The sequence below is a fragment of the Pseudomonas psychrophila genome (genome assembly GCF_001043005.1).
Classification (GTDB): domain Bacteria; phylum Pseudomonadota; class Gammaproteobacteria; order Pseudomonadales; family Pseudomonadaceae; genus Aquipseudomonas; species Aquipseudomonas psychrophila.
On the sequence record NZ_JYKZ01000009.1, the window covers coordinates 1 to 112912 of the forward strand.

Genomic DNA, 112912 nt, shown 5'->3' on the forward strand with positions numbered 1-112912 from the left:
TTAATTTAACTCGCTGATCCATTACGGACTCTCGTTTCCAGGGCATGGTCAGTACCTCCTGACCATGATTAATACCTGTAAACGATGTACCCGGTCTTAAACGTAAACGATGTACTCGGTTTCTACCGGTTAGTCCCCTCTCCCTCCGGGAGAGGGCTAGGGTGGGTTCTTGATCTGACCGCACCACCCTCAAGCAACCCGCCCCATTATCGTGCACCGCTCTAGCCCAATGGTTTGCGCCAACCCTCTCACCAAAATCAGCCCCCAAGCAAAAGCCCCGGATTCCGGGGCTTTTGCGTTTTCATCAGGTCATTTCTACAGAAAATCAAAAACTGGCACGCCCCCTGCAATACCTATATCAAGCAACACCGCTTTAGGGGACCTTGATACAGGCAGGTCAAGACTCCCCACTTTTACACCCGCAGCCTTGATGCCTGTTGCATCAAAGCGCACACCGTTTTTGGGGAACCCAGTACAGGCAGGCTGGAATTCCCTCTTTTATTACTCGCGCAGGCTCACCTGCAATCGCCAGCGCCCATCCTGCGGCGCACCGGCCCAGTCGCCCTGCAAAGCACGGGCCGCCACCACGGTCAGCAGTAAACCACCGTCCGTATCCCGCACCCGCCAGTTCACATGCTTGCCGTTGAGCATCAACTGGCCGTTCTGCGGCTTGCCCTTGGCATCGAACAACAATCCCAAGCTGCCATCGACCAACTCACCATGCAGCTTGGGCTCAGCGCTGAACCACACCACCAACCCGTTCGCCAGCACGTCCACCTGTTGCAGTTCAACAGGCACAGGCGTGGTCAAACGGCCGATCATCATCCCTATCATCACACCGACTATCGCCAAAGAACCTAAAACCCGTGGCCATAGTTTCGGTCGCGGGTCCTCTTCAGGCGTAGAATGCTGCCCATCATTAAGTTCGGAGCCGTGCATGTTTCACGTCATCCTTTTTCAACCAGAAATTCCGCCGAATACCGGCAACATTATCAGGCTGTGCGCCAACAGCGGCTGCCACCTGCATTTGATCGAGCCTATCGGTTTTGAGCTGGACGACAAGCGCTTGCGTCGCGCCGGCCTCGATTACCACGAGTACGCGCCGCTCAAGCGTCATGCTGACCTGGCCAGTTGCCTTGAAAGCCTGGGTCACCCGCGCCTGTTCGCCTTTACCACCAAAGGCTCGAAACCCTTTCATGACGTCCAGTTTGCTGAAGGCGATGCCTTTATCTTCGGCCCTGAAAGCCGTGGCCTGCCACCCGAAGTGCTTGACGCGCTGGATGGCGAGCACCGCCTGCGGTTGCCGATGCGCGAGGGTTGCCGCAGCCTGAACCTGTCCAACACCGTGGCAGTTGCCGTGTACGAAGCCTGGCGTCAGTTGGGTTTCAAGTAATTCACATCCAGTTATCTGTGGGAGCGAGCCTGCTCGCGAAGGCGTCAAGAACGGGTGATTCACCATCACCCGCGCGCTATCGTTAACGAACTTCGCGAGCAGGCTCGCTCCCACAGAGTCTTCGACATACCCAATAAAAAAGCGCCCTTAAGGCGCTTTTTTTTGGCATCGACTGTTTATTGAACAGTCGGGTTGCCTTCTTCCTGCATGCGCTGCAATTCTTGCGCGTACAGGGCATCGAAGTTCACCGGTGCCAGCATCAACGCAGGGAACGAGCCGCGAGTTACCAGGCTGTCCAGAGTTTCACGGGCATACGGGAACAGGATGTTCGGGCAGAACGCACCCAGGGTGTGGTTCATCGACGCTGGATCAAGGTTTTTGATCAGGAAGATGCCAGCCTGTTGCACTTCAGCAATAAAGGCCACTTCGTCACCGTTTTTCACGGTAACCGACAAGGTCAGAACCACTTCGTGGAAGTCGCCTTCCAGCGGCTTTTGACGGGTGTTCAGGTCCAGACCAACGCTCGGTTCCCACTGCTGACGGAAGATCGCCGGGCTTTTTGGGGCCTCGAACGACAGGTCGCGCACGTAGATACGCTGCAGGGAAAATTGTGGAGCGGTGTCTTCATCGCTAACAGCAGCGGTGTTCTGTTGGTCAGTCATCACAGATCCTTGTTGATCTTGGGGCTTATAGAGAATGAGAGTCAGACGTTCAGCAGCGCATCCAATTTACCTGCGCGCTCCAAAGCAAACAGGTCATCGCATCCGCCAACATGCTTGTCGCCGATCCAGATTTGCGGAACCGATGTACGACCCGCCTTCTGAGCCATCTCGGCACGTACCTGTGGCTTGCCGTCGACCTTGATTTCTTCGAAGGCAACGCCCTTGTTCTCAAGCAGAGCCTTGGCTCGCATGCAGTAAGGGCAGTAGTCGCTGGAGTAAACGATGACCTTGGACATATTTACTTCACCACTGGCAGGTTGTCTGCGCGCCAGCTGGAGATGCCGCCAGACAGCTTGGCTGCGTTGTAACCGGCCTTGAGCAGCTCGCGGGCGTGGGAGCCCGAGTGCTGACCGGCAGCGTCAACCAGAATAATGGTTTTGCCCTTGTGCTTGTCCAGCTCGGCAATGCGCGCCATCAGCTTGTCTTGCGGGATGTTCAGGGCACCCACGATGTGGCCGGCGGCAAAGTCTTTAACCGGGCGAATATCAATCACCACACCTTCGTCGCGATTGACCAGGCCGGTCAGTTCGCCCGTGCTGATGCTGCGACCGCCACGGCTTATTTCGTGGGTGATCAACAACGCCAGCAGGATGACAAACGCGCCTACAAGCAGGTAGTGAGAAGTCGCAAATGCAATCAGGTGCTCAACCATCAGAAGGTTCCAGGGTCGTAAAATGTGGGCCAGTATACACAGCCACCTTGGTCGGCCAAACCCCGCCCGGCGGTGACGCCACATGAACTTCGCTTTAAACTGCGCGTCCTCTTCATACCTTCTTATAAACCAGCCACGAGTGGGATCTATGACTACCACGCCTAAACCTTTGGTCCTGATCATCCTGGATGGCTTCGGTCACAGTGAAAGTCACGAATACAACGCCGTATATTCGGCCAAGAAACCAGTGCTGGATCGTCTTTGCGCGAGCATGCCGAACGGCCTGATCTCAGGTTCAGGCATGGATGTCGGTTTGCCGGACGGCCAGATGGGCAACTCCGAGGTCGGTCACATGAACCTCGGCGCCGGCCGCGTGGTGTATCAGGATTTCACCCGCGTCACCAAATCGATCCGTGATGGCGAGTTCTTTGAAAACCCGACCATTTGCGCCGCCGTCGACAAAGCGGTGAGTGCAGGCAAGGCCGTGCATATTCTGGGCTTGCTGTCGGATGGCGGCGTTCACAGCCACCAGGACCACCTGATCGCGATGGCTGAGTTGGCCTTTAAACGTGGCGCAGAAAAAATCTACCTGCACGCCTTCCTCGATGGCCGTGATACGCCGCCAAAAAGCGCTTCATCGTCCATCGAACTGCTGGACGAAGCCTTCAAGGACCTGGGCAAAGGCCGTATTGCCAGCCTGATTGGCCGCTACTTCGCCATGGACCGTGACAATCGCTGGGATCGCGTCGAACAGGCCTACAACCTGATCGTCGACGGCAAGGGCGAGTTCAACGCCGCTACCGCCCAAGAAGGCCTGGAAGCGGCTTACGCCCGTGGCGAAAGCGATGAGTTCGTCAAAGCCACCACCCTTGGTGAGCCGGTGAAGGTTGAAGACGGCGACGCCGTGGTCTTCATGAACTTCCGTGCCGACCGCGCCCGGGAACTGACCCGCGTGTTCGTTGAAGACGACTTCAACGCGTTCGAACGTGCCCGCCAGCCAAAACTGGCCGGCTTTGTGATGCTGACCCAATACGCAGCCAGCATCCCGGCGCCAAGCGCCTTTGCCCCCGGCAGCCTGGAAAACGTGCTCGGCGATTACCTCGCCAAAAACGGCAAAACCCAGCTGCGCATTGCTGAAACCGAAAAATACGCCCACGTCACCTTCTTCTTTTCGGGCGGGCGTGAAGAGCCGTTCCCGGGTGAAGAGCGGATTCTGGTGCCCTCGCCAAAAGTCGCCACCTACGACCTGCAGCCTGAAATGAGCGCTCCCGAAGTCACCGACCATATCGTCGATGCCATCGAGAACCAGCGTTATGACGTAATCGTGGTCAACTACGCCAACGGTGACATGGTCGGGCACAGCGGTGTCTTCGACGCAGCCGTTAAAGCAGTTGAATGCCTGGATGCTTGCGTGGGCCGGATTGTCGAAGCGCTGGACAAAGTCGGTGGCGAAGCCCTGATCACGGCTGACCACGGTAACGTTGAGCAGATGTCCGATGACACCACCGGCCAGGCACACACCGCACACACCTGCGAGCCCGTACCGTTCATCTATGTGGGCAAGCGGGCGCTCAAGGTTCGTGAAGGCGGCGTACTGGCCGACGTGGCTCCCACCATGCTCAAACTGCTGGGCCTGCCTCAGCCGCAAGAGATGACCGGCAAATCGATCCTGGTCGACGCTTAAAGTAAAACCTGTGGGAGCGAGCCTGCTCGCGAAGGTCTCAAGCGCACCGCGATGATCCAATCAACATGCGCTATCGTTAACGACATTCGCGAGCGGGCTCGCTCCCACGGGGGTTGACCGATCCATGACAATTTCACCTTCATCCATTTCTTATAGGTGACGAGGGCGGGCATACTAGGCCGTCCCGTTCCCCAGGTGTCGCCCGCCCCATGCTTCGCGCCCTTATAGCCCTGACCCTCGCATGCCTGCTCCAACCGGCGTTTGCCGACGAGCGCGCGCAAACCCAACAGCAGCTGGACGCCACGCGCCAGGATATCAGCGAGCTGAAAAAGCTCCTCGGTAAACTCCAGGAAGAAAAATCCGGCGTGCAGAAAGACCTGCGCAGTACCGAAACCGAAATCGGCAAGCTGGAGAAGCAGGTAGAAACCCTGCAACAAGAACTAAAAAAGAGTGAAGGCGAGCTGCTGCGCCTAGATAGCGAGAAAAAAAAACTCCACAGCGCAAAACTTGAACAGCAACGCCTGATCGCCATTCAGGCCCGTGCCGCCTATCAGGGCGGGCGTCAGGAGTACCTGAAAATGCTGCTCAACCAGCAAAATCCCGAGAAGTTCGCCCGAACCCTCACCTATTACGATTACCTGAGCCAGGCCCGCCTGGAGCAGCTCAAGGGTTTTAACGAAACCCTGCGCCAACTGGCGAATGTCGAAGCCGATATCAATCTGCAACAGGCTCAGTTGCTGACTCAAAAAAGCAGCCTGGACACCCAGCGCGCTGAACTCGACAAGGTACGTGCAGAACGCCAGCAAGTACTGGCCAAGCTCAATACCGACGTAAAGGATCGCGATCAAAAACTGCAGGCGCGCGAACAGGACCAAGCCGATCTGGCTAAAGTCCTCAAGACCATCGAGGAAACCCTTGCCCGTCAGGCACGCGAAGCCGAACAGGCGCGGCAAAAAGCCTTGATTGCACAGCAGGAAGCCGAGAAAAAACGCCAGCGCGAGGCTGAATCGGTTGCCACCGACGCCCCCCGCAAACCGGTCCAGTCAACTCCGGGCGCATTGGTGTCCAGTGCCGGCGCTTCCTACGGCGGAGTTTTTTCTCAGGCACGGGGCAAACTTCCATGGCCAGTTGATGGTCGATTGCTAGCACGCTTCGGTGAAACCCGTGGTGATGACTCGCGCACCAAGTGGGACGGCGTGATGATCAGCGCCAGTGCCGGCAGCCAGGTACACGCAGTACACGGTGGTCGCGTGGTGTTTGCCGACTGGCTGCGTGGCGCAGGTCAACTGGTGATTCTGGACCACGGTAATGGCTACTTGAGCTTGTATGGCCACAATCAGACACTGCTCAAGTCTGCCGGAGACATCGTTAAAGCTGGCGAAGTGATCTCCACCGTCGGCAACAGCGGTGGGCAAGCCACACCAGCACTGTATTTCGCTATTCGTCAGCAGGGCCGCCCCAGCGACCCTGCACAATGGTGTCGCACTCAGGGATGAGTCCATCACCTTTAATACGTAGGAGTTCGCTCAACATGCCGCATTTGTCCCGCCTCAACTCGCTGGCCCTGACGATCGCTCTGGTGATCGGCTCGCCAATGGCATTTGCTGCCGAGCCGACCATCGCGCCAGCCGGCGCAGCTGCCAGCACCAAGGCACCGCTGCCTCTTGAAGAGCTGCGCACATTTGCCGAGGTCATGGATCGAATCAAGGCCGCGTATGTTGAACCGGTGGACGACAAAACTCTGCTGGAGAATGCCATCAAAGGCATGCTCAGCAACCTCGATCCGCACTCCGCCTACCTTGGCCCAGAAGATTTCGCCGAATTGCAGGAAAGCACCAGCGGCGAGTTTGGCGGGCTGGGCATCGAAGTCGGCACTGAAGACGGCAATATCAAAATCGTCTCACCGATCGACGACACCCCCGCCAGCAAGGCCGGAATTCAGGCGGGCGATCTTATCGTCAAGATCAATGGTCAGCCCACCCGTGGCCTGAGCATGACCGAAGCCGTGGATAAAATGCGCGGCAAGATCGGGCAGAAAATCACCCTGACCCTGGTGCGCAATGGCGGTACGCCGTTTGACGTAACCCTGACCCGCGCCAACATTCAGGTCAAAAGCGTCAAGGCCCAGTTGCTTGAGGACGGTTACGGCTACATCCGTATCACCCAGTTCCAGGTCAAGACCGGCGAAGAAGTGGCCGCTGCGCTGTCCAAGTTGCGCAGAGAAAACGGCAACAAGCGACTCAAGGGCATCATCCTCGACCTGCGTAATAACCCGGGTGGCGTGCTGCAGTCGGCGGTTGAAGTGGTCGATCACTTCATCACCAAAGGCTTGATCGTCTATACCAAGGGCCGCATCGCCAACTCTGAGTTGCGTTTCTCTGCCACCGGCAAGGACCTGAGCGAAGGCGTTCCATTGGTCGTGCTGATCAACGGCGGCAGCGCTTCGGCGTCAGAAATCGTCGCAGGCGCCTTGCAAGATCAGAAACGCGGAGTGGTCATGGGCACCACCAGCTTCGGTAAAGGTTCGGTGCAAACCGTACTGCCACTGAATAATGACCGTGCGCTGAAAATCACCACGGCGCTGTACTTCACCCCGAACGGGCGCTCGATCCAGGCCCAGGGCATTGTTCCGGACATCGAAGTCAGCCGCGCCAAGATCACTCGCGAGCAGGACACCGAGTACTACAAGGAAGCCGACCTGCAAGGTCACCTGGGCAATGGCAACGGCGGCGCCGACAAACCTTCCGGCTCTAACCCCAAAGCCAAGCCAATGCCGCAGGACGATGACTCCCAGCTGAGCCAGGCCCTGAGCCTGCTCAAGGGCTTGAGCATTACGCGCGGCAACTGAGGTGCGTCTTTCTCTAGCCCTGGCCCTGCTCTGCTGCCTGACCGGTGTCGCCCATGGGACACCGGCCAGCCAGCAAGCCGCGCCGCACAAGGCTTACCTGAGCCTGATCATTGATGACCTTGGGCAAAACCTGCCACGGGACCGCCGCGTGCTGGCCTTGCCCGGCCCGGTCACTACCGCCGTCATGCCCGACACCCCCCATGCAGCAGAATTCGCTCGCGAGGCCTACAAAGCCGGCAAGATCGTCATTTTGCACATGCCAATGGACCCGGCCACCGGGCCGTTTGCCTGGCACCCGGACCTGCCCGTCGACGAACTTGAAAAGCGCCTCAATGCCGCGTTCAAGGCCGTGCCCTACACCAGTGGCATCAACAACCACATGGGTAGCCGCATGACCTCACAGCCGCAAGCGATGGCCTGGTTGATGGGCAACTTGCAGCAGCGCCATAAATTCTTTGTCGACAGTCGCACCAGCGCACAAACCGTCGCCGCTGCCGAGGCACAGAAGATCGGCCTGGCCAGTGTTTCACGGGATGTGTTTCTCGACGACGTGCGCACCGAGCAAGCCATCGCCACGCAACTCCAAACCGCGATCAAACTGGCCCATAAGCAAGGCTCGGCAGTGATGATCGGCCACCCTTATCCGCAAACCCTCGCCGTGCTTGAACGTGAACTACCCAAGCTCAAGGCGCAGGGAATTGACTGGATCGACATCAGGCAAATGATCGGCGTGCGCAGCAACAAGGCCATGGCCGGGCACGGGAAGGATGGGGTTTATCGCTAGCACTTACGGGCTCGGCTCTTGTGGGAGCGAGCCTGCTCGCGATGCAGGCGGCGAGGTCTGTCTGGCAAACCACCGTGTTGCCTTCGCGAGCAGGCTCGCTCCCACATCCGCGTATTGTGGTTAGAGATATTTGGCGCGGATCTTATCGACCACGCCTTCAGCCTTTAACTCATCCAGCGCCTTCTGCAGCTTGCTCACCACCTCGTCCGGCACGTCTTTGTTCAACGCCAGAAAAAGCTCGGCCTGATTAAAGCGCAACACCGTCTTGAACCCCGAAATGCCTACCTGACGCGCCAGGAATTGCCCTGCCGGAGCGCCTGTGGCCCACAGGTCGATTTGCCCGGCCTGCAGCTTTTTGGCGTTGTCCTGGTCGCGCAACACAATCACCGGCGCCAACCCCTGCTTCTCAAGGGACAAGGCAATGGCGTCACCTTTGTAAGCGCCCACCCGGTATTGGCGGGCCTGTTCAAGCGAAGTCAGGGTAATCGGGCTGTCGCCTCGGGCCAGCAACACCCAGTCATCCGGGCCAAGCGGGCCGACCCACTTGAACAGCTGTTCACGCTCGGGCACACGAGCAGCGACAAACACGCCGTATCCGGGGTTTTCAAGGGCAAGGTGATAGATACGCTCCCAAGGGAAGCGCAGGGTCATGCTGTAAGGGATACCGGCACGTTTGAAGGTTTCACGCAGAATATCGACGGCGATGCCTTCAATATTTTCGTTTTGCGCAAAGTTCTTGCCGTTTTTTGCCATGTTGTACGGCGGGAAGTTTTCAGTCAGCAGCACGATCGAAGAATGCGACGCATCAACCGCAGAAGCGGTACTCGCCAGCCACATCGTGGAACCGGCGAGAACGAGCAAAAAGCGTTTAAACATGACTGGCGACCAAAATCCATGGCGTGCTCAAGAGTGCCGTGGGCACGCCATGCTGTCCAGTAGCCTTTGGCCTCAGCGAACCACGATCCCGCGCGCTGCCATGTATGCCTTGGCCTCTGGCACGGTGTATTCGCCAAAGTGGAAAATACTCGCCGCCAGTACCGCACTGGCGTGACCTTCAAGGATGCCGTCGGCCAAATGCTGCAAGTTGCCGACACCACCCGAGGCGATCACCGGAATGCCCAGCGCGTCGCTGATGGCCCGGGTCACGCCCAGGTCAAAACCGCTTTTCATACCATCCTGGTCCATGCTGGTCAGCAAGATCTCGCCAGCCCCCAGGCCTTCCATCTTCATGGCCCATTCGACTGCATCAAGCCCGGTAGGCTTGCGCCCGCCGTGGGTGAAGATTTCCCAACGCGGGATCTCGCCCGGCTGTGAGACTTTTTTCGCATCAATCGCTACCACGATGCACTGCGAGCCAAAATGCTGCGCCGCTTCACCCACAAACTCCGGGTTAAACACCGCCGCAGTATTGATCGACACTTTGTCCGCACCGGCATTGAGCAGGTTGCGGATGTCCTGGATGCAACGCACGCCCCCGCCCACAGTCAGCGGGATGAACACCTGGCTGGCCATGCGTTCGACGGTATGCAACGTGGTGTCGCGGCCATCGACGCTGGCGGTGATGTCGAGAAAGGTAATCTCGTCAGCACCTTGCTCGTCATAGCGACGGGCAATTTCTACCGGGTCGCCAGCATCGCGAATGTTCTCGAACTTGACGCCCTTGACTACCCGGCCGTTATCCACGTCCAGGCAAGGGATGATGCGTTTGGCCAGCGCCATGGGTCTCTCCTCAGGCCTTGTAGCTGTCGCAGAAGGCTTGCGCCTCAGCCACATCCAGCGTGCCTTCATAGATTGCACGACCGGTGATGGCGCCCACGATGCCCGGAGCCTTGGCATCCATCAGGGCCTTGATATCACCCAGATTGTGGATGCCGCCCGAGGCGATCACCGGGATGCTGGTAGCAGCAGCCAGCGCGGCGGTGTAGCTGACGTTGCAGCCCTGCATCATGCCGTCTTTGGCAATGTCGGTATAAACGATGGCCGACACGCCGTCCGCTTCAAAGCGCTTGGCCAGGTCGATGACCTGAACGGTGCTGACTTCAGCCCAGCCGTCGGTAGCCACGAAGCCGTCTTTGGCGTCCATACCGACAATGATCTTGCCAGGGAACGCACGGCACGCTTCGGCCACGAACTCAGGGTTCTTGACTGCCTTGGTGCCCAGAATCACATAGCTCACGCCAGCCTTGACGTAGTGCTCAATGGTTTCCAGCGAGCGAATGCCGCCGCCGATCTGGATTGGCAACTGCGGGTACAACCGGGCAATGGCTGTCACCACGTCACCGTTGACCGGCTGACCTTCGAATGCACCGTTCAGGTCGACCAGGTGCAGACGGCGGCAACCGCCCTCTACCCATTTGGCGGCCATGCTCACCGGGTCATCGGAGAACACGGTGGAATCTTCCATGCGGCCCTGACGCAGACGCACACAAGCACCGTCTTTAAGATCGATAGCGGGAATAATCAGCATGTGGCAAACCTTCAAATTCGGGAGTCTGAGACTCGGAAATCAGTTCTTTTCGAGCGCCCACAGGTCGCTTTCGATGCTCTCGAACCTCTCTTTGAGGTGCGTTTGCACATCGAAAATCGCGCGATTGTAGTAATGCGGCGCGATTTCGCGGGTGAACAGCTCAAGGATTTCAGCCGCCTCGAACGAACCCAGGTCCAGTTCGAAGCGATCTTCCATAAAGCGTTTGATCTTGCTGTTGGCTTCGCTCTCTTGCTCGGGAGTGAGCGTGAGAATCGGCGGCTTCTTGCGAGGAGCCATTACCAGCGACCATCCCAGGCCGCGAAGTTTTGCAGCAGCTGCAAGCCGTGGGTATGGCTTTTTTCCGGGTGGAACTGCACCGCGAAGCGCGAGCCCTCGGCCAGCGCTGCGGCGAAATCGACGCCGTAATGCCCGCCACCGACTACCTGGCGAGGATTGCCCGCCGCAATGTAGTAGCTGTGTACAAAGTAAAAACGCGCCAGGTCGGGGATGCCGTGCCACAGCGGGTGATCCACTTTTTGTTGCACCTCGTTCCAGCCCATGTGCGGCACCTTGAGGTGCTCGCCGTCTTCGTGCAGACCTTTGCCGAAGAACTTCACAGCCCCCGGGAACAGGCCAATGCAATCAACGCCACCGTTCTCTTCACTGCTGTCGAGCAAGGCTTGCATGCCCACGCAAATGCCGAGGAACGGACGATCCTGGCTGACTTCACGCACCAGCGAGTCAAAACCCAGACGACGGATTTCCGCCATGCAGTCGCGAATCGCGCCCACACCTGGAAACACCACGCGGTCGGCTTCGCGAATCACGTCGGCGTCGCTGGTAATCAGCACCCGACCGGCGCCAACGTGCTCCAGCGCCTTGGCCACCGAGTGCAAGTTACCCATGCCGTAATCGATAACCGCCACTGTCTGCATCAGAGCACGCCCTTGGTCGATGGCATTTGCCCGGCCATGCGCTCATCCAGCGCAACGGCCATACGCAACGCGCGGCCAAAAGCCTTGAACACGGTTTCGATCTGGTGGTGAGTGTTGGTGCCGCGCAGGTTGTCGATGTGCAGGCTGACATTGGCGTGGTTCACGAAGCCCTGAAAGAACTCCTGGAACAGGTCAACGTCGAAGCCGCCTACGGTGGCGCGAGTGTAGGGCACATGCATTTGCAGGCCAGGACGACCGGAAAAGTCGATGACCACACGCGACAGCGCTTCATCCAGCGGGACATAAGCGTGACCGTAGCGGGTCATGCCTTTTTTATCGCCGACCGCTTCGCTGAAGGCTTTACCCAGGGTAATGCCAACATCCTCGACGGTATGGTGATCGTCGATATGCAGGTCGCCTTTGCACTCGATGTCCAGGTCGATCAACCCATGTCGGGCGATCTGGTCGAGCATGTGCTCAAGAAAAGGAACACCGATATCAAATCGGGCCTTACCGGTACCATCCAAGTTGATCGAGGCTTTAATCTGGGTTTCCAGAGTATCGCGCTCGACTGACGCCTTACGTTCGGCCATCACCAGCTCCGCAAAATCATTGGGCGAAAAAGGTGGCCATTATAGGCACGGGTCTGGCAAACAGAAACATTAAGGGTGATACGGCTGACGGAGTGAACACAACGGCTGATTTTGTAGCCGCTGCCGAAGGCTGCGATCGGGCCCGAAGGGGCCGTACTGTAAAGCTTGCAGGAAGGTCCTTCGGCCCTTATCGCAGCCTTCGGCAGCGGCTACAAAGGCGCCATACGAAATGGCGCCTCCTGAATCAGTTAAACAATACCGCCGTCTTCTGCACGGTCACCCAAACACCCCACAGCAATGGAATGCCCACGGCCAACCAGGCCGCGATCACCAGTGGGTGGCTACCCGGTGCGGCTTTCCACTCCAGCGAAGTGCTGGCATCCGCACCCTTGTCATGGCCCAGCGCCTGTTCGGCGGCCAGTTCAGCGTCAGTCATGAAGTATTTGTCGGCCACCGGACGCACCAGCAAGTTGCAGATGAAGCCCAGTACCAGCAGGCCTGCGAGGATGTACAACGTGATGTCATACGCCGCCGCCCGCTCGACCCCGATGCTCAACTGGTATTCGCGCAGGTAGTTGACCAATACCGGCCCCAGCACACCCGCCGCCGCCCAGGCTGTCAGCAGGCGGCCGTGAATCGCGCCGACCATCTGCGTCCCGAACAGGTCAGCCAGATACGCCGGCACCGTGGCAAAGCCGCCGCCGTACATCGACAAGATGATGCAGAACGCCGCCACAAACAGCGAAACATTACCCAGATGACCGAGGTTGGGAATCATCGCGTACAGCGCAAAACCCAGTGCGAAGAACACAAAGTAGGTGTTTTTACGCCCCAGGTAATCCGAGAACGACGCCCAGAAGAACCGCCCGCCAATGTTGAACAGGCTGAGCAAACCGGTGAAGCCCGCGGCAATCGCGGCAATTTGTGCCAGCTGTGCAGCATCCAGTTGACTGAATGTCAGGTCATTGCCCAGCAACTTGCCTGCGAACACTTCCTGCAACAAGGGCGAAGCCATACCTAAAATACCGATACCTGCCGATACGTTGAGACACAGCACCAACCACACCAGCGCGAACTGCGGGGTTTTCCAGGCCACGCTCACGTGTACATGGCGTTGGGTAATCATCGCGTTGGCTGCTTTTTTGGCTGGAGCTTTCCAGCCCTCAGGCTTCCAGCCGGTCGGCGGAACGCGGTACGACAAGGCGCCACCGATCATGAAGACGAAGTAAATCGCCGCCATCGCTACAAAGCTCTGCCACACGCCGACGCCATCCGGTCCGGCAAAATGGTTCATCAGCGCCGCGGCCAGCGGTGCACCCACCATTGCCCCACCACCAAAACCCATGATCGCCATGCCCGTGGCCATGCCACGCTTGTCCGGAAACCACTTGATCAGGGTCGATACGGGCGAGATGTAGCCCAAACCAAGGCCGATACCGCCGATCACCCCAGACCCTAACCACATCAACCAGATCTGGTGGGTATAAATGCCCAACGCAGAAATCAGCAAGCCGCCACACCAGCACAGCGCCGACACCACACCAGCTTTGCGCGGCCCGGCATGCTCAAGCCAGCCACCCCATACGGCTGCCGAGCAGCCCAGAAAGATAAAAAACAGGGTGTAGATCCAGCCGAGCATCGAAATCGGCCAGTCGCATTGCGACGAAAATACTTGTGCGATAAAACTCATGTCCGGCGCGCATGCCACAGGAGCGGTCACGCCCAGGGCTTTGGACAGCGGCAACCAGAACACCGAAAAGCCATAGGCCATGCCGATACACAGGTGAATGGCCAATGCGGCGGGCGGAACCAGCCAACGGTTAAAGCCGGGTTTGGCGATGATGCGCTCCTTGGACAGGAACGCAGGCTGTGAAGCAGGATTGCCCGCAGCGGTGCTGGTACTCATGAGTGTTTCCCCCAGTTAATGAAGTTATTTCCCGGACACGCTCGATCCCTGACTTTGGCGCCCTGCGGCGAACAGTCGTTCTTGTTGGATCGAGACGCGGCATTACGCCGCAGAAGGCCCGAAAAACAGGCGAAGATTACCATTTGAACGCCGCTCAGGGCTTAACCTGATGCGGTCTTTATCCGACCAACTGATCCGCCACTATCGGCGCCCAGTCGGCCTGCTCGTGACGCTATACTCTGCGGCTAAATTAAAAACTCACCTTCACTCAGACTTACAAGGACTCGCCCATGAAAGCGTTCGGCAAAATCCTGGGTCTGGTGCTTCTCGGATTGTTGCTGATCATCGTGGCCCTGGGCTTTGCCCTGAGCCATCTGTTCGATCCCAACGACTATAAAGACGAGATCCGCCAGATAGCCCGTGACAAAGCCCACATTGAGCTAACCCTCAATGGCGACATCGGCTGGAGCCTCTTCCCCTGGCTTGGCCTGGAGCTGCACGACGCCACCGTGGCAACCTTGGCCGCTCCTACCCAACCTTTCGCCGATCTGCAGATGCTCGGTTTGTCAGTGCGCGTGCTGCCGCTGTTGCGCAAAGAAGTGCAAATGAGCGATGTGCGTGTCGAAGGCCTGAACCTGCGCCTGACCCGCAACAAGGACGGTCACGGCAACTGGCAGGATATCGGCAAGCCAGCATCAACTCCTGACACCGCCGCAACCTCCAGCACTGAGCCCGCCCCGGCCAGCAAGCCCGAAAGCGTCAGTCAGCCGCTCAAGCTCGATATCGACAGTCTGACGGTGAACAATGCGCGGGTTGAGTACAACGACGAGCAAACCGGCAAGCAATTCAGCGCCGAAAGCATCCAACTGAGCACCGGCCCGGTACACGAGGCCACCAGCATCCCGGTCAAACTGACTGCCTTCCTGGGCACCAACCAGCCTGTAATGCGGGTCAAGACCGAAGTCGACGGCAAGCTGCGGTTTGACCGTGTACTCAAGCGCTATCAGTTTGAAGACATGAAAGTCACGGGCGAAGCCTCGGGTGAGCCGCTGCAAGGCAAAACCATGACATTCGCCGCACAAGGGCAAATTCTGGTTGATCTGGCAGCGAACGTCGCCGAATGGAGCAGCTTGAAAATTTCTGCCAACCAGCTGCGGGCTCTGGGTGAACTCAAGGCCCATAACCTGAACGACACCCCGCAAATAAGTGGCGGGCTGTCCATCGCCCAGCTTGATCTGGCCAGATTCCTCGACAGTATCGGGCACCCGCTGCCTGCGATGGCCCCCCAAAGCCTGAGCAAGGTTGAACTGGTCAGCCGCCTGTCAGGCACACCAACCAGCGTGACCTTTGACGAACTCAACCTCAAAGTCGATGACAGCACTTTTACCGGGGTCATCGCCATTGAAGATTTCGCTAAACACGCTGTGCGCATCCAACTTAAAGGCGACACATTCGACGCTGATCGCTACCTGCCGCCTAAATCGGCCGAAGCCAACAGCGCAAGCGTCGCCCGCCAGACCGAAGTACAGGGCGGCGAAGCCAACGCATTGGCGGCATCGGGCGATACCCCTCTGCCGGACGCACCGACCAAGAGTGGCTGGAGCACGACCAAAATCATTCCAGTGGCTCGCCTCAAGACCCTGGACCTCAATGCCGACATCAGTTTTGGCCAACTGACCCTCAGCAAGCTGCCCATTCAAAATGCCGCGCTCAAGGCCAACAGCAAAGCTGGCGTGCTGACCCTCGAAAACCTGAGCGGCAATCTCTACAAGGGCAGCTTTGCAGCCAACGGCAGCCTGGACGTACAACCCATACTGCCCGTGGTCAAACTGCAGACTCGCATTACCAATGTCCCGGTTGAAAAAATCTTGCAAAGCCAAGGTCAAAAACCACCGGTGACCGGCTTGCTGACCCTTAACAGCAACGTCACGGGCAGCGGCAATAGCCAGAGCGCGCTGATTTCGAGTCTCAACGGCACAGCCAACTTTGTGCTCAATGACGGCGTGCTGCTCAATGCCAACCTCGAACAGCAATTGTGCAAAGGCATCTCCACCCTTAATCGCAAAACCATGAGCGGCGCACCGCTGGGCAAAGACACGCCGTTCAAGGAGCTCAAGGGCAGCCTGGTGTTCCGTAACGGTGTGGCCAGCAACCCGGACATGGTCGTGCGCATGCCCGGCCTGAGCGTAAAAGGCGATGGCGACATTGACCTGCGCGTCCTGGGCATGGACTACCGCATCGGCATCATCATCGAAGGCGACACCCGCGCGATGCCGGACCCGGCGTGCCAGGTCGGCAAAAACTTTGTCGGCATCGAGCTGCCATTGCGCTGCCGTGGCCCGCTGGAGCTGGGAGCCAAGGCATGTCGTCTGGATAAAGAGGGCCTGGGTAAAGTCGCCGCCAAAGTGGCGGGCAACAAGCTCAGCGAAAAACTTGAAGAGAAACTCGGCGACAAGGTGAGCCCTGAACTCAAAAACGCTCTCAAGGGGCTGTTCAACCGATGAGAGATGAGCAATTTTCAACGGCGGTACTGGATTGGTATGACCACCACGGCCGCCATGACCTGCCCTGGCAACAGGGCATCACCCCCTATCGGGTGTGGGTCTCGGAAATCATGTTGCAGCAAACCCAGGTCAGCACCGTGCTGAACTACTTCGACCGGTTCATGGCCTCCCTGCCAACGGTCGAAGCCCTGGCCGCAGCACCGGAAGACGAAGTGCTGCACCTGTGGACAGGTCTGGGCTACTACACGCGTGCGCGCAATTTGCAAAAGACCGCGAAGATCATCGTTGCAGAACATGACGGGGAATTCCCGCGGGATGTTGAAAAGCTGGTCGAACTGCCCGGCATCGGCTTATCCACAGCAGGTGCGATTGCCAGTCTGAGCATGGGCCTGCGGGCGCCAATCCTCGACGGCAACGTCAAGCGGGTGCTTGCGCGCTATACCGCCCAAGAGGGCTACCCCGGAGAACCCAAGGTGGCCAAACAGCTGTGGGCTACCGCAGAGCGTTTCACTCCCCACGACCGCGTCAACGCCTATACCCAGGCCATGATGGACATGGGCGCCACACTCTGCACCCGTAGCAAGCCCAGTTGCTTGCTGTGCCCGCTCGAAAGCGGCTGCGAAGCGCACTTGCTGGGCCTTGAGACGCGCTACCCGATCCCCAAACCGCGCAAGACTGTCCCCCTGAAGCACACACTGATGCCCATGCTGGCTAACGCCGAGGGTGCGATCTTGCTTTACCGCCGACCGTCGAGCGGTTTGTGGGGCGGACTGTGGAGCCTGCCTGAACTCGATGACCTGCAAGATATCGAGCATCTGGCACTGCAACACTCCCTGACCCTGGGCGCGCAGCACCCACTGCCGGGGCTGACCCACACCTTTAGCCATTTTCAACTGGCCATCGAACCCTGGCTGATCCACGTCAAGGAGTCCGACCATCACGTGGCCGAGGCCGACTGGCTCTGGTATAACCTCGCCACCCCGCCGCGCCTGGGCCTTGCTGCCCCGGTCAAGAAGCTGCTCAAACGCGCAGCCGACCTATTGAACGCTGGAGAGTCGTCATGACCCGCACCATCATCTGCCGCAAATACAAAGAAGAACTGCCTGCCCTTGAACGCGCTCCGTTTCCGGGTGCCAAAGGCCAGGACATTTTTGATCACGTTTCGGCCAAGGCCTGGGCTGATTGGCAAAAACACCAGACGTTGCTGATCAACGAGAAGCGTTTGAACATGATGAACGCTGAAGACCGAAAATATTTGCAGGGCGAAATGGATAAATTCTTCAGCGGCGAAGAATACGCACAAGCCGAGGGCTACGTTCCGCCGACCGAATAATCCCGGTTTTACGGGGCTCGGTCCGTAAGCGACGGTAATAATTAAATATTTTTCAAAAAAGTGTTTGACGAGTTATCGAAAAAGGCTTCTAATGCGCCCCGTTGCCCAGATAGCTCAGTCGGTAGAGCAGGGGATTGAAAATCCCCGTGTCGGCGGTTCGATTCCGTCTCTGGGCACCACATTCAGTTTTGATGTGGTGTTCGCACCACCTCAAAACAAAAGAAAACCCGCCTAGTGCGGGTTTTTTTTTGGCCGCGATTTAGCTAAGCACCCGGGCTCGCTCACCCATGACTGCGTCTTTGCCTTGACCCCGGCGCCTCATTACTGAGCCTTCCCGACAGGTCGGATTGAGTCCCACTCGGTCACGTAGGCCACTTTTGACTGTTTGTTGAAGAGGCAAAGCTCAGTGCCTTGCCGGCCTTTCATGTGTTTCTGCGGGTATTGACCCTGCAGCAGAATCGCGGTGTAGCCCACCCGATCGTCAAATTGCGCAGGAGTGCCGACGGGGGTCGCCTTTTTCAGAGTGCTTGCCTGGGTGCAGCGGGCGAGTACGTCCTTGTCGTAGGTCGCCCACGCATCGGAGCTGGAAGCGTGGGCTTGAACGGCAAAAGCGGTCAAACACAAGAAGGTCAGCGAGGTGATTTTCATGGTTCGGTGTATTCCAGAAGGCCAGGTTGTTGTCTGACATGTGAGCGATCCGAGCGAGATAGGTTCCAGGCTGGCCCGGCTCCACAACAGATAATCGGCCCAACCCATGATCCACGCTTGGCGATCCCCAAAACCTGAGGTTCAATACCCCCTTAGCCCGTAAAGGACACATGTTCATGGCAACGCCAAAGAAACAGCAAAAGCACGCGCAGCGGGCCAAGACCAAAGCCAAGCAGAACCGCATCGGCAAACCGGCCAAAACTTCGGCTGGCGCGCTGATCGACAACCCGTTCGATGACGTGAAAATCGACCTCAGCACGTTCAACTTCCAGGACATCCTCGACAACGGCTTTGACCCGGCCGATTACGACGATTTGTTCCAGGTGATGAAAGCCGCCGAAGCCACCAGCCTGCAAACGATGTGCACCGTATTCCTGCAATACCCGGTACTGGAACTGGTGATCTCGGAAGAGGAAGAAGAACCTGCGACTGACTTCCTGATGGGCCTGCTGATCGAATACCGCATTGCCATCCATGGCGACGATGAAGACAGCGCCGTAGCCTGGATCGAAACGCCTGCGTTCCAGAAAGCCTATGTCGAAGCCTCTCGCCTGCTGACCGAGCGCAACGCCCGGAGCGCGCACTGACAGCAGCCCTGCTCGAACCTGTCAGCCGGGCGTTTACCGAGCCTGCTGCTGACGGTTACCTGCTGGGTGGTTTCGAGTGGCGCCAACCCACGCCAGACGCCTCACGCGCAGTGGTGATCATCAACGCCGCCACCTCGGTGCGCTGCCTGTACTACTCGCGGTTTGCCCACTACCTGTTCAGCCACGGCCTGGACGTGATGCTGTTCGACTATCGCGGCATTGGCGCCTCGCGCACCGGATCGTTGCGCGGTTTTGAAGCCACATGGTCGGACTGGGGCGCGCTGGACGCGGAAGCCGTATTCAAGCGTGCCCAGCGCGAATATCCCGGCCAGCCGATCGATGTGGTTGGCCACAGCTTTGGCGGCTGCGCAGCGGGCCTGATGGCTTCCGGCCAGGCAATCCGTCATCTGGTGACAGTGGGCGCGCAATTTGCCCACTGGCGCGACTATGCGCCCGCACAGCGCTGGCAGATGCTCGCCAAGTGGCACGGGGTCATGCCGCTGCTGACTCATGTATGCGGTTATTTCCCCGGCAAACGCCTGGGCTGGCTCGAAGACACCCCGGCGGGCGTGGTCAAGGACTGGAGCGCCTTCAGCACCCACTACGAAAGACTCCCCAGCGCACGCGGCCTTGCAGCCCTGCCCTTTTCCTCCGTGACCGCCAAAACTCTCGCCATCAGTCTTGGCGACGATCCTTTCGGCACCGTAGCGGCCATCGAGCGCTTATTGAGCTACTTCAGCGCCAGCCCGCGCACGCATCTGCGCATCCAACCGCAAGACATCGGCGAAACAGCCATCGGTCACTTCGCGTTTTTTCACACTCGCTTTCAGAGCAGCTTGTGGCCCATTGCCTTGCAGTGGCTGCAGCGAGGGGAATTGGCCGCGGATGTGCCGGGGCAGACGGTTTCTTTCAAAGCGCCCGTGTAGGGCTTTTGACTCTGTTGCCAAGAAGGTGTTCGAGGGTTAGAGTCCGTTGCGTCGCGGTCAATCCCGTGGCCGGGTGTAGGAACCTGATTAAAAGTTGGCGCGTAGCGCCCAAGACTGTATCTCTGGCGTTTTTTTATGCCTGAGATAACGCTCTATGGTAGCTGTGTGCGGGCAGACTTCGGTCTGGCCGGGTGCCAACTTTCCCGGTATTCCTACCCCGCACATGGCTGCCACCCAATCCCGTAGGAAGGATCGTGTCAGCTCTCACTGAAAAGTTGGAGAAGATCATGTATCAACACCCCACCACCCCACTCGCTTTCCACGAAAGCGGACGCAGCCATCTGTTATTCAGCGTGACACCGGACATTCCTGCAGCAGACGCCTTGCACAGTGCCTCGGAACTCTTGTCAGCCGTCGCCCACGCTCTGGACGCCGCCGCAACCGGCATTACCCAGATCGACGCCCATCACGCCTTTGTGCTGCACCACGCCTTGCGGGCCGCCAAAGCGACTGTCGACTCACTGATCCCAACCTGACAACTCATCACCGCTAACGAGTACAGCCAGGCTGCAATCGATCGCAGCCTCGTGCCTCGACAGCGGCGTCGCCCTCAACGCGCGACACATCCCTGAGGGTTATGCACCCGCAAGCTCGACGGCGGATTATTTGCCAGCTTGTTGGCCGGCCTGCGCGGACGCACCATCAACTCCCCCCCGCAATTAGGGCAAAGCCCCCCCAGATGCTGCTCAGTACACGTTGCACAAAAGGTGCACTCAAATGAGCAAATCCGCGCTTGTGCCGAATCAGGAGGCAGGTCGCAATCACAGCATTCGCAACTGGGGCGTAATTCGAGCATGAGCACCTCACATAGGACCGGTAGTTTTCATCGTTATATTTAAGACGCTTCACGCAAAAAACCAACTGCTAATACAAAATGGCAGTGACATTCTCATTGACCCCTCCGGTCAATGCGCGGCACTCACTATGAATCCCCCGCTTCCCGTCACTCCACCCACCCCTGATCTGACTCCTCTGCTCAGCGCCTTGAGCGAACTCATCCGCCAGTCACGGCAAAAGGTCCTGCGCGCAGTGGATACGCTGCACGTGCAAACCTGCTGGAACATGGGTCGGCACATCATCGAATACGAACAGGCCGGTACGACACGGGCCGAGTATGGCAAGCAACTCCTGCCAACGCTGGCCAAAGCCCTGACGGCTGAATTCGGGAAAGGCTTTGATGAGCGCAACCTGAGGCACATGCGAGGGTTTTATCAGGCATTTCCAATTTGGAACGCAGTGCGTACCGAATTGAGCTGGACCCATTACCGCACCCTGCTGCGAGTCGACAGCGAGCATGCACGCCAGTGGTACATGAACGAAACAGCCACGCTGAACTGGTCCACCCGTGCCCTGGAGCGGCAAATCGGTACGCTCTATTACGAACGCTTGCTGGTCAGCCAGGACCGTCCGGCGATCAAGCAGGAGGCAACCACCCATCTGGCCCCCCTGAACAAAAGCCCCCGTGAGTTTGTGCGCGACCCGGTGCTGCTGGAGTTTCTGGGCATGCCTACGGTTACGGGGCTTTTCGAGACGGGGCTGGAGCAAGCACTAATCGATCACCTGCAAGGGTTCCTGCTGGAACTGGGCAAAGGCTTCGCCTTTGTCGCCCGACAACAACGCATCAGCACCGAGAGCAAAGACTTCTATGTGGATCTGGTGTTCTACAATTACCTGCTCAAATGCTTTGTCATTTTCGACTTGAAACGTGGCGAGCTGAGCCATCAGGACATTGGCCAAATGGACATGTATGTGCGCCTTTACGATGACCTCAAACGCGGCCCCGAAGACAGTCCAACCGTAGGCATCATCCTCTGCGCACAGAAGGATGCTTCAGTGGTGCGCTACTCAGTACTGCATGGCAACGAGCAGCTGTTCGCCAGCAAATACACGCTGGTCCTGCCCACCGAAGAGGAACTGCGCGCCGAACTCGACCGTGAACAGGCCCTGGTTGAGGCCAACGCCATCGGGCAATGATGCGCCATGTTAAGGACGCTGCCCGAAATACAATGCGCATAAAAACGGGCTGACGCCGGCCATTGTTCAGCTGCGCTTTATGCAAAAAAATTGCACTTTTTAAAGGCCATGAGCTCCTACAAAAATGAGCGCCGACTTCTCGTCGCACACAGAGAGCCCTCTTATAAGGCATGCCACAAGACCAAACTTTATCAGCGGTATCGCCCGCTCTGAACGCGCTGCGTTCTGGCACTCAAACACTCCATGTCGCCCTTGAAAAACGCCTCCCGTTCTTCAGCGACACACTCGACCTTGAACGCTACAAGCGCCTCTTGGGCGCCTACTACGGGTTCTATCACGAGCTGGAGGAGCGGCTACAACACAGCCCCTGGCTCACATGCGGTTTTGACCTGCAGGCACGACTCAAGACGCCCGCATTGTGTCGAGACCTGCAAGCTTTGGGGGTCAGCATCCCGTCGCTTGAGCTGTGCGATACCCTCCCCGTATTGCACAGCCAGGCCAGTGTGCTGGGCGCCTTGTATGTGCTGGAGGGCGCCACGCTGGGCGGTAATGTGCTGCGCAAGCAGATATCGGAACGCCTGGGCCTTGATACGCACAACGGCTGCGCGTTTCTTTTTGTTTACGGCGCAGCCACAGGACAGCAATGGAAGGCATTCATGGATTTTCTGGGCAGTGTGCCCCTCGACGCTCAAGCGCGAGGCGAAGCCGTGCAGGCTGCCTGCTCTACGTTTAGCTGTTTCGAGCAATGGCTCGAACGTCAGGAGGTTTTGGTATGAACCCACAGGACCCTCAAGCTTTTGAACGCTTGCTGGCCAATTGTGCTGATGAACCCATCCGCTTTCCCGGGGCCATTCAACCCCACGGTTTATTAGTGACCCTGTCGCAGCCCGACCTGCGAATTCAGCAAGTCAGCCACAATGTGCAGGCGATGTTCGGCCAGAGCGCCGAGTCGCTGCTCGGCTTGCCACTGGCCGCTCTTACCGGCTCAGCCGCGGCTGACGCCGTGCAGCAGGCCGCAGGCCATGCCACGCTGGCCGATGCGCCACCCTTGGCCCTGAGCTTGCAGGGGCGCGAATACGAGGGCCTGCTGCACCGCGATAAAGACATTCTGGTGCTCGAGCTTGAGCTCAAGCCCGACGCATCAGAAATCCACAGCACGATGAACAAAGTGCGCAACCTGAGCCGCATGCTGCAACGCCTGCAATCCGCCAAGACACTCCCCGCACTGTACGAAATTTGCGTGCGCGAGATTCAGGCGCTGACGGGCTACGATCGGGTGCTGATCTATCGTTTCCAGGATGAAGGCCACGGCCAGGTCATCGCGGAAGCATCCTCGCCTTCGATGGAATTATTCAATGGGATGTTTTTCCCCGCCTCTGACATCCCGGAGCAGGCCCGCGAGCTTTACCGCACCCATTGGCTGCGCATCATCCCCAATGCCGACTACCAGCCAGTCCCGTTGATTCCCGCCCTGCGCCCTGACAACGGCGAGGCACTGGACCTGAGCGGGGCCGTATTGCGCAGCGTTTCGCCGATTCACTGCCAGTACATGAAAAACATGGGCGTGCTGTCATCCATGAGCATTTCGCTGATGGATGGTGAACGCCTGTGGGGCCTGATCAGCTGCGGGCATCGCCAAACGCTGCACGTGCCCCATGAACTGCGCATGGCCTGCCAAACCATCGGCCAGGTGCTGTCCCTGCAAATCAGCGCCCTGCAGACACTGGAGATCAGCCGCCAACGCGAAGCCAAAATGGATGCCTTGGTACGCCTGAACGCGGCCATGGTGCAAAACACCGAAGCCGTTTTTGAAGGCCTGGCACAGGCGCCTGAGGTATTGATGGCGCTGACCGGTGCCAGCGGCGTGGCCATTCTGGAAGACAAAGTGCTGCACCGTTATGGCCAGTGTCCTTCTTCAGAAGACATTCGAGGGCTGTATCAATGGTTCAAGGACAGCGGCCAGCCGGTCTTCTCCAGTCATAACCTCAGCGCACTCCATGCCCCGGCAGCGCAGTACAAGGACATCGCCAGCGGTTTATTGGCAATGACCCTGCCCAAGCCTGTGGACAACGCCGTGCTGTGGTTTCGCAGTGAAGTCAAAGAAAGCATCCCGTGGAGCGGCGACCCCAGCAAGCCGCTCAACCTTGAAGCTGGCAGCAACGGACTGCGCTTGAGTCCGCGCACCTCTTTCGAAATCTGGAAGGTCGAGATGGACGGCATCTCCACCAAATGGAGCCACGGCGATCTGTTTGCGGCCAATGACCTGCGGCGCTCGGCCCTGGAAAATGACCTGTCGCGTCAGGTGCTGCGTGAGCAACAGGCCGTGCGGGCACGAGACGAGCTGGTGGCAGTGGTGTCCCACGACCTGCGCAACCCCATGACCATCATTTCAATGCTCTGCGGCATGATGCAAAAAGCCTTCAGCAGCGAAGGGCCGCACACCTCGCGACGCATTACATCGGCCATCGACACCATGCAACAGGCCAGCAGCCGCATGAGCGTGCTGCTCGATGACTTGCTGGACACCTCCAAAATCGAGGCCGGACGCTACACCATCAGCCCGCAGCCGCTGGATGTCAGCCAGATTTTTGAAGAAGCACTCGCGTTGCTTGCGCCGCTGGCGCTGGACAAGGCGGTGGAGCTGACCTTCCACGCCGAACCCGACCTGAAAATCAACGCCGACCCGGAGCGTCTGTTTCAGGTCTTGTCCAACCTGATCGGCAATGCGATCAAATTCACCCCGGCGCAAGGCAAAATCGGCGTGGCAGCCATGTCCAACGGCGACGACATCGTCTTCAGTGTGCGGGACTCGGGCAAGGGCATTGCGCCCGAGCAGTTGCCCCACATCTTCGACCGTTACTGGACAGCAAAAGAGGGTAACTCGCTGGGTACAGGCCTGGGGCTGTACATCTCCCAAGGCATTATCAAGGCCCATGGCGGCCAGTTAATGGCGCAAAGCACGCCGGGAGAAGGCAGCGAGTTCCGCTTTACCGTAGCCAGAATGCTCTGACAGGTAGCGGCAATTGTAATGCCCACAAAAAAACCGCCATCCCGAAGGATGGCGGTTTTTTTTGTTACTCAACCGCAAGAACCGTCCTGGCCTCAGCTGAGTACCGTTGCCCCCAACTTCTCAATGCGTCGACGACGTGCCACCAGCAGGCCAGCCGACACCACCAGAATGCTCAGCAAACCGGTGGCCATGATTTCAACACGATGCGCTTCCTGGAACAGCATGATCGTCAAAATGGCCACGATGAAGACGATCACCGCATAGGTCAGGCCCGGAAACAGCCACATCTTGAACGAGATGGTCTCACCCAGCGCCGTACGCTTTTGGCGCATGCGCAATTGCGATACCGCAATCACCAGATACACCAGCAGCGCAATGGCGCCGGAGCTGGCCAGCAAGAACTCGAACACAGCAGCCGGCGCTACGTAGTTGGCGAAAACCGCTACAAAGGCTGCGCCGGTGGACATCATCACCGCCCAGTAAGGCGTGCCAGCCGCGTTGGTGCGTTTGGCCGCAGCCGGAGCGTCACCGCGTTTGCTCAGGGAGTACAGCATCCGCGAGGAGGTGTAGAGCGCCGAGTTCAGGCAGCTGGTAACGGCGATCAATACCACGATATCAACGATCAGCTTGGCATTCGGGATACCCATGCGATCAAGTACGGTCTGGTAGGAACCGAACTGCGCCAGCGCCGGGTCATTCCACGGTACAAGGGCCACAACGATGAAGATCGATACAAGGTAGAACAAGCCGATCCGCCAGATCACCGAGTTGGTGGCCTTGGTGATCTGCTTGCTTGGGTCCTTGGATTCCGCCGCTGCGATGGTGACGATTTCAGTCCCCATGAACGAGAACATGGTGGTCAACATGGCAGCCAGTACAGCGCCCATGCCATTGGGCATAAAGCCGATGGTATCGGCCAGGTGCGCGACACCGCTGACCTGACTGGTAGGCAGGAAGCCGAAAATCGCCAGCAGGCCCAGAACAATAAAGCCAATGATCGCCAGCACTTTGACCAGCGCAAACCAGAATTCGAACTCACCATAGTTCTTGACGCTGAACAGGTTGGTGACTGTCAGCAACAGGGTTATGACCAGGGTAAATACCCAAATCGCCGTATCGGGGAACCATGCATGCAAAATGGTACCGGCGGCGACGGCTTCCAGCGGGATAACCAGTACCCAGAACCACCAGTACAGCCAGCCGATGGTGAAACCGGCCCAATGCCCGATGGCGCGGTCGGCGTAGGTGGAGAACGAACCGGTGTCAGGGGATGCAACGGCCATTTCGGCCAGCATGCGCATCACCAGTACCACCAGGGTGCCTGCTGCGGCATACGCCAACAGCACGGCAGGGCCTGCTTGGGCAATCGCGTGTCCGGAGCCGACAAACAAACCGGCTCCGATGACTCCGGCAATCGACAGCATGGTCACATGCCGTGGCTTAAGCCCTTGTTCCAGACCATTAGAGGATTGCGTATTGCTCATTGGGACTACCTTTCATTGAAGCCATTCCGAGCACCCGCGTTGACATTCGTAAAAAGTAACCAACGGGGCGTTTAGAATCTTTTACGCAATAACTGAGCCAGAATGTGACAAGGGCACGGTCTACGGGGGCTGCAACGATTTGCAACATACACTGCAACCCATTGAGAGTAATGGCTTTTTGCCCATTTGTTACCGTAACACTCAGTTTCAAGCCTATCGGCGCACCAAAAATACCCAAAACCGCCCATATGGCCCAAAAGCGGTGCACATCTTTAACCTTTAGTAGGTTCGCGCTTCCAACACCGGGCCAAAGCTGGCAACATCGCGACCTTTTTTAAGCGACACCTGTCTGGCCGAACGGCGAAATATGGGGTCGGTTGTTGTCGGCGCGACACTCTGCTGTAGCGATGCGACAAACTGCCACCCTTGCGTCTTTTGTGTCTTCAGGGCGGCTGGTTGCCTCTGCAGCCCTATGCTAGCTTGGCCTGCGCCAGGAAGGCCGCCCAACAGCAGGATCGCACCCGAACACAATGAGGAACGCACATGGCTTTGGCCACGCCCGCGCTTGAAATCCGCAACTTGCACAAACGCTACGGCGAGCTTGAGGTACTTAAAGGTATCTCGCTGACCGCACGCGACGGCGACGTGATCTCGATCCTGGGTTCTTCCGGTTCCGGCAAATCCACCCTGTTGCGCTGCATCAACCTGCTGGAAAACCCCCATGAAGGCCAGATCCTGGTCGCCGGGGAAGAGCTCAAACTCAAGAAAGCCAAAAATGGCGAATTGATCGCGGCCGATGGCAAGCAGATCAATCGCATGCGCAGTGAACTGGGTTTTGTATTTCAAAACTTTAACCTGTGGCCGCACATGACCATCCTCGACAACATTATCGAGGCTCCGCGTCGGGTGCTGGGGCAGAGCAAAGCCGAGGCCATCGAGGTTGCCGAAGCATTGCTGGCCAAGGTCGGGATTGGCGAAAAACGTCATGCCTATCCCTCTGAATTGTCCGGCGGTCAGCAGCAACGCGCTGCGATTGCACGCACGTTGGCCATGCAGCCCAAAGTAATTCTGTTCGATGAACCAACATCGGCACTTGACCCGGAAATGGTTCAAGAAGTACTTAGTGTGATCCGCGCGCTCGCCGAAGAAGGTCGCACTATGCTGCTGGTGACCCACGAGATGGGCTTTGCCCGTCAGGTGTCCAGCGAAGTAGTGTTTTTGCATCAGGGCCTGATCGAAGAGCAAGGGTCGCCAGAACAGGTGTTCGACAACCCGGTTTCGGCGCGCTGTAAACAATTCATGTCCAGCAACCGCTAACGGAGCAACACGAATGCAGAACTATAAAAAGCTTCTCATGGCCGCTGCCGCCACACTGGTTTTCAGCGCCAACGCCCTGGCTGTAGATAAGTACAAAGTAGGGATTGAAGGTGCTTACCCACCGTTCAATAACAAAAACGCCAGTGGCGAAGTAGTGGGCTTCGACCCCGATATCGCGATGGCACTGTGCGCCAAGATGAAAGCCGAGTGCGAAATCGTCACGTCCGATTGGGACGGCATCATCCCGGCACTGAACGCCAAAAAGTACGATTTCATCGTGTCTTCGCTATCGATCACTGACGAACGCAAGCAAGCGGTCGATTTCACCGACCCGTACTACTCCAACAAGCAGCAGTTCATCGCACCGAAAAAAGTCGACTTCAAAACCGACATCGCGTCCCTCAAGGGCAAGGCCCTGGGCACCCAGCGTTCAACTCAGGCCGCAACCTGGCTGGATGACAACCTGGGCACCGACGCGACCATCTCTTTGTACGACACCCAGGAAAACGCCTACCTCGACCTGACTTCGGGCCGTGTCGATGCATTGCTGGCTGACAAGTACGCCAACTACGACTGGCTGAAAAGCCCGGCTGGCCAGGCATACGAGTTCAAAGGTGAGCCGGTCAACGAAGACGACAAGGTCGGCATCGCACTGCGTAAAGGCGACAACGAACTGCGCGCCAAGCTGAACCTGGCCCTCAAGCAAATCGTTGAAGACGGCACGTACAAGAAGATCAACGACAAGTACTTCCCGTTCAGCATCTACTGACCTGCCTGACCGTCGCGCCTGCGGGCGCGACGGTCCCTAGCAAAGCCTGCCTACCCCATGACTATCGATCTATACGGATTCGGCCCGGCGCTTGCCGCTGGCGCGCTGATGACCGTCAAACTGGCACTCACTGCGCTGTGTCTGGGCCTGGTGCTCGGATTGCTCGGTGCCTTGGCCAAAACATCCCCCTACAAACCGCTTAGATGGTTGGGCGGCGCCTATTCGACCCTGGTTCGTGGTGTTCCCGAACTGCTCTGGGTGTTGCTGATTTACTTCGGCAGCGTGAATCTGGTGCGCGCCATCGGCGAATACATCGGCATGCCCGAACTCACCCTCAGCGCCTTCGCGGCGGGGGTGATCGCTTTGGGCCTGTGCTTTGGTGCCTATGCCACCGAAGTGTTCCGCGGCGCCATTCTGGCCATCCCCAAAGGCCACCGCGAAGCGGGCATGGCGCTGGGTTTGTCCAAACCGCGGATTTTCACCCGGCTGGTTCTGCCACAAATGTGGCGTATCGCCCTGCCCGGCCTGGGCAACCTGTTCATGATCCTGATGAAAGACACCGCGCTGGTGTCGGTCATCGGTCTGGAAGAAATCATGCGTCAGGCGCAAAACGCCGTGACCTTCGCCAAACACCCGTTCACCTTCTACATGGTGGCAGCCGTGATGTACCTGGGCCTGACCGTACTGGCCATGGGCACCATGCACGTGCTTGAAAAACGCGCAGCGCGCGGCTTCGTGAGGAGGACGTAATGGAGTGGGAAGTAATCCTCAAATGGCTGCCCAAGCTGATGCAGGGCGCAACCCTGACCCTGGAGCTGACCGCAATTTCGGTGATCGCCGGTCTGATTGTGGCCATCCCGCTGGGCATCGCCCGCTCATCCAAGCTCTGGTATGTGCGTACGCTGCCATACGCCTACATCTTTTTCTTCCGGGGCACTCCCCTGCTGATCCAACTGTTTCTGGTCTATTACGGCCTGGCCCAGTTCGATCTGGTGCGTGAAAGCGCGTTATGGCCGTATCTGCGCAGCCCTTTCTGGTGCGCAATCATCACCATGACCCTGCACACCGCCGCTTATATTGCCGAAATCCTGCGCGGCGCGATCCAGGCCATTCCGCCGGGTGAAATCGAGGCGGCACGAGCCCTGGGCATGTCGCGCTTCAAAACCCTGGTGCACATCGTCCTGCCCCGCGCCACGCGCATCGGCCTGCCGGCGTACAGCAACGAAGTGATCCTGATGCTCAAGGCCAGCTCGCTGGCGAGTACCGTGACCCTGCTGGAACTGACCGGCATGACACGCACAATCATTGCTCGCAACTACCTGACGGTGGACATGTTCCTGACCGCAGGCGCGATCTACCTGCTGATGTCGTTTGTGCTGATCCAGGGGTTCAAGCTGCTGGAGCGCTGGTTGCGCGTCGATGCCTGCCAAGGCCGCTAACCGCGAGGGCGAGCCGCTGCTCGCCCGCTTTGAGGCGCTGGACAGTTTTTTGCGTGACCACCAGCACGTGTGGCGCCCACGGCCTTTCACTCACCTGAACATGCCGTGGGAAGCGCAACACCCCGATCTGGCGCACTGGTTGCGCCAACGTTCGTTGCAAGACGCCGAATCCAGCCACAACCATCCCCAACACGTGCCCGCCCCCGCGCCATTCCCCGAACTGGCGGCAACGTCCCTCGCCTTGAGTAAGGTCGACCGGCTGCGGACACAGACCCTTGCACCTGCGAACCCGCGTTTACAGGTGGATGTGCCGGGGCGTAAATGGCAGCAAATTCAAGCCTTCGCCCAGAGCCTGACCTTCACACAAACACCCGTTCACTGGCTGGACTGGTGTTCGGGAAAAGGCCATTTGGGGCGAAGGCTGTTAAGCGCCGGACAGCAACTGACGTGCCTGGAGTATGACCCGGCATTGATCGAGTCCGGCCAGCAACTCAGCCAGCGCCATCATCTAGCGGTGCGTCATGTGCAACAGGACGTGCTCGCGCCCGAAGCGGCCTTGCAGCTCACGCCCGGGATGACCCCCGTGGCGCTGCATGCCTGTGGCGATTTACATGTGCGCCTGCTGCAACTGGCAAGCGCGGCGGGCTGTGGACAACTTGCCGTGTCGCCCTGCTGCTACAACCGCATCAGCACGCCGCACTATCAGCCGTTATCCACAGCCGCTAAAGCTTCAGCCTTGCAGCTGTCGCTGGAAGACCTGAGCCTGCCCATGAGCGAAACCGTGACGGCCGGCAACCGTGTACGACGCCAGCGCGACGAGTCAATGGCACGGCGCTTGGGCTTTGATCTGTGGCAGCGCCAGCTCCGTCAGTGCGATGAATACTTATCCACACCTTCACTGCCCGGCACCTGGTTGAACAAGCCGTTTGCCGAGTACTGCGAGGATCTGGCGGCGCTGAAGAACTTATCCACACGCGGCAGCGAAGATTGGCCGGCACTGGAAGCGGCAGGTTGGGAGCGACTGGCGCAGGTGCGTAATCTGGAGTTGGTGCGCGGGCTTTTCCGTCGTCCGCTGGAGGTGTGGCTGGTGCTGGATCGCGCGCTGTACCTGAAGGAAAACGGCTACGAAGTGCAGGTCGGCGAGTTTTGCGACAGCCAGCTGACACCTCGTAATTTGATGGTGCTTGCGCAGCGCTGTGGATAAGCCTGTGGGAGCGGGCTTGCTCGCGATTCAGGCGCTGCGGTCTGACAGGTAAACCACAGCAATCCCATCGCGAGCAAGCCCGCTCCCACACAGGTTTTTGGCAGGCCTACGAACCGCGATACGTCGAGAAGCCGTACGGGCTGAGCAGCAGCGGAATGTGGTAATGCTGATCGGCGTTTTTCACTTCAAAAATCACCGGGATTTCCGGGAAGAACGTCTCGTGGCCAGCTTTCTTGAAGTACTCACCGGTTTTAAACACCACACGATACTCACCCGCCTCGAACGCTTGCTTGGCCGGGAACAGTTCGCCGATGCGCCCCTGCTCATTGGTCACGCCCTGCGCCAGCGGCTGCCAGTCTTTACCCACGTGCTTTTCCAGGGTTACGTTCACGCCCGGTGACGGCAGGCCATTTTCAAGGTTGAGCACATGCACGCTCAACGGGTTACCAGCGGCCAGTGTCAGACTCGACACTGCGCTCAGGCTCAAAGCCGCCAACGTGATTCGCAAAGATTTCATCGGTCATCCTCTAATAGTGGTTAAAAAACAATCAACTCAGCGTTGAGTCGTCAGGCCAATCTGTTGCGCCGCCTTGATCGCGCACGCTTCATCCTGCTCCGCGCCACCTGCACCGGCCACGCCAATGGCACCTACCAACTCACCCTCGGCAAACAACGGCACCCCTCCTCCCAGCAGCAACAGTTCGGCAATGGAGTTGAGGTTGCTTGCCTCAGGATTGCTGCGTGCCCGCTCGGCAAACAAGCGGGTCGGGGTTTTGGTCGACAACGCCGTGTAGGCTTTGCGCTGGCTGGCCAGCAAGTTGTGCGGGCCAACACTTTCCGGGCGCATCGCCATCAGTACGTTGCCACCACGGTCCAGCACACTCAGCGCACCCGTGCAGTGCGTGATGGCCGCATCGGCCAGCTGGCGGGCGGTGGCCAGATCCAGATCGGCATGACGGGGTAGATTCGGCGCCGCATGAGCCACACCGGCAGCGCCAACGGCAGTCCACAACAACAAGGTTTTCAGCATCATTGGCTAGCTCCTGTACGAATGTGCCCACCTTAACCAGCGACCCTCGTCAGAACTCCGTCAGTTGCATTACAAGTTTGTAATAGGCAACACCCCCGAAGACGCCTAGCCTGTGCAGACGATTGATCGAGGTGTGCGATGCGTTTGTTAGTGGTTGAAGACGAAGCCAAGACGGCCGATTTCCTGGCCAAGGGCCTTAGAGAGTCAGGCTTTGCGGTGGATGTGGCGCTGAACGGGCTGGACGGTCGGTACTTTGTCGAGCAACAGGAATACGACCTGATCATCCTCGACGTGATGCTGCCGGGGCTCAATGGCTGGCAACTGCTGCAACTGATTCGCCAGCGCGGCGCCACGCCGGTACTATTTTTGACCGCCCGGGATGCCATCGAAGACCGCGTGCGCGGCCTCGAACTGGGTGCCGACGATTACCTGCTCAAGCCTTTCGCCTTTGCCGAGTTGCTCGCCCGGGTACGTACCTTGTTGCGCCGTGGCCCCATGCGCGAAGCCGAGTCGTATGCCATCGCCGATCTTGAAATCGACGTGCTGCGCCGCCGCGTCAGCCGGGGCGGCCAGCGCATCAGCCTGACCAACAAGGAGTTCTCGCTCCTGCAACTGCTGGCCAGCCGTCAGGGCGAAGTCTTGTCTCGCACCTTGATCGCTTCGCAGGTCTGGAACCTCAATTTCGACAGCGATACCAATATGGTCGAAGTCGCCGTGCGCCGATTGCGCGCCAAGGTCGACGACCCCTACATGCCCAAACTTATCCACACTGTGCGTGGCGTCGGGTATCAGCTGGAAGCGCCCGATGAGTAAATCCATCGCCTGGCGCCTGGCGCTGGCGATTGCCCTGACCTGCGCATTGGTACTCAGCGTGATCGGGGTGTTTCTGTATCGCTCGCTGGCCTCGGAACTCGCATTTCGTGACGATCAGGCGCTGCTGGGGCGTCTTGAGCAGGTACGCGCCCTGTTACATGACAGCGACAGCCTGGAAGCCCTGCAGGAACGCCCGCGCCTGTATCAGAACATGCTGGGCAACCTGGACAGCGTGTTGCTGGTCAACCGCGAGGACGGCAGCCCGCTCATTGCCATTAATCCCCATCAACAAGCCTTGCCGCCTGTGCAGCCCATTGCCCAAGCACAAGCGCCCCGGCGCTCGGATATCAAAACGGCAGACGCGACGGTGTTGCTGGCCGGTATGGCGCAAGGCCCGGCAGGGGAAACCTTGAGCGTAACCGTAGGTAAACGTCTTGATGAGCGTGAGCAAATGCTCGCCAGCTATCGCATGCGTTTATATGGCGCGGTGGGGTTGGGTGCATTGATGGCTTTCGGTCTTGGCCTGCTGCTTTTGCGTCGCGGCCTCACACCTTTACGCGAACTGGCTCGCGCCATGGCTGGCATCGACCCACGCAGCCTCGATCAACGCATGGCCGCTGACAACGTGCCCGTCGAGCTCAAAGAACCCGTACAGGCCCTCAACGCCATGCTCGCACGGCTGGAAGACAGCTTTTCACGGCTGTCGCAGTTCTCCGCCGATCTGGCCCATGAAATTCGTACGCCGTTGCACAACTTGCTGGGTAGCAACAGCCTGGCACTAAACCAGTCACGCAGCACAGCCGAGTACCAGGAGGTACTGGCGTCGAATATCGAAGAATACGAACGGCTCAATCGCATGGCAGAAAACCTGATGTTTCTCGCCCGCGCCGAACACGGCCAACGCCCGTTACAGCTGCAAGTGCTGGACCTTGGAGAGGTGGGCGACGGGTTGTGTGACTACTTCGAGGCGTTGGCCGAGGATCGACAGTTGCAGCTGGATAATCAGCTCAGCGGGCCGCTGGTGGCTGACCAGCAACTGCTGCAACGGGCATTGGGCAATCTGCTGGCCAATGCCGTGCGCCATGCCCAGCCCGGTTCGACCGTACGCTTGCTGCGTCGCGACGATGCCGAGTATTGCTGGACAGGTGTGCATAACGTTGGCCCGGCGATTGATCCGCGACATATCGACAAACTGTTCGACCGCTTTTACCGGGTAGACCCGTCACGGGCACAGCCGGGCGACTCTGGCGGCCTGGGCCTGGCGATTGTGCATTCGATCATGCAACTGCACGGCGGCCAGGTGCGAGTGGTGAGCGATGCCAGCGGCACGTTGTTTGAGCTGGGGTTCAGCCTGTAACTGCTTTTTTGGGGCCCATCACGCTTCTGTAGGAGCGAGCTTGCCGGGCCCAGGTCCGACAGGATGTCGCCGAACGGCTGGCCAATTCAGCGAAAGTTCGGGTCACCGTCTAGCACTTGCACCAGTACTTCAGCGAGCCACGGCGCGAATCGTGAAAATAGTCTGTTATCAGGGGTTTACAAGCTCAAACATCCGGGTATACTCGTCGCCCATAACGCCGGTATAGCTCAGTTGGTAGAGCAACTGACTTGTAATCAGTAGGTCCCGAGTTCGACTCTTGGTGCCGGCACCATACGCAACACCGAAAGAGGCTCACCGCAAGGTGGGCCTTTTTTGTTTCCGGGGTTTGGGAGGCTCACAAAGAGCGTTTTCCCACGATCAAAAGCCCTGAACACTCAGCTCGCGCAATGCGGCTGTGGCCAGAAAACCCGAACGCGATGCGTAGCGGTGATCCTTGCTGACTCGTTCATCAATGCGCAGCAACAGGTTTTCAGGTAATGACGCGTTGAATCGAACCGACTTCCCAAGATAGGGAGTCAAATCGAAGTTAACCACGGCCCAAATCCCACCGACATGATAAGCATCAACATCCTTGGCCTGGGGCAGTTCGTCGTCATCCATCACAGAAAACCCCCTTGCATAAACACTCTGCCATCACAATAATGCGACTGATTACCAATTACACCTTGGTGACATTATTATGTCGGCGCTCGACCCTTCAGTGCTTCATCGGTTGTACAGCGAACACAACGGTTGGCTAAAGGGCTGGTTACGAGCCCGGCTGGGCAATACGGCGGATGCTTGCGACCTGGCTCAGGACACGTTCTTGCGGGTCATGACAGCCCGCCACGACGCTCCAATCCGCGAGCCGCGAGGTTATCTGAGTGCTATTGCCCGCTCGCTGTTGATTGACAAGGTTCGCCGCCGCACCATTGAGCAGGCTTACTTGCAGGCTTTGGCCCTGAGGCCGGAGCCCGTGGATGTTTCGCCAGAGGTGCGCCTGTCGATCATCGAAACCCTGATATCGATCGACGGCATGCTCGATGAGCTAGGGAGCAGAACGCGGGAAATTTTCCTGGCGGTTCAACTCGAAGGGTTGAGCTACGTTGCCGCGGCCGAACGTTTCGGCGTGTCGGTCACCACGATCAAAAACCATTTGATTCGCGCCATGACCCGCTGTCTGATGCTGGTCGAGCATTGATGGCCTCCTCCCCTGACTTCAAGACGCTTGAAGCCGCAGCCACCTGGTACGTACAGCTCAATGACGGCACCGTCAGCGCGGCACGAACCCGAGCCTGGCAGGCATGGGTAAAGTCTTGCCCACAGCACGCTGCGGCCTGGGCACGGGTCGAAAAGCTGCAAAGCCAGTGGGCCAAGATCCCGCCAAAAGCCGCCCTCTCCAGCCTGGATGCTGCAAAAGCTCAACGCCGGGATGTATTGAAAATGCTTGGCATGCTGCTGGCCGTCAGCAGTGGTACATGGCTGACGGTGGAACACGCCCCTTATCGCTCGATGCTCGCTGAACACCGCACCGGCCTGCGGGAAAGGCGCTCGTTGCGCCTGGACGATGGCTCACAACTGGAACTCAACAGCGACACGGCGCTGGATATCCTCTTTGATTCAAAACAGAGAATGATCCGCCTGCACCGTGGCGAAATTCTGGTTCAGACCGCAAAAGACCCTGACCAGCGTCCCTTTATCGTGCACACCGAAGACGGCCGCGTGCGCGCCCTCGGCACCCGTTTCAGCGTGCGTCAGCTGCCCGGGCAAACACGGGTTGGCGTTGAGCAATCGGCGGTAGAAATTCGCCCCTACAGTCACCTGGACCAGCCCTTGCGCCTGGAAGCCGGGCAACAAGTCACTTTCAATCGCGACGACGTCGGCGAGGTCGAACAATTGCCTGCTGCCTCATCCGCCTGGGTAAAGGGCATGTTGAGCGTGAACGACTGGCGCCTGAGCGACTTTGTCGAAGAGCTGGGGCGCTATCGCCCGGGGGTACTGCGCTGCGCAACATCGGTTCAGGGCTTACGCATCTCGGGGGCGTTTCGTATCGATGACACAGAAACAGTTCTGGAGAACCTGAGTAAAACCTTACCGGTGAAGGTTCGTTATCTGACCCGTTACTGGGCCAGCATCGAACCGGCATAAGCTCAGGCTCAAATGGTTTGAACTTCAACCTTGCTGATTTCGATTCTCATCCGTCAATGACATAAGCCGCGACCGCAGCGAGTTTCTGCCATGACAACGCAAGGATCACCGAATGCCCCCGCTCCCCCTCAATGCCACTCCTAAAATAACGCGCGCTGTTCGCCTGGCAGTATTGGGTGCGTCCCTCGCCAGCCTGTCCGGTCTGGCACTGATGCCCGCTCAGGTATCCGCGCAAAGCCAGACGGTTTACCAAATCGCTCCGGGACCGCTGGGCGATGCCCTGACCCAATTTGGGGTGCAGGCAGGGGTCACGATTTCGTTCGATACGGAACAGGCCCGACACTTCAACACTGGCGGGCTCGAAGGATCTTACAGCGTCGAGGACGGTCTGGACCGCTTGCTCGCCAACAGTGGGCTGCAAGCACAGCGGCAGAGCAACGGGGGCTACGTACTGGTCGCCAGCGCCCCTCAGGAAACGCTGCAACTGGGGGCCACCCAAGTCATCACCAACCAGTTGGGCACGGTGACCGAAGGCACCGGCTCCTATACGCCAGGGGCCATTGCCACGGCCACCCGCCTGGTGCTGACACCCCGGGAGACGCCGCAATCGATCAGCGTGATCACCCGTCAGCACATGGATGACTTCGCGCTCGACAATGTCGACGACGTGATGCGCCATACTCCCGGCATTACCGTATCGGCCTATGACACTGACCGGACCAACTATTACTCCCGCGGTTTTTCGATCAATAACTTCCAGTACGACGGCATTCCCTCCGCCGTGCGCAACGTTGCCTATTCGGCGGGCAACACCCTGAGCGACATGGCGATCTATGACCGCATCGAAGTGCTCAAGGGCGCCTCTGGCCTGCTAAGCGGGGCGGGATCATTGGGGGGCACCATCAACCTGGTGCGCAAAAAACCCACCCACGATTTTCACGGCCATATCACCGCAGGTGCAGGCTCCTGGGACAACTACCGCACTGAAGTTGACCTCAGCGGCCCGTTGACCGAAACCGGCAATGTCCGCGGTCGAGCGGTGGCGGCCTATCAAGACAGGCAGTCGTATATCGACCGCTACTCCAACCAGAGTTCGGTGTTCTACGGCATCCTCGAAGTCGATGTGACACCCGACACCTTGCTGACCGTGGGCGCCGATTATCAGGACAACAAACCCCAGGGCTCTACCTGGTCGGGGAGTTTTCCGCTCTACAACTACGCAGGCGAAATCAACAGCGCCAAACGCTCGTTCAGCAACGCCACCGACTGGAGCAGTTGGCAGCAATACACCCGCACCGTCTTCGCGACCCTGGAACAGGACCTGGGCAGTGGCTGGGTGGGCAAGCTGCAACTGGACCACAAGATCAATGGCTACGATGCCCAACTAGGAGCCATCCAGTTCAACCAGCCGGCCGCTGATGGCACGGCCAAAATCAACGCACAGCGCTACAAGGGCGAAACCGTCAGCGACGCGGCCGATATTTATGTCAGCGGTCCCTATGATTTTCTGGGACGCGAGCATGAGCTGGTGCTGGGCGGCTCGATCAGTACCGCGAACTGGAAAGGCAAAGGTTACTGGGACGTCACGTTCGCCACGCCCAACCTGGTGGATTACTTCAACTGGGACGGGCACCTGGCCAAGCCTGACTGGGGCAGCGCATCACAAATCAGCGACGACACTGTGCGCCAGACAGGCATGTACGCCACCACTCGCCTGAATGTCACCGATGACTTGAAAGTCTTTCTGGGCGGCCGGGTGGTCAACTACACCCTCACCGGCACCACCAACACTTACCGCGAGTCGGGGCGCCTGATTCCCTACGCGGGCGTCACCTATGACCTGACCGACTACCTGACGGCGTACGCCAGCTACACCGATGTGTTCATGCCTCAGGAGTTCTACAACCTTGACCGCAATAGCAAGATGCTTGATCCGGACGAAGGTGAAAACTATGAGATCGGCCTCAAGAGCGAGTTTTTCGATGGCCGTCTGAACGCCAGTCTGGCGTACTTTGAAGTCAAGGAAAGCAACCGCCCCATCCCCGACGATGCGTGGAACAACCTGTCGCCCACCCCGCCCAACTACGCTTTCAAGGGCACTTCAGCGAAAACCAAGGGCTACGAGCTGGAAATATCCGGTGAGCTGAGCCCGGGCTGGAGCCTGCAGGGCGGATACACCCACAAGGTGGTCCGTGATGATACCGGCAAAAAGATCTCGACCTTTGAGCCTGAAGACCAGCTGAGTTTCTACACCATCTACAAACTCAAGGGGGATTTGAACAAAGTCTCCGTGGGCGGTGGCGCACGCTGGCAGAGCACTGCTTGGCAAGAGATGTACAACAGCCCCAAGGACCGGTACGAAGATTTCTCGCAAAAACCCTACTGGATCGTGGACCTGATGACCCGTTATCAATTCACGGAAAACCTGTCGACCACGCTCAACGTCAACAACGTTTTCGACAAGTACTACTACACCAACATCGGCTTCTATAACTCGGCAATTTATGGCGAACCCCGCAACTTTATGCTGACCACTCGCTGGGATTTCTGACCCCCGTGTAACTTCAACTGTGGGAGCGAGCAGGCTCGTTCCCACTCAGGTTCAAGCCCTCCGACAGATGACCCGACATCACCTGTCCCGTGAAAAACCATCCTTTGTCAGCCCTTCGAGCGGTGCCTTCTAATTGCTGGAAGCAAAGTGACTCCGATCACTTATTTCAACAATAAAAGCGCTTCCCGGAGATCTCCCATGCACAGCGGTCCTACTCTATTGCTGGTGTTGTTTTGCGCCATCGCCCTGATCGTTTTTCTCATCGTCAAAGTCCGCGTTCATGCCTTTTTGGCCCTGACCGCTGCGAGCTTTGTGGTGGGGATCGGTTCAGGCATGCCACTGGCAAAAATTGCTTCGTCGTATGAAGCGGGTGTTGGCGGAACCCTCGGGTTTCTGGCAACGATCATTGGCCTGGGCGGGATTCTGGGCAAGATGCTGGAAGAGTCCGGCGGCGCGGAGCGCATTGCACAAGCACTGTTGAGGGCCCTGGGTAAAGAACGCGCTACATGGACCATGATGCTGGTCGGATTCATTGCCGGCATCCCGGTGTTTTTCGAGGTGGGTTTCGTCCTGCTGATTCCGCTTATCTATGTGGTCGCCAAAGAAACCAGAGTCAATCTTCTGTACCTGGGCGTGCCGTTGGCCGTGTCGTTAATGGCCGTTCATTGCATGTTGCCGCCCCATCCCGCCGCAATGGCGATTACCGGGATGCTGGGCGCCGATGTCGGCAAAGTGATCATGTACGGTCTGATCGTCGCACTGCCGACCGCGATTATTGCCGGGCCGCTGTGGGTCAAACTGGTGTGCAAACCTGAAGCCCCAGACACACAAGAAGCCTTTTTGAACGAGCATTGTGATGACAGCAAAACCCGAGATTTACCGGGCCTTGGCATCACCCTGCTGACCATTGCCCTGCCATTGCTGCTGATGGTCGGCAAAAGTTTCGCGGCCGGTCTGCCACATGATTCCACGGCATTCAGCTTGATTTCCTTTCTGGGTACGCCCCTGATCGCATTGTCGATTGCGGTGGTGTTTGCATACTGGGCGCTGGGTTTGCGTCGCGGCTTGTCCATGTCCGATTTGCTCTCCTACACGCAAAAAAGCTTTCCTCCGCTGGCCAGCATCCTGCTGATCATCGGCGCCGGTGGTGCATTCAATGGCATCCTGATCGACAGTGGCGTGGGTAACGCGTTGTCCGCGTCTTTGACCCAATTAAATATGAACCCCATCGTTCTGGCGTGGTTGGTGGCCGGTTTGATGCACTTCGCCGTCGGTTCGGCAACAGTGGCTATGATCAGTGCCGCAGGTATGGTGCTGCCCATGCTCGGCGCGCATCCGACCGTGAGCAAGGAGATCATCTGTATCGCTATCGGGGCCGGAGCAATGGGATGGACCCATGTCACCGATTCGGCCTTCTGGGTGGTCAAGGAGTACCTGGGCGTCTCGCTGACCGACGCCTTGAAAACCTTCACCACCGCCACGGTACTGGCTTCGTCGGTCGCACTGGGGCTGACCCTGCTACTGGCGCGCTTTGTTTGATTTAACCCGTATTTTCAGACTGATTGTTTAAAGGGATCCCGACATGATTTTGGGCAAAACACTTGAAAGCTGGTGTGACAGCTACCCACTGATTCGCGAACTGGTTGCGCTGCAAGAGACCACCTGGTTCAACCCGGGCGTGGCGCCAGTGGGGCAAGCGATTGCCGACGTGGGGCTGACCAGCGCAGATGTCGCAGATGCCAGCGCCCGACTGTCACGATTTGCTTCGTACCTGCGCCTCGCCTTCCCTGAAACAGAATGCAGTGCCGGCATTATCGAATCGGACATCGTGCCCATGGCACACCTTCAGCCGTTGCTCGGCGAGCGTTACGGGCAATCCCTGAACGGCGCGCTGTGGCTCAAGCGTGACAGCCATCTGCCCATTTCGGGTTCGATCAAGGCCCGTGGCGGGATTTATGAAGTGCTCAAGCATGCCGAAGACCTGGCCCTGGCCGGGGGGCTGTTGACCCTGAATGACGACTACGCGCTGCTGCACAGCGATAAGGCTCGAGCCTTTTTCGGCCAGTACAAAATAGCCGTGGGCAGCACCGGTAACCTGGGTATGTCGATCGGCATCATGGGCGCCGCGCTGGGCTTTCAGGTGACCGTGCATATGTCGGCAGATGCCCGGCAGTGGAAGAAAGACAAGTTGCGTTCACACGGTGTAACGGTGGTTGAGTACGCCAGCGATTACAGCGTGGCCGTGGCCCAGGGTCGCCAGCAAGCGGAGTCCGACCCGACCTGCCATTTCGTCGACGATGAAAACTCGGTCAACCTGTTCCTGGGTTACGCGGTGGCCGGTGAACGTTTGAAGCAGCAATTGGCTGCGGCGCACATCACCGTGGATGCGCAACATCCCCTGTTTGTGTACTTGCCCTGCGGCGTGGGTGGCGCGCCCGGTGGCGTTGCTTTTGGTTTGAAGCTGGCCTTCGGTGACGCCGTGCACTGCATCTTCGCCGAACCGACTCACTCGCCCTGCATGATGCTTGGGGTCTATACCGGGCTGCACGACGAAGTCAGCGTGCAGGATTTCGGCATTGATAACGTGACGGCCGCAGATGGCCTGGCGGTAGGCCGTGCTTCCGGTTTTGTAGGCAAGGCCATGCAGCGGTTGCTGGACGGTTTTTACACGGTCAGCGATGAAGAAATGTACAGCCTGCTGGCACTGATGGAGCGCAGCGAAGGCCTGCGCCTTGAGCCTTCCGCGCTGGCTGGCGTGCCCGGCATTGCCAGGGTCCAGGCCGACCAGCAAGGTTATCTGGCCCGCATCGGGCTGGACACGCAGGCCATGAGCAACGCCACCCATCTGGTCTGGGCAACGGGCGGCAATATGGTGCCTGCTGACGAGATGGAGGCGTATCTGGCCAAGGGTCGTGAATTGCTGGGCTGACTCAGGCACAAAGCGGATGTGGCAAGATGCATGCGTTGCCACATCCTGCCACACGCCGTAATGCTATGACCCCCACAGTGGGAGCGAGCCTGCTCGCGAAGGTTTCAACGCGTCGCGAGCAGTATTACGCCAGAAGTCAGCCTTTGGCTTGAGGGAAACCCGCCGTGCTTAACCTTCCGCCCCGTGTCAGTTCCAGGCTCAACAGTAGCCAGTTCGCTAACCTCCACACCTTTTTGGTGGCCGCTCGTCATCTGAGTTTTGCCCGTGCGGCGCAGGAACTGTGCTTGACCGCGAGCGCCGTAAGCCACCGCATCAGTCGGCTGGAAACCGCGTTGAGCATGAAGCTGTTCCAGCGTCTCACACGTCAGGTAAGCCTGACTGATGAAGGCGAGCGTATTTTCGAAATTCTCCAGAGTGCGATGGGGGAATTGTCCGAGGCGCTTGAGCAGTCATCACAGGCAGAAATTGCCGGTTCAATTGCGCTCTATGCCAGACCTTCGGTAGCACAGTGCTGGCTGGTGCCCAGACTGGCCGACTTTATTGAGCGCTACCCGCTGGTCTCTCTGGACCTGCGGGTGGGCAATGACAATGTCGACTTTCGCACGCGCAAAATTGACCTGGCCTTGTACTACGCCAACGGCGAATTTCCAGGACTGGCAAGCCAGCGATTGATGCGCGAACGGATGGCGCCGGTGTGCAGCCCTGAATATGCGCAACGCCATCGCCTGACGGAAAACCCGCAAAACCTGAGCAACTGCACCACCTTGCACGACTCCCTGGCCTGGGATCATGCGGCCTATGATGCCGAGTGGACACTCTGGGCCGAACAACACAATCTACTGTCGGCACTGCCAAAACGCACCCTGACCTTCGACCGCTCGGACCTCTGCGTAACCGCCGCCATGAACCACGCGGGCATCGCCATCGGGCGCCAGCAACTGGTCCAAAAACGGGTTGATCGTGGCGAACTGGTCCTGCCCTTCGGGGGTTTCAGCCGGTGCGGCCACTACGACTATTACCTGGTTTACCCTCCGTTCGGCACGGTGCCCAAGCGGCTACACGTGTTTATGAACTGGTTGCGCGAGTGCGCTCAGGAATCGTGATCACCCTGACAATAGGGTCTACCTGACAGACCGCGCCGCCTGCATCGCGAGCAAGCCCGCTCCCACAATGGTCCCTACCAGGCTCGGATGAACTGGGCCCGTCGGTGGCAGGGCCTTCGCTGGCTCGGCAAAAAAAAAGCCCCAGTCGGGGCTTTTTTATTCAGATGTCCGGCCTGTTTAACAGGCCGGTGGCATCAGAAAATGCTGATCGGGTAATCAACAAATACACGGACTTCATTGCCGCCGACGTTGTAGTCGCTGGCGTTGCTCGATACGCGCAACCACGAGCCACGCAGACGCACGCTCAGGTCCTTGACCGGGCCGCTTTGTACAACGTACTTGGCCTGGTTGTAGATTTCGCGCTCGGTACCACGGCCACGGTCAGAACCGTCGTCGATGTTGGTGCCGCGCACGTAGGCGATGTTGTAGGTCAGACCCGGAATGCCAACGGCGCCGAAGTCGAAGCCATAACCCAACTGCCACGAACGTTCGTCCTTGGCGTTGAAGTCGGACCAGTAGGAGTTGGCCAGCAGGATGGTGTTGCCGCCATCACCCACGCCGCCAGCGTTGCGGTAGCCGCCGTACGGGTAGCCGATTTCGCCGGTGCTGCTCTGGTAAGCCAGGGTCACGGTGTGTGCGCCAAAGCCGTAGGTGGTTGCCAGGCTCCAGATCTTGTTGTCCTGGCCGTCAACTTTCAGCACGTCACGCGCGTAGTCGTCGTTGACGTGAGTGCGGTAGCCGTTGAAGTCAAACGTCAGGGACTGTTTGTCTTGCAGCGGCAGCGCGTAGGTCACGCCCACGTATTGCTTGCGCAGTTCGTCTTCCATTTCGGAGCCGTACAGCGAAGCCGACAGGTTGTCGGTGAACTTGTAGCTACCGCCAAACACGTTGATGCTTTTCAGGTCGCCGCTGTCGCGCGCTTCAGCACTCTTGCGCGATTCTGCGGTGAAACGACCGACGTTCAGCTCCAGGCCGTTAATCTCTTTGGAGGTCAACAAAGTACCGGTGAAGCTTTCTGGCATCAGGCGCGAGTTGTCGTACATCAGCACCGGCAGCGCAGGCATTTGGTCGCCGTATTTGAGCACGGTGTTGGACACACGCACTTTCACTGCAGCGCCAGCCTTGGCGATGTCGTCAGCCGCTTTGCCGCTGGCGCCTTGCTTGAAGAAGTCGATACCGCCCGCGCCGCTTTTGCCACGGCCGCCGTCCAGACGCAGTGCGTAGATGCCGAAAGCATCCACACCCACACCTACGGTGCCTTGGGTGAAGCCCGAGCTGAAGGTGCCGAGGAAGCCTTGGCCCCATTCAGCTTTATCCTGCTGGCCATTCTTGTAGTCACGGCTGATGTAGGCGTTACGCGCCAGTACATTGAGGTGACTGTCTTCTACAAAACCTTTTGCGTCAGCTTGATCGTTAGCCATTGCCTGGGTAGCACTGAGTACGCCCAAAGCGAGGAGACCTATCCGTTTGTTCAACATATTATTTTCCTTATTTCTGAATAAAGGCGCGCTGTGGATATCAAGCTGAAACATTGAGTGGTGGTTGCTTCACATAACAAAAAAGACCTGCACGACGACTCAATACAGGCCTTTCACAAAGTTGGTGTATGGCTTATCGCCACAGGCGTTGGCGGGAATCCTAGCCGCCGTGAAGGCGAGGTGTCAATTTCGTGAAAAATTTGTTAATTCGCAGGACTTTTCAAAATTTTCACCGAAGTGTCATTAATTGTTACTGACAGCCGTCCAGACCACAGGCTGGCCCTGAGTTGCCCCCGTGTTCAGCGCTGACCCCATCACGCTGTCGCAGCCAGGCAGCAAAGGCCTCGGGCTTGCCCAGATACGGCCCCAGATCGATCACCTGGTATTGACCGGACTGCTCCAGGACGGCAGTCGGAAAGCCTTCGCCACCGACACGGGCCAACAACCCGCGACTGGATTTGAAATGCGCTTGCGTCAATTCGCCGCTTGCCGCTTCAAAGGCTGCACGAAACCCCTCGACCTCCAGGCCCATTTCATCCGCCACCGCCATCAACACGTCCTGATCGGCAATTCGGCGACCATTTACGTAGTGAGCGGTTTGCAAGTGCCCGAGCATCTCAAGTCCGCGACCGGCCAGTTGGTCCGCCGCCAGCACAGCTGTGGTAGGCGGCGCCGAATCAAATACGGCAGTGGTGTCGCGCAACAACCCTTCAAAGTACGCCTCGCCAAACGGCTGCCCGGTGTACTGGGCAATACGCAGGTCGTGGGGCATCACGTAGTCGCGCAGTTGCGCTGACACCGGCTGGCGTTGTGGGCCGGTCATCATCCCGCCGCCATGAGCAACCACCGGCAGAATTTCCCGTGCAGCGTCGATAAGTGGCTTGGCGCCATAGCACCAACCGCACAGGGGGTCGTAGATGTAATGCAACACGGGTGGGGTGGTCATGGTTCGCTCCGGACAATCAACAAATCAGAGCGACAGCCTAGCTTTCTGTGCTGAGAGGAAAAACGCCGATACAGCTTTTAGTCTGTTTCACGAATCGGGCAAATCGGGCGGGATGAGGCCGCAGGCAACCGAAACAAAAAGATACATATTCACGGGACGGCGTAATTGTTAATTATTAACACAAAGTAACAAGAACCATTACCATTCGCACCCTAAAAATATAACCCTCACCTCAACCGCCCGGACACTTCTCAACCATGCTCTCCCCCCGCCGTTTAACGCCCTTGAATCTGGGGCTGTGCGCCTTGCTGTACGCCGGATTTGGCAGCGCTGCCACCGTACTTCCTGAACTGTCGATCAGTGCCACCGAAGCAGAAGCCGATGACCCACGAGTCAAAGACGTCACCACCGCCACCCGTACATCGACCCCTGCGCGCTATGTCCCGCAGGCCATTGATTCAGTCAAAACCAGCAATGTCCTCGATTACGGGATCAACAGCCTGGGCGAAGCATTGAGCGGGATTCCCAACGTCAGCAGCACGGCCGATACCCGCTTCGACAGCTTGCGTATTCGCGGTTTTGACGCCAGCAACGACTTTTATCTGGACGGTATTCGCGACGACAGTCAATACGTACGCGACCTGCATAACATCGAGCGCATTGAAGTACTTAAAGGCCCGGCAGCCGTGTTGTATGGCCGCGGAAGCCAGGGCGGGATCATCAACCGCGTCAGCAAGATGCCGCAGTTCGGCCGCCAGTCGAGCATCCAGGCCCAAGGCGGCAGTGAGGATTTGCGCAGCCTGTACGCTGACCTCAGCACCGACCCGAGCGACACCATCAGCCTGCGCCTGAACATGGGCAATGAAGACAAAAACAGCTTTCGCGATCACGTCAGCGGCAATCGTCAGCTGTTCGCACCTTCGATGAGCTGGCAAATCACCCCGGATCTGAACTGGCTGGTGCAGTACGAATACAGCCGCTACAACCGCACCCCGGATCGCGGTATCCCCAGCATCAACGGGCGCCCTGCCGACGTCAGCCGCGGCACGTCTTACGGCGGGAAAAACGATTACATCGATGACAAAACCCAGAACCTGCGCTCACGCCTGAGCTATGAGTTGAGCGAAAACTGGCAACTGCGTCATACCCTCGGCGTGTTCAAACTCGACAGTGAGTTCGAAAACACCTACCTGACCGGCTACAACCCAATCACCAACAGGGTCGATCGTCAGAGCTGGCAGCAGGACATGAGCACCCGCAACATATTCAACAACCTCGAGATCGAAGGCGGCTTTGACACCTTTGGCCTTGAGCACCGCCTGCTGACCGGTCTGGAAATCGGCAGTCAGCGTCGCGACCCCAAACTCTTCAAAGCCTTGAGCGCACCCTCGGTTGATCTGTACAACCCCGACCGCAACCTGCGCACGACTGGAGCGATGCCCACATTCAGCGACAGCCATACCGAAGTCGAAAGCCAGGGCCTGTATGTTCAGGATCAGATTCGCTTCAACGATCAATGGCAGGTGCTGGCTGGCTTGCGCTATGACCGCTTTGATATCGAGTCCACCAACTACCTGAAAAAAACCGACCGTACTGAAGACCGTCAAAGCCACAGCACCAGCCCGCGCCTGGGCGTAGTCTGGACCCCGCTGGAGAACCACTCGTTTTACGCGTCCTGGACCAAAACGTTCTCACCAGTGGGCGGCGGCCTGATCGGCATCACCCCGGGGGCGGCCGGCAACACCAATGACCTGAGCCCGGAGCTGACCAAGCAAAAAGAAATCGGCGTGAAAAGCGACTGGATGGGGGATCGCCTGAGTACGACGCTGGCGGTGTACGAGCTTGAGCTCTATAACCGTCGCACCAAGGACCCGTTAAATCCGACCATTACCCTGCTTTCCGGCCTGCAACGTTCACGGGGCATTGAGCTGACGGCCAGCGGCAAACTCGGCGGCAACTGGTATATGCGCGGCGGCATTGGCCTGCAGGACGCAACAGTGGTCAAGGACAACAATGGTTTGGAGGGCAAGCGCATCAACGGCGTGGCCAAGCGCAATGGCAGCCTGTTCATTACCTGGAAACCGGAAATGGGCTGGTATGCCGAAACGGGCCTGACCCTGGTAGGCCAGCGTTATGCAGACAACATGAACACCACGGTATTGCCGGGTTACGGGCGCTGGGATGCGTTGGCGGGCTATCGCGAAAAAGACTGGGATGTGAGCGGTGCGCTGACCAACCTGACTGACCGTTATTACTATGAGTCAGCCACCAGCGCAGCGCAGATCATGCCGGGCGAACCACGCAGCCTGGTGATGACGGGGACGTATAAGTTTTAAACCCTTTACGTGAACCCTCGTAGCAGCTGCCGTAGGAACGAGGCTGCGTCCGGCTGCGAAGCAGTCGTAAAACCATGCAAACCGGTCATTCCGATACGCCGCGATTACCGGGTTTACGAGGACTGCGTCCTCGGACGCAGCCTCGTTCCTTCGCCAGCGGCTACGCAGGTAGCGCCGTTTATGCCTTGAACGGCGCGGGCTGTTGCTGGGTCAGGCAGTGAATATTGCCGCCGCCCAGCAGCAATTCACGGCCCGGTACCATCACCACTTCGTGCTGCGGGAAGATGTTTTGCAGGATCACTTTGGCCTGCGCATCCATCGGGTCGTCAAAGCTCGGCGCAATGATGCCGCCGTTGACGATCAGGAAGTTCACGTAAGAACCGGCCAGACGCTCCGACGGGTTGCGGTCCTGGCTACCCGCCACCTTGTCCACGCCATCACACTCTTGCTGGGTGGCATACATCGGTCCCGGAATCGGCATTTTGTGCACCACGAACGGACGCCCCTTGGCGTCGGTGCTGGCTGCCAATACGTCCATCGCCGCGTGGCAACGCACGTAGTTAGGGTCGCGCTCGTCGTCGGTCCAGGCCAGCAGCACTTCACCCGGTGCGACGTAGCAACAGAAGTTATCCACATGACCGTCGGTTTCATCGTTGAATAGGCCGTCCGCCAGCCAGATGATCTTGTCCACAGCCAGTTGCGCACGCAGGACGTCTTCGATCTCTTCGCGAGACAGATGCGGGTTACGGTTGCGGTTCATCAGGCACTCAGCCGTGGTGATCAGCGTGCCTTCGCCATCGACGTGAATCGAGCCGCCTTCGAGCACAAAACCTTCGGTGTAGTAACGCGGGCAACGTTCGATTTCCAGCACCTTGCTGGCCACTTGCTGATCGCGGTTCCACGGGAAGTACAAGCCGCCATCAAACCCGCCCCAAGCGTTGAAATCCCAGTTTACGCCGCGCACTTCACCGCTGTCGTTAATGACAAACGTAGGGCCGCTGTCACGCACCCAGGCATCGTCGCTGGACATCTCGACCACGCGAATATTGGGCACATCGAGTTGCGCACGGGCATTTTCATACTGGGCGGCCGAAGCACCGACGGTCACCGGTTCAAAACGCGCAATGGCCTTGGCCACCGCTGCATGAGCCGCCTGGGCGGGCTTGCCACCCAATCGCCAGTTATCCGGACGCTCTGGCCAGATCATCCAGGTTTGGGTCTGCGGAGCCCATTCGGCTGGCATGTGAAAGCCGTCAGCGCGCGGCGAACTGTGCAAAGTGGTCATCTGGACTCCTGAAAAGCATCGGGTTTGGAATGCGTAAAATATGAAGACAGTGAGTGCATGTCGGCATCACGTCAACGATGACTGCCTTTATAGCCGATAAATATCGGCAATTATATGAATTTTTATCGATAGCTAATGAGAATACGCCTAAAAAGCAGATATAAATCTGGATTTATACTTATCTCTTTATATTCCTGACCACGCCCACTTGCACCACCCGGCACATCCCCACAAGCTATGCGCCATATGTTTAAAGGCCTTCAGGGAATAAGGAACAACTACATGCGCATTTTAGTCACCGGCGGCGCCGGCTTTATTGGTTCAGCGCTGATCCGTCACCTGATCAAAAACACCGGGCACGAAGTCCTCAATCTCGACAAATTGACCTACGCCGGTAACCTTGAATCGCTGCAAAGCATTGCCACCGATACCCGCTACGAGTTCGTACAGGCCGATATCGTCGACCAGGCCGCTGTCAGTGCAATCATTGCGCGCTTCGAGCCACAGGCGATCATGCACCTGGCGGCCGAGTCCCACGTTGACCGCTCCATCGACGGCCCGTCCGACTTTATCCAGACCAACATCGTCGGCACCTACAGCCTGCTCGAAGCCGCCCGTGCTTACTGGCTGACCCTGCCAGAGCCGGAAAAAAGCGCGTTTCGCTTCCACCATATTTCGACCGACGAAGTGTATGGCGACCTGCATGGCGTCGATGACCTGTTCACCGAGACCACGCCTTACGCGCCAAGCTCGCCGTACTCGGCCAGTAAAGCGGCATCCGACCACCTGGTCCGCGCCTGGAACCGCACTTACGGCTTGCCGGTGTTGCTGACCAACTGCTCGAACAACTACGGCCCGTTCCACTTCCCTGAAAAGCTGATCCCGCTGGTGATTCTCAACGCCCTGGCCGGTAAGCCGCTGCCGGTCTATGGCAATGGCCTGCAAGTGCGTGACTGGCTGTTCGTCGAAGACCATGCCCGTGCCTTGCTCAAAGTCGTGACTGAAGGTGTGGTTGGCGAGACTTACAACATCGGTGGGCATAACGAACAAACCAATATCGACGTAGTGCGCAGCATCTGTGCCCTGCTCGAAGAGTTGGCGCCGAAGCACCCGGCGGGTGTTGCACAGTTCGCCGACCTGATTACTTTCGTCAAGGATCGTCCGGGCCACGACCAGCGCTACGCGATCGACGCCAGCAAAATTGAACGCGAGCTGGGCTGGGTGCCCGAAGAAACCTTCGAGACCGGCCTGCGCAAAACCGTGCAGTGGTATCTGGATAACTTGGAATGGTGTCGCCGGGTTCAAGACGGCAGCTATCAAGGCCAGCGCCTGGGCTGCACTGATCCCCAGGACTTGATCGCATAACGGATGGAGCAGCTTCTTTGAAAATCCTGATCAGTGGCAAAACCGGCCAAGTGGCGGTTGAGTTGCAAAAGCACCTTGCCGGTCTGGGCGAGCTGGTTGTGCTGGGACGCGATGTGCTTGATCTGGCCGTACCCGGGCAAATCCGCAGCCAGGTACGGGCCCACAGGCCTGACTTGATCATCAATGCAGCCGCACACACCGCCGTGGACCAGGCTGAAAGCGAGCCTGAGCTGGCGTTCGCCATCAATAGCATTGCCCCCGGTGTGTTTGCTGAAGAAGCGGCGGCCCTGGGCATCCCGCTGATCCACTATTCCACCGATTACGTGTTCGATGGCCGCAAGTCTGCGCCTTACACCGAAGACGATGCCACCAACCCCTTGGGCGTCTACGGCAAAAGCAAGCTGGCGGGTGAACTGGCCATCGCTGCGAGCGGAGCTGAGCATTTGATCCTGCGCACCAGTTGGGTGTACTCGACCCACGGCAAGAACTTCCTGCTGACCATGCAGCGCCTATTGCAAGAGCGGCCGGAACTGCGCGTGGTGGCTGACCAGATCGGCGCACCGACCTGGGCCGGTACCATCGCCCAGAGCACACGGGCGTTGATCGAGCGCTGGCAAGCCGGCGAAGCAGGGCCCTGGGGTACGTATCACTTGACCGCTCAGGGTGAAACCTCATGGTTTGGCTTCACCCAGGCCATTGCCGAGCACCTGAGCGCCCAAGGCAAGTCGTGCGCGACTCTGGAGCCAATCCCTGCAAGCGCCTACCCGACGCCCGCAGCCCGGCCACAAAACTCGCGACTGGATTGCAGTCGCCTGGCCCGCGAGTGGCACGTCACTCAGCCCGACTGGCAAACCGCGTTGCGTGAGTGCTTGGCCCGCTAACTCTCTGTAAATACTTTGTTAGCGGTTAAAGCCCCCCGTGGGAGCGAGCCTGCTCGCGAATGATCTTCGCGAGCAGGCTCGCTCCCACGGTTGACGTATTTCTGTAGCCGCTGCCGCAGCGGCTACAGGGGCTCTGCACAGGTATACTGCGCCGTACTCTTGCGGCGCAGCCTCCCGATGATCACCACCTCCTCAGTTCCTCGCAGACCCCGCTGGCGCAGCCTGGCCTTGTTGGCGTTGTGCCTCGCCCCTTTGTTGTGGCCGCTGCAGCACCTGGCCGAACGCTATTACCGCAGCGAACTGGCCGGGCAAAATCGCCAGACCCTAGACCTGTACGTCGCCAACCTGCTGGGCACGCTGCATCGCTATGAGGTGCTTCCGCAGATTCTCGGCGAGCTGCCAGACCTTCGCGCCGTGCTGGCCAACCCTGAGGATGCCCAAGCCCAGGCCAAGGCCAACCGCTTGCTGGATGACATCAGTAACCAGACCGGCGCAGTGGTCATGTACTTGCTGGACACCCATGGCGATACCCTGGCCACCTCGAACTGGGATCAAGCCGACAGTTTTATCGGGCGCAATTTTGCGTTCCGTCCGTATTTCAGCGAGGCGATGGAAGGCAAGCTGGGGCGCTTTTTCGGGCTGGGTACCACCTCCGGCAAACGCGGTTATTACTTCGCGGCCCCCATACTCGACGGCGATAAAAAACTCGGCGTGCTGGTGGTCAAGGTTGATCTGGACCACACCGAACAGTTGTGGGGCAACACACCCGAGCAACTGCTGGCAACCGACAGCAATGGCGTGGTGATCCTCACTTCGCGTCCGGAATGGCGTTTTAGAGCCACCCGCGAGTTGTCGCCAGAAGAGCGTCAGGCCATTTTCGCCATCCTGCCCTACCCGACCAGCGACCCTAAACCGCTGAACCTGGACCTCAATGCCTGGCTGGTGCAAACCCAAAAAATCGATGAGACCGGGTGGAGTGTCAACATTCTTGCCCCTCGTACGCTGATCGACCGCTCGGTGCGCACGGTGCTGGCTATCGGTGGCGCCACCTTGCTGGTAGTCATGCTGCTGATCGGCTTGATGATGCAACGTCGGCGCCATTACCTGGACCGCATCGCGTTTGAAGCCAAGGCGCGCCGTGAACTTGAAATGCGTGTGGCAGAGCGGACCAGCGACCTCGAAGGGCTCAACCGGCTGCTGCGTGAAGAAGTACTGGAGCGCGAACATGCGCAACAGGAACTGGTGCGCGCCCAGGACGATCTGGTGCAGGCCGGCAAGCTGTCGGCGCTGGGCACCATGTCAGCCAGCATCAGTCACGAGCTCAACCAGCCGCTGGCGGCCATCCGCAGTTATGCAGAGAACGCCGAAGTGCTGCTCGATCACCAGCGCATCGAGGACGCACGCGGCAACCTCAAGCTGATCAATGAGCTGACCGGACGCATGTCTTCGATCATTGCCCACCTGCGGGCCTTCGCCCGCCGTGATCGTCATGCGCCTGAAAGTGTCGCCCTGCAACCGGCACTGGACGACGCACTGGCATTACTGGCCAAACGTCGGCGCAGCATGGAAGTCGAACTGATCCGCGATTTGCCTGCTGCCACGCTGTGGGTCGAAGCCGGGGAAACCCGCTTGCGCCAGGTACTGGGCAACCTGCTGGCCAACGCCCTAGATGCTCTGACCGAAAAAGGCCCGCCCAGACGCTTGTGGCTAAGTGCCCAATCCACGGCCGAAGGCGTCACGGTGTACATTCGCGACAACGGCCCGGGGTTTTGCCTGGAAGCGTTGGGCCGCGCCGGTGAGCCTTTCTACACCACCAAGACCCGCACCCAGGGCTTGGGCCTGGGACTGGCCATTTGCGACACGCTGATCCGTGCGTTTGGCGGCGAGTTGTTGTTCGCCAACCACAAGGAAGGCGGTGCCTTAATTACCTTACGACTGCGCGCAGGGGCGCCAGGCGTGAGTTTGCAAGCCTCGGAGGACTCCAGGTCATGAGCCAGCCCATCGATCCACGCGTTCAGGTCATCCTGATCGATGATGACCCGCACCTGCGCCAGGCCCTGTTTCAAACCCTGGACCTTGCGGGCCTCAATGTGTTGCCGCTGGCCGAAGCAAACGGTCTTGCCGAACGCATCGGCCGCGACTGGCCGGGGGTGGTGGTCAGTGATATCCGCATGCCGGGTATGGACGGTCTTGAGTTGCTCGCTCAACTGCATGGCCAGGACCCGGAACTGCCCGTGCTGCTGATTACCGGTCACGGCGATGTGCCGCTGGCGGTTCAGGCCATGCGCTCTGGCGCCTATGACTTTCTCGAAAAACCTTTTGCCAGCGACGCGTTGCTCGACAGCGTGCGCCGGGCCCTGGCCTTGCGTGCTCTGGTGCTGGATAACCGCAGCCTGCGCCTGGCCCTGAGTGATCGCCAGCTACTGAGCTCGCGGCTGGTTGGGGTGTCTGCAGCCATGTTGCGCTTGCGCGAGCAAATTGGCGCGCTGGCAGCGACCAAGGCCGATGTGTTGATTCTGGGCGAAACCGGCTCGGGCAAGGAAGTTGTCGCCCGGGCGCTGCATGACTTGTCGAGCCGACGCAACGGCCCGTTTGTGGCAATCAACGCCGGGGCCCTGGCCGAATCGGTGGTTGAAAGCGAGCTGTTCGGCCACGAGCCGGGAGCCTTTACCGGCGCGCAAAAGCGCCGTATCGGCAAATTTGAGTTTGCCAATGGCGGCACGCTGTTCCTCGATGAAATCGAAAGCATGAGCCTGGATGTGCAGGTCAAATTGCTGCGCATGCTGCAAGAACGCGTGGTCGAGCGTCTGGGCGGCAATCAACTGATCCCGCTGGATATCCGGGTCATCGCCGCCACCAAGGAAGACCTGCGCCAATCCGCCGATCAGGGCCGCTTTCGCGCCGACTTGTATTACCGGCTGAACGTTGCCCCCCTGCGTATCGCGCCCTTGCGTGAACGGGGTGAAGACGTCCTGATGCTGTTTGATTACTTTGCCGGCGAAGCCAGCGTGCGCCACGATCTGACGCCCAACGTCCTGCAACCGGCGCAACGGGCCTTGTTACTGCGGCATAACTGGCCGGGCAACGTGCGTGAACTGCAAAACGTCGCCGAGCGTTTCGCCCTTGGCCTTGAGCTGGCGCTGGACGACTCGGCTGACGGCAAGGAATCAACCGGGCATGAAGTGTCGGGGGGGCTGAGCGAGCAGGTCGAACACTTTGAAAAAAGCCTTATCGCCGCCGAACTTGAGCGCTCTCACAGCTCGATGCGCAGCCTGGCCGAAGCCTTGGGCGTACCGCGCAAAACCCTGCACGACAAACTGCGCAAGCATGGACTCAACTTCGACAGCGCCAGTCATCCTCACCCTGATGAACTTGATTAAAGAGGCCATTGCATGAACCGCGACAGTCGTTATCTGGAATCCGTTCTCCATCACGACATTCCGCTCACCCGTGAAATGGGCCTCAAGGTCGTGAGCTGGCAAGACAGGCAATTGCGCCTGCAGTTGCCGCTTGAGGCCAATATCAACCACAAGAGCACCATGTTTGGCGGCAGCCTGTACTGCGGCGCGGTGCTGGCGGGCTGGGGCTGGCTGCACTTGAGCTTGCGCGAGGCGGGGATTGATGACGGGCACATCGTGATTCAGGAAGGTCATATCAGTTACCCGCTGCCCGTGACCCAGGACGCCATCGCACTGTGTGATGCGCCGGGTGAAGCAGCCTGGACCAAATTCCTGGCCATGTACAAGCGCCACGGCCGTGCGCGGTTGACGCTGGACACGCGGGTGATCAATGCACAGGGCGGGGAAGATGCGGTGAGGTTTAGCGGGCAGTATGTGTTGCATCACTGATTCAGTTTATGTGGGAGCGGGCTTGCTCGCGATGCAGACGCTGCGGTCTTTCAGTTGAACCGCGTCGATGCCATCGCGAGCAAGCCCGCTCCCACAGATGAAAGTCAGCCTTGTGCCAGATCCAGCAGTTTTTCACGCCACGGTGCCTTGGCAGGCAACGCCAAAAACGAGTCATTGAGCAACGACTCACGGGCCGGGTAGCTGAACGGCTCGCCATCCAGTTGCAGCACCACTCCACCTGCCCCCTCCAGGACGCCTTGAGCCGCCGCCGTGTCCCACTGCGAAGTTGGCGCCAGCCGCGGATAGCAATCGGCAGCCCCTTCGGCCAGCAGGCAAAACTTCAACGAACTGCCCACGCAGGTCAGCTGCAACTCGCCCAGATGCTCACTCAACCCGGTCAGCAAGCGTTCTTGCTCAGGACTGGAATGCCGGCGGCTGGCAACCACGGTCAACGCCCCGCCTTCAGGCGGCGTGTTGCGCACACTGATGGGTACAGTCACACCGCCATCCGCCCGCCAAGCGCCCAAACCCGCGCCGCCGTAGTAACAACGGCGGCTGGTAGGCATGGAGACCACGCCGAACACCACACGGCCCTGTTCGATCAGCGCAATATTGACGGTGAACTCTTCACTGCCCGAAATGAATTCTTTGGTGCCATCCAGCGGATCAACCAACCACCAGCGCGTCCATCCGGCCCTTACGGCCTGGGGGATATTGGCGTCTTCTTCCGACAGTACCGGAATGCTCGGATCCAGCGCCGTGAGGCCGTCGAGCAACACATGGTGAGCTGCCAGATCGGCGGCTGTTACCGGTGAATCATCGGCCTTTGCGGTGACTTCAACACCGGCCCGCCAGAACGGCAAGATCGCTTCGCCAGCGGCATGGGCCAGAGTGATGACACCTTCAAGCAACGGATGCGGCAAACCACTCACGGCTGAAACACTCCGCGCTGGGTCAACAGGTCACGCACCAGATACAGGGCAGCCAGGGCCCGGCCTTCGCTGAATTGCGGATTGAGCACCAGGCTCGACAATTCACGCAAATTAACCCGATCAACGCGCATCGGCTCAGGTTCGTCGCCTTCCAGATGCGCTTCGTAAAGATCAGTGGCCATTACCACCTGGATTTTTTGGCTCATGTAACCCGGGGACAGAGACAGCTCGGTCAGATGCTCAAGCTGGCGAGCGCCGTAACCGGCCTCTTCCTTCAGCTCGCGCTCAGCGGCGGCCAGTATATCTTCACCCGGTTCGATCAGGCCTTTGGGCAGCGACACTTCGTATTCATCAGTGCCACCGCAATATTCTTCGACCAAAATGGCGTGTTCGGCGTCGATCATGGCCACAATCATTACTGCGCCATAGCCGTTGCCGCGCCCCACCAACCGTTCGTAAGTACGTTCAACGCCATTGGAGAAGCGCAACTTCACTTCTTCGACCCGAAATAATCGGCTGCTGGCAACAATTTCACGGGCAAGTACGGTGGGTTTTTGGCGCATAGCGGCTCCTCAATATGAACGGGGTACTATACCCCGGCTTTTCCGATTGTCTGTGTCGGAAATTTTTACCTGTGGGAGAAGTTTTGCATGACCGTTTTACCTTGGCGCGACATCGATACCGTGCTGCTCGACATGGACGGCACGCTGCTCGACCTGCACTACGACAATCACTTCTGGCTCGAACACCTGCCTCAGCGCTATGCCGAGTTGCATGGCATCAGCCGGGCAATGGCGGATCTGGAACTCACGCCGCTGTTTGAGGGCAATGCCGGTCAGTTGAAGTGGTATTGCCTGGATTTCTGGAGCCGCGAGCTGAAGATCCCGGTACGCGAACTCAAGCTTGAAACTGCTCATCTGATTGCCTTGCGTCCCGACGCCGACACGTTTTTGGCAGCGATCAAGCAGGCGGGCAAGCGCGTGATCATGATCACCAACGCCCACCGAGATTCGTTGTCATTGAAATTGGAGCGCATTGAGCTGGCGCCTTATTTCGAGCGCCTGATCAGCTCCCATGATTACGGTTTCCCCAAGGAAAGCCCGGCCTTTTGGGATGCACTGCAAGCCGATATCGGCTTTGATCCGGCCCGCAGCCTGTTTATCGATGACACCCTGCCCATTTTGCGAAGTGCCCGTGATTTTGGCGTGGCTCACTTACTGGCCGTCAAACAGCCTGACAGCAAAAAAGGCCCGAAGGACACCGAGGAATTCACCGCGCTGGGGGATTATCGCGAGTTGCTGGAAGGACTGTGAGTCTCTGAACCTGTGGGAGCGAGCCTGCTCGCGAAGTGCATTCGCGAGCAGGCTCGCTCCCACAAGATGCCGCCGGCTTACTCAGGAATACGCAGCGTCTGACCCGGGTAGATCTTGTTTGGATCCTTGAGCATGGGTTTGTTGGCTTCAAAGATTTTGTTGTACTGGTTGGCGTTGCCATACACCTGCAATGAAATCGCGCTCAAGGTGTCGCCCTTTTTCACTACCACAAAACGCGAAGCGACAACGGTCGGGCCAGTGACCGTGATTTGATCATCAACACTGGCCACGCCTGCGATGTTCCCGGCGGCCAGAATGATTTTTTCTTTCTCTTCCTGCGTGGCCACTTCGCCACTGACCGTCACTTTGTCACCGTCAACGGTGGCGGTGATATTTGGATTGCCCAGGCCCACTTCCTGTACGTGTTTCTTGAGTTCCTCACTGGCATTGGCATTGCCGGGGGTCAGCAGATCGATCAGTTTTTCGCCGGCTTCTTTCACAAAGCTGAAAATGCTCATAAAACACGCTCCTAGGGTTGGAAGATCCAGACCCATGAGCGTAGACCATCATTGACGGGAGCAAGCGCGCTAGAATCGCCCACTCAATTGCGCCGGGAGCGACGATGGACATCAAACAGCTGAAATTCCTCATTGCCCTCGATGAAACCCGGCATTTCGGCCAGGCTGCCGCCCGCTGCCACATCACACAACCCACCTTGTCCATGCGTTTGCGCAGCCTTGAGCAGGAACTCGACCTGCAACTGGTCAATCGCGGACAGCGATTTGAAAGTTTCACCGCACCCGGCGAGCGCGTACTCGCCTGGGCCCGGACCGTGCTGGCCGCCTACGACGGTTTGCAGGCAGAAGCGGCCGCCTGTCGCGGCAACCTGATCGGCACCTTGCGCCTGGGCGTCGTCCCGCTGTCCAGTTTCGATCCGCTGCCTTTATTGCAGCGCCTGCATCAGGAGCATCCCGAGTTGCGCTTCGAGCTATCGGCTCTGAGCTCTGAGCAAATCCTCGAACAACTGGCCAGCAATCGGCTGGATGTAGGCGTCTCGTACCTCGAGCGCCTCGACCAGGAACGCTTTGACTCACTTGCACTGGACGAGACCCGTATGGGCCTGCTGTACGACCAACGGTATTTCAGCTTTGGTGATCAGCCCCTGAGCTGGGAGGCGCTCATTGAGTTGCCGCTGGGCCTGCTCAGCAGCGGTATGCACTTTCGCCAGTCCATCGACTACAACTTCCACAGCCGTGGCCTCACGCCACAACCGTTGCTGCAAACCGATGCCGTTCATCAACTGTTGCAAGCTGTCCACGGCGGGCTGTGCTGCGCGGTGATGCCGCTTGAAGGCGGGCTGCAAGCGTTGACCGATGATCTGCGCCTGCACCCGATTGCAGACGCGCGCACCCTCGCCCGACTGGGTTTGATCATGCGCCGCACGGCCCCGCGATCGGCCCTTGCTGAAGCCTGTTTTGCGCTTTATCAGAAATCACAAAACCCTTCTTGATCGACGCCATCTATCAATAGATCAGCACTAGCGATTAGACGCGACACTGTGTCGCGCCTAGGCTAAGAGCTGAATTGAACGTTGGTACAGCCTTATGAACGCCAAGCGCCCCCTGTGCGCGGCGCCCGCTTCTGTTACGCCCGCGCCTGCTGCCAGCCAGAACTATGACTACGTCACCCTGGATCACAGCAGCGGTGCGCAAACGGCCTTGGCCGAAGAAGTCGCACTGGCAATTGCCTACAACGGCATCAGCCAGGCCGTGATGCTGGTCACGCCCACCGATCTCGAAGACTTCATCGTCGGCTTCAGTCTGGGCAGCGGCATCATTCATGACGCCAGCGAAATCTACGACCTCACGCTCACAGGCGCCGGTTCAGCCCAATACGCGCAAGTCGAGATCGCCAGCCGTGCCTTCTGGAACCTCAAACAGCAACGCCGACAACTGGCCGGTACCAGCGGCTGCGGTTTGTGCGGCGTAGAAGCGGTCGAACAAGCCCTGCCTGACCTCAAGGTGCTGCCCGGCGCACCGTTGCCACCCGCACAGTGGCTGGACGGTTTGCGCCAGCGCATCAGTGATTTTCAACCGCTGGGCCAGCACTGCGGCGCGGTCCACGCAGCTGTTTACATGGACGGGCAGGGCCAATTGCTGATGGGTCGTGAAGACATTGGCCGCCACAACGCCCTCGATAAATTGATCGGTGCGCTGGTGCGCCAAGACATCGATCTGGCGGGCGGCGCGGCGATCGTCACCAGCCGTTGCAGCCTTGAACTCATTCAAAAAGTGTTGCGCGCCGGTATCCAGACCCTGATCAGCCTGTCCTCGCCCACGGGCCTGGCGCTGCAATGGGCACGGCGCCACAACCTCAACCTTATTCATCTGCCACAAAAAAGCGCACCACGGGTGTACAGCCCGGCGCAGGAGAATCAACCGTGAGCACACACCATCAAGCCGATAAAACCCCGACTCCCCGCTACAAGCCCTACAAAGGCCCAGCCGGTGGCTGGGGCGCGCTGATCAGTGTGGCGCAAGCCTGGTTGACCAGCGACAACGCGCTGAAAAACCTGCGCATGATGCTCAAGACCAACCAGAACGGCGGCTTCGACTGCCCGGGCTGCGCTTGGGGTGATTCGCCGGAGAGCGGCCTGGTCAAGTTCTGCGAGAACGGCGCCAAGGCGGTGAACTGGGAAGCGACCAAACGTCGTGTCGATGCCGCGTTCTTCGCCAAGCACAGCGTCAGCGCACTGTTGGAGCAAAGCGATTACTGGCTTGAATATCAGGGCCGCCTGACCGAGCCCATGAGCTATAACCCTGAAACCGACCGCTACACCCCTATCAGTTGGGACGCCGCGTTCGCCTTGATCGCCAGGCACTTGCTCAACCTGGCCAGCCCCAACGAAGCCGAGTTCTACACCTCGGGCCGGGCCAGCAATGAAGCCGCGTACTTGTACCAACTGTTTGTGCGCTCGTTCGGTACCAACAATTTCCCGGATTGCTCAAATATGTGCCACGAGGCCAGTGGCGTGGCATTGGCGCAAAGTATCGGGGTGGGCAAAGGTACGGTGACGTTTGACGATTTCGAACACGCCGATGCGATTTTCGTACTGGGGCAAAACCCCGGCACCAACCACCCGCGGATGCTTGAGCCATTGCGTGAAGCGGTAAAACGCGGTGCACAGGTGGTGTGCGTCAACCCGCTCAAAGAGCGTGGGCTGGAACGTTTTCAGCATCCGCAACACCCGCTGGAAATGCTCACCAACGGCGACCGCCCGACCAACACGGCCTATTTGCGCCCGGCATTGGGCGGCGACATGGCGCTGTTGCGCGGCATGGCCAAGTTTCTGTTGCAGTGGGAGCGCGATGCCCAGGCCGCAGGCGAACCGGCTGTCTTCGATCACGCTTTCTTGAATGAGCACACCGCTGGCATCCTCGATTACATCTCCAGCCTCGATGACACTTCGTGGGATCACCTTGTGGAGCAATCGGGCCTGACCCTGGTGGATATCGAGCGCGCCGCTCGCATGTACCTCAAGGGCAAGAACGTCATCATGTGCTGGGCGATGGGCATCACCCAACATCGGCACTCGGTGCAGACCATTCAGGAAATCGCCAACCTGATGCTGCTGCGCGGCAATATCGGCCGCCCTGGCGCCGGCCTGTGTCCGGTTCGCGGCCACAGTAACGTGCAGGGTGACCGCACGATGGGCATCAACGAACGCCCACCAGTGGCCTTCCTGGACTCCCTGGAACGTCGCTTTCAGTTCAAGGTGCCCCGTGAAAACGGTCACAACGTGGTTGAAGCCATCCACGCCATGCTTGAAAGGCGTGCCAAGGTGTTTATCGGCTTGGGCGGCAACTTCGCCCAGGCCACCCCGGACAGCCCGCGTACCGCACAGGCGCTGCGCAATTGCGACCTGACCGTACAGATCAGCACCAAGCTCAACCGTAGCCACCTGATGCACGGTAAAGAAGCGCTGATTTTGCCGTGCCTGGGTCGCACCGATATCGACATTCAGGCTGAAGGCCCGCAAGCCGTCACGGTGGAAGATTCCTTCAGCATGGTTCATGACTCCAATGGCCAGTTGCAGCCACTGTCGAACCAGATGCGTTCGGAGCCCGCGATCATTGCCGGGATCGCCGCCGCCACGCTGGGCACTCATCCGATTGACTGGAGTTGGGTGGTGGGCGACTACCGACGTATTCGCGAACTGATCGCCGACACCATCCCCGGCTTCAAGGACTTCAATACACGGCTTCAACACCCCGGCGGTTTCTACCTGGGCAACTCGGCCGGTGCGCGGCAGTGGAACACGCCCACCCAACGCGCCAACTTCCGGCCCAACGTGCTGCCGCAAGACCTGGTGGATGCACGCACCCGCGCCACCGGCCAACTGCCCGACCTGATTTTGCAGTCGATGCGCTCCCATGATCAGTACAACACCACCATTTATGGCCTCGATGACCGCTATCGTGGGGTCAAGGGCCAGCGTGACGTGTTGTTCGTCAACGAAGCCGACATCATCCGCCTGGGCTTCAAGCCAGGACAGAAAGTCGACATCGTTTCAATTTGGGATGACCAGCACGAGCGCCGGGTCAAAAACTTCACCTTGCTGGCGTTTGATATTCCTGCCGGGCAAGCCGCGGCGTATTACCCGGAGGTCAATCCACTGGTGCCGCTGGAAAGCACAGGGGATGGCAGCCACACGCCTACCTCCAAGTTCGTGGCCATCTGCCTGGAAGCAGCCAGCCCGTCAAAACTGATTATGGCCAAGGCCAGCTGACGCAGCTTGAGGTGCAGGAGCGGGCTTGCTCGCGATTCGGTCGCCGCGGTTTGATTGACCGACCGCAGCGACCGAATCGCGAGCAAGCCCGCTCCCACATTTGAAACCCATCCCATCCAAATTTCAGGCACAAAAAAGGCCTCTTTCCTACAAAAGAGGCCTCATCGAACTAGTAAACAGACCCCCAAAAATCAATTAAGTTCCCCAGTAAAAACAACAACTTATAGAATTGTGTACAACTCGTGCTACTCGTCGGATTTCGATTGTCACTCATCACCGACAGCCTCAGGATCGCGCCGTCATCTCTTTGAGGCTCATCTATGAAGCTCACCTCGATTCTCTTGTTGTCCCTTGGCCTGGTCAGTGGCGTAGCCTCGGCCGGTGGCACCACCGAAGCCGGTGTAGGCGGCGCATTAGGCGGGGTTCTTGGCGCCGTGGTTGGTCAACAGCTCGGCGGCTCGACCGGTTCTGCCATTGGCGCAGGCGTGGGTGGCGCGGCAGGCAGTGCCGTGGGTGCCGACAAACGCAGCCGTGGCGAAGCAGCCATTGGTGGCGCACTGGGTGCTGCAGGCGGCAACGTGCTGGGTCGCAGTGTCGGCGGCAGCACGGGTGCTCTGGTCGGCTCAGCCGCTGGCGGTGGTGCCGGTGGCGCGCTGGGTAACTACATGGGCAATAAAAGCGACGCCGAAGATCGTCGCTATCGCGATCGCGATAACCGTCGCTACTACCGCGACGACAACCGTGGTCGTGGCCACGCGTATGGTCATCGCAAAAAGAACAAGCATCGTCATCATTGATCACCAAAAGAACGGGAGCCGAAAGGCTCCCGTTTTTTTTGGCCTGCGTCTGTTTTCGTAAAATTGTTTCAATGCATTACGCCCGCCTGCAACAGCGTCAATCATGCAAAGTGCATGCACCCGAAATTCAATTAAAAATTAACTTATTGAAAAATATGGAGTTACTCGCACGCACGCTGTTGGCATGTGACCTGCAATCTCTTGAATGAACGCTGCACTTCCTACCATTCAGGAGCACAACAATAATGATCGGGACAACTGAGCACTCTCCCGCAGCCCTGCAAGATTCCTCTGGCCACTCAGGTGTTTCCTGGGCCGCCATCTTTGCGGGTGCAGCCACCGCTGCCGCACTATCTCTGCTGCTGATTATGCTGGGCGCAGGCCTGGGCTTTTCGGCAGTTTCACCGTGGGCCAATGAAGGCGTGGGTGCCAAAGGCCTGGGCATTACTGCCATTGTCTGGCTGGCCCTCACTCAAATCATTGCTTCAGGGATGGGCGGTTATCTGGCCGGCCGCTTGCGGGTCAAATGGGCCAACATGCATGGCGATGAAGTGTACTTTCGAGATACCGCCCATGGCTTTTTATCCTGGGCTGTTGCCACGCTGGTAACGGCAACCTTGATCGCAGGCTCGATCAGCAGCGTGATAGGCAGCGGCGTTCAAGCGGGCGCCAATGTCGCTTCGGGTGCTGCTTCTGCCATGAGCACCGCGGCCGCCAGCCACGCCGATAAAAATACGGGCAATAGCTCTGATTACTTTATCGACACCCTGTTTCGCGATGATCGCGGCACCGCTGTCAGCGAAGACGCCGCCCACGGCATCGTGACCCGCATCTTTGTTCGCAGCCTGGGCAACGATGGCCAGTTAAGCGGTGAGGACCGTACCTATCTGGCGCAAATCGTCGCTCAGCGGACCAACCTCAGCCAGGCCGAAGCCGAGCAACGGGTAGACCAGGTCTATGCCAAAGCTCATCAGGCAGTTGAAGACGCCAAGGTAAAAGCCAAGGAAGCCGCAGACACCGCCGCCAAAGTCGCCGCCTGGACCACCCTGTGGATGTTTATCAGCCTGCTGCTGGGTGCATTTTTCGCCAGCCTCTGCGCCACGTTTGGCGGTCGTCAACGTGATGCTGTGAGCTACGTGGAACACACCACCAAGCCGGCTGTTTATTAATAATTCTGGAGAATGAAAATGCGCTCACTATTGCTGTTTTTTCTCGGTATCCCTATCCCGATCATTATTCTGATTGCCTTGTTTGTGCATTGATACAACAGGTGTAAATCCAAAACGGCCTTCTTCGTGAAGGCCGTTTTTTTTTGTGGCGGGGATCAGACCGGCAGACAGGTGGTGGATTTGATTTCTGATAACGCCACGATGGAGTTCACCTCTTGAATACCCGGGACCATCGACAGTTTTTCGAAGAAAAACCGCTCGTAGGCTTCGATGTCGGCAGTCACGATCCGCAGCAGAAAATCCACCGACCCCATCAGCACGTAACACTCCAGCACCTCGGGGAAACCGCGAATCGCGTCGGTGAACTCGGTGAAGTTGGAACGCCCGTGGGCATTGAGTTTGATCTCGGCAAAAATTTGCGTGTTAAGGCCGATTTTCTTGCGATCGAGCAGGGTCACCTGGCCGCGAATGATGCCCTCATCCTTCATTCGCTGAATACGCCGCCAGCAGGGTGATTGTGATAACCCCACCTTTTCGGCGATCTGCGCACTCGATAGAGATGCATCCTCTTGCAGCAGCGCCAAAATGCGTCGGTCGTAAGCATCCAGTTCACCCTGCATAAAAACACCTTTAAATTAACCATTTGCGACTTGATCAAGTCTATTTATCGTTGATTTAAACCATCTTAGATAAAAAGTTTCTCCCGTGGCGTGTAAATATTTCTCCAGCCTGAACAGGAGCCTTTGCATGTCCCATCTGGAAGTCGTCAACCACACACTGCGCCCCGACGTCTGGGCCAGTAACGCAGCACCCTGCCCGGTGCTCTACCGCATCCAGGCGGATGCCGATGCTGATGTGCTATGCCGTGTACTCAATCTGTTTGCCTTGCAGCAACTGATCCCGCAGCAGGTGGAGGTGGTGCGCGATCAGGACACGTTGAGCATCGAAATCCAGAGTCATGAGCAGAGCTGGCATCGGGCTCAGATCATTGGTGAAAAACTGCGCAATCTAATCAGCGTATTAGACATGGAGCTGCACCCCGTGCAGTCGGCCAAAGCGTCTTTTCTGCAAGTCTCGGGGCAATAGTTCGCAACCATTGAGCACGTGAAGCTGAAAGCGGCGCGACTAGGCTTTGGCGTTCACGGCCAGACAAGGATCTGTCTGAGCCGATGCCCAAAGGAGCTTTTATGCGCATCTACCCGTCCCATGACCAGTGGCTTGACCTCAATGACCTGTTAGCCGCGTTGCATGCCCAAAACCGTATCCCCCAAGGCTGCACCGAACAGGTGTTGATTGCGTGGCGCCAAGCCTCCAACGCAGCCTTGCACCCGCTGGTGTTTCTGGCAGAACAACAGCTCTGTGACCCCAGCCGGGCAGGTAAAACCCTCGATATTGAAACCCTCACCGCCTGGCTCGCCGACCACGTAGAACAACCCTATCTGCGCCTGGATCCGCTCAAGATAGACGCCGCCACAGTGACAGGACTGATGTCCTTCGCCTTTGCCCAACGCCACGTAATCCTGGCGGTGGCTGTCGATGACAGGGGTATCACCATCGCCAGCTGCCAGCCTTGGGTCAGCAGTTGGGAGTCGGATTTACGCCAGATGCTCAAGCGCCCTGTCAGGCGGGTAATTGCAAACCCTCTGGAAATCCAGCGTCTGGGCGTGGAGTTTTTCCAACTGGCCAAATCGGTCACCGGAGCCGCGCTAAACGATCAGAAAACCAGCCCACAAACCAACCTCGAACAGCTACTGACCCTGGGCACAGGCGCCCGTGAGCCAGATGCCAATGACGCGCACATTGTAAATATCGTCGACTGGCTGTTTCAGTACGCCTTTGAGCAACGTGCCAGTGATGTCCACATAGAGCCGCGGCGTGAGCAGGGTTGTGTGCGCTTTCGTATCGATGGCGTGCTGCATGATGTCTACCAGTTCCCGCCGCAGGTGACCGTGGCCGTCGTCAGTCGCCTCAAGAGCCTGGGCCGGATGAATGTCGCCGAAAAACGTAAACCTCAGGACGGTCGAATAAAAACCAGGCCCCCGGGCGCCGCTGAAGTTGAGCTGCGCCTCGCCACCTTGCCCACCGCTTTTGGCGAAAAAATGGTAATGCGTATTTTTGATCCGCAGGTCCTGCTGAAAAATTTCGACCAGTTAGGCCTGTGCCCCGAAGACCTGCAACGCTGGCAACACATGACCCGCCGGCCCAACGGCATTATTTTAATTACCGGCCCTACCGGCTCAGGCAAAACCAGCACCCTGTATGCAACGCTCAAACAACTGGCCACTCCAGAAATCAACCTGTGCACCCTCGAAGACCCCATCGAGATGATTGAACCAGCCTTTAATCAGATGCAGGTTCAACCCAACATTGACCTGACCTTCGCCAACGGCGTACGGGCATTGATGCGCCAGGATCCGGACATCATCATGCTGGGTGAAATACGTGACCTGGAGACCGCAGAAGTGGCCATTCAGGCGGCGCTGACCGGACATCTGGTGCTTTCTACCCTGCACACCAATGACGCCCCCAGCGCCATCAGCCGCCTGCAAGAACTGGGAGTAGCACCCTACTTGATCAAAGCCACGCTATTGGGGGTCATGGCCCAACGTCTGGTCCGAACCCTGTGCACTGACTGCAGGAACGAGCAGCCACTGAGCCTGAGCGACTGGCAGGGCTTTACCCCGACCTGGCCCGGCTCACTGCCCGCCTGTACCTGGCGGGCCACTGGCTGCGCGCAATGTCGAGACACCGGTTACAGCGGGCGAATCGGCATCTTCGAAGTGATGTTAATCAGCGATAAAATCAAAACCCTGATTGGCCCTGACACGGAGCTGAACGCCATTCGTCGCCAGGCGCACGCGCAGGGCATGCTCAGTCTGAGGCTGGCCGCAGCCCACAAAGTCGCCAACGGGACGACTTCCATGGAAGAAGCCTTGCGAGTTACCCCCGCGTAGTTGAATTCTTTTGACTAAAATTTAAACAGTTGCGCCTATTTTTTGATCGTTACACTCCTCGTTCGTTTGTTTCTTACACCTCAAAACAAGGAATGGTTATGCAAGCGGGTACTGTGATCCTGTTATTTGTTGCCTTGGCTATCGCCATGCTCTTCATGGGCTTCAAGGTGGTTCCGCAAGGGTATCAATGGACGGTGGAGCGCTTCGGGCGTTACACCAACACCCTCAAGCCGGGCCTGAACATCATCATTCCGGTGATGGACCGCATCGGGCGCAAGATCAACGTGATGGAAAGCGTGCTGGATATCCCGCCGCAAGAAGTGATCACCGCCGATAACGCCACCGTACAGATCGATGCCGTGTGTTTTTTCCAGGTGGTCAATACGGCTCAGGCTGCATATGAGGTCAACAATCTCGAACACGCCATCCGTAACCTGCTGCAAACCAACATCCGGACCGTGCTGGGCTCGATGGAGCTGGATGCCATGCTCAGTCAGCGTGACGGGATCAATGAAAAGCTGCTGCGCACCGTGGATGAAGCGACGGCCCCCTGGGGCATCAAGATCACCCGCATCGAGATCAAGGACATCAGTCCGCCCGCCGACCTGATGGCCGCCATGTCCGGACAGATGAAAGCCGAACGTATCAAGCGCGCACAAATCCTTGAAGCTGAAGGGCTGCGAGCCTCGGCAATCTTGACTGCCGAAGGTAAGAAGCAGGCACAGATCCTCGAAGCCGAAGGGGGTCGTCAGGCCGCGTTTCTCGAAGCTGAAGCCCGCGAGCGACAGGCCGAAGCGGAAGCTCGGGCAACGCAAGTGGTCTCCGAAGCCATTGCCACAGGTAACGTGCAGGCGATCAACTACTTCGTGGCGCAAAAATATATCGATGCACTGGGCAAGCTGGCTTCTGCCAACAACAGCAAAGTCATCCTCATGCCGCTGGAAGCCAGCCAGGTTATCGGCGCAGTGGGCGGCATCGGCGAAATCGTCAAAGCTACCTTTGATTCCAAAAAGGTCTGATACATGTGGGAGTTTCTGCAACACCTGAACTACTGGGACTGGCTGGCGCTGGGAACGGCACTGTTGATTCTGGAGGTATTTGGCGCCGGAGGTTATCTGCTATGGACAGGCATAGCCGGCATTATTGTCGGGCTTGTAACCTTTGTGATCCCCGAACTGCCCTGGACACTGCAACTTCCCTTGTTTGGGGTGCTGGCGATCCTCACCGCGGTGTACTGGTGGCGGCGCCAGCGCGGCAAGGCCGAAAGTGGCGACCAACCCAACCTGAATCAGCGTGGTCATGAATTGATCGGCCGTACCTTCGTCGTTCAACAGGCGATTGTGGAGGGGCGGGGCAAAATCAAGGTCGGCGACAGCGTCTGGATAGCCGTAGGGCCTGACGCCGCGGTGGGAACGCCGGTTCGCGTTACCGCCCAAAACGGAACAGTGTTGAGCGTAGAAATTGTACCCTGACGTTACGGAACTCCTGGGTGCAATTTGCAATCAAACTCGATAGCTAATCTATTCGGAGTCACCGTCATGCGCCTCAAATATGCTGTAGCCACTATCGCCTTGCTGTCTCTTCCTGTTGGGTCTGCAATGGCCGACAGCTTCTGGCGTAATGTGCTGTCTTCCGGTGCAACAACCGGGTCTACCTACCTGACCTTCAAAAAAGACCGCAAGGTTATCGCCGCTCAAGATGACGCCGGCAGCTTCGTTGCCAGCAACGGTTCGATTCGTGGACCGTACCTGGAATCGGCCATGCAACAAGTGCGCGCTGATAACCCGAACATGAACGTTAGCGACATGGACCTGGCCAACGCAATTCTGGTTAAAAACGCTACTGCCGAGTAAAAGCCTCCCCTTGTAGCTGCTGCCGCAGGCCGCGATGGGTTGCGAAGCTGCCCTGAAATCCTGAAGAGCCTTCGGACCTCATCGCAGTCTGCGGCAGCGGCTACAGGTGAAGCACTTGTCTTATTGATTCAGCTGCCATACAGAATTTTCACCGGATGTGAATGATCCTCCGGGTATGATCTTGAGCGCTATGCTATTGCTTTTGGTCCTCCAAACTCATTCACATCGGACGTCATGCCTCTATGAGCTCGCTGCCTTTCCTGCCGTTTTCCAAACCCACCATTGATGAAGCCACCATTGCTGCTGTGGGCGACGTTTTACGCTCGGGCTGGATAACCAGCGGACCCAAGGTCCAGGCTTTCGAAGCACAGTTGTCCGAGTACTTTGGCGGGCGCCCCGTGCGCACCTTCAACTCCGGCACCTGCACGATGGAAATCGCGTTGCGCATCGCTGGCATTGGTGCGGGCGATGAAGTCATCACCACGCCTATTTCTTGGGTGGCCACCGCTAACGTGATTATCGAAGTCGGCGCGACGCCGGTCTTTGCCGATATCGATCCGGTGACACGCAATATCGATCTGGCCAAACTCGAAGCAGCCATCACCCCGCGCACCAAGGCAATCATCCCTGTGTACCTGTCGGGCTTGCCAGTGGACATGGAGGCGCTCTACGCGCTGGCCAAAAAACACAACCTGCGCGTCGTTGAAGACGCCGCTCAAGCGCTGGGTTCCAGCTGGCAGGGTGAGCGTATTGGCGCACGGGGCGATTTTGTATCGTTCAGTTTTCAGGCCAACAAGAACATCACCTCATCCGAGGGTGGGTGCCTGGTGTTGAACAATGAAGAAGAAGCACGGCTGGCCGAAAAATACCGCCTGCAGGGTGTAACTCGCACCGGCTTCGATGGGCTGGATGTCGACGTGCTGGGTGGCAAGTTCAATATGACCGACATCGCTGCTGCGATTGGTCTGGGTCAGTTTGCCCATATCGAAACCATCACTGCCCATCGTCGGGAATTGGCCAAGCATTACTTCGAATGCTTCGGGCCTGAGTTTGAAACGCAATACGGCGCACAACTGCCGGTTGCAGATTTCAACAACACCAACTGGCATCTGTTCCAGCTTGTGCTGCCTGAGCGCAAGGACGGTCAGCCCGCACGTGCAACCTTCATGAAAGACATGCAAGCCCTGGGTGTCGGCGTGGGCTATCACTACCCGCCCATTCACTTGCTGAGCTTGTACCGTGCTCTGGGCTTTAAAGAAGGGATGTTCCCGATTGCAGAACGTGTCGGGCGCCTGATCGTGTCGTTACCGATGTTTACGGCAATGACCAAGGCCGATGTAGAGCGTTCGGTGGCAGCGGTTAAAGCAGTTCTGCGAAACGCCTAACCTCCCTGTGGGAGCGAGCAGGCTCGCTCCCACAGTTGAGATTCTTTGTAGCCAGGTTACTCGCCGATCGCAGCCTTGTAACCGGCAGCATCCAGCAGTTTTTCCAGCTCCGCGGTGTTGCTTGGCTTGAGCTTGAAAATCCAGCTGGTGTACGGGTCGCTGTTCAGCGATTCAGGGCTGTCCGCCAGTGCTTCGTTGACGGCAATCACTTCCCCGGAAACAGGCGAGTAAATGTCGGATGCGGCTTTTACCGACTCCACAACGCCTGCTGTATCGCCTGCGGCAAACACTTTGCCGACTTCGGCCAGCTCAACAAACACCACATCACCCAAGGCTTCCTGAGCATGATCGCTGATGCCTACGGTAACCGTGCCATCCGCTTCCAGGCGTGCCCACTCGTGACTTTCAGCAAAGCGTAACTCAGCAGGGATCAGGCTCATATTCAGTGTCCTCAAGAATAAATGTCAGCGGTGCACACACGGTGCTTACTCGCCAGTAAACGTTAGATCAGGGCTTTGCCCTGACGAACAAAAGTCGGTTTTACTACGCGAACCGGGTACCACTTGCCACGAATTTCAACCTCGGCACGATCAGCCGTTGCCATCGGTACTCGCGCCAGCGCGATCGATTTGCTTAGCGTAGGAGAGAAGCTACCACTGGTGATCTCCCCTTCGCCAACATTGGCGATGCGAACCACCTGGTGAGCACGTAAAACGCCCCGCTCCTCAAGCACCAATCCCACCAGCTTGAGCTGCACGCCACCGGCCTTTTCAGCTTCGAGCGCTTCGCGGCCCACGAACTTGCGCGAGGCAGGCTCCCAGGCGATGGTCCAGGCCATGTTGGCGCAAAGAGGTGAAACAGACAGGTGGATATCCTGCCCGTAGAGGTTCATGCCGGCTTCAAGTCGCAAGGTATCGCGAGCGCCCAGGCCAATCGGTGAAATACCGGCGCCCACCAGATCGTTGAAAAAGGCCGGGGCCTGATCGGCCGGGAGCACGATTTCAAGGCCATCTTCACCGGTGTACCCGGTGCGAGCGATAAACCAGTCGCCGCTGCTCTGCCCCTCGAAAGGTTTGAGCTGCTGGATCAACTGGCCGCGTGCCTGACTCACGAGTTCAGCCACTTTGTGCCGTGCATGTGGTCCCTGTATGGCCAACAGGGCCAGTTCCGGGCGCTCCAACAACTGCACGTCATAGCCCTGACACTGAGCTTCCATCCAGGCCAGATCCTGATCCCGGGTGGCGGCATTGACGATAAGCCGATAACCCGTCGGCATCAGGTAGACAATCATGTCGTCGACCACGCCGCCCTGCTCATTGAGCATGGCGCTGTACAAAGCACGGCCAGGTGTATTCAGACGCTCGACATCATTGGCCAGCAAATACTGGAGCCACTCCTTGGCCTGAGGCCCGGCGATGTCGATCACGGTCATATGCGAGACATCAAAAACCCCACAGTCGCGGCGCACCTCATGGTGCTCTTCAACTTGTGAGCCGTAATGCAAAGGCATATCCCAACCGCCAAAATCGACCATCTTCGCGCCCAGGGCGAGATGCAGGTCATACAGAGGCGTACGCTGTCCCATGGGTTTCTCCTTCCGGGCTTGGCGAGGGTGCGGACAGGCTGCGGGGCATTTCAAGCCTAAAATATGGCTTTCTTACATCACGCAGAAACCTGGCCTGACAGACAGACCGCACCGAATGCCGCGCATTGTAGCCGCATGAAGGAGGACTGGCACCTAACCGATTCGATGTGCCGAGCGTCGAATCAGTCCGATGACCGGTAACAATCCAACCAGTACCAGAGTCAGGGCCGGCAACGAAGCCCGCGCCCATTCGCCTTCACTGGTCATCTCGAAGATCCGCACAGCCAGTGTGTCCCAGCCGAACGGGCGCATCAGCAAGGTGGCCGGCATTTCCTTGAGCACATCGACAAACACCAGCAGAGCAGCACTCAAGGTGCCCGGCAGCAATAACGGCAGATACACTTTGAAAAACAGTCGTGGCCCACTGACACCCAAACTGCGAGATGCCTCCGGCAAGGAGGGCCGAATGCGCGCCAGGCTGTTTTCCAGCGGGCCATAAGCCACGGCTATAAACCGCACCAGATACGCCAGCAGCAAGGCCGACAGGCTGCCCAGCAACAGAGGCTTGCCCGCACCGCCCAACCAGCCTGACACCGGAATCACCCATTCGCGGTCCAGATAGCTGAACGCCAACATGATCGACACCGCAAGCACCGAGCCCGGCAGGGCATAACCCAGGTTCGCAAGGCTGACCCCGGCACGAATGACCGGAGTAGGTGCCTGACGCCGGGCAAACGCCAACACCAAGGCCACGCTGACGGTGATCAGTGCCGCCATGCCACCCAGATAGAGGGTGTGCAGAATCAAGCCGGTGTATCGCTCATCCAGGTCGAAACGACCACGCTGCCAAAACCACACCACCAGTTGCAGCATCGGAATGACGAAAGCACAGGCAAACACCAGCAAGCACCAACCACTGGCCAGCCACGCTTTGGGACCGTTCAGGTGATACAGGGCACTGACCCGTGGGCGTTCGTTACTGGCGCGGCTGGCGCCCCGGGCGCGTCGTTCGCCATAGAGCACCACCATGACCACCAGCAGTAGCAAACTGGCCAGTTGCGCTGCCGTAGACAGGCTGAAAAAGCCGTACCAGGTTTTGTAGATAGCGGTGGTGAAGGTATCGAAGTTGAACACCGACACGGCACCAAAATCAGCCAGAGTTTCCATCAGTGCCAGCGCCACACCCGCACCAATCGCCGGGCGTGCCATGGGTAACGCCACGCGCCAGAATGCCTGCCACGGGCTTTGACCCAGCACCCTGGCAGCTTCCATCAGACCTTTGCCCTGTGCCAGAAACGCCGTGCGGGCCAGCAGGTAAACGTAGGGATAGAACACCAGGATCAGGACGATGATCACCCCGCCGGTGGAACGCACCCGTGGCAACCTCAGGCCCATGCCAAACCACTCACGCAGCAGGGTTTGCACGGGGCCTGCGAAATCCAGCAAGCCGACAAAGACGAACGCCAACACGTACGCAGGAATCGCAAACGGCAACATTAGCGCCCAGTCCAGCCAACGCCTGCCAGGGAACTCACACAGGCTGGTCAACCAGGCCAGGCTCACACCGAGCAGCGTGACGCCAATGCCCACTCCGACGATCAGGGTCAGGGTGTTGCCCAGCAGGCGCGGCATCTGCGTGTCCCACAAGTGGCTCCAGATCTGGGTGTCAATGCTTTGCCAGGACAGCAGCAAAACGCTCAGCGGCAACAGCACCAGAGCGGCAATGACAAAAACCAGCGGATACCAGCGACGTTGAGCAGGATGGGCCACGAAAAACTCTCGGAAGGTGGTCGGGACGAGGTAAAAAACAAATGTGGGAGCGGGCTTGCTCGCGATGCAAACACCGCAGTTTCCAATGAAACCCCGGCGATGCTATCGCGAGCAAGCCCGCTCCCACAGGTATTGCTTCAAATTTTGATCAGTTCCAGCCCGCGCGGTCCATCATGCGGATGGCTTCGGCCTGACGCTTGCCTGCTACTTCTACGGGTAGTGCATCGGCTTTGAACTTGCCCCAGCTGGCCACTTCGGCCGAGGGTGCAACGCTTGGGTTGGCCGGGAACTCCTGGTTAACACCGGCAAAAATTGCCTGGGCTTCAGGGGTAGTCATCCACTCAACCAATGCCTTGGCAGCCTCTGGGTGAGGGGCGTACTTGGTCAGGCCTATACCCGACAGGTTGACGTGAACACCACGATCCGCCTGGTTGGGCCAGAACAGCTTCACCGCCAGATCCGGTTTTTGCTTGTGCAAGCGACCGTAGTAGTAAGTGTTGACGATGCCCACGTCACACTGCCCTGCGTTGATCGCTTCGAGCACCGCGATGTCATCCGAGAAGACGTCGGTGGACAGGTTGTTGACCCAGCCCTTGAGGGTTTCTTCGGTTTTTTCCGGGCCGTTCACTTCGATCATGGTGGCGGTCAGGGACTGGTTGTAAACCTTTTTGGCAGTACGCAGGCACAGGCGACCTTCCCAATTCTTGTCAGCCAAAGCCTCATAGGTCGACAGCTCTTCAGGTTTAACCCGGTCAGTCGAATAGGCGATGGTTCGTGCGCGCAGGCTCAGGCCCGTCCACTCATGGGAGGAGGAGCGGTATTGCGGCGGGATATTTTTGTCGATCACATCGGAAGTGAACGGCTGCAGGATGCCCATTTGCTCGGCTTGCCACAGGTTACCGGCGTCCACAGTCAGCAACAGGTCGGCAGTGGCATTTTGGCCCTCAGCCTTGATGCGCTGCATCAGCGGCGCTTCCTTGTCGGTGATGAACTTGACCTTGACCCCGGTCTTGGCGGTGTAGGCATCAAATACTGGCTTGATCAGCTCGTCGATACGCGAGGAGTAAACCACCACCTCTTCGGCAGCAGAAACACTGCTCGCGAAAACGGTCAGGGCCAGGGCAGTCAGTAGACGCTTGCGTGCCAACATGAGGGGCGGTCTCTCTTAATGCGAATCGGGCGTAAATGGTAGTGAATCACATTTAACACCTCAACCTAACTCGCCCCGGAGGAGTTACCAGATGTTACGGCTTGGCCAGCGGCGGCAGGTCGCCACTCAGCCCCAGGGCCTGACGCACAAACAACGCTTTGGCCTCGGGCATTTTGTTTACCCATTTCAAACCGGTGTTGCGCAGCAATCGTGCGGTCAGCGAGTCAGCCTGGAACAAGCGCTCGAAACCCTCCATCGCGGCCATCAAAGCCAGGTTGTGGGGCATGCGCCGACGTTCAAAACGGCTCAGCACGCGCACATCCGCCAAACGCTCGCCACGGTCAATCGCGTGCAGCAACACATGCGCCAGCACGGCAGCATCCAGAAAACCCAGGTTTACGCCCTGCCCGGCCAGCGGGTGGATGGTGTGTGCTGCATCACCGATCAACGCAAGGCCTTCAGCCACATAGCGTTTGGCGTGACGCTGACGCAGTGGCACACACACCCGGGGATCAGCGCTTAACACGCTGCCCAGACGGCCTTCAAAAGCCAGTTCAAGCTCGCGGCAGAAGGCAGCATCGTCCAACGCCATCAGGTACTCGGCCTGCTCAGGCGTAGTCGACCAGACAATCGAGCACCAGTCCTGCTGGCCATCGCGCTCCAGCGGCAGGAATGCCAGCGGACCATGGTCGGTAAAACGCTGCCAGGCGGTCCGCTGATGCGACTCTGCGCAGCGGACGCTGGTGACGATGGCATGATGCTGATAATCCCACTCGCGGGTCTCACAGCCCGTCAGGCGGCGTACAGCCGAGTTGGCGCCATCGGCCGCAATCACCAGCGGCGCACGCAGGGTGCGGCCATCGGCCAGGGTCAGCAGCCACTCGTCGCCCGAACGGCGCATCTGTTCCAAGCGCGCATTGGCCAGCATTTCGATGCCCGACACCTGCAAACATTCAAGCAGGGCGTCCTGCACCACGCGGTTTTCAACAATATGACCCAGCACGTCGGCATGAACACTGGCCGCCGAGAAGTGGATCTGCCCCGTGCCGCTGCCATCCCATACCTGCATGTGCGAATACGGGCTGGCGCGACGCCGGGTGATGCCATCCCACGCGCCAAGGCGCTGCAAAATACGCTGGCTGGCAGCCGACAGGGCACTGACCCGAGGCTCGAACGGAGCCTCGGCGGTAAAGGGTTTGACACTCAGCGGGCTGCCATCGAGCAGCAGGATATTCAGCCCGCTGTCCCTGAGCGCCAGCGCCAGTGCGCTTCCGACCATTCCGGCCCCAACAATCAGCAGATCTGCGCGCATATCCATGCTTTAAGCCTGTCTCGCTAGCGGCGTACGCCGCACCTGAAAAAATGGATCGACATGGGGCATGCTCGCCCCGCCGACATCAACTGTCTGCGCGGGTACCCAGGCCCATGGCCTGGCGGGCGAACCAGCGCTTGGCCGGTGGCACCAGATCAAGGCCGAGCAAACCCAGGTTTCGACCAAACGAAACCAGTGGCTGCTCACTGCCAAATACCCGCGTCACCTTGTCAGAGAACCCGATGGTCAGTTGCTGGTCGAGTTTTTGAGCCTGTTGATAACTCAGCAGCGTCGCCAAATCACCGGGTTTTTTATCGCTGGCCAGCAAGGCATCGGCCAAGGCCTGAGCATCACGCAGGGACAGGTTGAAACCCTGACCGGCAATCGGATGCAGGCTGTGGGCCGCGTTGCCCAATACCGCCAGATGGGGGCGTACCTGCTCTTGCGCTTCGATCAACGTCAGCGGGTACAGATGCCGCGCCCCCACTTGCTTGAGTGTGCCCAGACGATAGCCAAATACGCCCTGCAATTCGCTGAGAAAACTGCGCTCATCCAGTGCCGCCAGGCGCTGGGCGTCCATCCCCAGACGGGTCCACACCAGCGCGCAGCGGTTGTCAGGCAGCGGCAGCAAAGCCATTGGGCCTTCGTCGGTGAAACGTTCGAACGCCATCCCGCCGTGGGGCTGACTTGGGGTGATATTGGCGATCAGCGCGCTTTGGTTATAAGCCTGCTGGCGCACATGAATGCCCAACTGTTCACGCAAGCCCGAACGCCCACCATCGGCCAGGACTGCAAGGTCGCACTCCAGCGTGGTCTCGTCGTTGAGGGTCAGGCGATAGCCATCTTCCAGCGGTTGCATGTGGATAACTTCAGCCGGGCAACGCCAGCTGATCACGTCCGGGTCCAGACTTTTCCACAGGCACTGACCCAGCCAGGCGTTTTCAACCACATAACCCAACGCCGGAACACCTTCTTCGCAGGCCGACAAGCGCGCCGTTGAGAAGCGCCCGCGATCGGACACATGAATGTCCTTGATCGGCTCGCCGCGTTCGGCAATCGACTGCCACAGGCCCAAACGCTCATAAATAATCCGGGCACCGTAGCTGAGCGCCGAAGATCGAGCGTCATAGCTGGGCTGATAGCTGTTGCCGGGGGCGAACGGCTCGATCAACACAATCTTCCAGCCCCGGGCCTTGGCCCCGGCCTGCAAGGCCAGCGCCAGGCTCGCACCCACCAGGCCGCCACCAATGATGGCCAGATTGACGCGACTCATGCCGCGCCCGCCATAAGGGCTTCGATATCGGCGACGGTTTTGGGTACTTCACCGGTCAGGATTTCACAGCCGTGTTTGGTGACCACTACGTCGTCCTCGATCCGCACGCCAATGCCACGCCATTTTTTCGCGACATTAAGGTTGTTGGGGCTGATATAGATGCCCGGCTCGACAGTCAGGGTCATGCCGACTTCCAGCACGCGCCACTCGCCGCCGACTTTGTACTCACCCACGTCATGCACATCAAGCCCCAGCCAGTGACCCGCCCGATGCATGTAAAACGGCTTGTAAGCCTCAGTCGCGATCAGCTCCTGAAGATCGCCCTGCAACAAACCCAGTTCCACCAACCCGGCGGTTATGACCTGGACCGTGGCTTCGTGTGCCTGATTCCAGTGCTTGTCGGGGGCAATGTGAGCAAATGCCGCTTCTTGCGCCGCCAGTACCAATTCATAGATCGCTTTTTGTTCTGGCGAAAAACGACCATTCACCGGGAAGGTGCGACTGATATCGCTGGCGTAACAGTCGATTTCACAGCCGGCATCAATCAACACCAGATCGCCGGCTTTGAGCAGGGCGTTGTTCTCCTGGTAATGCAGGATGCAAGTGTTATCACCTGATGCGACGATCGAGCCATAAGCTGGCATTTTTGCCCCGCTTTTGCGAAATTCGTAATCCAGTTCGGCCTCCAGGCTGTACTCATGCAAACCGGCGCGGCTGGCCTGCATGGCCCGCACATGGGCCCGAGCCGAAATTTGCGCCGCGTGGCGCATGACCTTGAGTTCTGCCGCCGATTTATACAGGCGCATGTCATGCAGCAGATGATCCAGGGCAACGAATTCGTTGGGCGGCTGGGCACCGAGATTCGCCTTGGAGCGAATCGCGTTGATCCACTCCATCAGATTGCGGTCGAATTCAGGATTGGCGCCCATCGCCGAGTAGACCCGGTCGCGACCTTCAATCAGCCCCGGCAGGATGTCGTCGATATCGGTAATGGGGAACGCATCGTCGGCACCGAAGTCGCGAATAGCGCCTTCTTGCCCGGCCCGCAAACCGTCCCACAACTCGCGCTCGACATTACGCTCGCGGCAAAACAGTACGTACTCGCCGTGCACACGGCCCGGGATCAACACGATCACGGCTGAAGGCTCCGGAAAGCCGCTCAGGTACTGAAAATTGCTGTCTTGACGGTAAACATGTTCGACATCGCGATTGCGAATGGCCACTGCGGCAGCGGGCAGAATCGCAATACTGTTGGGCTCCATCTGCGCCATGAGTGCCTTGCGGCGACGTGCGTATTCCGATTTCGGGATATGGATCATGGGCAGACGGGTTCCCTCTTGACGATCAATCAGTGCAGCGAAGGTTTGGCTGGCGCAGGTTCAGCGGTTTTTTTGGTTTCGGTGAACAGCAGCAACGGTGCGACACGCAGGTATTCCATCACTTCCATGTAGTCGCTTTCGCCATCTTCGGACTCTTCAAGTGCATCTTGCACCTGGGCGATGGCGGCGAGGTCGCGCAGCACTTCGTTGGCTTCATCGCTCAACGAGTAGGCACGGCGGGTCAGGCCGAAACCCGACAGGAAACCCTGGCACCACTGGCCCAACGCAGCCGCGCGGTCAGGCAGAGGCGCATCATCGGTCGGTAACAACAGCACAACGGTCATGTCATCGCTGGTCAATTCGCCCTTGACCATCTCTTGCAATCCGATCAAGGCATTGCGTACGTTGTCTTGTGGCTCACTTGCCAACAGCTCGCTGGCTTCAACCAACCAGCTTTCGGCATCAAAACCGGCCCCAGCACAGCTGCGACCCAACAAGTGGCCGTGCAGTTCAGCAGGGGAAACGGAGTGGCCGCTGGCGGTCAGCAGGGTTACAAAGGCTTGATACGGAGAATTCTGAATAGGCATGGTCAGCTAGGCGCCAAGCGGCGCTATGTCTAGAATGGAGGGCTTGTATCCTAGCATCGGCAGACGTGCCAGACCATCGAGGCGTCAGTCCCCATCCATCAGAAAATTCACAGTAGGACACAATGGAAGACACCGACCTGCATGCACTGATGGCTAGACTCGAGTTGCTGATTAGCCGAGTCGAGCAACTAAACCGCCAAAACGCACTCTTAATTGCTCAGGAAAAGACTTGGCGCGAGGAACGCGCGCACCTCATTGAAAAAAACGAAATCGCCCGACACAAGGTGGAATCGATGATTTCGCGCCTCAAAGCCCTGGAGCAAGACTCATGAGTTCAAGCAGTAGCGTCACCGTGCATATCCTCGATAAAGAATATTCGATCATGTGCCCCCAGGAAGAGCGGAGCAATCTGGTGAGCGCTGCCCGTTATCTGGATGGAAAAATGCGCGAAATCCGCAGCAGCGGCAAAGTCATTGGTGCCGACCGTATCGCCGTGATGGCTGCTCTGAATATCACCCACGATCTGCTGCACAAGCAGGAAGTCGCCGAAGTTCAAACCAGCAGCTCCACCCGTGAGCAGGTGCGCGACTTGCTGGAACGCGTTGATCTGGTGCTGGCCACTGATCCGAACGAACGTCAAAGCTGATTCAAAACGTTACTTTGGGGTATACTCGCGCCACTCCCTGGAGTATTCGCCAGTTAGCGATGTCCCTGAGCCGATTCGCACTACCCTGGAGCTTGCACGTTGGGCCGGTGTGCATGTCCGCTAGACGGAAAGCCTTAAGGTCTACTGCAACTTCCACCTTGAACTTTCGGGTTCAAGGGCCAAGCCGACAGCGGTACGTCGGGGAGCCTGATTTCCTAGCGCAATGCCAGCCACCTGCTGGCATTGGCTTCCACGAGCCACCCTGCGGTGAACTCGTCCTTGAACAGCACGCCCTATGAACGAACCTGCGACGCCTACCCGCCCGCAACTTCGCCAAATGCTGCGCAAAGCCCGCCGCGACCTGTCGCCGTGCGAGCAACGCCAGGCCGCCCGCGGCCTGTACCGGCAACTGGCACAGCACCCGCTGTTTCGCCGCGCCAAACACATATCCCTTTATCTGCCCACCGACGGTGAAATCGATCCGCGTCTGCTGCTGCGCGAAGCGCAGCGCAGGGGCAAGATCACCTACCTGCCGGTCCTCAGCGCCTGGCCCAAGACCAAGATGGTCTTTCAGCGGATTGCTCCCGGCGAGAAGCTGATCCCCAACCGGTTTCGCATTCTAGAACCACGCATCAATCGCGCACGTCAACGCAAGGTCTGGGCGCTGGACCTGGTGTTGTTGCCATTGGTGGGGTTTGATCCCGCGGGGGGACGATTGGGTATGGGCGGCGGTTTTTATGACCGCAGCCTGGCGTATCAGGCACGACGCCAAAGCTGGCGCAAGCCGACGCTTTTGGGGTTGGCCCACGAGTGTCAGAAAGTCGAAAATCTGGCCCAGGCCAGTTGGGATGTACCTTTGCAGGGCACCGTCTCTGACAGGCAGTGGTACGTCGCCCGCTGACAACCAGGGCATCACCGTTCAAGTGATGCCTTCGATCAGGTTTTAGCGTTTGAAGGGTTGTACTTGCTGTTGTGTCAGTTCAATTGGCTCGTCAATCGAATTTGACCAGAGACTTTGTGCATAACCCGTTGTAACCACACCCAAACCGAACAAAATAACCAGCATCCACAGTAAATCCGGTTTGCGTTTCATCGATTGCCCCCCTTCAGGCAAATCAACACGATGACAGCAACGGTTTTTGTTATAGGCCGTGCAGCAGCGTCAAGCTTCAAAGCCGGGCATTCTGCGGCAACACGAACACACACGCAAACTCTGGCGTCAACCGACTGTCGGTTTATCAAAATGTTGCCAGACAAAATAACCACAGCATGTTTCTGGAGTAGAAAATGGCCTACTGGTTGATGAAATCCGAGCCTGACGAGTTCTCGATCAAAGACTTGCACACGCTCGGCGAAGCGCGCTGGGACGGCGTGCGCAACTACCAGGCGCGCAACTTTATGCGAGCCATGGCAGTAGGGGACCTGTTCTTCTTTTATCACTCCAGTTGCCCGCAGCCTGGGATTGCCGGGATTGGTCGCATCAGTGAAGCCGCCTACCCGGACCCGACCGCCCTCGACCCTGAAAGCCATTATTTCGACCCCAAGGCCAGCGCCGAAAAAAACCCGTGGAGCGCACTACAGGTCGCCCACGAGCAGACTTTCCCCAAAGTGATCAAGCTCGACTACCTCAAGCAACAAACGGCCCTGGCCGAAATGCCACTGGTCCAAAAAGGCAGCCGCCTTTCAGTGATGCCCGTTACGGATGATCAATGGGCAGCAGTGATGGCGTTGTTGTAAACACCTGTGACCTGTGGGAGCGGGCTTGCTCGCGATGGCATCACCGCGGTTGTACTGGCAGACCGCGCCGCCTGCATCGCGAGCAAGCCCGCTCCCACCACTCACCTCGCTTCGTAGTAAGCAACATCCTGTATTCCCGTCTACGCTCTGGTCTTCCTTTGACTGGCATCAAGTCGTAATCGCCTTGAGAACGTCAAACTAGAGCGCTCTGTGACACAGGATGTCGGCATGTCTAGCAATTCCCGCATTTCCCATTATTTCGTTATTCCCCTGGCTGTCCTGCTGATCGCAGCAGGCGGGTTCGGGTATTGGAAATCCCAGCACGACAGCCTCCCTGAAGGCATCAGCATGGGCAACGGTCGACTCGAAGCCACAGAAGTACAAATCGCAGCCAAAACCCCGGGCCGCCTGGCCGAAGTGCTGGTCGACGAAGGTGACCGTGTGACCCAGGGCCAACTGTTGGCTCGCATGGATACCCGCACCCTGGAAGCCAGTCGCGCGCAAGCCGAAGCCGAAGTGCTGCGGGCCCGCCAAACCCTGGCCGCCAATGAAGCCAACGTGCAGTTGCGCAAAAGCGAAAAACTGCTGGCCAGCCAGGAGCTCACGCGCTTTCGCCAACTGTCACAGCGCGGTTTTGCCAGCGGCCAGCAACTCGACCAGCAACAGGCCAGGTTCGATACCAGCAACGCAGCAGTCGTGGCAGCACAGGCCCAGGTGGCAGCCGCCAAGGCTGCCATCGGCTCATCCGAAGCCCAGGTTGCGCAACTCACCAGCGAAATCGATGACAGCAGCCTGCGCGCGCCCATCAACGGCGTGATCCAATTGCGCCTGGCCGAACCCGGCGAAGTGCTGGGCGCAGGCGGACGAGTCTTTATGATGATCGACCCCAGCGACCAGTACATGAACCTGTACATGCCGGCTTCAGTGGTCGGCAAGCTGACCGTTGGCGCTGACGCCCGCATCGTGCTCGACGCCCTGCCCGACCAGGCGCTGCCGGCCAAAATTGCTTTTGTCGCAGCCAAATCGCAATTCACGCCCAAAGAAGTCGAAACCCGCGACGAACGACAAAAACTGGTATTTCGCGTCAAGCTGCGCCTCACCGACCCAAGCGCCGTGCCACAGGCCAAGCCGGGCATGCCGGGGGCGGGTTATGTACGAACCGCAGACGTAGCCTGGCCGGCCAATCTGCAATGAGCGACCTGGCGATCAACGCCAGTGGCATCAACCACTGGTATGGCAAACAGCAGGCGCTGTTCGACATAGCCTTCAGCCTGCCAAAAGGCACGCGCTGTGGACTGATAGGCCCGGACGGTGCGGGTAAATCGAGCCTGCTGGGGTTGATTGCCGGGGTCAAAAAACTCCAGCAAGGTAACCTTGAAGTGCTTGGTGGCCCGATTGACGACCGCCGCCATCGCAACACCCTGTACCCACTGATCGCATTTATGCCCCAGGGACTGGGGGGCAACCTTTATCCCGAATTGTCGATCAGCGAGAACATCCGTTTTTTTGGCACCTTGTTCGGTCTGTCAAAAGAGGACTGCGAACAACGCATGGCCGAGCTGCTCAAGGCCACCGATCTGGAGCGTTTTGCCGAACGCCCGGCTGGCAAGCTGTCGGGGGGAATGAAGCAAAAACTCGGCCTGTGTTGCGCGTTGATCCACGAACCGGATTTACTGATCCTCGACGAACCCACCACTGGGGTTGACCCACTTTCCCGTCGACGCTTCTGGGAACTGGTGGATGACGTGCGCAGTCAGCGCCCGCAACTGACGCTTCTAGTGGCTACGGCCTACATGGAAGAGGCCGAGCAGTTTGAGCACTGCCTGATGCTCGATCGCGGCAAATTGATTGCCGCCGGTTTAAGCCAGGAACTGGCGACTGTCACCGCTACCGGCAAGCTCGACGAGGCCTTCACCCACTATCAGGGCGACAGCGGTCACAATAACGAGCCTTTGGTGATCCCGCCTCGAGTCAGCGACAACAGCGACATCGCCATTGAGGCCCATGACCTGACCCTGAAATTCGGCGACTTTACGGCCGTGAACAACGTCAGTTTTGCCATCGGCCGAGGAGAAATCTTCGGCTTTTTGGGCTCCAACGGCTGCGGTAAAACCACCACCATGAAGGTCCTGACCGGGCTGATGCCGGCCACCGAAGGCAGCGCCAAACTGCTCGGCAACCCGGTGAATGCCAAAGACCTGGCCACCCGCAAACGCGTGGGTTTTATGTCGCAAAGCTTCTCGCTGTACGGCGAGTTAAGCGTGCGACAAAACCTTGTGTTGCACGCCCAGCTGTTCGACCTGCCCAAGACCGAAAGCCAGGCCCGTATCGAAGAGCTGATTGAGCGCTTCGACCTCGGCGATGTGGCGTCACAACAGTCCGGCGAATTACCGCTGGGCCTGCGCCAACGCTTGTCACTGGCGGTAGCCGTGCTGCACCGCCCCGAAGTTCTGATCCTTGATGAGCCAACCTCGGGGGTCGACCCGGCCGCCCGTGATGACTTCTGGCGGCTGCTGATCGAGCTGTCACGCGAGCAGGGGGTGACCATCTTTTTGTCCACCCACTTCATGAACGAAGCCCAGCGCTGCGACCGCATCTCATTGATGCACGCGGGTAAAGTTTTGGCCTGCGACACGCCCGATGCACTGCAACAGCAATTCAAGGGCGACACGCTGGAAGCGGCATTTGTCACCTGTCTGGAACAGGCACAAAACGACCAGGGCGCCAGCCCTGCGACTGAGGCCGAGCCAGTCGCCACACCCGTAGCCAATGCTGCGCCGCCCGTCAGCAAAAAGGGGTTTAGCCTGACCCGGCTGATCGCCGTGGCCAGCCGCGAGTCCAAAGAATTACTGCGCGACAAAGTGCGCATGGCGTTTGCCTTGCTGGGCGCCGTGTTCATGATGGTGATATTCGGCTACGGTATTTCTCTCGACGTCGAGAACCTCGCCTTCGCCGTCTACGACCAGGACCAAACCCCCCAAAGTCGTGCCTACCTGGAAGCCTTCCGCAGCTCGCGCTATTTCGAAGAGCACGCCCCAATCCGCAGCTCAGATGAATTGCACAAACGCTTGCAGCGCTCCGAAATCAAAATTGCCCTGGAAATACCGCCCGGGTTTGGACGTGACCTGTATGCCGGTCGCCAGCCCACGGTCGCCGCCTGGCTGGACGGCGGCATGCCCTTCCGGGCCGAAACCAGCCGCAATTACGTTGAAGCGGTACATACCGCCAACCTTGAGCAGCTCTCCACCCTCAGCAGCCAGACACAAAACAAACAAGCGGCGGCCAAGCTCGAAACCCGTTTTCGCTACAACCAGGACGTGATCAGTGTGAATGCCATCGGCCCCGGCGTGATGGCGCTTATCCTCGCGTTTATCCCGGCCATGTTGACCGCGCTGGGCATCGTGCGCGAAAAGGAACTGGGGTCGATTACCAACTTCTATGCCACGCCCCTGACCCGTCTCGAATTCCTGCTCGGCAAGCAGGCTCCCTATCTGGCCGTGAGCCTGGTCAATCTGGCCTTGTTGGTGGCGATGAACCGCTGGCTGTTCGGCGTTCCATTCAAGGGTAGCGGGGTAACGCTGGCGCTTGGCGGACTGCTGTATGTGCTGGCCACCACCAGCATGGGCTTGCTGATTTCCGCCTTCACGCGCACGCAGATCGCGGCGATTCTGGGCACCATGATCATCACCAGCTTACCGACCATTCAGTTCTCCGGGCTGATCGTGCCGCGCTCCTCGCTTGAGGGTTCGGCGGCACTGATGGGCATGCTGTTCCCGGCCGGGCACTTTCTCGACATTGCCGTAGGCACCTTCACCAAAGCCTTGGATCTGCGCCAGTTGTGGCCGCAATGCCTGGCGCTGCTGGGGTTCTTTGTGGTCTTTACCGGGCTGAGCCTGATCATGCTCAAGAAGCAGGAGGTTTGATGCACAAGCTCTCGCACATCCTGCGCCTTGGCCTTAAAGAGCTGACCAGCCTGCGCCACGACAGCGTGTTGCTGCTGTTTTTGTTCTACGCCTTCACTGTGGCGATTTATATGCCCGCTGCCGGATCGATTATCGGTGTTCACAACGCCAGCGTTGCCATCGTCGATGAAGACCACAGCGCCCTGTCACGCAAGCTTGCGCAATCACTGCTGCCCCCGGAGTTTCAAGCCCCGCAGGCCCTGCCCTACGATCAACTGGACCAGTCGATGGACAGCGGCAAGTACACATTTGTGATCAACGTGCCGGTCAACTTTCAAGCCGACTTGCTGGCCGGACGTGAGCCCAGCGTGCAGGTCAACGTTGATGCCACGGCCATGAGCCAGGCCTTTATGGGCGCGGGTTATATCGGACGAATCTTCCAGCGCGAGCTGCTCAACTACACCGGCCAGGCCGACGCGGCAGCAAAAACACCGGTGCTGATCAGTAATCGGGCACTGTTTAATCCGAACTTGGAAGGCGGATGGTTTTTGGCCGTCATCCAGATCGTCAATAACATCACCATTCTGGCTATTGTGCTGACAGGCACCGCCCTGCTGCGAGAGCGGGAACACGGCACACTGGATCACTTGCTGGTGCTGCCATTGACGGCGCTTGAAATCATGCTGGCGAAAATCTGGAGCAACATGCTGGTCGTGGTGCTGTGCACCTGGATATCACTGGAAGTGGTGGTGAAGTGGGCGCTGGGTGTGCCGTTGGCGGGGTCGCTGACCCTGTTTTTACTGGTCACTGCGCTCTACCTGTTTGCCAGCACCGCACTGGGGATCTTCCTTGCGACCCTGGCCCGTTCAACGCCGCAATTCGGTTTGCTGGCAATCCCGGTAATTATCCCGATGCTTCTGCTTTCGGGCGGCAGTACGCCGCTGGACAGCATGCCCCAATGGTTGCAATGGGTGATGCAATGCTCGCCGTCGACCCACTTCGTGAGCCTCAGCGCGGCGATACTGTTCCGTGATGCCGGGGTGAATGTGGTGTGGCCGGACTTGTTGGCGCTGGCCGCCATCGGGCTGGTGTTCTTCGCCATTGCGCTGGCGCGGTTTCGCAAGAGTTTGGCGTCGTAGCGTAGAGCCCTCTCCCATAGGGAGGGGCTTTGAGCCTTTACTGAACAATCAAATTGTTAAACAGCAAATCGTCCACCATCGGCTTGCCGGTCTCATCGCTCATCACCTGCCGGATCTGCTTCAAGGCTTCCTGACGCAGCTTCTCCTTGGCCTCGACGCTGCCCAGGGTTTCGCTGGTCTGTTGGGTAAACAGCCCCACCAACTGATTGCGAATCAACGGGTCATTAGCTTTAACCGCCTTTGCCGCCTCGGGGCCCGTCACGCGCAAGGAAATATCGGCCTTGTATACCTTGAGCTTCGAGCTGCCATCCAGGCCGTAGTTACCCACAAACGGCGGGCTCAGGCTTATGTAGCTGACCTTGTCGCCGCCTTCTTGCGCCTCTTCTCCAACCGCCGCCATCGGCAAGGACAGGGCCAGCATCAACATGATCCACGCTTTCACAATTCGCTCCTTAATACGGTTGGGTGCAAGCATACGGGGCTGCTTGCGGGCCTATCTACCCTTATCGGCCAATCCCTGAAAAGCCGTAGGCCTGCGCGAATCAGTTGTGTCCGGGCGCCCCGTCAGCAGCAGCGTCTTGACGGGCTCAGGCAACATGTCCACAAATTTTCGACTGCGTTTTCGCTGGCAGTTTTTAACCACCTTTTGCGCGCCTTGCGAAAGCGCGTACAAACCGGCTGCCAACTGATCAATGGAATACTGCCCGGCTTCAAAACCCTCAATCAATAGACTGCGGGTCTGCCTGAACACAGTCACTTCAGCCAGAGGCTGGTCGATCCCGCGGCGAATATAGCTATTAACTTCCCGATTCAACGTGAGACAGGTTGCGCGGTTCAGAGGATTCGAGAACGCCTCGGCCCGTACTTCCACTGCCATAAACATGACGAATAACCACACCCGATACTTCATCACCATCCCCCTTCGTTGCACCAAACCGCATCCACAGGAATTCAAAGGGGGAAATATTATTGATGTGTTGCCTGATTTCTCAGCTCACTGGCTCCGATCCTCTCGTGGGATCGCTCCGATTACACCTACCGCCTCTACCCACCTGAACATCACAAGCGGACTATTTCTAAGCGCTAGTGAATAGATTTCTGGGAGATCAGAGATCTCAACGGGTCTGGCATCGACTTTGTAGCCACACGACATGTTCAAAAGCGAAAACCGTACGTAGGATTTTTCCTTCCGCTCCAGGGAGAAGGCCTGTCATTTTCAGTAACGAAAATGTAACGTTCGACACCGCTGATATAACAAGAAATTTGGAGCTCTTGAATGTTTGCTTTTTTCCGACCTGCCGCACACCAGGCTCCCCTGCCTGAAGAAAAAATAGACAGCACCTACCGACGACTGCGCTGGCAGATTTTTGCCGGTATCTTTTTTGGTTATGCCGGTTACTACCTGTTGCGTAAAAACTTCTCCCTGGCCATGCCTTACCTGATTGACGAGGGTTATACCCGGGGTCAGTTGGGCGTGGCGATGTCGGCGATAGCCATTGCTTACGGCCTGTCCAAGTTCCTCATGGGACTGGTTTCCGACCGCTCTAACCCGCGCTTCTTTCTGCCTTTCGGCTTGATGATTTCAGCTGGAGTCATGTTCATTTTCGGTTTCGCACCTTGGGCAACGTCCAGCGTGACCATGATGTTCATTTTGCTGTTTATCAACGGTTGGGCGCAGGGAATGGGCTGGCCGCCCAGTGGCCGGACCATGGTTCACTGGTGGTCGCAGAAAGAACGCGGTGGAGTGGTATCGGTGTGGAACGTTGCCCACAACGTAGGCGGTGGTCTGATCGGCCCGCTGTTTTTGTTGGGCATGGCCTGGTTCAACGACTGGCACGCAGCCTTCTACGTACCCGCCACAGTTGCCCTGTTAGTGGCACTGTTTGCGTTTATTGCCATGCGCGATACACCGCAGTCCGTCGGCTTGCCGCCGATTGAGGAGTACAAGAATGACTACCCGGCGGGTTACAACGCCAGCCACGAAGACGAATTCAGCGCCAAAGAGATCTTCGTCAAATACGTGCTGCGTAACAAAATGCTCTGGTATATCGCCATGGCCAACGTGTTCGTTTACCTGCTGCGCTACGGCGTGCTGGACTGGGCACCGACCTACCTGAAGGAAGCCAAGCACTTCACGGTGGACACCACATCGTGGGCGTACTTCTTCTACGAGTGGGCAGGAATTCCCGGCACGCTGTTGTGCGGCTGGATGTCGGACAAGATTTTCCGCGGTAATCGCGGCCTGACCGGCATTGTGTTCATGTCGCTGGTGACTGTCGCCACACTGGTTTACTGGCTCAACCCGCCGGGCAACCCGACCATCGACATGATCGCGCTGTTTTCTATCGGCTTCCTGATTTACGGGCCGGTGATGCTGATCGGTTTGCAGGCGCTGGAGCTGGCACCGAAGAAAGCGGCCGGTACTGCCGCAGGCTTTACCGGACTGTTCGGTTACCTGGGCGGCTCGGTCGCGGCCAGTGCGGCCATGGGCTATCTGGTTGACCACTTCGGCTGGGATGGCGGCTTTGTACTGCTGATCAGCGCATGCCTGTTGGCCATCGCGTTCATGATCCCGACACTGCGCCACAAAAATGTGGCCAGTGAAGAACGTGCGGTTAACGCTCCCGCCTAAGGCGTGATCGACACACAGCGCTTGAGCCGCGCCTCCAGATTTCGATCTGGCATGGCGTGGCTGCGCAGGGCGCTTACGGTCTGCTCGACATAATCGCGAGTCGTGCCGTAGCGTCCGCTGGCGTTGGCCAGTACCTGGCTCAACACGCCATCTGGCAAGTTGCCCGCATAGCTGGGTAAATGTCGCTCCAGTACAAACCCCAAAGCCTGCACCTGACTGCCGTCTTCGAGTCGGCACGTTAGCCAGTGCGGCCGATACGAGGGCACTGGCATTTCACGCAACCACAGGGCGTAAAGCGAAGCGTCGAGGTTGTCTTCCGGCAATCGATAAGCGAAACCACTGCACGAGCCCCCACGGTCCAGGCCAAAGACCAGGCCCGGCCACTGCGGGGTGCCACGATGCTCGTGAGACCACAGATACAACCCGCGATGGTAACCATGCACCCGGCCACGCACGCGTTCGACCGCCGTACACTCAGGTCGCCAAATCAGCGAACCATACGCAAATAGCCAGACCGGCCCGCCCTGATGACGCGCCATGGTGCTGTGCATGGAGTTGAGCAATTGTTCTGGAGTCAGCGGCGCCCCGAGATCGAGTCGCGGCGGATAAGTCAGATTCAAGCAAGAAGATTCACTGATAGTGATTGCTGGGGGCATTGGGTCCTACAGGCATTACATGCAGTAAACAAAAATAACGATACTAATCTTATAGCACCCAATTCCATATGACCCACTCAGCAAGACATATGGCTGGGCGACTTCCTGATTGCCACTCGACTAAAATCCGTTTTGTTCAGGGGATGTTCAAGTTATCCCTTTATAGTTGCCGGCCGCAGGCGCACACCCAACGAGGTCGTTATATGAGAAAACTTGGGATTTGCTTCCTGTTGATATTGGCCTATGCCAGTTCAGCGCTGGCAGAAGATGAAACAGAGCAAAAAAAAGACGGCTTTTGGTATCTGCAAACCAGTGTCTACACCCGGCACTTTTCGCCAGACTCTGAGCACAACAACAATCAGGATCTGATCGGCATTGAGCGCCATGACGCGTCGGGCTGGTTAGTCGGCGGGGCAACCTTTCGCAACTCATTTCGCCAGCGTTCGTATTACGCCTACGCAGGCAAGCGCTTTGATAGCGACACTTACCCGGTCTATCTGAAACTGACGGGAGGCCTGCTGGAGGGGTATCACGGCGAATATCAGGACAAGATCCCGCTCAACCGCTTCGGCGTAGCCCCGGTGATCATTCCTTCGGTGGGTGTTTACTACGGCCCGGTCGCTGCCGAGTTGGTGTTGCTCGGCTTCAATGCCGCAATGATCACCACCGGTTTACGCTTTTGAGGCAAAACCTGTGAGAGCGGCGGTGCGACAATTCAACTTGCCGCGATGCAGACGGCGCGGTCTACCTGCTTGACCGCTGTGCTGCCATCGCAATCAAGCCCGCTCCCACACATTCATGGCCGCGGGCAGTAGGCAAATACATCGGCGCGCATCTGGTGCGCGTCCATGCCGGCTGCCACTAGGGCGTCGAGGGTGCCGTAGATCATCGCCGGTGAGCCGCTGGCATAAACATGCACACTGGCCAGATCACTGATGTCTTCGCACACCGCTTCATGGAGCATGCCGCACCGACCTTCCCAGCCACACAAATCACTCACCACTTTGTGCAGGAACAGGTTGGGGATTTGCTCCCATTGTTCCCACTCTTCCAGGGTGTAGAAATCTTCAGGACGACGTACGCCCCAGTACAAATGCACCGGATGCTTGAAGCCTTTTGCGCGGCAATGCTCGATCAGGCTGTGCATTTGCGCCATGCCGGTACCTGCAGCGATCAAGACCAGCGGGCCGTCCGGCAGTTCAGACAAGTGCGTGTCACCAAACGGCAGCTCAAGGCGAACCATTTTGTTGCGCTGCAGTTGCTCAATCAGACGCCGGGCGCTGTCCTCGCGAACCAGTACATGCAGCTCAAGGTCACGTCCCGAGTGGGGGGCACTGGCCAGTGAAAATGCCGACTTGTCGCCATTTTCACGCTCCAGCATCACGTATTGCCCGGCGTGATAACGGGGCGGCTTGCCCGCAGGCGCGCGCAAGCGCACCCGCCACACATCGCCACCCATATCGACACACTCGGTCAACTGACACGCCAGGCTACGCACCGGTAACTCTCCCAACGCAAGCACGCCATCCCACAACACCACACAGTCTTCAAGCGGGGCCGCCAGGCAGGTATAAAACTCGCCGTGATCACGCACGTCACCCGCCTGCTCCACCTGACCCTCGACCAGCAAGGCCGCACACACGTGGCAATTACCATTGCGACAGCTCTGCGGGCATTCATAGCCCAGACGTTGCGCCGCATCCAGAATTCGCTCGCCAGGCAAGGTTTCAAGCACCGCACCTGAAGGCTGCAAGGTTACACGCATCAATCTATTCCTAATTGATTCCAGATGTCATCGATTCGGCGAGTGACCGCCTCGTCCTTGACGATGACACGACCCCATTCGCGGGTGGTTTCACCTGGCCATTTGTTGGTCGCATCCAGCCCCATCTTCGAGCCCAGTCCGGAAACCGGCGAGGCAAAGTCGAGGTAGTCGATGGGCGTGTTATCGATCATCACCGTATCGCGCTTGGGGTCCATACGCGTGGTGATGGCCCAGATCACGTCATTCCAGTCGCGGGCATTGATGTCGTCGTCAGTGACGATAACGAATTTGGTGTACATGAACTGACGCAAAAACGACCACACACCCAGCATTACGCGCTTGGCATGCCCCGGATACTGCTTTTTGATGGTCACGATGGCCATACGATACGAGCAGCCTTCGGGCGGCAGGTAGAAATCGGTGATTTCCGGAAACTGCTTTTGCAGGATCGGCACAAACACTTCGTTAAGCGCCACACCCAAAATTGCCGGTTCATCCGGTGGACGGCCGGTGTAGGTGCTGTGGTAGATCGGCTTGACCCGGTGGGTGATGCGCTCGACGGTAAACACCGGGAAGCTGTCGACTTCGTTGTAGTAACCGGTGTGGTCCCCGTACGGGCCTTCGGGGGCCATCTCGCCAGGATGAATCACGCCTTCAAGAATGATTTCAGCCGTGGCCGGCACTTGCAGGTCATTACCGCGGCATTTCACCAGTTCGGTGCGATTGCCACGCAGCAAGCCCGCGAAGGCGTATTCGGAAAGGCTGTCTGGCACAGGGGTCACGGCGCCAAGGATGGTCGCAGGATCTGCACCCAGGGCCACGGAAACCGGGAATGGCTGGCCGGGGTGTTTTTCGCACCAGTCACGATAGTCCAGCGCGCCACCACGGTGGCTCAACCAACGCATGATGACCTTGTTGCGACCAATCACCTGCTGGCGATAAATGCCCAGGTTCTGACGTTCCTTGTTCGGACCTTTAGTCACGGTCAGGCCCCAGGTAATCAGGGGCGCCACGTCACCTGGCCAGCAGTGCTGAACCGGCAACTGGCCTAGGTCGACGTCATCCCCTTCAACGACCACTTCCTGGCACACCGCGTCCTTGATGACTTTGGGGGCCATGGCAATGATCTTGCGGAAGATCGGCAACTTGGACCATGCGTCTTTCAGGCCTTTAGGCGGCTCGGGCTCTTTGAGGAACGCCAGCAGCTTGCCGATTTCACGCAACTCACTGACCGCTTCGGCGCCCATGCCCAAAGCCACGCGCTCCGGCGTACCAAACAGGTTGCCGAGCACAGGAATGTCGTAACCCACCGGGTTTTCGAACAGCAAAGCCGGACCTTTTGCGCGCAACGTGCGATCGCAAATTTCTGTCATTTCCAGCTTGGGAGACACTGGAACCTGGATGCGCTTGAGTTCGCCGCGCTTTTCCAGGCCGCTGATAAAGTCGCGTAAGTCGCGATACTGCATGCTTGAGCCTCGTAGTGGCCGTGGCGTTGGGAAACAGAGTGTAGCGCCCAAGCCGTCTGTTCAGAAGGGAGAGCTGCCCGGATCAAAAAGCTCAGACAGCAAAAAGCCGGGTTTCCCCGGCTTTTGCTTAGCCTGCGATAGCTTACTTGCGCTTCATCGACAGGAAGAACTCATCGTTGGTCTTGGTCTGTTTCAGCTTGTCGATCAAGAACTCGATAGCTGCGACTTCGTCCATAGGATGCAACAGCTTGCGCAAAATCCACATGCGTTGCAGCTCGTCGTCCGCGGTCAGCAACTCTTCGCGGCGTGTGCCGGAGCGGTTGATGTTGATCGCAGGGAAGACGCGCTTTTCAGCGATCTTGCGGTCCAGAGGCAGTTCCATGTTGCCGGTGCCTTTGAACTCTTCGTAGATCACTTCATCCATCTTCGAGCCGGTTTCAACCAGCGCGGTAGCGATGATGGTCAGCGAGCCGCCTTCTTCGATGTTTCGCGCAGCACCGAAGAAACGCTTTGGCTTCTCAAGGGCGTGAGCATCGACACCACCGGTCAATACCTTGCCGGAGCTCGGGATCACGGTGTTGTAGGCACGGGCCAGACGGGTGATGGAGTCGAGCAGGATCACCACGTCTTTTTTGTGTTCGACCAGGCGCTTGGCCTTCTCGATCACCATTTCAGCAACCTGCACGTGGCGGGTTGGCGGCTCGTCGAAAGTGGAAGCGACCACTTCGCCGCGCACGGTACGCTGCATTTCGGTCACTTCTTCAGGGCGCTCGTCGATCAACAGAACGATCAAGTGCACTTCAGGGTTGTTACGCGAAATGTTCGACGCGATGTTCTGCAACATGATGGTCTTGCCCGCTTTTGGCGGAGCAACGATCAGACCGCGCTGACCTTTACCGATCGGCGCACAGAGGTCGATGACACGACCGGTCAGATCTTCGGTGGAACCGTTACCGATTTCCATCTTCATGCGAACGGTCGGGAACAGCGGCGTCAAGTTCTCGAAGAGAATCTTGTTTTTCGCGTTCTCTGGACGATCGTAGTTGATCGTGTCGACTTTCAGCAGTGCGAAGTACCGCTCGCCTTCTTTAGGCGGACGGATTTTACCGACGATGGTATCGCCAGTGCGCAAGTTGAAGCGTCGAATCTGGCTTGGCGAGACGTAGATATCGTCTGGGCCGGCCAGATAGGAGGCGTCAGCGGAGCGCAGGAAGCCGAAGCCGTCCTGGAGAATCTCCAGCACGCCATCACCGGAGATTTCCTCGCCGCTTTTCGCGTGCTTTTTGAGCAGGGAGAAAATCACGTCCTGCTTGCGCGAACGGGCCATATTTTCTATGCCCATCTGTTCGGCCAATTCGAGCAGTTCGGTAATCGGCTTTTGCTTGAGTTCAGTCAGGTTCATATAGGAATGACGTAACCATTTATGGGGAGGGAAATTAAGCTTTTGGCTTAATGAGGCCGCGCCGCAGAGAAGGCGACAGGATCGCGTACTAATTCGATAAGGAGTGCGTCGGCGACGGCTTGCAGGGGGCAGTGGAGAAACCAGTGCGGGGCCGAATGTACCACTTGAGTTTCATAGCGTCTAGTCCTTGAGCCATGAAAAAGCCCCGCATTTAGCGGGGCTTTTATCGACGCTTAGATATTGGCGTCGAGGAATGCAGCCAACTGCGACTTCGACAGCGCACCGACCTTGGTGGCTTCGACGTTGCCGTTCTTGAACAGCATCAACGTAGGAATACCACGTACGCCGTGCTTGGCCGGGGTTTCCTGGTTTTCATCAATGTTCAGCTTGGCAACAGTCAGCTTGCCTTTGTAAGTCTCTGCGATCTCGTCCAGAACCGGCGCGATCATTTTGCAAGGGCCACACCATTCAGCCCAGTAGTCGACCAGTACAGCGCCTTCAGCCTTGAGAACATCGGCCTCAAAGCTAGCGTCGGTGACGTGTTTAATAAGATCGCTGCTCATGGAAGTCTCCGTGGTTGTAAGCAAAAACGTAGCACATCATAGCCGTCATCTCCGCGTTCAGGAAGGTGAGGGATGATTGACTCTCACTATAGTGGTGCATGAGTGCGGATATCGCTCCGATCTTTTATGTAAACCCTCTGCATAGCCCGCTCAATTACGGGGCACCCATAACAACTCCCGTGCACCATTGAAGTTCACTCGACCAGCCGAATGCCCCCGAACCTGACCTGCGACCTCAAAAAAACGCTGTTGGCATGGCCTGTGCTCTGCTCCAAACAGACACCACTGCCCGCCCGTTCCCGGAGAGTTGCCATGACCCAGCGTTACAGCGCCCTGATTTGCGCCTTGTTCGCCAGCCTGATGCTGAGCCAGGCCCCGGCTCACGCCAATGACCTCGAAGAAGTGATTGCACGCGGCACGCTCAAGGTCGCAGTGCCCCAGGACTTTCCGCCCTTCGGCTCGGTTGGCCCTGACATGAAGCCCCGCGGGCTGGACATCGACACCGCCAAACTGCTGGCCGACCAGCTCAAGGTCAAGCTTGAACTGACCCCCGTCAACAGCACCAATCGCGTGCCTTACCTGACGACCGGCAAAGTCGATGTGGTGATATCCAGCCTCGGCAAAAACCCGGATCGTGAAAAAGTCATCGATTTTTCCCACGCTTATGCGCCGTTCTACCTGGGCGTGTTTGGACCACCGGCCGCTCAAATCACCACATTGGATGACCTGAAGGGCAAAACCATCAGCGTCACCCGAGGTGCTATCGAAGATATCGAACTGACCAACGTGGCTCCTGCCGGCGTCACGATCAAACGCTTCGAAGACAACAACTCAACCATTGCCGCCTACCTGGCAGGCCAGGTGGACTTAATCGCCAGCGGCAACGTGGTGATGGTCGCCATCAGCGAACGCAACCCCAAACGCATTCCGGCGATGAAACTCAAACTCAAGGATTCGCCCGTCTACGTGGGTGTCAACAAGGGTCAGTCCGAGTTGCTGGACAAGGTGAACCAGATTCTCGCCACGGCCAAAGCTGACGGCAGCCTGGAGAAAAACGCGCTGCAATGGCTCAAAGAGCCGTTGCCAGCTGACCTCTGATAGCGGGCGACGAGGTCAATCATGGCTTATCAGTTTGACTTTTTACCGGTGCTGCAAAACAGCGACCTGTTATTACGCGGCGCCCTGTTTACCCTGGAACTGACCGCCATCGGCACGGTACTCGGGGTCAGCCTGGGGATTGTCGGCGCGGTGGTGCGGGCGTGGAATATTCGGCCTTTTGCTGCGCTGTTCGGGTTGTATGTCGAGTTGATTCGCAACACGCCGTTCCTGGTGCAACTGTTTTTTATCTTCTTTGGCCTGCCGGGCCTGGGCCTGCATATCAGCGAATGGCAAGCCTCGGTGCTGGCGATGGTGATCAACCTCGGCGCCTATTCCACGGAAATCATTCGTGCTGGCATCCAGGCGATCCCCAAAGGCCAACTGGAAGCCGCCTCAGCATTGGCCATGAGCCGATTCGAAACGTTTCGTTATGTGGTGCTGCAACCGGCGCTGGCCAAGGTGTGGCCCGCATTGAGCAGCCAGATCATCATCGTGATGCTCGGGTCGGCGGTTTGCTCACAAATTGCCACTGAGGAGCTGAGCTTTTTCGCCAATTTCATTCAGTCGCGCAACTTCCGGGCTTTTGAAACCTATGCCCTGACGACCATGATTTATCTGTGCATGGCCTTGCTGATCCGCCAGTTGTTGAACTGGGTCGGCCGCCGCTACCTGACCAGGAGCCGCTGATGGACTTCACCTTCTGGGACATCGTGCGCAATTTGCTGATGGGTTTGCGATGGACCGCAGCCCTGTCGATCGTCGCATTTATCGGCGGCGGCCTGATCGGGTTGCTGGTGCTGCTGATGCGCATCTCCAAAAGCCGCTTCGCCCGCACTCTGGCACGCGGCTATATAGAGTTGTTTCAAGGCACTCCCTTGCTGATGCAGCTGTTTTTGATCTTTTTTGGCGTCGCCTTGCTGGGCATCGACATTTCGCCATGGATGGCAGCCGCGCTGGCCCTGACCTTGTTCACCAGCGCCTACCTGGCCGAGATCTGGCGGGGCTGTGTCGAGTCGATCGCCCACGGTCAATGGGAGGCCTCGGCGAGCCTGGCCATGAGCCCGCTTGAGCAGTTGCGTTACGTGATCCTGCCGCAAGCCGTGCGGGTCGCCATTGCGCCCACCGTGGGGTTTTCAGTGCAGGTCATCAAAGGCACTGCCGTGACTTCCATCATCGGTTTCACCGAGCTGACCAAGACCGGCAGCATGCTGGCCAATGCGACTTTTGAGCCCTTTATGGTCTATGGCCTGGTGGCGCTCGGTTACTTCCTCTTGTGCTACCCCTTGTCACTCAGTGCGCGCCATCTCGAAAGGAAACTGCATGCCTCTGCTTAGAGTTACCGCCCTGCATAAATATTACGGCGACCACCACGTGCTTAAAGGCATCGACCTGACCGTCGAGCAGGGACAGGTTGTCGCGATCATCGGCCGAAGTGGCTCAGGCAAGAGCACCTTGCTCAGAACCCTGAACGGGCTGGAATCCATTAACGACGGGGTGATTGAAGTCGATGATGAATACCTGGACGCCGCCCGTGCCGACTTGCGCAGCCTGCGCCAGAAGGTCGGCATGGTGTTCCAGCAGTTCAACTTGTTCCCGCACCTGAGCGTGGGCGAAAACGTCATGCTCGCCCCGCAAGTGGTGCAAAAAGTACCCAAGGCCAAGGCCGCCGTATTAGCCCGGGAAATGCTGGAGCGAGTGGGTTTGGGCGACAAGTTCGATGCATTTCCCGAGCGTCTGTCGGGCGGGCAACAGCAGCGTGTGGCGATTGCTCGCGCGCTGGCCATGTCACCCAAGGTGCTGCTGTGTGACGAAATCACCTCTGCGCTCGACCCGGAGCTGGTCAACGAGGTGCTCAGCGTGGTGCGCCAGCTGGCGCGTGAAGGGATGACGCTGATTATGGTCACCCACGAAATGCGTTTCGCCCGTGAGGTCGGAGACAAGCTGGTATTCATGCATCAGGGCAAGGTGCATGAAGTGGGCGATCCAAAAGAGTTGTTCGCCAACCCTAAAACCCCGGAGCTGGCGAATTTCATCGGGACGGTGGAGGTGAACGGCTAAGCGCATCCCCCCTGTGGGAGCGGGCTTGCTCGCGATCCAGGCGACGCGATGAGTCAGATGCACCGTGTTGATGCCATCGCAAACTAGCCCGCTGCCACAGAAAAACCGACCTGACACGGCACTTAAATCGCACACAAAAAAACGAACTGTCCCGGAACAGCTAACGTCATTGCTTTCGTGCTCCATATCAATGCATCTGACATCGCGCGTTGGCGCGAGCGTTTGATCGTGGCACGATGAACAGGTTATCGACCGAGACTCCTCAACCATGCCCCAATCCCAAGCCAAGAATCCGTCCCTGATCGCCGCCATCGATCTGGGTTCTAACAGCTTTCACATGGTGGTGGCCAAGGCCCAGAATGGCGAAATCCGCATTCTTGAGCGTCTTGGTGAAAAGGTGCAGTTAGCTGCCGGCATCGACGAAGAACGCAAGCTCACCGAAGAATCCATGCAGCGCGGGCTCGATTGCCTCAAGCGTTTTGCCCAGTTGATCAACGGTATGCCGTTGGGCGCCGTGCGCATTGTGGGGACTAACGCATTGCGTGAAGCGCGTAACCGCAACGAGTTTATCGTGCGCGCCGAAGAGATCCTGGGGCACACCGTCGAAGTGATTTCCGGCCGTGAAGAAGCACGCCTTATCTATCTTGGCGTTTCCCATACCCTCGCCGACACACCGGGCAAGCGCCTGGTGGCCGACATTGGCGGCGGCAGTACCGAATTCATTATTGGCCAGCGCTTTGAACCGCTGCTGCGCGAAAGCCTGCAGATGGGCTGCGTCAGCTTCACCCAGCGTTACTTTCGCGACGGCAAGATCACCCCGGCCCGCTATGCCCAGGCCTACACGGCTGCGCGTCTTGAAATCATGAGTATCGAGCACGCCTTGCACCGTTTGACCTGGGATGAGGCCATCGGCTCCTCAGGCACCATTCGGGCCATCGGCCTGGCCCTGAAGGCTGGCGGTCATGGCAATGGCGAGGTGAATGCCGAAGGCTTGTCCTGGCTAAAGCGCAAGCTGTTCAAGCTGGGTGAGGTGGAAAAAATCGACTTTGAAGGCATCAAGCCTGACCGTCGGACCATTTTCCCGGCCGGGCTGGCGATTCTTGAAGCGGTGTTCGACGCCCTTGAACTGCAGCGCATGGATCACTGCGACGGCGCACTGCGTGAAGGCGTCCTGTACGACCTGCTGGGCCGTCATCACCATGAAGACGTACGCGAGCGCACCCTCAGCTCGCTGATGGACCGCTATCACGTCGACCGCGAGCAGGCCGCCAGGGTTGAACGCAAGGCCCTGCGCGCTTTTGATCAGGTGGCCAAGTCGTGGGATCTGAAAGACGGTGTCTGGCGTGAACTGCTGGGTTGGGCGGCCAAGGTGCATGAAGTCGGGCTGGACATTGCCCACTATCACTACCACAAGCACGGCGCCTACCTGATCGAGCACTCCGACCTTGCCGGTTTCTCACGCGAAGACCAGCAAATGCTCGCGCTGCTGGTGCGCGGTCATCGTCGAAATATTCCTAAAGACAAGTTCGCCGAGTTTGGCGAAGACGGTATCAAGCTGATTCGCCTGTGTGTGCTGCTGCGCTTTGCGATCCTGTTCTACCACATCCGTGGTAACCAGGAAGCTTCGCAGGTCAAGCTGCGCGCCGAGGGCGATCACCTTGAAGTGATCTTCCCCGAAGGCTGGCTTGAACAAAACCCGCTGACCCAGGCCGACTTCGAACAAGAAGCTCAATGGCTGACCCGGGTCGGGATTGTGCTGACGGTGTCTTGACGCGACGCCCCTCAAACCAGACAAATGTGGGAGCGACCCTGCTCGCGAAGGTTATTCGCGAGCAGGCTCGCTCCCACAAGGGCAGCTGCGTTACACCGAAGGCCCGGTGCTCACCGTCAATACGGGCAGGCTCAAACGCTCCAGCAATGTTGCCTGGGCGCTGCGTGGGTTCTGGTTACCGGTTGGCGTGTTGCGGATGTAACGGCCGTCCGATTGCAGGCTCCAGCTGTGGGTGTTGTCGGTCAGGTAGCACTCCAGTTCTTTCTTGACCCGCAAAATCAGCTTTTTACCCTCTACCGGGAAGCACGTCTCCACGCGTTTATCGAGGTTGCGCTCCATCCAGTCGGCACTGGACAGGAACATCTGTTCTTCACCGCCGTTGAGGAAGTAGAACACCCGTGTGTGCTCCAGGAAGCGGCCGATGATCGAGCGCACGTGGATGTTGTGCGATACACCTGGAATGCCCGGGCGCAGGCAGCACATCCCACGCACAATCAGATCGATTCGCACGCCTGCCTGGCTGGCTTTGTACAGCGCACGGATGATTTTCGGATCGGTCAGCGAGTTGAACTTGGCAATGATGTGCGCAGGCTTGCCTTCGACCGCGAACTGGGTCTCGCGGGCAATCATGTCGAGCATGCCCTTTTTCAACGTAAACGGCGCATGCAGCAGTTTTTTCATGCGCAGCGTCTTGCCCATGCCAATCAGCTGGCTGAACAACTTGCCCACGTCTTCACACAGCGCGTCGTCCGAGGTCAGCAGGCTGTAATCGGTGTAGAGCTTGGCGTTGCCAGCGTGATAGTTGCCGGTACCCAAGTGCGCGTAACGCACGATCTCCCCCGCCTCACGACGCAGGATCAGCATCATCTTGGCGTGGGTCTTGAAGCCAACCACGCCGTAGATCACTACCGCACCGGCCGCTTGAAGACGGCTGGCCAGTTGCAGGTTGGACTCTTCGTCAAATCGCGCACGCAGCTCGATCACCGCGGTGACTTCTTTACCGTTACGCGCTGCATCGACCAGCGCATCAACGATTTCGGAGTTGGCACCGCTGCGGTACAGGGTTTGGCGCACCGCCAGTACATGCGGGTCTTTGGCCGCCTGACGCAGCAAATCAACGACCGGGGTAAACGATTCAAACGGGTGCAGCAGCAAAATGTCCTGCTTGCTGACCACGCTGAAAATGTTCTCGCTGTTCTGCAACAACTTAGGGATAGCCGGGGTGAACGGCGTGTATTGCAGCTCAGGGTGGCTGTCGAGCCCCGTGATGCTGAAGAGACGCGTGAGGTTCACCGGGCCATTGACCTGATACAACTCGGTTTCGTGCAGGCTGAACTGCTTGAGCAGGTAGTCGGACAGATGCTTGGGGCAGGTATCTGCGACTTCCAGACGCACGGCATCACCGTAACGACGAGAGAACAACTCGCCGCGCAGGGCGCGGGCCAGGTCTTCTACATCTTCGGTATCGACCGCCAGATCGGCGTTACGGGTCAGGCGGAACTGATAGCAGCCTTTTACTTTCATGCCCTGAAACAGATCATCGGCGTGCGCATGAATCATCGACGACAGGAACACGTAGTTGTCCCCTGCGCCGCCAACTTCTTCAGGCAACCTGATGACACGCGGCAGCAGGCGCGGCGCCGGGATAATCGCCAGGCCCGAATCACGACCAAAGGCATCGATGCCTTCAAGCTCGACGATAAAGTTAAGGCTCTTGTTCACCAGAAGCGGGAACGGGTGCGTTGGGTCAAGGCCAATCGGGGTGATGATCGGCGCAATTTCGTCGCGGAAGAACTTGCGTACCCACGCCTTGATCTTGGTGTTCCAGTGCCGGCGACGGATAAAGCGCACCTGATGCTTTTCAAGTTCGGGCAGCAGGATGTCGTTGAGGATCGCGTATTGGCGATCAACATGGCCATGAACCAGCTCACTGATACGGGCCAGGGCCTGATGCGGTTGCAAGCCATCAGCACCAGCCTGTTCACGGGCGAAGGTGATTTGCTTCTTCAGGCCCGCGACACGAATCTCAAAAAATTCATCCAGGTTGCTGGAGAAAATCAGCAGGAACTTCAGACGCTCAAGCAGGGGGTAGGACTCATCCAGTGCTTGTTCCAGCACACGAATGTTGAACTGCAATTGCGACAGCTCACGGTGGATATACAGGCTGCTGTCATCAAGGCCAGGAATGGTAATCGCCGGATGTACCGCCGCATGCGTTTCGGCTGCAACAGGCGCAGGGGCATGAGGTTCAGGCGGGGTTTCAGAGACTGGCTCAGCAATCGGCTGAGCTTCAGTGGCAACGATTTCAGCAAGTCCTTCGGTATTCATTGAATGATCCTGTAAGAGCGGGTTTGACTCTCGTAACAGTTAAGCGGCGCCGCCAGTCAAGTTGCCAGAATGCCATCAACGCCTGCGGGTTTAAACCGCTCATAGGCGCTTTATGCGGGCTAGAGCCTGGTTAGAGGGCGATTTGTTGAAATTGTTTCCAGAGGTACCGGCATGTGGGAGCGGGCTTGCTCACGATGGCATCACCTGTGCTTGCCTGCCAGGCCGCGTAGCCCCCATCGCAGGCAAGCCAGCTCCCACAGGTTTGAGGCAATAATCACCTCGCGCATGGTTATAGCCCCTCGCCATGAACACTAGATGACAACGCTAATGATGTTGGTCAAATACACATGATTTGTAGGATTTGTTAACGCAAAGACACATTTCGATACTTTCCCGAACGTCCCTTAAGGCGTAGGCTGCGCGTTCATTTCGCCAGCATCCAGACAATGCTCCAACAATTTCTTCAAGAATTCGGCTACTTCGCCCTGTTTCTAGGGACGTTCTTTGAAGGTGAGACCATTCTGGTTCTCGCAGGCTTCTTGGCGTTCCGCGGATACATGGACCTCAAACTGGTCATGATCGTGGCGTTCCTCGGCAGTTATGCCGGTGATCAGTTGTGGTATTTCCTGGGGCGCAAGCACGGCCGCAAACTGTTGGCGCGCAAACCGCGCTGGCAACTTATGGGCGACAAGGCGCTGGAGCACATTCGCAGGCACCCGGATATCTGGGTCTTGAGTTTTCGCTTCGTCTACGGCCTGCGTACCGTCATGCCTGTGGCAATTGGCCTGTCGGGATACCCTCCGGGCCGCTACCTGTTGCTCAATGGTATCGGTGCTGCCATTTGGGCTATCGCCCTGGCTACTGCGGCGTACCACTTTGGTGCCGTACTCGAAGGTTTGCTGGGTAACGTCAAGAAATATGAGCTGTGGGTGCTTGGAGCATTGCTGCTGATCGGCCTGGGCCTGTGGGCCCGCCGCCGCTTCAAGAATGCGCGCCAGGCCAAACAGACCGCACTCGAAGAGAAGAACAAAACCAGCGTTGAGGTCAGCAACCCGCCAGCTGAGTGATCCGGCTTCTGCACCTATACAGGCCCATCACACTCAACACGGTGTAACTGAACAGGCCGATCCAGCCCAATGCGCTGGCCGGCCATAGCCCCGCCCAAGGGGCCAGCCATAGCAGCGGCACATTCAGCGCCAGGCGCACCCCCTCAAGCTTCAGCGCCCAGGGCCTATTCTCCAGCCCGGCCCCCAGCACGAACAACCCCAATGCCATATAGCCCCACCCCAGGATCAACGCCGGGGTCGGCAATGTCTCGCCCAGGTTCAGCAAATAGCTCCCCAGCGCCACATAAACCGCGAATTGTGCTGCGATGTACAGCTGTTGGCGCAACGGTAATGGGACTTCGAACTTTTCAAACTGGCTCAACTCTGGCTTGTCCCTCGGGTATTTCGTCGCCACATCCGCAGGGCGCCAGCCCGTGGGCATAAACCAGATCCGCAGTTTGTCCCGCCAGCGCTCGGTGCGCCGGGCATCGGCGAGTAACTGACCATAAAATTGCCAATTGGCCCACAGCGGGTTCCAGCTTTGCAGCGGTGTCGTCACGCCGAAAATAACCGGTTCCGCGTCCTCCTCTTCCTGAAAGGTGCCAAACAATCGGTCCCACAGAATGAACACCCCTCCGTAATTACGATCCATGTAGAGAGCATTCTGCGCATGGTGAGCCCGATGATTGGAAGGCGTCACAAAGAACCACTCGAACCAGCCCAGCTTGGGTACATGGCGGGTATGGACCCAAAACTGATAGAGCAGGTTAAGCGTCGCTACAGTGACGAACACCAGCAGCGGCACGCCCAGTACGGCCATCGGCAGGTAAAAGACCCAGCCAAATACGAACCCGGTACTGGTTTGGCGCAGGGCGGTGGACAAGTTGTAGTCTTCACTCTGGTGATGCACCGAGTGCGCGGCCCACAGCACATTGCGCTCATGCCCGAGGCGATGGTGCCAGTAATAGCAAAAGTCGTAGAACACAAAAGCAAACAGCCAGACCCACAGGCTGTCTTCCGGCAGTTGCACCAGCGCCAAATACTTGAGCGCCAGCGCGTAAGTGATCAGGCCTACGCCTTTGGTCAGCAAACCGGTAGTGGTCGACAGCACACCCGCGCTCAAGCTGCTGATGGTGTCTGCCAGGCGATAGGTGCGCATCCCGCGCCAGCGGTCAGCCAGCAACTCGACGGCAATCAGTACAAAGAAAAACGGAACTGCATACAGAATCAGCTTCATGGCACACCCCGTCCGACAATTCCTAAAGCGTAGGCGGACTTCGCGCGAAACCCTATGGCATCAAGCGCCAAATCAGGCGACATTAACGCCATGAACAAGGAGACCGACATGACCACAAAAAAAGTTGCCGTCATTCTTTCGGGTTGCGGCGTCTATGACGGCGCCGAGATCCACGAAAGCGTGATCACCCTGCTGCGCCTGGACCAGCGCGGCGCCAAAGTGCAGTGCTTTGCCCCCGACATTGCGCAACTGCACGTCATCAACCACCTGACCGGCGAACAAATGCCCGAGACGCGCAATGTGCTGGTGGAATCCGCCCGTATTGCCCGAGGTGAAATCAAGGATGTGCGTGAAGCCAAGGTCGAAGACTTTGACGCCCTGATCATTCCCGGCGGTTTTGGGGCAGCCAAAAACCTGTCCAGCTTTGCCACTGAAGGCGCCGCGTGCACGGTTCAGGCTGACGTTCTGTGCTTGGCCGAGGCTTTTGCCGAAGCGGGTAAACCCATTGGCTTGATGTGTATTTCGCCCGCCATCGCCGCCAAGATTTATGGCCCGGGCGTGATTTGCACCATCGGTTCGGACGCAGACACCGCCGCCGCCGTAACCAAGATGGGGGGTTCCCACGAAGAGTGCGAAGTGTCGGAAATTGTCGAAGACAAAGCCCGAAAACTGGTCAGCACCCCGGCCTACATGCTCGCCCAGTCCATCAGCGAAGCGGCATCCGGGATCAACAAAATGGTTGACCGCGTGCTGGAGCTGACCCAAAAGGCCTGATCAGCCTCGCGACAACCGGGTCAGGATACGGTCCAGCGAGTTGGCGAACGCCTGCTTTTCGCGTTCGCCATACGCGCCCTGCCCTCCACTGACCTGACCTTGCTCGCGCAGATCGGTAAACAGGTTGCGCACCGCCAGCCGCTCCCCCATGTTCTGCGGGTCAAACTCCTTGCCCCGCGGATCCAGCGCTGCAACGCCCTTTTTCACCAGCCGATCGGCCAACGGCACATCGCTGCAAATCACCAGCTCACCGGGCACCGCGTGCTCCACCAAGTAGTCATCAGCCGCATCCGGGCCACTGGGCACCACGATCAATTTGACCAACGCGTAGGTCGGCTTGATCTGACTCTGCCCCGCCACCAGCACCACCTCAAACTGACGCTTGAGGGCGAACTTGATGACTTGGTCCTTCGCTGCCTTGGGGCAAGCGTCTGCGTCGATCCAGACACGCATGGGGTAACTCCTGAACAGTGATGGCTACAAAAAACACTTCTACCGTGGAAGCGAGCCTGCTCGCGAAGATCGTTCGCGAGCAGGCTCGCTTCCACGGCATGAGTTTGTGCTTACGAAGCCTGCACCCGGCGTTTTTCAGCCAGCTTGCTACGGCTGTACAGCACGATAATCGCCAGAATGGCGACTGCCTGCGCACTCAGCGAGTACGCATCGGCGTGAATGCCCAACCAGTCGAAGTCAAAGAACGCTACCGGCCGCGTGCCGAAAATGCCGGCCTCTTGCAGCGCTTTCACGCCATGCCCGGCGAACACTACCGACAGCGCGCACAGCAGTGCCGCGTTGATGCCGAAGAACAGCGCCAATGGCAATTTGGCCGAGCCGCGCAGGATGATCCACGCCAGGCCCATCAGCAATACCAGTGCCGTGGCGCCACCCGCTATTACCGCGTTGTGACCTGCAGGGCCGGCTTGCAACCACAGGGTTTCATAAAACAGGATCACTTCGAACAGTTCGCGGTACACCGAGAAAAACGCCAGGATCGCAAAACCAAAACGCCCGCCACCGCTGACCAGACTGCTTTTGATGTAGTCCTGCCACGCCGCCGCATGACGACGGTCGTGCATCCAGACACCCAGCCACAACACCATGACGCTGGCGAACAAGGCGGTACAACCTTCAAGCAGTTCGCGCTGGGCGCCACTGACGTCAATGACATAGGCGGCCAGGGCCCAGGTAGCAAGGCCCGCAACCAGGGCCAGGCCCCAGCCAATGTTGACGCTACGCACCGCCGATTGCTGGCCGGTGTTACGCAAAAAGGCAAGAATTGCAGCCAGGACCAAAATGGCTTCCAGACCTTCGCGCAGCAAAATCAACAAGCCTGAAACATAGCTCAACGTCCAGCTCAAACCATCGCTGCCCAGCAGCCCGGCTGATTCTTTCAGCAAGTCTTTTGCGGCGTCCAGACGCTGCTCGACCTGTTCGATCGGCAAGCCATCCTGCAACGACTGCCGATACGCCATCAGGGCTTTCTCGGTATTTTTGCGCACGTTGGCGTCAACGTTATCCAGCGAGCTTTCGACCAGTTCAAAGCCTTCCAGATAAGCGGCTACCGACAGGTCGTAGGCTTGCTCACGGTCGCCGGCGCGGTAGGCCGCGAGGCTTTTGTCCAGGGTGGCGCTGGTGTAATCGAGCAACTGCGCCGGGCCGCGTTTGACTTGCGGCGGTTGCGCGCGCTGGGCACGGAAGGTCGCAGTCGCCTCGGGGCCTTCAGCTGCCAGCACTTCATTCGGGGTTTGACGGGCTAGATCCGCCAGGTTGTAGGTTTTGTCTGCCTTCACAGCCGCCGGGTCAGCACTCAAGCCGGCGATGTAGGTCGCCAGGTCCCAACGCTGACGCTCGTCCAGCTGATCGGCAAACGAAGGCATGTCAGTGCCCTCAACGCCCAGGCCCAGCGTGTTGTAGATCGCGTAAAGGCTGAGCCGGTCCAGACGCTGCACATCGCGCAGGTTAGCCGGAGGCGGCGTCATGCCCACACTGGCGGGGCCATCACCGACGCCGGTTTCACCGTGGCACACCGAGCAATGCTGGGCATATAACGGTGCGCCGCGGGTGGGGTCAGGGGTAATAGCAGGTGCCTGGCTGACCTCGTAGGCCACCGCCAGTCTGGCACCCAGCTGCCGCGCTTCACGGGCAACGGCGGTGCCGTCCTCACGCTTTTCGATGGCGGCATGCAAGGCATTCACGCCCCGGGCCAAATCGGCTCGTTCAGGACGTTCTGGCAAGTCCGCAATCAAGCCCTTGAGTACGGTCAGAAACTCCAGCTGCTCGCGGTACTCGGTTTCATCGATGACCTTCCCGTCCTCAACGGTAGGCGGGTAGTCCGCGCCGATGTAGTCGATCAGGTGCAGCGCTTGTGAGGCGCCTTCCGGGGAGTTGGCAGACACAGCAAGGCTGCACAACGCGAGCACTGGCAACATCAACCAGGCAAAAAAACGCGAGCGGGCGGTCATTAATAAATCCGGATGGAAATGAGAAGTAACACATTGTTCACTTCCAATGACCGCGACTCAAGATTTTTAGGTCGTGGCGCGATGCAACGTCGCAAGAAAACCCGCTGCGCCCACAAACAGGCCTGCAAAAGTGCGGTTCATGCGCCGTTGTTGCTTGGGGGTGCGCAGCAAACGCAGGACCTTGGACGCGAGCCCGGTGTATCCGGCCATTACGATCAGGTCAACGCAAATCATAGTCGCGCCCAGTGTGACGTATTGGGACACCAGAGGTGCAGAGGGATTTACGAACTGCGGCAGGACCGCGAGCATGAAAACAAGCGCCTTGGGGTTGCTGACATTGACTAGGAAGCCGCGAAAAATCAGCGCCAGAGGCTTACCGATGGGGCGCACGGCCGCGTCATCGCTAAGGTCCGCCGGGAGGGCACGCCACTGTTTAACGGCCAGGTAGACGAGGTACGCAACGCCGAACCATTTGATCGCGTAGAAGGCTGTGGATGAGGCGGCAAGCACTGCGCCAACCCCGGCGGCAACAATTGCAATTTGCAACGCCAGACCCAGTTGCAGGCCCAAAGCGTTCCAGTAACCGCGCCAGAAACCATATTGCAGACCGCACGACATCGAGGCAATTGCCCCTGCCCCAGGCGACAGGCTGATGACCCAACAGGCAGCAAAAAAGGCCAACCACGTTTCCAACGACATCGCACACCTCGGACAAGATCTGTAACAAGTCCTTTAAGCTAATGTGTTGGTTGAAAATTGACCACTACTTTTTGTGGCCGCTGCCGCAGCGGTTACAGGGGGATGGCCGTGCTTTCAAAGGTCGCTTTCACGCCAGCGACGAACCGAGCGCTGAAAGAACAGGCTGTTAGGGACTTGCACCATGCTGCTGCCGCTGCCTGCTTCTGCGGGCTCGATCAGGGTGGTGTAGAGCAGGTTGATGGCCACAACCCGACCTTTGACGCCCGGCTTGTCGAGCGTATCGAGCAGCTCCACGATGTCGCCAATGCGAAACGGGCCCACCGTGAAGATCAACACCGCGCAAAGCAGGTTGGACAGCACGCTCCACATAGCGAAGAAGGCAATCGCTGCCACGGCCACAAAACCCGAGAGCGCAGTCCACAACACGGTGGCTGATACACCCAGTCGCTCCAGGACGACAATCACCGCACTGCCCATGATGAACCAGCGCAGCCCGCCTCGCAGAGGCATCATCAACTGAGGCGGAAACGGATAGCGCTCGCCCAGACGCGTAAGGAAGCGAGCCACTACGCGCTGAGAGAAATAGCCGGCCAACAGAATCAGCAGAATCTGCAAGCCGATCCACAGCGGTGCGATCAGCTCGGCTGGCAGGGGTAAGTTCAGGGCTTCCATCAGGACAGGGCTTCCAGTTCCGCTTGCATGGACTCAAGCAGCTCAAGAGCTTCCATCCAGCGTTCTTCCAACTGACCTTCGAGCACCTTGAGCTTGGCCTGTTCTGCCAGCAGATCACGCAATTCGTCCTTGCGGGATGCTTCGTAAACCGCGCTGTCGCCAAGACTGTTTTCGATTTTGGCCAACTTCTCGTTGACCTTGCCCAGTTCGCTTTCGAGCTTGTCGGCTTCGCGTTTGTGCGGTGCCAGTTGCTGGCGCAACGTTGCGGCAGCCTGACGCTGAGCCTTTTTATCGGTCTTGTCAGGGTTGACCGGCGTGGTACTTGCCGGCGCGTTGCGCAAACGGTAGTCAGCCAACCAACGCGCATAATCTTCGAGGTCACCGTCGAATTCCTGCACCTTGCCATCAGCCACCAACAGGAATTCATCCGTGGTGCTTTTGAGCAAATGCCGATCGTGAGATACCACCAGCACTGCACCGCTGAACTCTTGCAGCGCCATGGTCAGCGCCAGACGCATTTCGAGGTCGAGGTGGTTGGTCGGTTCGTCGAGCAGCAACAGGTTCGGCCGGCCCCAGGCGATCAACGCCAGTGCCAGGCGGGCTTTTTCACCACCCGAGAAATTCAGCACCGGCTCGTCGATGCGCGCACCGCGGAAGTCGAAGCCACCGAGGAAATCACGCAGGGTTTGTTCACGCTCAGCAGGAGCCAGGCGCTGCATGTGCAGCAACGGGCTGGCCTTGGAGTCCAGCGAGTCGAGTTGATGCTGGGCAAAGTAGCCAACCACCAGGTTCTCGCCACGGGCCAGGCGACCCGACAGCGGCTCGAGCTCACCCGCAAGGTTTTTGATCAGGGTCGATTTACCCGCGCCGTTTGGCCCGAGCAAGCCAATACGGGCGCCCGGGACCAGTTGCAGCTTGACCTTTTCCAGGATGGTTTTATCGCCATACCCCAGGCGTGCATCGGACAAGTCGAGCAGCGGGCTGGAGAGCTTGACCGCTTCACGGAACACGAAGTCGAACGGCGAATCCACATGGGCCGCGCTCAGTTCTTCCATGCGCTCCAGCGCCTTGATCCGGCTTTGGGCCTGACGGGCTTTGGTGGCCTGGGCCTTGAAGCGGGCGATGTAGCTTTCCATGTGCGCACGTTGCGCCTGCTGCTTCTCGTAGGCCTGCTGTTGCTGGGCCAGACGCTCGGCACGGGCACGTTCAAATGCGCTGTAACCACCACGATAAAGGGTGATTTTGCGCTGATCGACGTGGGCGATGTTATCGACCACTGCGTCGAGAAAATCCCTGTCGTGGGAGATCAGCAGCAAGGTGCCGGGGTAGTTCTTCAGGAAGTCTTCCAGCCACAGAATGGCGTCGAGGTCCAAGTGGTTGGTCGGCTCATCGAGCAGCAATAGATCCGACGGGCACATCAGCGCCTGCGCCAGGTTAAGGCGCATCCGCCAGCCACCGGAGAAGTCGGCGACCGGGCGGTCCATTTGTTCGTTGGTAAAACCCAGCCCGGCGAGCATTTTGCGGGCCCGGGCATCAGCCGTGTAGCCGTCGGCGCTGTCGAGCTCAGAGTGCAGGCGTGCCTGTGCGGCGCCATCCTCTTCAGCTTCGGCCTTGGCCAGATCGGCTTGCACTTGACGCAAGCGCAGGTCGCCATCGAGCACGTAGTCGATCGCAATGCGGTCGAGCGTGTCGATTTCTTGCCGCATGTGGGCAATCCGCCAGTCGGCCGGGAGCAGACAATCCCCGGAATCAGGCGTCAACTCACCCAGCAGCAAGGCGAACAAAGTGGATTTACCGGCGCCATTGGCGCCGACCAGACCGGCTTTGTGGCCGGCGTGCAGGGTCAGCTCGGCGTCTTCTAGCAGACGTTGCGGACCACGCTGTAAAGTCAGGTTCTGAAGTCGGATCATAATGGCGGCGGAGTCTACCAGCTTCCCTCTCAACTGGCGCGAATTGCACTATGCAGACTGACCTGTGGAATTACTGTTTGAACCTCTACGCCCGCCCAGGTGTAGAACCGGCGTGCCTGCACTTGCAGAGCCAGGGCCTGGATGTATGCCTTGTACTGTGTGCGGCCTGGCTTGAGGAGCGTGGCGTGGCCTGCGATGAGGCGCGCCTGGGGCAATTAAAAGCCTGCGCCGGGCCTTGGCAGCGTGAGGTGGTGCAGCCCTTGCGCCTATTGCGAACACACTGGCGTGAGGCGGCAACCCGAGACGATGCGCTGGCAGCGTTACGCAAGCAGATCAAGTCGTTGGAACTGGAGGCTGAGCGAACCTTATTGCAGCGCTTGGAATCGGTAACTCAAGGCTGGTCGACAGTGCAATCGCAAGAACCTTGCGATTGGCTGCAGAGGGTGGCGGGCAATGCCGACCACCCTGATTGCGACGCGCTGCACACGCTGCGCGCCGCAATCAACAACGCTTAAGAAGCGCTGGTTGGGGTGGTAGCCGAGTTTGCTGCAGATGCCGGGGTTGGCGTAGCAGCAACAGCAGGCGCAGCGGCAGCGGGTGCTACAGCAGGCTTGGCGGGTGTAGCGGCAGGCTTGGCTGCCGGTCTGGCCGCTGCAGGCTTTTTGACGGCCGGTTTTGCCGGGGCTTTTACCGCAGGTTTGGCAGCGGCAGGCTTGGCGGCAGCAGCAGGTTTGGCAGCGGCTGTTTTAGCAACAGGCTTGGCGGCGACTTTTACAGGCGCTTTAACCGGTGCTTTGACTGGCGCTTTGGCAGCAACCGGTTTGGCCACTGCGGGCTTAGCGGCTGGCTTGGCTGCAGCTGTTTTGGCAGCTACAGGCTTGGCGGCTGGCTTGGCCGCGGCGGTTTTTGCCGCAGGTTTTGCCGTGCGAGCTGCCGCCGGTTTTGGCGCAGCCGCTTTGGCCGCAGGCTTGGCGACTGCTTTAGCCTGGGCCTTGACCGGGGCTTTAGCGGCTGCTTTGGCAGCAGGTTTTTTCGCAGCTGACGCAGGCTTGGCATCGCGCGTTGACAACGCTTTGCCTACGGCCTCTTTGACGCGACCAATGCCTTGGGCCAACTTCAGGCTTTCTTGAGCATCGCGCTTGAGTTGCAGGATATAAGTGCGCGTTTCAGTTTGACGCTCTTTGAGCGAGTCGAGCAGTTGCTCAAGCTCTTTGACGCCAGACTTGGCTTTCGCCTGAGCCTTGGATTTGCCAGCATTGGCAGCGTCCTGCAGTTTGGCGCGGGACTTGTGCAGTTTTTCCTGCGCTTTGCCGCGCTGCTTTTCAAGCTTGGCGAGCAATTTCTCAGCATCAGCCAACGCTTGGGAACAAGCGTTTTCCAAATGCTCAAGCA

At 58.4% G+C, this 112912-nt stretch carries 109 protein-coding genes, 2 tRNA genes, 1 other RNA gene and 1 pseudogene (1 of these 113 cut by a window edge); 65 read left to right on the forward strand and 48 right to left on the reverse strand.

All coding sequences use genetic code 11. The annotated features are described in order from the left end of the window. Positions 1 to 501: 501 nt before the first annotated feature. Complete coding sequence (locus tag TU76_RS17795; protein ID WP_048352231.1) at positions 502 to 939, reverse strand: hypothetical protein; 438 nt, start codon at positions 937 to 939, stop codon at positions 502 to 504. On the opposite strand from TU76_RS17795, the gene trmL reads away from it, so the two are divergent. Then, positions 938 to 1393 carry a tRNA (uridine(34)/cytosine(34)/5-carboxymethylaminomethyluridine(34)-2'-O)-methyltransferase TrmL gene (gene trmL / locus TU76_RS17800; RefSeq protein WP_019824836.1) on the forward strand — a complete coding sequence of 152 codons (456 nt, stop codon included), beginning with the start codon at positions 938 to 940 and terminating at the stop codon, positions 1391 to 1393. The two genes, TU76_RS17795 and trmL, sit on opposite strands and share 2 nt — an antisense overlap. 176 nt (positions 1394 to 1569) lie before the next feature. Here trmL and secB read toward each other — a convergent pair whose 3' ends face one another. Genes secB through TU76_RS17815 form a run of 3 tightly spaced genes read right to left on the reverse strand, consistent with a single transcriptional unit; the run spans position 1570 to position 2767 of the window. Continuing rightward, a complete protein-coding gene (gene secB / locus TU76_RS17805) occupies positions 1570 to 2055 on the reverse strand; it encodes a protein-export chaperone SecB (RefSeq protein ID WP_019824834.1) in 486 nt (161 codons plus the stop codon). A gap of 41 nt (positions 2056 to 2096) precedes the next feature. Next, positions 2097 to 2351, reverse strand: coding sequence for a glutaredoxin 3 (gene grxC, locus TU76_RS17810; protein ID WP_016783118.1), 255 nt, complete (start codon positions 2349 to 2351; stop codon positions 2097 to 2099). Positions 2352 to 2353: 2 nt separating this feature from the next. Beyond that, positions 2354 to 2767: a rhodanese-like domain-containing protein gene (locus TU76_RS17815; protein WP_019824832.1), complete on the reverse strand. Its 414-nt coding sequence runs from the start codon at positions 2765 to 2767 to the stop codon at positions 2354 to 2356. Between the two features lie 148 nt (positions 2768 to 2915). Between TU76_RS17815 and gpmI the strand changes: the two genes are divergently transcribed. From gpmI to TU76_RS17835, 4 genes are all read left to right on the forward strand, one after another. Continuing rightward, positions 2916 to 4451, forward strand: coding sequence for a 2,3-bisphosphoglycerate-independent phosphoglycerate mutase (gene gpmI / locus TU76_RS17820; RefSeq protein WP_019824830.1), 1536 nt, complete (start codon positions 2916 to 2918; stop codon positions 4449 to 4451). Between the two features lie 209 nt (positions 4452 to 4660). Further along, positions 4661 to 5947 carry a murein hydrolase activator EnvC family protein gene (locus TU76_RS17825; protein ID WP_048352232.1) on the forward strand — a complete coding sequence of 429 codons (1287 nt, stop codon included), beginning with the start codon at positions 4661 to 4663 and terminating at the stop codon, positions 5945 to 5947. 35 nt (positions 5948 to 5982) lie between these two features. After that, a complete protein-coding gene (locus TU76_RS17830; protein ID WP_048352233.1) occupies positions 5983 to 7299 on the forward strand; it encodes a S41 family peptidase in 1317 nt (438 codons plus the stop codon). A 1-nt stretch (position 7300) separates the two neighbouring features. Then, the gene (locus TU76_RS17835; protein WP_019824823.1) at positions 7301 to 8083 is read left to right on the forward strand and encodes a divergent polysaccharide deacetylase family protein; all 783 of its coding nucleotides are present in this window, start codon (positions 7301 to 7303) and stop codon (positions 8081 to 8083) included. A gap of 120 nt (positions 8084 to 8203) precedes the next feature. Here the strand turns inward: TU76_RS17835 and TU76_RS17840 are convergent, their stop codons facing one another. The 7 genes from TU76_RS17840 to TU76_RS17870 form a co-directional block, all read right to left on the reverse strand. Next, positions 8204 to 8959, reverse strand: a complete 756-nt coding sequence (locus TU76_RS17840; RefSeq protein WP_019824821.1) for a substrate-binding periplasmic protein — start codon at positions 8957 to 8959, stop codon at positions 8204 to 8206. 72 nt (positions 8960 to 9031) lie between these two features. After that, positions 9032 to 9802, reverse strand: a complete 771-nt coding sequence (gene hisF / locus TU76_RS17845) for an imidazole glycerol phosphate synthase subunit HisF (protein WP_046810333.1) — start codon at positions 9800 to 9802, stop codon at positions 9032 to 9034. Positions 9803 to 9812: 10 nt separating this feature from the next. Beyond that, positions 9813 to 10550, reverse strand: a complete 738-nt coding sequence (gene hisA / locus TU76_RS17850) for a 1-(5-phosphoribosyl)-5-[(5-phosphoribosylamino)methylideneamino]imidazole-4-carboxamide isomerase (protein WP_019824817.1) — start codon at positions 10548 to 10550, stop codon at positions 9813 to 9815. A 39-nt stretch (positions 10551 to 10589) separates the two neighbouring features. Continuing rightward, positions 10590 to 10847: a DUF2164 domain-containing protein gene (locus TU76_RS17855; protein ID WP_019824815.1), complete on the reverse strand. Its 258-nt coding sequence runs from the start codon at positions 10845 to 10847 to the stop codon at positions 10590 to 10592. Next, positions 10847 to 11485, reverse strand: coding sequence for an imidazole glycerol phosphate synthase subunit HisH (gene hisH / locus TU76_RS17860; protein WP_048352234.1), 639 nt, complete (start codon positions 11483 to 11485; stop codon positions 10847 to 10849). Before hisH ends, TU76_RS17855 begins: the two co-directional genes overlap by 1 nt. Beyond that, positions 11485 to 12078: an imidazoleglycerol-phosphate dehydratase HisB gene (hisB, locus tag TU76_RS17865; protein WP_016783108.1), complete on the reverse strand. Its 594-nt coding sequence runs from the start codon at positions 12076 to 12078 to the stop codon at positions 11485 to 11487. The genes hisH and hisB overlap by 1 nt, the downstream gene beginning before the upstream one ends. 244 nt (positions 12079 to 12322) lie before the next feature. Then, positions 12323 to 13984 (reverse strand): OFA family MFS transporter, encoded by a 1662-nt coding sequence (locus tag TU76_RS17870; RefSeq protein ID WP_048352235.1) that lies wholly within the window; start codon positions 13982 to 13984, stop codon positions 12323 to 12325. A gap of 290 nt (positions 13985 to 14274) precedes the next feature. Here TU76_RS17870 and TU76_RS17875 point away from each other — a divergent pair, with 290 nt between their 5' ends. From TU76_RS17875 to TU76_RS17890, 4 genes are all read left to right on the forward strand, one after another. Beyond that, a complete protein-coding gene (locus tag TU76_RS17875; RefSeq protein ID WP_048352236.1) occupies positions 14275 to 16488 on the forward strand; it encodes an AsmA family protein in 2214 nt (737 codons plus the stop codon). Continuing rightward, positions 16485 to 17552 carry an A/G-specific adenine glycosylase gene (gene mutY, locus TU76_RS17880; RefSeq protein WP_048352237.1) on the forward strand — a complete coding sequence of 356 codons (1068 nt, stop codon included), beginning with the start codon at positions 16485 to 16487 and terminating at the stop codon, positions 17550 to 17552. The genes TU76_RS17875 and mutY overlap by 4 nt, the downstream gene beginning before the upstream one ends. Then, complete coding sequence (locus TU76_RS17885; protein WP_003438557.1) at positions 17549 to 17821, forward strand: oxidative damage protection protein; 273 nt, start codon at positions 17549 to 17551, stop codon at positions 17819 to 17821. Before mutY ends, TU76_RS17885 begins: the two co-directional genes overlap by 4 nt. Positions 17822 to 17924: 103 nt before the next feature. After that, a tRNA-Phe gene (locus tag TU76_RS17890) sits at positions 17925 to 18000 on the forward strand. A gap of 142 nt (positions 18001 to 18142) precedes the next feature. Here TU76_RS17890 and TU76_RS17895 read toward each other — a convergent pair. Beyond that, positions 18143 to 18469, reverse strand: coding sequence for a hypothetical protein (locus TU76_RS17895; protein ID WP_048352238.1), 327 nt, complete (start codon positions 18467 to 18469; stop codon positions 18143 to 18145). A gap of 176 nt (positions 18470 to 18645) precedes the next feature. Here TU76_RS17895 and TU76_RS17900 point away from each other — a divergent pair, with 176 nt between their 5' ends. The 3 genes from TU76_RS17900 to TU76_RS17910 all read left to right on the forward strand — a co-directional run bounded on the left by TU76_RS17900 (position 18646) and on the right by TU76_RS17910 (position 20578). Continuing rightward, positions 18646 to 19116, forward strand: a complete 471-nt coding sequence (locus TU76_RS17900; protein ID WP_019824800.1) for a hypothetical protein — start codon at positions 18646 to 18648, stop codon at positions 19114 to 19116. Positions 19117 to 19175: 59 nt separating this feature from the next. Continuing rightward, a complete protein-coding gene (locus TU76_RS17905) occupies positions 19176 to 20042 on the forward strand; it encodes an alpha/beta hydrolase family protein (protein WP_048352239.1) in 867 nt (288 codons plus the stop codon). Positions 20043 to 20296: 254 nt separating this feature from the next. Next, positions 20297 to 20578, forward strand: coding sequence for a DUF3077 domain-containing protein (locus TU76_RS17910; protein ID WP_231984131.1), 282 nt, complete (start codon positions 20297 to 20299; stop codon positions 20576 to 20578). 74 nt (positions 20579 to 20652) lie between these two features. On the opposite strand, the gene TU76_RS24875 is transcribed toward TU76_RS17910, so the two are convergent. Then, a complete protein-coding gene (locus TU76_RS24875) occupies positions 20653 to 20898 on the reverse strand; it encodes a DUF1272 domain-containing protein (RefSeq protein WP_019824794.1) in 246 nt (81 codons plus the stop codon). Between the two features lie 128 nt (positions 20899 to 21026). Here TU76_RS24875 and TU76_RS17915 point away from each other — a divergent pair, with 128 nt between their 5' ends. The 3 genes from TU76_RS17915 to TU76_RS17925 all read left to right on the forward strand — a co-directional run bounded on the left by TU76_RS17915 (position 21027) and on the right by TU76_RS17925 (position 25086). Next, positions 21027 to 22076 carry a PDDEXK nuclease domain-containing protein gene (locus TU76_RS17915; protein ID WP_048352240.1) on the forward strand — a complete coding sequence of 350 codons (1050 nt, stop codon included), beginning with the start codon at positions 21027 to 21029 and terminating at the stop codon, positions 22074 to 22076. 170 nt (positions 22077 to 22246) lie between these two features. Next, positions 22247 to 22852 (forward strand): biliverdin-producing heme oxygenase, encoded by a 606-nt coding sequence (locus TU76_RS17920; RefSeq protein ID WP_048352241.1) that lies wholly within the window; start codon positions 22247 to 22249, stop codon positions 22850 to 22852. Continuing rightward, a complete protein-coding gene (locus TU76_RS17925) occupies positions 22849 to 25086 on the forward strand; it encodes an ATP-binding protein (protein WP_048352242.1) in 2238 nt (745 codons plus the stop codon). Before TU76_RS17920 ends, TU76_RS17925 begins: the two co-directional genes overlap by 4 nt. 92 nt (positions 25087 to 25178) lie before the next feature. On the opposite strand, the gene gabP is transcribed toward TU76_RS17925, so the two are convergent. Then, positions 25179 to 26570 carry a GABA permease gene (gene gabP, locus TU76_RS17930; protein WP_019824786.1) on the reverse strand — a complete coding sequence of 464 codons (1392 nt, stop codon included), beginning with the start codon at positions 26568 to 26570 and terminating at the stop codon, positions 25179 to 25181. Positions 26571 to 27113: 543 nt separating this feature from the next. Here gabP and TU76_RS17935 point away from each other — a divergent pair. Genes TU76_RS17935 through TU76_RS17955 form a run of 5 tightly spaced genes read left to right on the forward strand, consistent with a single transcriptional unit; the run spans position 27114 to position 31299 of the window. Next, complete coding sequence (locus TU76_RS17935) at positions 27114 to 27887, forward strand: ABC transporter ATP-binding protein (RefSeq protein ID WP_019824785.1); 774 nt, start codon at positions 27114 to 27116, stop codon at positions 27885 to 27887. A gap of 13 nt (positions 27888 to 27900) precedes the next feature. Next, positions 27901 to 28656, forward strand: coding sequence for an ABC transporter substrate-binding protein (locus tag TU76_RS17940; protein ID WP_019824783.1), 756 nt, complete (start codon positions 27901 to 27903; stop codon positions 28654 to 28656). A gap of 57 nt (positions 28657 to 28713) precedes the next feature. After that, positions 28714 to 29406 (forward strand): ABC transporter permease, encoded by a 693-nt coding sequence (locus TU76_RS17945; RefSeq protein WP_019824782.1) that lies wholly within the window; start codon positions 28714 to 28716, stop codon positions 29404 to 29406. After that, on the forward strand, positions 29406 to 30095 hold the full coding sequence (locus TU76_RS17950) for an ABC transporter permease (protein WP_019824781.1): 690 nt from the start codon (positions 29406 to 29408) through the stop codon (positions 30093 to 30095). Before TU76_RS17945 ends, TU76_RS17950 begins: the two co-directional genes overlap by 1 nt. Then, positions 30076 to 31299 (forward strand): methyltransferase, encoded by a 1224-nt coding sequence (locus tag TU76_RS17955; protein WP_048352243.1) that lies wholly within the window; start codon positions 30076 to 30078, stop codon positions 31297 to 31299. Before TU76_RS17950 ends, TU76_RS17955 begins: the two co-directional genes overlap by 20 nt. A 106-nt stretch (positions 31300 to 31405) precedes the next feature. Here the strand turns inward: TU76_RS17955 and uraH are convergent, their stop codons facing one another. Next, positions 31406 to 31816, reverse strand: a complete 411-nt coding sequence (gene uraH / locus TU76_RS17960; RefSeq protein ID WP_019824778.1) for a hydroxyisourate hydrolase — start codon at positions 31814 to 31816, stop codon at positions 31406 to 31408. Positions 31817 to 31852: 36 nt separating this feature from the next. Next, positions 31853 to 32332 (reverse strand): GlcG/HbpS family heme-binding protein, encoded by a 480-nt coding sequence (locus TU76_RS17965; protein WP_046810326.1) that lies wholly within the window; start codon positions 32330 to 32332, stop codon positions 31853 to 31855. Positions 32333 to 32467: 135 nt separating this feature from the next. On the opposite strand from TU76_RS17965, the gene TU76_RS17970 reads away from it, so the two are divergent. The 3 genes from TU76_RS17970 (at position 32468) to TU76_RS17980 (ending at position 34791) form a co-directional block, all read left to right on the forward strand. Then, a complete protein-coding gene (locus tag TU76_RS17970) occupies positions 32468 to 33142 on the forward strand; it encodes a heavy metal response regulator transcription factor (RefSeq protein WP_019824774.1) in 675 nt (224 codons plus the stop codon). Further along, complete coding sequence (locus TU76_RS17975) at positions 33135 to 34499, forward strand: heavy metal sensor histidine kinase (RefSeq protein ID WP_019824772.1); 1365 nt, start codon at positions 33135 to 33137, stop codon at positions 34497 to 34499. The genes TU76_RS17970 and TU76_RS17975 overlap by 8 nt, the downstream gene beginning before the upstream one ends. 216 nt (positions 34500 to 34715) lie before the next feature. Then, positions 34716 to 34791 (forward strand) — tRNA-Thr (locus tag TU76_RS17980). Between the two features lie 86 nt (positions 34792 to 34877). Here TU76_RS17980 and TU76_RS17985 read toward each other — a convergent pair. Beyond that, positions 34878 to 35123: pseudogene (locus tag TU76_RS17985) on the reverse strand (type II toxin-antitoxin system HicB family antitoxin); the annotation flags it as partial. A 76-nt stretch (positions 35124 to 35199) separates the two neighbouring features. Between TU76_RS17985 and TU76_RS17990 the strand changes: the two are divergent. From TU76_RS17990 to dsdC, 6 genes are all read left to right on the forward strand, one after another. Next, positions 35200 to 35700 carry a sigma-70 family RNA polymerase sigma factor gene (locus tag TU76_RS17990; RefSeq protein WP_019824768.1) on the forward strand — a complete coding sequence of 167 codons (501 nt, stop codon included), beginning with the start codon at positions 35200 to 35202 and terminating at the stop codon, positions 35698 to 35700. Further along, positions 35700 to 36647 (forward strand): FecR domain-containing protein, encoded by a 948-nt coding sequence (locus TU76_RS17995; protein WP_046810324.1) that lies wholly within the window; start codon positions 35700 to 35702, stop codon positions 36645 to 36647. Before TU76_RS17990 ends, TU76_RS17995 begins: the two co-directional genes overlap by 1 nt. Positions 36648 to 36759: 112 nt before the next feature. Next, positions 36760 to 39198, forward strand: coding sequence for a TonB-dependent siderophore receptor (locus TU76_RS18000; RefSeq protein WP_048352245.1), 2439 nt, complete (start codon positions 36760 to 36762; stop codon positions 39196 to 39198). 198 nt (positions 39199 to 39396) lie between these two features. Next, positions 39397 to 40737: a GntT/GntP/DsdX family permease gene (locus TU76_RS18005; protein WP_048352246.1), complete on the forward strand. Its 1341-nt coding sequence runs from the start codon at positions 39397 to 39399 to the stop codon at positions 40735 to 40737. 43 nt (positions 40738 to 40780) lie between these two features. Further along, positions 40781 to 42127, forward strand: coding sequence for a D-serine ammonia-lyase (dsdA, locus tag TU76_RS18010; protein ID WP_048352247.1), 1347 nt, complete (start codon positions 40781 to 40783; stop codon positions 42125 to 42127). A gap of 164 nt (positions 42128 to 42291) precedes the next feature. Next, positions 42292 to 43230: a DNA-binding transcriptional regulator DsdC gene (gene dsdC / locus TU76_RS18015; RefSeq protein WP_019824758.1), complete on the forward strand. Its 939-nt coding sequence runs from the start codon at positions 42292 to 42294 to the stop codon at positions 43228 to 43230. A gap of 194 nt (positions 43231 to 43424) precedes the next feature. Here the strand turns inward: dsdC and TU76_RS18020 are convergent, their stop codons facing one another. Both TU76_RS18020 and TU76_RS18025 read right to left on the reverse strand, forming a co-directional pair. Then, entirely contained in the window at positions 43425 to 44708 is a 1284-nt protein-coding gene (locus TU76_RS18020) for an OprD family porin (protein ID WP_019824757.1), read from the reverse strand. 250 nt (positions 44709 to 44958) lie between these two features. Continuing rightward, positions 44959 to 45654, reverse strand: a complete 696-nt coding sequence (locus tag TU76_RS18025) for a DsbA family protein (RefSeq protein WP_048352248.1) — start codon at positions 45652 to 45654, stop codon at positions 44959 to 44961. 257 nt (positions 45655 to 45911) lie between these two features. Between TU76_RS18025 and TU76_RS18030 the strand changes: the two genes are divergently transcribed. After that, the gene (locus TU76_RS18030) at positions 45912 to 47990 is read left to right on the forward strand and encodes a TonB-dependent receptor (protein WP_048352249.1); all 2079 of its coding nucleotides are present in this window, start codon (positions 45912 to 45914) and stop codon (positions 47988 to 47990) included. 178 nt (positions 47991 to 48168) lie between these two features. Here the strand turns inward: TU76_RS18030 and aguA are convergent, their stop codons facing one another. Continuing rightward, positions 48169 to 49275 carry an agmatine deiminase gene (gene aguA, locus TU76_RS18035; RefSeq protein WP_048352250.1) on the reverse strand — a complete coding sequence of 369 codons (1107 nt, stop codon included), beginning with the start codon at positions 49273 to 49275 and terminating at the stop codon, positions 48169 to 48171. 282 nt (positions 49276 to 49557) lie between these two features. On the opposite strand from aguA, the gene rfbB reads away from it, so the two are divergent. From rfbB to TU76_RS18060, 5 genes are all read left to right on the forward strand, one after another. Next, positions 49558 to 50640, forward strand: coding sequence for a dTDP-glucose 4,6-dehydratase (gene rfbB, locus TU76_RS18040; protein WP_019824751.1), 1083 nt, complete (start codon positions 49558 to 49560; stop codon positions 50638 to 50640). A 17-nt stretch (positions 50641 to 50657) separates the two neighbouring features. Continuing rightward, positions 50658 to 51521, forward strand: coding sequence for a dTDP-4-dehydrorhamnose reductase (gene rfbD / locus TU76_RS18045; RefSeq protein ID WP_048352251.1), 864 nt, complete (start codon positions 50658 to 50660; stop codon positions 51519 to 51521). A gap of 177 nt (positions 51522 to 51698) precedes the next feature. After that, the gene (locus TU76_RS18050) at positions 51699 to 53513 is read left to right on the forward strand and encodes a sensor histidine kinase (protein WP_048352252.1); all 1815 of its coding nucleotides are present in this window, start codon (positions 51699 to 51701) and stop codon (positions 53511 to 53513) included. Then, positions 53510 to 54901, forward strand: coding sequence for a sigma-54-dependent transcriptional regulator (locus TU76_RS18055; RefSeq protein WP_019824746.1), 1392 nt, complete (start codon positions 53510 to 53512; stop codon positions 54899 to 54901). Before TU76_RS18050 ends, TU76_RS18055 begins: the two co-directional genes overlap by 4 nt. A 12-nt stretch (positions 54902 to 54913) precedes the next feature. Beyond that, on the forward strand, positions 54914 to 55369 hold the full coding sequence (locus TU76_RS18060; RefSeq protein WP_048352253.1) for a thioesterase domain-containing protein: 456 nt from the start codon (positions 54914 to 54916) through the stop codon (positions 55367 to 55369). A gap of 104 nt (positions 55370 to 55473) precedes the next feature. Here the strand turns inward: TU76_RS18060 and cysQ are convergent, their stop codons facing one another. After that, the gene (cysQ, locus tag TU76_RS18065) at positions 55474 to 56301 is read right to left on the reverse strand and encodes a 3'(2'),5'-bisphosphate nucleotidase CysQ (RefSeq protein WP_046810315.1); all 828 of its coding nucleotides are present in this window, start codon (positions 56299 to 56301) and stop codon (positions 55474 to 55476) included. Beyond that, positions 56298 to 56864 carry an ADP compounds hydrolase NudE gene (gene nudE / locus TU76_RS18070; RefSeq protein WP_048352254.1) on the reverse strand — a complete coding sequence of 189 codons (567 nt, stop codon included), beginning with the start codon at positions 56862 to 56864 and terminating at the stop codon, positions 56298 to 56300. The genes cysQ and nudE overlap by 4 nt, the downstream gene beginning before the upstream one ends. An 87-nt stretch (positions 56865 to 56951) precedes the next feature. Between nudE and yrfG the strand changes: the two genes are divergently transcribed. Further along, positions 56952 to 57614 carry a GMP/IMP nucleotidase gene (gene yrfG, locus TU76_RS18075; RefSeq protein ID WP_019824737.1) on the forward strand — a complete coding sequence of 221 codons (663 nt, stop codon included), beginning with the start codon at positions 56952 to 56954 and terminating at the stop codon, positions 57612 to 57614. Positions 57615 to 57691: 77 nt separating this feature from the next. On the opposite strand, the gene lysM is transcribed toward yrfG, so the two are convergent. After that, positions 57692 to 58132 carry a peptidoglycan-binding protein LysM gene (lysM, locus tag TU76_RS18080; RefSeq protein ID WP_019824735.1) on the reverse strand — a complete coding sequence of 147 codons (441 nt, stop codon included), beginning with the start codon at positions 58130 to 58132 and terminating at the stop codon, positions 57692 to 57694. A 104-nt stretch (positions 58133 to 58236) separates the two neighbouring features. Here lysM and TU76_RS18085 point away from each other — a divergent pair, with 104 nt between their 5' ends. From TU76_RS18085 to TU76_RS18105, 5 genes are all read left to right on the forward strand, one after another. Further along, positions 58237 to 59124 carry a LysR family transcriptional regulator gene (locus TU76_RS18085; RefSeq protein ID WP_019824732.1) on the forward strand — a complete coding sequence of 296 codons (888 nt, stop codon included), beginning with the start codon at positions 58237 to 58239 and terminating at the stop codon, positions 59122 to 59124. Positions 59125 to 59218: 94 nt separating this feature from the next. Next, positions 59219 to 60058 carry a formate dehydrogenase accessory sulfurtransferase FdhD gene (fdhD, locus tag TU76_RS18090; protein ID WP_048352255.1) on the forward strand — a complete coding sequence of 280 codons (840 nt, stop codon included), beginning with the start codon at positions 59219 to 59221 and terminating at the stop codon, positions 60056 to 60058. After that, entirely contained in the window at positions 60055 to 62403 is a 2349-nt protein-coding gene (locus TU76_RS18095) for an FdhF/YdeP family oxidoreductase (protein ID WP_019824520.1), read from the forward strand. Before fdhD ends, TU76_RS18095 begins: the two co-directional genes overlap by 4 nt. A gap of 320 nt (positions 62404 to 62723) precedes the next feature. Continuing rightward, entirely contained in the window at positions 62724 to 63200 is a 477-nt protein-coding gene (locus tag TU76_RS18100) for a glycine zipper domain-containing protein (protein ID WP_019824518.1), read from the forward strand. Positions 63201 to 63445: 245 nt separating this feature from the next. Continuing rightward, entirely contained in the window at positions 63446 to 64369 is a 924-nt protein-coding gene (locus TU76_RS18105; protein ID WP_046810430.1) for a hypothetical protein, read from the forward strand. 155 nt (positions 64370 to 64524) lie between these two features. On the opposite strand, the gene TU76_RS18110 is transcribed toward TU76_RS18105, so the two are convergent. Further along, positions 64525 to 64989 carry an Lrp/AsnC family transcriptional regulator gene (locus TU76_RS18110; RefSeq protein WP_019824516.1) on the reverse strand — a complete coding sequence of 155 codons (465 nt, stop codon included), beginning with the start codon at positions 64987 to 64989 and terminating at the stop codon, positions 64525 to 64527. Between the two features lie 127 nt (positions 64990 to 65116). On the opposite strand from TU76_RS18110, the gene TU76_RS18115 reads away from it, so the two are divergent. From TU76_RS18115 to TU76_RS18140, 6 genes are all read left to right on the forward strand, one after another. Next, positions 65117 to 65455: a hypothetical protein gene (locus TU76_RS18115; protein ID WP_048352256.1), complete on the forward strand. Its 339-nt coding sequence runs from the start codon at positions 65117 to 65119 to the stop codon at positions 65453 to 65455. Positions 65456 to 65556: 101 nt separating this feature from the next. Then, complete coding sequence (gene tfpB, locus TU76_RS18120; protein ID WP_048352257.1) at positions 65557 to 67323, forward strand: type IV pilus assembly ATPase TfpB; 1767 nt, start codon at positions 65557 to 65559, stop codon at positions 67321 to 67323. A 98-nt stretch (positions 67324 to 67421) separates the two neighbouring features. Beyond that, positions 67422 to 68342, forward strand: coding sequence for an SPFH domain-containing protein (locus TU76_RS18125; protein ID WP_019824512.1), 921 nt, complete (start codon positions 67422 to 67424; stop codon positions 68340 to 68342). Between the two features lie 3 nt (positions 68343 to 68345). Beyond that, the gene (locus TU76_RS18130; protein ID WP_048352258.1) at positions 68346 to 68795 is read left to right on the forward strand and encodes an NfeD family protein; all 450 of its coding nucleotides are present in this window, start codon (positions 68346 to 68348) and stop codon (positions 68793 to 68795) included. Between the two features lie 66 nt (positions 68796 to 68861). Then, a complete protein-coding gene (locus TU76_RS18135) occupies positions 68862 to 69176 on the forward strand; it encodes a DUF2388 domain-containing protein (RefSeq protein ID WP_048352259.1) in 315 nt (104 codons plus the stop codon). Between the two features lie 242 nt (positions 69177 to 69418). After that, complete coding sequence (locus TU76_RS18140) at positions 69419 to 70561, forward strand: DegT/DnrJ/EryC1/StrS family aminotransferase (protein ID WP_019824508.1); 1143 nt, start codon at positions 69419 to 69421, stop codon at positions 70559 to 70561. 56 nt (positions 70562 to 70617) lie between these two features. Here the strand turns inward: TU76_RS18140 and gcvH are convergent, their stop codons facing one another. The 8 genes from gcvH to TU76_RS18180 all read right to left on the reverse strand — a co-directional run bounded on the left by gcvH (position 70618) and on the right by TU76_RS18180 (position 79557). Further along, entirely contained in the window at positions 70618 to 71001 is a 384-nt protein-coding gene (gene gcvH / locus TU76_RS18145; protein WP_019824507.1) for a glycine cleavage system protein GcvH, read from the reverse strand. Positions 71002 to 71063: 62 nt separating this feature from the next. Beyond that, positions 71064 to 72146, reverse strand: coding sequence for a glycine cleavage system aminomethyltransferase GcvT (gene gcvT, locus TU76_RS18150; protein ID WP_019824506.1), 1083 nt, complete (start codon positions 72144 to 72146; stop codon positions 71064 to 71066). A 153-nt stretch (positions 72147 to 72299) separates the two neighbouring features. Further along, the gene (locus TU76_RS18155) at positions 72300 to 73916 is read right to left on the reverse strand and encodes an ABC transporter permease (protein ID WP_048352260.1); all 1617 of its coding nucleotides are present in this window, start codon (positions 73914 to 73916) and stop codon (positions 72300 to 72302) included. A gap of 148 nt (positions 73917 to 74064) precedes the next feature. Further along, positions 74065 to 75066 carry an extracellular solute-binding protein gene (locus TU76_RS18160; RefSeq protein WP_048352261.1) on the reverse strand — a complete coding sequence of 334 codons (1002 nt, stop codon included), beginning with the start codon at positions 75064 to 75066 and terminating at the stop codon, positions 74065 to 74067. Positions 75067 to 75160: 94 nt separating this feature from the next. Further along, complete coding sequence (locus tag TU76_RS18165; RefSeq protein WP_164675419.1) at positions 75161 to 76378, reverse strand: 2-octaprenyl-3-methyl-6-methoxy-1,4-benzoquinol hydroxylase; 1218 nt, start codon at positions 76376 to 76378, stop codon at positions 75161 to 75163. Positions 76379 to 76463: 85 nt separating this feature from the next. Further along, the gene (gene ubiH / locus TU76_RS18170; protein WP_019824499.1) at positions 76464 to 77651 is read right to left on the reverse strand and encodes a 2-octaprenyl-6-methoxyphenyl hydroxylase; all 1188 of its coding nucleotides are present in this window, start codon (positions 77649 to 77651) and stop codon (positions 76464 to 76466) included. Continuing rightward, on the reverse strand, positions 77648 to 78970 hold the full coding sequence (pepP, locus tag TU76_RS18175; protein WP_048352263.1) for a Xaa-Pro aminopeptidase: 1323 nt from the start codon (positions 78968 to 78970) through the stop codon (positions 77648 to 77650). Before pepP ends, ubiH begins: the two co-directional genes overlap by 4 nt. Positions 78971 to 78999: 29 nt before the next feature. Further along, positions 79000 to 79557: a YecA/YgfB family protein gene (locus TU76_RS18180; protein WP_019824492.1), complete on the reverse strand. Its 558-nt coding sequence runs from the start codon at positions 79555 to 79557 to the stop codon at positions 79000 to 79002. A gap of 122 nt (positions 79558 to 79679) precedes the next feature. On the opposite strand from TU76_RS18180, the gene TU76_RS18185 reads away from it, so the two are divergent. From TU76_RS18185 to TU76_RS18195, 4 genes are all read left to right on the forward strand, one after another. Continuing rightward, positions 79680 to 79889 (forward strand): TIGR02449 family protein, encoded by a 210-nt coding sequence (locus TU76_RS18185; protein ID WP_019824490.1) that lies wholly within the window; start codon positions 79680 to 79682, stop codon positions 79887 to 79889. After that, positions 79886 to 80203, forward strand: coding sequence for a cell division protein ZapA (locus TU76_RS18190; RefSeq protein WP_019824488.1), 318 nt, complete (start codon positions 79886 to 79888; stop codon positions 80201 to 80203). Before TU76_RS18185 ends, TU76_RS18190 begins: the two co-directional genes overlap by 4 nt. A gap of 31 nt (positions 80204 to 80234) precedes the next feature. After that, positions 80235 to 80412, forward strand: a non-coding RNA gene (gene ssrS, locus TU76_RS24880) — 6S RNA. 86 nt (positions 80413 to 80498) lie between these two features. After that, positions 80499 to 81104 carry a 5-formyltetrahydrofolate cyclo-ligase gene (locus tag TU76_RS18195; RefSeq protein ID WP_048352264.1) on the forward strand — a complete coding sequence of 202 codons (606 nt, stop codon included), beginning with the start codon at positions 80499 to 80501 and terminating at the stop codon, positions 81102 to 81104. Between the two features lie 42 nt (positions 81105 to 81146). Here TU76_RS18195 and TU76_RS25425 read toward each other — a convergent pair whose 3' ends face one another. Beyond that, positions 81147 to 81296 carry a hypothetical protein gene (locus TU76_RS25425; RefSeq protein WP_019824485.1) on the reverse strand — a complete coding sequence of 50 codons (150 nt, stop codon included), beginning with the start codon at positions 81294 to 81296 and terminating at the stop codon, positions 81147 to 81149. Positions 81297 to 81490: 194 nt separating this feature from the next. Here TU76_RS25425 and TU76_RS18200 point away from each other — a divergent pair, with 194 nt between their 5' ends. The 4 genes from TU76_RS18200 to TU76_RS18215 all read left to right on the forward strand — a co-directional run bounded on the left by TU76_RS18200 (position 81491) and on the right by TU76_RS18215 (position 86981). Next, a complete protein-coding gene (locus TU76_RS18200; RefSeq protein WP_019824483.1) occupies positions 81491 to 81940 on the forward strand; it encodes an EVE domain-containing protein in 450 nt (149 codons plus the stop codon). 228 nt (positions 81941 to 82168) lie between these two features. Beyond that, positions 82169 to 83134, forward strand: coding sequence for an HlyD family secretion protein (locus TU76_RS18205; protein WP_019824481.1), 966 nt, complete (start codon positions 82169 to 82171; stop codon positions 83132 to 83134). Beyond that, positions 83131 to 85863 (forward strand): ribosome-associated ATPase/putative transporter RbbA, encoded by a 2733-nt coding sequence (gene rbbA, locus TU76_RS18210; protein WP_046810421.1) that lies wholly within the window; start codon positions 83131 to 83133, stop codon positions 85861 to 85863. The genes TU76_RS18205 and rbbA overlap by 4 nt, the downstream gene beginning before the upstream one ends. Then, entirely contained in the window at positions 85863 to 86981 is a 1119-nt protein-coding gene (locus TU76_RS18215) for an ABC transporter permease (RefSeq protein ID WP_019824479.1), read from the forward strand. The genes rbbA and TU76_RS18215 overlap by 1 nt, the downstream gene beginning before the upstream one ends. Before the next feature lie 37 nt (positions 86982 to 87018). Here TU76_RS18215 and TU76_RS18220 read toward each other — a convergent pair whose 3' ends face one another. Both TU76_RS18220 and TU76_RS18225 read right to left on the reverse strand, forming a co-directional pair. Then, on the reverse strand, positions 87019 to 87423 hold the full coding sequence (locus tag TU76_RS18220; protein WP_037032074.1) for a flagellar basal body-associated protein FliL: 405 nt from the start codon (positions 87421 to 87423) through the stop codon (positions 87019 to 87021). 51 nt (positions 87424 to 87474) lie between these two features. Then, a complete protein-coding gene (locus TU76_RS18225) occupies positions 87475 to 87891 on the reverse strand; it encodes a hypothetical protein (RefSeq protein ID WP_048352295.1) in 417 nt (138 codons plus the stop codon). A 366-nt stretch (positions 87892 to 88257) separates the two neighbouring features. Here TU76_RS18225 and glpT point away from each other — a divergent pair, with 366 nt between their 5' ends. Next, positions 88258 to 89613 carry a glycerol-3-phosphate transporter gene (gene glpT, locus TU76_RS18230; RefSeq protein WP_019824474.1) on the forward strand — a complete coding sequence of 452 codons (1356 nt, stop codon included), beginning with the start codon at positions 88258 to 88260 and terminating at the stop codon, positions 89611 to 89613. Here glpT and TU76_RS18235 read toward each other — a convergent pair. Continuing rightward, positions 89610 to 90269, reverse strand: a complete 660-nt coding sequence (locus TU76_RS18235) for a gamma-glutamylcyclotransferase (protein ID WP_233099428.1) — start codon at positions 90267 to 90269, stop codon at positions 89610 to 89612. The genes glpT and TU76_RS18235 overlap by 4 nt on opposite strands. 203 nt (positions 90270 to 90472) lie before the next feature. Between TU76_RS18235 and TU76_RS18240 the strand changes: the two genes are divergently transcribed. After that, a complete protein-coding gene (locus tag TU76_RS18240) occupies positions 90473 to 90952 on the forward strand; it encodes a hypothetical protein (RefSeq protein WP_019824471.1) in 480 nt (159 codons plus the stop codon). 113 nt (positions 90953 to 91065) lie between these two features. Here the strand turns inward: TU76_RS18240 and TU76_RS18245 are convergent, their stop codons facing one another. The 4 genes from TU76_RS18245 to trxA all read right to left on the reverse strand — a co-directional run bounded on the left by TU76_RS18245 (position 91066) and on the right by trxA (position 95465). Beyond that, on the reverse strand, positions 91066 to 92034 hold the full coding sequence (locus tag TU76_RS18245; RefSeq protein ID WP_019824470.1) for a CDP-6-deoxy-delta-3,4-glucoseen reductase: 969 nt from the start codon (positions 92032 to 92034) through the stop codon (positions 91066 to 91068). Further along, entirely contained in the window at positions 92034 to 93500 is a 1467-nt protein-coding gene (gene ubiD / locus TU76_RS18250) for a 4-hydroxy-3-polyprenylbenzoate decarboxylase (RefSeq protein WP_019824469.1), read from the reverse strand. Before ubiD ends, TU76_RS18245 begins: the two co-directional genes overlap by 1 nt. 142 nt (positions 93501 to 93642) lie before the next feature. Further along, positions 93643 to 94902, reverse strand: a complete 1260-nt coding sequence (gene rho / locus TU76_RS18255) for a transcription termination factor Rho (protein WP_003438291.1) — start codon at positions 94900 to 94902, stop codon at positions 93643 to 93645. Between the two features lie 233 nt (positions 94903 to 95135). Next, entirely contained in the window at positions 95136 to 95465 is a 330-nt protein-coding gene (gene trxA / locus TU76_RS18260; protein ID WP_016783018.1) for a thioredoxin TrxA, read from the reverse strand. A 312-nt stretch (positions 95466 to 95777) separates the two neighbouring features. On the opposite strand from trxA, the gene TU76_RS18265 reads away from it, so the two are divergent. From TU76_RS18265 to ppx, 5 genes are all read left to right on the forward strand, one after another. Continuing rightward, entirely contained in the window at positions 95778 to 96563 is a 786-nt protein-coding gene (locus TU76_RS18265) for a transporter substrate-binding domain-containing protein (RefSeq protein ID WP_048352265.1), read from the forward strand. A gap of 21 nt (positions 96564 to 96584) precedes the next feature. After that, a complete protein-coding gene (locus tag TU76_RS18270; RefSeq protein WP_048352266.1) occupies positions 96585 to 97250 on the forward strand; it encodes an amino acid ABC transporter permease in 666 nt (221 codons plus the stop codon). Then, entirely contained in the window at positions 97247 to 97897 is a 651-nt protein-coding gene (locus TU76_RS18275) for an amino acid ABC transporter permease (RefSeq protein WP_173667410.1), read from the forward strand. The genes TU76_RS18270 and TU76_RS18275 overlap by 4 nt, the downstream gene beginning before the upstream one ends. Then, positions 97884 to 98621, forward strand: a complete 738-nt coding sequence (locus TU76_RS18280; protein ID WP_019824462.1) for an amino acid ABC transporter ATP-binding protein — start codon at positions 97884 to 97886, stop codon at positions 98619 to 98621. The genes TU76_RS18275 and TU76_RS18280 overlap by 14 nt, the downstream gene beginning before the upstream one ends. A gap of 268 nt (positions 98622 to 98889) precedes the next feature. After that, entirely contained in the window at positions 98890 to 100392 is a 1503-nt protein-coding gene (gene ppx, locus TU76_RS18285) for an exopolyphosphatase (protein ID WP_019824461.1), read from the forward strand. Positions 100393 to 100482: 90 nt separating this feature from the next. Here ppx and ppk1 read toward each other — a convergent pair whose 3' ends face one another. Continuing rightward, positions 100483 to 102720 (reverse strand): polyphosphate kinase 1, encoded by a 2238-nt coding sequence (gene ppk1, locus TU76_RS18290; RefSeq protein WP_048352267.1) that lies wholly within the window; start codon positions 102718 to 102720, stop codon positions 100483 to 100485. A 446-nt stretch (positions 102721 to 103166) separates the two neighbouring features. Here ppk1 and TU76_RS18295 point away from each other — a divergent pair, with 446 nt between their 5' ends. Further along, positions 103167 to 103787, forward strand: a complete 621-nt coding sequence (locus tag TU76_RS18295) for a DedA family protein (RefSeq protein WP_048352268.1) — start codon at positions 103167 to 103169, stop codon at positions 103785 to 103787. Here TU76_RS18295 and TU76_RS18300 read toward each other — a convergent pair. Continuing rightward, on the reverse strand, positions 103765 to 105003 hold the full coding sequence (locus TU76_RS18300) for a sterol desaturase family protein (RefSeq protein ID WP_048352269.1): 1239 nt from the start codon (positions 105001 to 105003) through the stop codon (positions 103765 to 103767). The two genes, TU76_RS18295 and TU76_RS18300, sit on opposite strands and share 23 nt — an antisense overlap. 108 nt (positions 105004 to 105111) lie before the next feature. On the opposite strand from TU76_RS18300, the gene elbB reads away from it, so the two are divergent. Beyond that, a complete protein-coding gene (gene elbB, locus TU76_RS18305; RefSeq protein WP_048352270.1) occupies positions 105112 to 105777 on the forward strand; it encodes an isoprenoid biosynthesis glyoxalase ElbB in 666 nt (221 codons plus the stop codon). Here elbB and TU76_RS18310 read toward each other — a convergent pair whose 3' ends face one another. From TU76_RS18310 to TU76_RS18330, 5 genes are all read right to left on the reverse strand, one after another. After that, the gene (locus TU76_RS18310) at positions 105778 to 106230 is read right to left on the reverse strand and encodes a YaiI/YqxD family protein (protein ID WP_048352271.1); all 453 of its coding nucleotides are present in this window, start codon (positions 106228 to 106230) and stop codon (positions 105778 to 105780) included. It abuts the gene before it with no gap. A gap of 110 nt (positions 106231 to 106340) precedes the next feature. Continuing rightward, entirely contained in the window at positions 106341 to 108239 is a 1899-nt protein-coding gene (locus tag TU76_RS18315) for an FTR1 family protein (protein ID WP_048352272.1), read from the reverse strand. Between the two features lie 66 nt (positions 108240 to 108305). Continuing rightward, positions 108306 to 108938, reverse strand: coding sequence for a LysE family transporter (locus TU76_RS18320; protein WP_019824448.1), 633 nt, complete (start codon positions 108936 to 108938; stop codon positions 108306 to 108308). Between the two features lie 114 nt (positions 108939 to 109052). Continuing rightward, complete coding sequence (locus TU76_RS18325) at positions 109053 to 109610, reverse strand: mechanosensitive ion channel domain-containing protein (RefSeq protein ID WP_019824446.1); 558 nt, start codon at positions 109608 to 109610, stop codon at positions 109053 to 109055. After that, positions 109610 to 111520, reverse strand: a complete 1911-nt coding sequence (locus tag TU76_RS18330; protein ID WP_048352273.1) for an ATP-binding cassette domain-containing protein — start codon at positions 111518 to 111520, stop codon at positions 109610 to 109612. Before TU76_RS18330 ends, TU76_RS18325 begins: the two co-directional genes overlap by 1 nt. Positions 111521 to 111570: 50 nt before the next feature. On the opposite strand from TU76_RS18330, the gene TU76_RS18335 reads away from it, so the two are divergent. Further along, positions 111571 to 112035, forward strand: coding sequence for a TIGR02444 family protein (locus TU76_RS18335; RefSeq protein WP_048352274.1), 465 nt, complete (start codon positions 111571 to 111573; stop codon positions 112033 to 112035). Here the strand turns inward: TU76_RS18335 and TU76_RS18340 are convergent. Further along, a protein-coding gene (locus TU76_RS18340; protein WP_046808609.1) for an AlgP family protein crosses the window boundary here: on the reverse strand, positions 112032 to 112912 show its 3' portion. It continues 64 nt past the right edge of the window; only the last 881 of its 945 coding nucleotides appear in the window; the start codon falls outside the window, past its right edge; it ends in the stop codon at positions 112032 to 112034. The two genes, TU76_RS18335 and TU76_RS18340, sit on opposite strands and share 4 nt — an antisense overlap.

What these genes read in the sequence shown, in the direction of transcription:
- trmL (WP_019824836.1), top strand. Translation starts at nt 938, where the DNA reads ATGTTTCACGTCATCCTTTTTCAACCAGAAATTCCGCCGAATACCGGC.
- TU76_RS17795 (WP_048352231.1), bottom strand. Translation starts at nt 939, where the DNA reads ATGCACGGCTCCGAACTTAATGATGGGCAGCATTCTACGCCTGAAGAG.
- secB (WP_019824834.1), bottom strand. Translation starts at nt 2,055, where the DNA reads ATGACTGACCAACAGAACACCGCTGCTGTTAGCGATGAAGACACCGCT.
- grxC (WP_016783118.1), bottom strand. Translation starts at nt 2,351, where the DNA reads ATGTCCAAGGTCATCGTTTACTCCAGCGACTACTGCCCTTACTGCATG.
- TU76_RS17815 (WP_019824832.1), bottom strand. Translation starts at nt 2,767, where the DNA reads ATGGTTGAGCACCTGATTGCATTTGCGACTTCTCACTACCTGCTTGTA.
- gpmI (WP_019824830.1), top strand. Translation starts at nt 2,916, where the DNA reads ATGACTACCACGCCTAAACCTTTGGTCCTGATCATCCTGGATGGCTTC.
- TU76_RS17825 (WP_048352232.1), top strand. Translation starts at nt 4,661, where the DNA reads ATGCTTCGCGCCCTTATAGCCCTGACCCTCGCATGCCTGCTCCAACCG.
- TU76_RS17830 (WP_048352233.1), top strand. Translation starts at nt 5,983, where the DNA reads ATGCCGCATTTGTCCCGCCTCAACTCGCTGGCCCTGACGATCGCTCTG.
- TU76_RS17840 (WP_019824821.1), bottom strand. Translation starts at nt 8,959, where the DNA reads ATGTTTAAACGCTTTTTGCTCGTTCTCGCCGGTTCCACGATGTGGCTG.
- hisF (WP_046810333.1), bottom strand. Translation starts at nt 9,802, where the DNA reads ATGGCGCTGGCCAAACGCATCATCCCTTGCCTGGACGTGGATAACGGC.
- hisA (WP_019824817.1), bottom strand. Translation starts at nt 10,550, where the DNA reads ATGCTGATTATTCCCGCTATCGATCTTAAAGACGGTGCTTGTGTGCGT.
- TU76_RS17855 (WP_019824815.1), bottom strand. Translation starts at nt 10,847, where the DNA reads ATGGCTCCTCGCAAGAAGCCGCCGATTCTCACGCTCACTCCCGAGCAA.
- hisH (WP_048352234.1), bottom strand. Translation starts at nt 11,485, where the DNA reads ATGCAGACAGTGGCGGTTATCGATTACGGCATGGGTAACTTGCACTCG.
- hisB (WP_016783108.1), bottom strand. Translation starts at nt 12,078, where the DNA reads ATGGCCGAACGTAAGGCGTCAGTCGAGCGCGATACTCTGGAAACCCAG.
- TU76_RS17870 (WP_048352235.1), bottom strand. Translation starts at nt 13,984, where the DNA reads ATGAGTACCAGCACCGCTGCGGGCAATCCTGCTTCACAGCCTGCGTTC.
- TU76_RS17875 (WP_048352236.1), top strand. Translation starts at nt 14,275, where the DNA reads ATGAAAGCGTTCGGCAAAATCCTGGGTCTGGTGCTTCTCGGATTGTTG.
- mutY (WP_048352237.1), top strand. Translation starts at nt 16,485, where the DNA reads ATGAGAGATGAGCAATTTTCAACGGCGGTACTGGATTGGTATGACCAC.
- TU76_RS17885 (WP_003438557.1), top strand. Translation starts at nt 17,549, where the DNA reads ATGACCCGCACCATCATCTGCCGCAAATACAAAGAAGAACTGCCTGCC.
- TU76_RS17895 (WP_048352238.1), bottom strand. Translation starts at nt 18,469, where the DNA reads ATGAAAATCACCTCGCTGACCTTCTTGTGTTTGACCGCTTTTGCCGTT.
- TU76_RS17900 (WP_019824800.1), top strand. Translation starts at nt 18,646, where the DNA reads ATGGCAACGCCAAAGAAACAGCAAAAGCACGCGCAGCGGGCCAAGACC.
- TU76_RS24875 (WP_019824794.1), bottom strand. Translation starts at nt 20,898, where the DNA reads ATGCTCGAATTACGCCCCAGTTGCGAATGCTGTGATTGCGACCTGCCT.
- TU76_RS17915 (WP_048352240.1), top strand. Translation starts at nt 21,027, where the DNA reads ATGAATCCCCCGCTTCCCGTCACTCCACCCACCCCTGATCTGACTCCT.
- TU76_RS17920 (WP_048352241.1), top strand. Translation starts at nt 22,247, where the DNA reads ATGCCACAAGACCAAACTTTATCAGCGGTATCGCCCGCTCTGAACGCG.
- TU76_RS17925 (WP_048352242.1), top strand. Translation starts at nt 22,849, where the DNA reads ATGAACCCACAGGACCCTCAAGCTTTTGAACGCTTGCTGGCCAATTGT.
- gabP (WP_019824786.1), bottom strand. Translation starts at nt 26,570, where the DNA reads ATGAGCAATACGCAATCCTCTAATGGTCTGGAACAAGGGCTTAAGCCA.
- TU76_RS17935 (WP_019824785.1), top strand. Translation starts at nt 27,114, where the DNA reads ATGGCTTTGGCCACGCCCGCGCTTGAAATCCGCAACTTGCACAAACGC.
- TU76_RS17940 (WP_019824783.1), top strand. Translation starts at nt 27,901, where the DNA reads ATGCAGAACTATAAAAAGCTTCTCATGGCCGCTGCCGCCACACTGGTT.
- TU76_RS17945 (WP_019824782.1), top strand. Translation starts at nt 28,714, where the DNA reads ATGACTATCGATCTATACGGATTCGGCCCGGCGCTTGCCGCTGGCGCG.
- TU76_RS17950 (WP_019824781.1), top strand. Translation starts at nt 29,406, where the DNA reads ATGGAGTGGGAAGTAATCCTCAAATGGCTGCCCAAGCTGATGCAGGGC.
- TU76_RS17955 (WP_048352243.1), top strand. Translation starts at nt 30,076, where the DNA reads ATGCCTGCCAAGGCCGCTAACCGCGAGGGCGAGCCGCTGCTCGCCCGC.
- uraH (WP_019824778.1), bottom strand. Translation starts at nt 31,816, where the DNA reads ATGAAATCTTTGCGAATCACGTTGGCGGCTTTGAGCCTGAGCGCAGTG.
- TU76_RS17965 (WP_046810326.1), bottom strand. Translation starts at nt 32,332, where the DNA reads ATGATGCTGAAAACCTTGTTGTTGTGGACTGCCGTTGGCGCTGCCGGT.
- TU76_RS17970 (WP_019824774.1), top strand. Translation starts at nt 32,468, where the DNA reads ATGCGTTTGTTAGTGGTTGAAGACGAAGCCAAGACGGCCGATTTCCTG.
- TU76_RS17975 (WP_019824772.1), top strand. Translation starts at nt 33,135, where the DNA reads ATGAGTAAATCCATCGCCTGGCGCCTGGCGCTGGCGATTGCCCTGACC.
- TU76_RS17990 (WP_019824768.1), top strand. Translation starts at nt 35,200, where the DNA reads ATGTCGGCGCTCGACCCTTCAGTGCTTCATCGGTTGTACAGCGAACAC.
- TU76_RS17995 (WP_046810324.1), top strand. Translation starts at nt 35,700, where the DNA reads ATGGCCTCCTCCCCTGACTTCAAGACGCTTGAAGCCGCAGCCACCTGG.
- TU76_RS18000 (WP_048352245.1), top strand. Translation starts at nt 36,760, where the DNA reads ATGCCCCCGCTCCCCCTCAATGCCACTCCTAAAATAACGCGCGCTGTT.
- TU76_RS18005 (WP_048352246.1), top strand. Translation starts at nt 39,397, where the DNA reads ATGCACAGCGGTCCTACTCTATTGCTGGTGTTGTTTTGCGCCATCGCC.
- dsdA (WP_048352247.1), top strand. Translation starts at nt 40,781, where the DNA reads ATGATTTTGGGCAAAACACTTGAAAGCTGGTGTGACAGCTACCCACTG.
- TU76_RS18020 (WP_019824757.1), bottom strand. Translation starts at nt 44,708, where the DNA reads ATGTTGAACAAACGGATAGGTCTCCTCGCTTTGGGCGTACTCAGTGCT.
- TU76_RS18025 (WP_048352248.1), bottom strand. Translation starts at nt 45,654, where the DNA reads ATGACCACCCCACCCGTGTTGCATTACATCTACGACCCCCTGTGCGGT.
- TU76_RS18030 (WP_048352249.1), top strand. Translation starts at nt 45,912, where the DNA reads ATGCTCTCCCCCCGCCGTTTAACGCCCTTGAATCTGGGGCTGTGCGCC.
- aguA (WP_048352250.1), bottom strand. Translation starts at nt 49,275, where the DNA reads ATGACCACTTTGCACAGTTCGCCGCGCGCTGACGGCTTTCACATGCCA.
- rfbB (WP_019824751.1), top strand. Translation starts at nt 49,558, where the DNA reads ATGCGCATTTTAGTCACCGGCGGCGCCGGCTTTATTGGTTCAGCGCTG.
- TU76_RS18050 (WP_048352252.1), top strand. Translation starts at nt 51,699, where the DNA reads ATGATCACCACCTCCTCAGTTCCTCGCAGACCCCGCTGGCGCAGCCTG.
- TU76_RS18055 (WP_019824746.1), top strand. Translation starts at nt 53,510, where the DNA reads ATGAGCCAGCCCATCGATCCACGCGTTCAGGTCATCCTGATCGATGAT.
- TU76_RS18060 (WP_048352253.1), top strand. Translation starts at nt 54,914, where the DNA reads ATGAACCGCGACAGTCGTTATCTGGAATCCGTTCTCCATCACGACATT.
- nudE (WP_048352254.1), bottom strand. Translation starts at nt 56,864, where the DNA reads ATGCGCCAAAAACCCACCGTACTTGCCCGTGAAATTGTTGCCAGCAGC.
- yrfG (WP_019824737.1), top strand. Translation starts at nt 56,952, where the DNA reads ATGACCGTTTTACCTTGGCGCGACATCGATACCGTGCTGCTCGACATG.
- lysM (WP_019824735.1), bottom strand. Translation starts at nt 58,132, where the DNA reads ATGAGCATTTTCAGCTTTGTGAAAGAAGCCGGCGAAAAACTGATCGAT.
- TU76_RS18085 (WP_019824732.1), top strand. Translation starts at nt 58,237, where the DNA reads ATGGACATCAAACAGCTGAAATTCCTCATTGCCCTCGATGAAACCCGG.
- fdhD (WP_048352255.1), top strand. Translation starts at nt 59,219, where the DNA reads ATGAACGCCAAGCGCCCCCTGTGCGCGGCGCCCGCTTCTGTTACGCCC.
- TU76_RS18100 (WP_019824518.1), top strand. Translation starts at nt 62,724, where the DNA reads ATGAAGCTCACCTCGATTCTCTTGTTGTCCCTTGGCCTGGTCAGTGGC.
- TU76_RS18105 (WP_046810430.1), top strand. Translation starts at nt 63,446, where the DNA reads ATGATCGGGACAACTGAGCACTCTCCCGCAGCCCTGCAAGATTCCTCT.
- TU76_RS18110 (WP_019824516.1), bottom strand. Translation starts at nt 64,989, where the DNA reads ATGCAGGGTGAACTGGATGCTTACGACCGACGCATTTTGGCGCTGCTG.
- TU76_RS18115 (WP_048352256.1), top strand. Translation starts at nt 65,117, where the DNA reads ATGTCCCATCTGGAAGTCGTCAACCACACACTGCGCCCCGACGTCTGG.
- tfpB (WP_048352257.1), top strand. Translation starts at nt 65,557, where the DNA reads ATGCGCATCTACCCGTCCCATGACCAGTGGCTTGACCTCAATGACCTG.
- TU76_RS18125 (WP_019824512.1), top strand. Translation starts at nt 67,422, where the DNA reads ATGCAAGCGGGTACTGTGATCCTGTTATTTGTTGCCTTGGCTATCGCC.
- TU76_RS18130 (WP_048352258.1), top strand. Translation starts at nt 68,346, where the DNA reads ATGTGGGAGTTTCTGCAACACCTGAACTACTGGGACTGGCTGGCGCTG.
- TU76_RS18135 (WP_048352259.1), top strand. Translation starts at nt 68,862, where the DNA reads ATGCGCCTCAAATATGCTGTAGCCACTATCGCCTTGCTGTCTCTTCCT.
- TU76_RS18140 (WP_019824508.1), top strand. Translation starts at nt 69,419, where the DNA reads ATGAGCTCGCTGCCTTTCCTGCCGTTTTCCAAACCCACCATTGATGAA.
- gcvH (WP_019824507.1), bottom strand. Translation starts at nt 71,001, where the DNA reads ATGAGCCTGATCCCTGCTGAGTTACGCTTTGCTGAAAGTCACGAGTGG.
- gcvT (WP_019824506.1), bottom strand. Translation starts at nt 72,146, where the DNA reads ATGGGACAGCGTACGCCTCTGTATGACCTGCATCTCGCCCTGGGCGCG.
- TU76_RS18160 (WP_048352261.1), bottom strand. Translation starts at nt 75,066, where the DNA reads ATGTTGGCACGCAAGCGTCTACTGACTGCCCTGGCCCTGACCGTTTTC.
- TU76_RS18165 (WP_164675419.1), bottom strand. Translation starts at nt 76,378, where the DNA reads ATGCGCGCAGATCTGCTGATTGTTGGGGCCGGAATGGTCGGAAGCGCA.
- ubiH (WP_019824499.1), bottom strand. Translation starts at nt 77,651, where the DNA reads ATGAGTCGCGTCAATCTGGCCATCATTGGTGGCGGCCTGGTGGGTGCG.
- pepP (WP_048352263.1), bottom strand. Translation starts at nt 78,970, where the DNA reads ATGATCCATATCCCGAAATCGGAATACGCACGTCGCCGCAAGGCACTC.
- TU76_RS18180 (WP_019824492.1), bottom strand. Translation starts at nt 79,557, where the DNA reads ATGCCTATTCAGAATTCTCCGTATCAAGCCTTTGTAACCCTGCTGACC.
- TU76_RS18185 (WP_019824490.1), top strand. Translation starts at nt 79,680, where the DNA reads ATGGAAGACACCGACCTGCATGCACTGATGGCTAGACTCGAGTTGCTG.
- TU76_RS18190 (WP_019824488.1), top strand. Translation starts at nt 79,886, where the DNA reads ATGAGTTCAAGCAGTAGCGTCACCGTGCATATCCTCGATAAAGAATAT.
- TU76_RS18195 (WP_048352264.1), top strand. Translation starts at nt 80,499, where the DNA reads ATGAACGAACCTGCGACGCCTACCCGCCCGCAACTTCGCCAAATGCTG.
- TU76_RS25425 (WP_019824485.1), bottom strand. Translation starts at nt 81,296, where the DNA reads ATGAAACGCAAACCGGATTTACTGTGGATGCTGGTTATTTTGTTCGGT.
- TU76_RS18200 (WP_019824483.1), top strand. Translation starts at nt 81,491, where the DNA reads ATGGCCTACTGGTTGATGAAATCCGAGCCTGACGAGTTCTCGATCAAA.
- TU76_RS18205 (WP_019824481.1), top strand. Translation starts at nt 82,169, where the DNA reads ATGTCTAGCAATTCCCGCATTTCCCATTATTTCGTTATTCCCCTGGCT.
- rbbA (WP_046810421.1), top strand. Translation starts at nt 83,131, where the DNA reads ATGAGCGACCTGGCGATCAACGCCAGTGGCATCAACCACTGGTATGGC.
- TU76_RS18215 (WP_019824479.1), top strand. Translation starts at nt 85,863, where the DNA reads ATGCACAAGCTCTCGCACATCCTGCGCCTTGGCCTTAAAGAGCTGACC.
- TU76_RS18225 (WP_048352295.1), bottom strand. Translation starts at nt 87,891, where the DNA reads ATGAAGTATCGGGTGTGGTTATTCGTCATGTTTATGGCAGTGGAAGTA.
- glpT (WP_019824474.1), top strand. Translation starts at nt 88,258, where the DNA reads ATGTTTGCTTTTTTCCGACCTGCCGCACACCAGGCTCCCCTGCCTGAA.
- TU76_RS18235 (WP_233099428.1), bottom strand. Translation starts at nt 90,269, where the DNA reads ATGCCCCCAGCAATCACTATCAGTGAATCTTCTTGCTTGAATCTGACT.
- TU76_RS18240 (WP_019824471.1), top strand. Translation starts at nt 90,473, where the DNA reads ATGAGAAAACTTGGGATTTGCTTCCTGTTGATATTGGCCTATGCCAGT.
- TU76_RS18245 (WP_019824470.1), bottom strand. Translation starts at nt 92,034, where the DNA reads ATGCGTGTAACCTTGCAGCCTTCAGGTGCGGTGCTTGAAACCTTGCCT.
- ubiD (WP_019824469.1), bottom strand. Translation starts at nt 93,500, where the DNA reads ATGCAGTATCGCGACTTACGCGACTTTATCAGCGGCCTGGAAAAGCGC.
- rho (WP_003438291.1), bottom strand. Translation starts at nt 94,902, where the DNA reads ATGAACCTGACTGAACTCAAGCAAAAGCCGATTACCGAACTGCTCGAA.
- trxA (WP_016783018.1), bottom strand. Translation starts at nt 95,465, where the DNA reads ATGAGCAGCGATCTTATTAAACACGTCACCGACGCTAGCTTTGAGGCC.
- TU76_RS18265 (WP_048352265.1), top strand. Translation starts at nt 95,778, where the DNA reads ATGACCCAGCGTTACAGCGCCCTGATTTGCGCCTTGTTCGCCAGCCTG.
- TU76_RS18270 (WP_048352266.1), top strand. Translation starts at nt 96,585, where the DNA reads ATGGCTTATCAGTTTGACTTTTTACCGGTGCTGCAAAACAGCGACCTG.
- TU76_RS18280 (WP_019824462.1), top strand. Translation starts at nt 97,884, where the DNA reads ATGCCTCTGCTTAGAGTTACCGCCCTGCATAAATATTACGGCGACCAC.
- ppx (WP_019824461.1), top strand. Translation starts at nt 98,890, where the DNA reads ATGCCCCAATCCCAAGCCAAGAATCCGTCCCTGATCGCCGCCATCGAT.
- ppk1 (WP_048352267.1), bottom strand. Translation starts at nt 102,720, where the DNA reads ATGAATACCGAAGGACTTGCTGAAATCGTTGCCACTGAAGCTCAGCCG.
- TU76_RS18295 (WP_048352268.1), top strand. Translation starts at nt 103,167, where the DNA reads ATGCTCCAACAATTTCTTCAAGAATTCGGCTACTTCGCCCTGTTTCTA.
- TU76_RS18300 (WP_048352269.1), bottom strand. Translation starts at nt 105,003, where the DNA reads ATGAAGCTGATTCTGTATGCAGTTCCGTTTTTCTTTGTACTGATTGCC.
- elbB (WP_048352270.1), top strand. Translation starts at nt 105,112, where the DNA reads ATGACCACAAAAAAAGTTGCCGTCATTCTTTCGGGTTGCGGCGTCTAT.
- TU76_RS18310 (WP_048352271.1), bottom strand. Translation starts at nt 106,230, where the DNA reads ATGCGTGTCTGGATCGACGCAGACGCTTGCCCCAAGGCAGCGAAGGAC.
- TU76_RS18315 (WP_048352272.1), bottom strand. Translation starts at nt 108,239, where the DNA reads ATGACCGCCCGCTCGCGTTTTTTTGCCTGGTTGATGTTGCCAGTGCTC.
- TU76_RS18320 (WP_019824448.1), bottom strand. Translation starts at nt 108,938, where the DNA reads ATGTCGTTGGAAACGTGGTTGGCCTTTTTTGCTGCCTGTTGGGTCATC.
- TU76_RS18325 (WP_019824446.1), bottom strand. Translation starts at nt 109,610, where the DNA reads ATGGAAGCCCTGAACTTACCCCTGCCAGCCGAGCTGATCGCACCGCTG.
- TU76_RS18330 (WP_048352273.1), bottom strand. Translation starts at nt 111,520, where the DNA reads ATGATCCGACTTCAGAACCTGACTTTACAGCGTGGTCCGCAACGTCTG.
- TU76_RS18335 (WP_048352274.1), top strand. Translation starts at nt 111,571, where the DNA reads ATGCAGACTGACCTGTGGAATTACTGTTTGAACCTCTACGCCCGCCCA.